A 112,612-nucleotide genomic window follows, 5' to 3' on the forward strand; every position below is an offset into this window, starting at 1 on the left:
GAACTTTCCGGCGCCTGGAAGCACGATCCATCCCGGCGGCGTAGCGACGCACCCACGCACAAACCCATCGGACGGCCGCCCAAGCCCCATTCCCTGACCTTCGAGCAGGCTTGGAAATACATCGTGAAGTGCGCACCGAAGGATGTGCTGCGCGATGACCGGGATCGTCTGTGGATCGAAGTAGCGGCGCATCTGCTGGTGCAGTTCCGCGCCGACCCGTCAGCGATGCACCCGGCAAAGCTGTCGCGCCTGACGATGATGCTAGCCGCGCTGGGCATGTCGCCTGCCGATGCGTCGCGCGTGGCGGCTGCGCCACCGGCGAAGGCGCGCAACCCGTTCGACGATTGAACCCGTGGCGTTCTATCCTCACGCGGCACCACTACGACGCCGAAGGAGGAAAACATGAAAAGGATATTTGTCGCTGCGTCGGTCTTGGTGCTGGCGGGGTGCGGAAATGGGTACGCGCCAAGCGCAACGCCCCTCGCCAGTAAGCAGCCTGGGCAGACGCCACCGGCGCAGGCCATTACGACTTCTTCTAGCGTTTCGTCGAACGGAGGTGCTGGCGTTCCACCGAGTAGCTTGGGGGTGAGCAAGGCCGATCGGGCTAGCATCCAAGTGGCGTATGCCATGTTCGACATGACATGCATGGGCAACATGGCGCGAGCTTCCCTGCTTTCCGACGGAACGAAACGCGTTGGCTCTGAAGCGTTGAGCTGGCAACGGTTAGAAAGCGACGCGGACCATACTTTTGACGAGTCGGCGAAGACCTACAGCGTCTGGGTGCAGAGGCTCAAAAACTACCCGAGCGTGGTGTCAAAATTGAAGGCCGTGCGGGCCGCGCAGTATTGGTGCTCGCAAGAGACCTTCATCAAGGTGGAAAATAAAGTCCTGACCGCAGATGTGGCAGAGGCAAGATTCAGGAATGAATCCGAAATCGCAAAGCGGGAACTGGGAGCGGAGCTGGACGCTATCCCTGTAGTCACACAGGACAAAGGCCTGCAGCTGCCTTCTGGTTTGTAGGATCGAACGAACGCAGAGAAAGCGCAGCCAGAGTCGACAGCACCCATGGGACACTCATGGGACACGGCGAGCCAGAATTGCCGACGATCGCCCACCGTCATCAACAAGTAAGCTATTGATTGCAACGATGTTCAACTGCAGCCAATAGCTACCCCCTGCGACTTAAAATCCCTCACCCTCACGGGTATCCCGGTTCGATCCCGGGTCCGGGCACCACACGGCTCTCCACGCCTGATCTTTTTCACGCCTGCTCTGCGCGCCAAAAAAAGTGCGGCGGACAAAGCCGCCGCACCTTCATGACAGACGCTGGGTAACCCGTGGCTATCAGGCCGCGGCATCCTTCAGCTTCTTGAGCGGACGGATCTTGACCTTGACCGATGCCGGCTTGGCCGCGAACCACTGCTCTTCCTTGGTGAACGGGTTGATGCCCTTGCGCTTCGGCTTGGCCGGCACGCTCACCGCGGTGATCTTCAGCAGGCCCGGCAGCTGGAACGAACCGGCGCCCTTCTTGTGCACGGAACCGGCAACCGCGCCTTCCAGCGCTGCGAGCACGGCACGGACGTCCTTGGCGACCACGCCGCTGGCTTCCACGATATGCGCCACCAGGCTGGACTTGTTCAGCGCTTCCTTGATCGGCTTCGGAGCGGCCGCTGCGGCTTTCGCCTTCGGTGCCGGCTTGCTCTTGGCTGCTGCTTTCTGTGCCTTTGCCATGGATTTCCCCTCGTCTAGGTGTGATGGATGGATGCATTGCCTCACGGCACGCTGAATGTAGGGGAATTTAAGGGTTCCGCCAACGGGTCTCGCATGAAAATCATCGATTCCTGCAGGAAAAATGCATGCAGTCGCCCGCGAAGGTCATTTTCCAGCCGTCATGGCGTACGCTACGCGCCATGAATCCGCCGACCGAGGCGGATCGGGGGAATCGGATGGCGGTGGTGGATCACCCCGGCTTTGGCTATTTCACTGCCGCACTGCTGGCGATGGCTGCCTTGGCTTATGGCGCTGCCGTACAGTTCCTGGTGATCGGTGCGCGCCAACGGCACGACCGCACCCACCTCGCGTTTGCCGTGCTGGCGACCTGCCTCGCCACGCTGGCGCTGGGCAACGCACTGATGAATGCGGCCGACTCGGTGGTGCCCGCCATTCGCGGCCTGCGCATGGTCACTGGCGCAGCGATCCTCGCGATGCCGGCGCTGATGGTCTTCGTCGGCTGCTACACCGGCAGGCCGGCGAAACGCGCCGTCCTGGGTGCCGTCTGTTTCGCCGCGCTAGGCATGTTCGCACTCAACCTGATCCAGCCGTACACGGCGTTCGACACGACGCTGCGCGAAGGCATACCGCTGGTGCTGCCTTGGGGAGAGTCGCTGTTCACCCTGGACGGCACGCGTTCATTCGGCGGCGATGCCTTTCGCTGGGCCAGCTACGCGATCTTCCTGTGGGCGCTGTACCGTGCATGGCGACAGTACCGGGAAGGCCAGCGCCTACGTGGCGCCTTGCTGGGTCTGTGCCTGCTGATCCAGTTTGTCGCGCTGTTGTGGGGCGCCATCGTGGTCAGCACGCTGGGCAAGCCCTACCCTTCGCTGGACGCGTTCGCCTTTCTTTCCTTCGTGCTGCTGATGGGCGTTTCCCTGGCTGGCCAGATGCACGCGCACACCCTGCAGCTCGAACGCACGGCCAGGGAGTTGCGTGCCGAAGCGGACATTCGCCGCGAGACCGAACTCGACCTGCGCCACGCTGCCTACCACGATGCGTTGACCGGGTTGCCCAACCGGTTGCGCGCGCTGTACACCCTGGCCGACCTGATCGCCGATGCCACGCAGTCGCATCAGCACGGCGCCGTGCTGATGATCGACCTCGACAACTTCAAGACCATCAACGACTCGCTGGGGCATCACGTGGGCGATCGCGTACTGGAAAGCATTGCCGACAGCCTGCTCTCCGTGGCGCCTGCCGCGTCCACCGTGGCCCGCCTCGGTGGCGACGAATTCGTGGTGCTGCTGGGACCCGCCAGCACCAGCGCCGACGATGCCGCGGCCCGGGCGATGGATGTCGCCGCAGGGATGCTGCAGCGACTCGCCGCGCCGCTGGCGATCGACAATCGCGTGCTCGGCGTGGGCGCCAGCATCGGCGTGGCGTTGTTCCCCGAGCATGGCCAGGGCGCAGCTGACGTGGTTCGCTGCGCGGACATCGCCCTGTATCGCGCCAAGTCCACCGGGCGCAATGCGGCGCGTCTGTTCCTGCCGCACATGCAACGCGATGCCGATGAACGACTGGAGCTGGAACGCGGCCTGCGCACGGCACTGGAACAGCAGGACTTCTCGCTGCACTTCCAGCCCCAGGTGGACATGCACGGTGCGCTGGTGGGCGCCGAGGCGCTGCTGCGCTGGAACCACGCCCGTCTGGGGCAGGTTTCGCCAGCCATCTTCATTCCGATCGCCGAGGAAACCGGCCTGATCCACGCCATCGGTACGTGGGCGATCGAATGCGCCTGCCGGCACATCCGCCAGTGGCGCGAGCAGGACATCGATTTCGGTGGGCGCATCTCCATCAACATCAGCCCATGGCAAATTGCCCACCCGCAGTTCGTGTCGAACATCGCCGAGCAGGTGGCCGCAGCGGGCATCGAGCCTTCCACGCTTACCCTGGAGCTGACCGAGAGCGCCCTGCTCGGTGACTTCGACGCGGCCCTGCGCACCTTGCAGCAGCTTTCCGCGATCGGCTTCCGCCTGGCGCTCGACGATTTCGGCACCGGCTATTCCTCGCTCGCCTATCTGCAGCAACTGCCCCTGGACGAGTTGAAGATCGACCGCTCCTTCATCGGCGCGCTGCAGGCAACCATTGCCGATCCGCTGGCCAGCTTCGTGATCGACGTGGGCCGTCGCCTCGGCATGACCACGATTGCCGAAGGCGTGGAAACGGCCGAACAGGAAGCCGTGTTGCGTGAACTGGGCTGTGACCTGATGCAGGGCTACTTCATCTGCAGACCGCTGGTGGCGGACGACTTCCGGCATTGGGTCGGTCAACGAGCCGCCGCACCTGCTGTGGATGTCGCCCCCGCCGGCGCCTGACTCCGGCTGCAACGCGAGCACGCATGGCCAGTGGCGTGGCCAACAAAAAACCCGCCAGCGGCGGGTTTCAGGGCTGCATGGCAGCCAATCGGGCAATGGAGGCCTAGGTCGGAATCGAACCGGCGTACGCGGATTTGCAGTCCGCTGCATGACCACTCTGCCACCAGGCCATTGCTTCGATAAACGCGACCGGAATGATCGCAGCTTGTCCCGAAAAAACAAAACCCCGGAAAGCCGAGGTTCTGCGTTGAAACTGGAGCGGGAAACGAGACTCGAACTCGCGACCCCGACCTTGGCAAGGTCGTGCTCTACCAACTGAGCTATTCCCGCATCGGAGCCGTGAATCATACCAGAATGAACGCGCTTGTGAATAGCCTTGATGGCAAATTCGGCAAGGGATTTCATCCGGTCCGAAAACGACGAGGCCCCGAACACGTCGGGGCCTCGTCTTCGAACTGGAGCGGGAAACGAGACTCGAACTCGCGACCCCGACCTTGGCAAGGTCGTGCTCTACCAACTGAGCTATTCCCGCATTGGAGCCGCGCATTCTAATACGTGATGGCGGATCGTCAAGCCCGGATTTGCAACAACCCGAACCACCTGCTCAGGACCCGGCCTTGTCGACCGGCGACGGCTCCTGCATGTCGCTGCTGAGCAGCGGCCACGCGGCGCGCAGATAAGTCAGGCCGGACCAGATCGTCAGCACGCCGGCAATCACCAGCAGCGCTTCGCCGATGTGATAGAGCCGCAACGCCTCGGCGGCCTTCTCGTGCTGCACGATCAGCACCACCAGCGCGACCATCTGCATCACCGTTTTCAACTTGCCGATGAAGGCGACCTTCACCGTGGCGCGCATGCCGATTCCGGCCATCCATTCGCGCAGCGCCGAAACGCTGATCTCGCGTCCCACGATCACCGCTGCCGTCACCGCCATCACGATGCCCGGCCAGCCGCCGCGGTGTGCTTCCACCAGCAGGAACAGGGTCACCGCCACCATCAGCTTGTCGGCCACCGGGTCCAGGAACGCGCCGAAGGCCGAGGTGAGTTTCATGCGCCTGGCCAGGTAGCCGTCCAGCCAGTCGGTGATCGCGGCCAGCACGAACACGATCGCCGCGGTGATGTTGTGCCCGGGGAACGGCAGGTAGAACACCGCCACCATCACCGGCAGCAAGGCAACACGGAACAGGGTCAGCCAGGTCGGCAGGTTGATGCGCATGATTCTTTCCAGTGGTTTGTGCCAGTTTCGCACGCCGATGCGCTACTGCCGAGTGAAAGGGTTTGCCGATGTTCAGCCATGCAGGCTGGCGTAGATCCGTTCGGCAAGGCCGCGGTCGATGCCCTTCACCTGCATCAGTTCCTCGACGCCGGCGCCCTCGACCCCCTGCATGCCGCCGAACGCCTTCAGCAGCGCCGAGCGGCGGCGGGCGCCCACGCCCGGCACGTCTTCGAGCACGCTGCGCTCGCGGGCCTTCTCGCGGCGCTTGCGGTGACCGCTGATGGCGAAGCGGTGAGCTTCGTCGCGCACGGCGGCAACCAGATGCAACGCGGGCGACGACGAGCCCGGGTGCAGCTCGCGTCCCGGGCTTCCCGCTTCGATCCGCGCCAGCACCAGGGTTTCCTCGCCGGCGCGCCGACCCGGCCCCTTGGCCACGCCGACCACCTCGATGCCGTTGACGCCGAGCTCCTTCAGCACGTCCAGCGCCTGCGCCACCTGCCCGCCTCCGCCGTCGATCAGCAGCACGTCGGGGCGCGCGCCCTCGCCGTCGGCCACCTTGCGGAAGCGCCGGGTCAATGCCTGATGCATCGCCGCGTAGTCGTCGCCGGGCGTGATGCCGGCGATGTTGAAACGGCGGTAGTGCGATTTTTCCGGACCTTCGGGGCCGAACACCACGCACGAGGCAACGGTGAGTTCGCCCATCGTGTGGCTGATGTCGAAGCATTCGATGCGGCGTGGCGGCGCCTCCAGCCCGAGCAGCTTCTGCAGGTCGTCGAAGCGCGTGCCCAGGGTCTGCCGGCTGGCCAGTCGCGCGGTCAGCGAGGCCTGCGCGTTGCGCTCGGCCATCTGCAGGAACTGCGCGCGGTCGCCCCGCACGCTGGACTTCAGCTCCACCGCGCGACCGGCATGCTGGCTCAGCAATTCGGCCAGGATCGCGCGATCCGCCAGCGCCTCGCCAAGGATCAGTTCCCGCGGCACCGGCCGGTCGAGGTAATACTGCGCGATGAACTGCGTCAGCACGTCGGCCGGCTCGGCATCCAGCGGCAACCGCGGGAAGAATTCGCGCGTGCCCAGGCTGATGCCGTTGCGGAAGAACAGCACGCTGACGCAGGCCATGCCCGCCTCGATGCGGCAGGCGATCACGTCCATGTCGGCACTGGCGCCCTGCACGTGGTGCTGCGCCTGCAGCTGGCGCAATGCAGCGACCTGGTCGCGCAGCTTCGCCGCGCGCTCGAACTGCAGCGCCTTGCTGGCCTGCTCCATCGCCTCAGCCAGCTCGTCGATCACCGCGTTGCTGCGCCCTTCCAGGAACATCTCGGCGTGGCGCACGTCGTTGCGGTAATCCTCCACGCTGATCAGGCCCACGCACGGCGCGCTGCAGCGGCCGATCTGGTACTGCAGGCAGGGGCGCGTGCGGTTGCGGAAATAGCTGTCCTCGCACTGGCGCACCTTGAACAGCTTCTGCATCAGGCTGAGGCTCTCGCGCACCGCGTAAGTGCTGGGATACGGCCCGAAGTAGCGTCCCGGCAGGTTTTTCGCACCGCGATGGAAGGCCAGCCGCGGATAGTCCTCGCCGCTGGACAGGTAGATGTATGGATAACTCTTGTCGTCGCGCAGCAGGATGTTGTAACGCGGCTTCAGCGACTTGATCAGCTGCGATTCCAGCAGCAGTGCCTCGCCTTCGGTGCGCGTCACGGTGATCTCGACGCGGGCGATCTGCGCCACCATCGCCGCGATGCGCGGTTCCATCCGTGGCTTCAGGAAGTAACTGCTGACGCGCTTCCTGAGGTTGCCGGCCTTGCCCACGTAAAGCAGCTCGCCCGCTGCATCGAAGTGGCGATAGACGCCGGGAGCGGAAGTGAGCGTACGGACGAAGGCCTTGCCGTCGAAGGGGGGCGGTTGCGCGGGCTGCATGGGACGATTCTAGAGGGCGGCCCGATCGATATGGTGGCTTAGTGCTGCGTGCGCAACCACTGCTCGGCGCGCTCCAGGTCGGCCTGGGTATCGATGCCGGGCGGGAACGGTTCGGGGGTCAGTCGCACCGCGATCGCGTGACCGTGTTCCAGCACCCGCAATTGTTCCAGCGACTCGGCCTGCTCCAGCGGCGTGCGCGACAGGCGCGTGTAGCGGTCCAGGAAACCGGCGCGATAGGCGTAGATGCCGATGTGCCGCAGGAACGGCAGGCCCGACGGCAAGCTGTGTCGGTCACCGGCGAACGCATCACGCGCCCACGGCATCGGCGCACGACTGAAGTACAGCGCGTGTCCGTTCGCCGCACGAACCAGCTTCACCACGTTCGGATCGAACAATTCCTCGGCGTCGATGATCGGCGTGGCCAGCGTGGCCATCGGCGCGTCGTCTCCAACCAGCGCCTGCGCCACCGCGCGAATGCCGGCGGCCGGGGCGAACGGCTCGTCTCCCTGCAGGTTCACCACGATGCTGTCCGCGCTCCAGCCGTAATGCAGCGCGCATTCGGCCAGCCGGTCACTGCCCGAGGCGTGGTCCGCGCGGGTCATGCAGATATCGATGCCGGCCTGCCCGGCCAGCGCATCGGCGATCCGCGCATCGTCCACCGCCACCACGACCTGGGCAGCGCCGGCCTGCAAGGCGCGTTGCGCCACCCGCACCACCATCGGAATGCCGTCGATCTCGCGCAGCGGCTTGCCCGGCAGGCGGGTCGAGCCGTAACGGGCGGGAATCGCCACGATGAAGGGAGGTACGACGTTCGACATGGATAAAACCTTCAGCAGCCCGGACCAATGCCACCAAGATACAGCCTGCGCGGCGGCTCAGTCCGCATCGCGCAGGTCGAAACCGCAACCGTTGGACAGCGTCACGAAGCCCGGGAACGAAGTGGCGACATGGCTGCAGTCACTGATCCGCACCGGTGCGTCGGCGACCAACCCGGCCACCGCGAAGCTCATCGCGATGCGGTGGTCGAGATGGCTGTCCACCGCGCCACCGGCCAGCCGGCCGCCGTGGATGATCGCGCCATCGGGCGTTTCCTCGATGCGCGCGCCGAGCGCACGCAGGCCGGCAGCCATGGTCGCGATGCGATCGGATTCCTTCACCCGCAGCTCGGCGGCGCCCCGGATCACCGTACGACCGGAAGCCACCGCCGCCGCGATGAACAAGGCGGGGAACTCGTCGATCATGTCCGGCACGATCGACTCCGGCAGCTCGACACCGTGCAGCGCGGCGTGGCGCACCACCAGGTCGCCGACGGGCTCGCCGCCGGCTTCGCGCTCGTGTTCGACGGTGATGTCCGCCCCCATCAGCCGCAACGCCTGCAGCAGGCCGGTGCGACGCGGGTTGAGCCCCACGCCGGGCAGGCGCAACGCCGAACCGGGCACGATGCTGGCAGCGACCAGGAAGAACGCGGCCGAGGAAAAGTCCGCCGGCACGTCGACCTCCCGGGCGCGCAGCACGTGTCCGCCTTCGAGTCTCGCGTGGCCCGGCGCAAACACGATCGGCCAGCCGAACGCCGCCAGCATGCGTTCGGTGTAGTCGCGGGTCGGGTGCGGTTCGATGATTTCCGTTTCGCCCTTGGCGTACAGGCCCGCGAGCAGCAGGGCCGACTTCACCTGGGCGCTGGCCACCGGCAGCTCGTAGCGGATACCGCGCAGCGGCTGCCCACCATGGACGTCCAATGGTGGCAGGCCATCATGGCTATCGATGCGTGCGCCCATCAGCGCCAGCGGATCGGTCACCCGGCGCATCGGTCGCTTCGACAGGGACGCATCGCCGACCAGCGTGCTGTCGAACGCCTGCCCCGCCAGCAGGCCGGCGAGCAGGCGCATTCCGGTGCCGGCGTTGCCGCAATCCAGCGGCAGCGTGGTGCCGCGCAGACCGTGCAGGCCCACGCCGTGCACCACGCGCTCGCCGGCCGACGGCGTCTCGATGCGCACGCCCAGTTGCGCCAGCACGGCGGCGGTGGCCCGGGTGTCCTCGCCTTCGAGGAAGCCATGAATATGCGAGGTGCCCTCGGCGATGGCCGCCAGCATCAGCGCACGATGGGACACCGACTTGTCGCCGGGCACGGTGACGCTGCCTTGCAACGCGCCGCCCGGCCGGCTGCTCCAGTCGAGCCGGCCGCTCAAGGCAGCGCCACCGGATACGAACCCAGCACGCGCACGGTGGCCGCCGAGGCGCCGATGTCCTGCACCGCGGCCTGCAGCGAGCCTTCGTCGATATGCCCTGAAACGTCGATGAAGAATGCGTACTGCCACTTGCCGGTATGCGCCGGCCGCGACTCGATCCGGTTCAGGCTGACGCCGTGTTTCGCGAACGGGCTGAGCACGTCGTACAGTGCACCGGGCTTGTCGTTGACCGTGATCAGCAACGAGGTGCGGTCATTGCCCGAGGGCGGGAACAGCGACCGGCCGATCACCAGGAAGCGCGTGGTGTTGTCGGCGCGATCCTCGATGCCCTTCGCCACGGTCTTGAGACCGTAGACCTTGCCCGCGGTCTCGCCCGCGATCGCCGCCGCATCGTCGGCATGGCGGGCCAGCCGCGCCGCCTCGGCATTGCTGCCCACCGCGATGCACTCCACCTCGGGCAGGTTGAGGCGCAGCCAGGTCTTGCACTGCTGCAGCGACTGGGCATGGGCGTAGACGCGCCTGACGTCCTCCGGCTTCCCGGTGAGCGAATGCAGGCACTGGTGCACGCGCAGCTCGACCTCGCCGCAAATCGTGGCTTCGGAGGTGAGGAACATGTCCAGCGTCACCTGGATCATGCCCTGCCCCGAATTCTCCACCGGCACCACGCCGAAATCGGCATGCCCGGCGGCGACCTCCTGGAACACTTCCTCGATGCTGCCCAGCGGCAGGCCGTAGGCCCCGTGACCGAAATGCTTGCGCACCGCCTGTTCGCTGAAGGTGCCTTCCGGCCCCAGGAAGCCGATCTTCAGGGGGTCTTCCTGGGCCAGGCAGGACGACATGATCTCGCGGAACAGGCGCACCATCTCGGTATCGGAGAGCGGGCCGTCGTTGCGGTCCACCACCATGCGCAGGACATGCGCCTCGCGCTCGGGTCGGTAATAGTCGATCGCGGAAAGACCTTCGCCCTTCACCTTGGCAACCGTGCGCGCATGGTTGGCGCGTTCGGAGATCAGCTGCTGGATCTGCCGGTCGATGCTGTCGATGCGCTCGCGCATCTCGCTCAGCGGGGTTTTTGAATCGGTCATGATGCGATCACTGTCTGGATGAATGGACGTCCGGATGATGGACGTCCAAATGGAGAAGCTGCATCCTGCCTGAAAAACGCCGTCTGCGCCTGCTCAACCGTGCCGGCGGGCAAAATCGCTCATGAATTCGACCAGCGCCTCGACGGCCGCCAGCGGCACCGCGTTGTACAGCGAGGCGCGCATGCCACCCAGCGCCTTGTGTCCCTTCAGCGCCAGCAGGCCGGTGGCGTCCGACTCCTGCAGGAACGCGGCATCCAGCGCCGTGTCGTGCAGGTCGAAGCGGACGTTCATGCGCGAACGGGCAGCGGGATCGACCGGGTTGCGGTAATAGCCGTCCGAACCGTCGATGGCGCCATACAGCAAGCCGGCCTTGGCCCGATTCAGGTCAGCCATCGCGGCGACGCCGCCCTGCTCCAGCAGCCACTGGAAGGTCAGTCCGGCCAGGTACCAGCCCCAGGTGTTCGGCGTGTTGAGCATGGAGTCGGCGGCAGCGTGTTCGGCGTAGCGGAAGATCCGCGCCATCGGCCGGCCCGCACGCTGCAGCAGGTCGCGACGGATGATCATCACCACCAGGCCGGACGGCCCGATGTTCTTCTGCGCGCCGGCGTAGATCAGCCCGAAACGGCTGACGTCGAGCGGTTCGGACAGGATGTTCGAGGACAGGTCGGCCACCAGCGGCACCGCCTCGCCGACATCGGGGACGTCATGGAATTCGACGCCGTGGATCGTCTCGTTCGGCGTGTAATGCACATAGGCGGCGCGCGGATCGAGCTGCCAGCTGTCACGCGGCGGCAGCCTGAGATAGTCGTCCGCGGCGCTGCTGGCCGCCACATTCACCCGCACGTACGCACCGGCTTCGCTGGCGGCCTTGGCGCTCCAGTGTCCGCTGACGATATAGTCGGCGCCGTCGTCCGGGCCGGCCAGGTTCATCGGGATCTGCGCGAAGTGCTGGGTCGCGCCGCCTTGCAGGAACAGCACGGCGTAATCGGCCGGGATCTGCATCAAGCTGCGCAGGTCGGCTTCCGCCTGCGCCGCCATCGCGATGAAGCGCTTGCCGCGGTGCGACTGCTCCATCACCGAGGCGCCACTGCCGTTCCAGTCCAGCAGTTCGCGCTGTGCGCGTTCGAGTACCGCCGGTGGCAAGGCCGCCGGACCGGCGCTGAAGTTCCAGACTCTGCTCACGTGCGCCTGCATCCCGTTGGAAGTGTGTCCGGCATTATGCCGCGGCGCAGCATGGCGCGGTCAACTGCCACGACGCAGGCAGGCTCAGAACCGGATCAGCAGGACCAGGGCGATGCCGAGGGCCAGCACGGCGGCGGTGACGATCAGCCACCAGACCTCGCTGGTCGGACCCGCCGATTCTTCCGGCAGCGGCTGCGGCCACGATTCGGCCATCACGATCTCCGGCTCCGGCTCCATGCCCGGGCCGTCGATCACGAAGCGATGCATGGCCACGCCGATCTGGTCGCCGGGCAGCAAGGCCAGTTTCTGCACGGCCGTGCCATTGACCCGCAGCGGATGGCGCTCGCAGGCACGCAGGTTTTCCAGCCACAGCTGGCCGCTTTCCCAGAAAATCCGCAGCACCACCACGTCGCCTTGCGGCAACTCCAGCGGGCAATGGCCTGGCGAGCCGAGTTCCAGCCCGCCTTCCAGCGACAGCACCCGGCCAGACAACGGGCCCGCGACGGCGCGCAAGGCCACCGTGCAACGCCCCTGCCCGGAAACCTGCGGCGAGGCGCGCCCCGCGGGGTCCTCGTCGGAACGCAGCAGCATGCGGCAGTCGCCGACACTGATCACGTCGCCCGCGCGCAACAGGGCCTGCTCGCGCACCGGACGGGCGTTGACATGGATGCGATCCGCCGACGGCAGCACCTGCAACACCCAGCCGCGGCGATCCTGATGAATCCGCAGATGTTCGGGCGCCGCCTGGCCGGAGGCCAGCACGAGGTCGTTGTGGGCAGCGCTGCCGATCCGCAACAGCGCCTGCGTCCAGTGAAAGTCTTCACGGGCCGCATTGGGAAATTCGATACGCATGGATGAACCGGTCAAAGGACCGCGAAACTCTATCATGTGACCCCGTGCCTTAAGATGCGCCTGCAGACGCCACCCCATCCCCGGAATCCCCATGCCCAAGATCGACATCCGCCGTCCCCACCAGCTTTCGATCGCCGAAGCCCGTTCCGTGGTCGAACAGGTCGCCGCGCGCATGCACGAAAAGTTCGGCATGGAAGGCCGCTGGCAGGACGATACCCTGCTGTTCTCGCGCCCCGGCGTCACCGGCTCCATCGCGGTAGCCGGCGATGCGATCCAGGTCAAGGCGGAGCTGGGCCTGATGTTGGCCCCACTCAAGGGCATGGTCGAGCAGGAAATCCGGCGCAAGCTGGACGAGCATTTCAGCTGATCCGCCCCGGCGTTCCGCCTGCTTGATGATTCTTTAACCAGCCGCTCTTTCGTGGCATAATCGTCGGCTTACGCGGCCATGACGGCTGCGCGTGAACCCCGGAACACATGGCCAAAGACGACGTCATCGAAATGGAAGGCACGGTCCAGGAGACCCTGCCCAACACCATGTTTCGCGTACAACTCGAGAATGGGCACGTCATCATCGCCCACATCTCCGGTCGCATGCGCAAGCACTACATCCGCATTCTCACGGGCGACAAGGTCAAGATCGAGATGACCCCGTACGACCTGAGCAAGGGACGCATCACCTACCGCATGAAGTAAAGCGGTCGTGCCACTGCCTTGATGCAGTGAACGCGTGATGAGGTGCCAGACATGACAAAGGCGGCGCAATGCGCCGCCTTTGCTTTGCCCGTCATTCGGGCTTTGGGCTACTCGACCACCGCCGGCACCTGCTCGGCCGCCTGGCAATCGACCTTCAGCTCGCCATCGGCGACGCTGAGCCGCACCACGCCGCCGTCGGCCAGCTTGCCGAACAGCAGCTCGTCGGCCAGCGCGCGCTTCACCTTTTCCTGGATCACACGCGCCATCGGGCGTGCACCCATCTGCGGATCGAAACCGTGCTCGGCCAGCCAGCGGCGGGCGTCGGCGTCCACGTCCAGGCTCACCCGCTTCTCGGTCAGCTGGCTTTCCAGTTCGATCAGGAACTTGTCCACCACGCGCAGGATGTGTTCGAAATCCAGCGCGCCGAACTGGATGATCGCGTCCAGCCGATTGCGGAACTCCGGCGTGAAGATGCGGCGGATCACTTCCATCGCGTCCGATTCGTGCTTCTGCTCGACGAAGCCCATGCTGCGCCGTGCCGCGATCGCCGCGCCGGCGTTGGTGGTCATCACCACCACCACGTTCTTGAAGTTCGCCTCGCGGCCGTTGGTGTCGGTCAGCACGCCGCGGTCCATCACCTGCAACAGGATGTTGAACACGTCCGGGTGCGCCTTCTCGATCTCGTCCAGCAGCAACACCGCGTGCGGATGCTTGGTCACCGCTTCGGTCAGCAGGCCACCCTGGTCGAAACCGACGTAGCCCGGAGGCGCGCCAACCAGGCGCGACACCGAATGGCCTTCCATGTATTCGGACATGTCGAAGCGGATCATCTCGATGCCCAGCTGCATCGCCAACTGCTTGGTCACCTCGGTCTTGCCCACGCCGGTGGGGCCGGCCAGCAGGAAGCAGCCGATCGGCTTGGACGGATCGGCCAGGCCCGAACGGGCCATCTTGATCGATGCGGACAGCGCCTCGATCGCCTGGTCCTGGCCGAACACGACCATCTTCAGATTGCGCTCGAGGTTGCGCAGCACGTCGCGGTCGGAGGCGGACACCTGCTTGGCCGGAATGCGCGCCATCTTGGCCACGATGTACTCGACCTCGCTGACGTCCACCGTGCCGGTGCGCTGTTCCTCGGGCAGCAGCCGCTGGCGTGCGCCGGCCTCGTCGATCACGTCGATCGCCTTGTCCGGCAGCAGCCGGTCGGGGATGTGCTTGACCGAAAGGTCCACCGCGGCCTTCAGCGCCTCGTTGGTATAAGCGACGTGGTGGTGTTCCTCGAAGCGCGAGCGCAGGCCCTTGAGGATCTCGATGCTGTCGGCCACGGTGGGCTCGACCACGTCGATCTTCTGGAAGCGGCGGGCCAGCGCGCGGTCCTTCTCGAACACGCCGCGGTATTCCTGGAACGTGGTCGAACCGATGCAGCGCAGTTCGCCCGAAGCCAGCATCGGCTTGATCAGGTTCGACGCGTCCATGGTGCCGCCCGACGCCGAACCGGCGCCGATGATGGTGTGGATCTCGTCGATGAACAGGATAGCGCCCGGCTGCTTCTTCAGCTGCGCGATCACGCCCTTCAGGCGCTTCTCGAAATCGCCGCGGTACTTGGTGCCGGCCACCAGCGCGCCCAGGTCCAGCGACCAGATGGTGGCGTCTTCCAGCACCTCGGGCACTTCGCCGTCGACGATGCGCTTGGCCAGGCCCTCGGCCAGCGCGGTCTTGCCCACGCCGGCCTCGCCCACGTACAGCGGGTTGTTCTTGCGCCGGCGGCACAGCACCTGGATGGTGCGCTCGATCTCGTCGGTGCGGCCGATCAGCGGGTCGATCTTGCCTTCCAGCGCCAGCTCGTTGAGGTTGCTGGCGAACTCCTGCAGCGGGTTGCCCTTCGGCTCGCCGCCCTCCTCGCCCTCGCGCTCGCCGCCGGCCACGCCGGCAGCCGGCTCGTCGCCGATCTTGGCGATGCCGTGCGAGATGTAGTTGACCACGTCGAGCCGGGTGATCTCCTGCTGGTGCATGAAATACACCGCGTGCGAATCCTTTTCGCCGAAGATCGCCACCAGCACGTTCGCGCCGGTGACCTCCTTCCGCCCGGAGGATTGCACGTGGTAAACCGCCCGTTGCAGCACGCGCTGGAAGCCCAGCGTCGGTTGCGTGTCGCGCTCGTCGCCCGCCGGCAGCACCGGAACCGTTTCACCGATGATGCGCTCCAGGTCGGCCGACAGGCGCGGCAGGTCCACGCCGCAGGCGCGCAGGGCGCCGAGCGCGGACTGGTTTTCGGTGAGGGCGAGCAATAGGTGCTCGACCGTCATGAACTCGTGGCGTTGTTCACGGGCCTGCTTGTAGCAATGGCCGATGGTGACTTCCAGATCCTTGCTGAACATTCGGATCGTCTCCGCTTTGCAGTGGGAGCGGCCTTCAACGCCGCAATGAGCACGAAATGGGGTCGCTCAGAGCTTTTCCATAGTGCACAACAACGGGTGCTGATGGGAGCGTGAATATTCGTTGACGTGGGTAACCTTGGTTTCCGCCACCTCGCGGGTGAAGACGCCGCAGACGCCACGCCCGCGGGTATGCACGTGCAGCATCACCTGCACCGCCTGTTCCTGGTCGAGGTTGAAAAAGCTGCGCAGCACCTCGACAACGAAATCCATCGGAGTGAAATCGTCGTTCAGCAGCAGCACCTGGAACAGCGGGGGCCGCGCCACCTCGGGTTTCGCGGTTTCCAGCGCCAGGCCGCGGCCGCTGTCGTGCTCATGTTCGGGTTCGTGGGCCATGTTGGTCAGGGTCGTTTCTCTGGTTCGAAGTATACGCCGCGGCGGATGCGTCCCTGCCGCAACGGTGCGTCAGCAGAGGTGATGGCACAATGGGCACTTTTCCACCCCGGTATTGCCTGTCCATGGCCGATTCCTCCCCCAACTCCGATATCTGGCGTCCGCACGTCACCGTGGCCTGCGTGGTGGCCAGGGGCGAACGCTATCTGATGGTGGAGGAAGAAGTGGCCGGGCGACTGGTCTACAACCAGCCGGCCGGCCACCTGGATGACCACGAAAGCCTCGCCCAGGCCGCCCTGCGCGAAACCCTGGAGGAAACCGGCTGGACGGTGGAACTGCAGCACCTGATCGGCGTGCACCAGTGGCGCAGCACCGAGCATGGCGACGCGGTGGTCCGCTTCAGCTTCGCCGCTCGCGCGATCAGCCATGATCCCGACCGCCCGCTGGACAGCGACATCCGCCGCGCGCTGTGGCTGACCCGCGAGGAGATCGCCGCGCTGGGCAAGCGCCTGCGCAGCCCGATGATCCTGCAAAGCATCGACCTGTGGCTGGGCGGCCAGCGGCTTCCGCTGGATATCCTGAGCCACCTGCCCGAAGGCGAGCCGTCGTGAAGGTGATGCTGGGCATTTCCGGCGGCGTCGACTCGTCGGTGGCCGCCTTGCTGCTGCAGCAGGCCGGCTACGAGGTCGAGGGCCTGTTCATGCAGAACTGGGAAGAGGACGAACGCTCCGGCCCGTGCACCACCGACGCCGACCGCAAGGACGCCGTGGCGGTGTGCGGGCGCCTGGGCATTCCGTTCCACGCGCGCAACTTCGCCGGCGAATACTGGGATGGCGTGTTCGAGCATTTCCTGGCCGAGTATCGCGCCGGGCGCACGCCGAACCCCGACGTGCTGTGCAATCGCGAGATCAAGTTCAAGACCTTTCTCGACGAAGCGCACGCGCTGGGCGCCGAGAAGATCGCCACCGGCCATTACGCCCGGGTCGACTGCGTGGACGGCCGTTACCGCCTGTTGCGTGCGGTGGACGCGGCCAAGGACCAGAGCTATTTCCTGCATGCGCTGGGCCAGCAGCAACTGGCTGCCACGCTGTTCCCGCTGGGCGAGCTGCAGAAGCCCCGCGTGCGCGAACTGGCCCGCGAGGCCCACCTGCCCACCCATGCCAAGAAGGATTCCACCGGCATCTGCTTCATCGGCGAGCGCGACTTCCGCGGCTTCCTGTCGCAATACATACCCGCCCGCCCCGGCGAGATGCGCAGCCCCGACGGCGAGCTGATCGGCGAACACGACGGGGTGATGTATTACACCCTGGGCCAGCGCAACGGGCTGGGCATCGGCGGCCGCCATGGCGCCGCCAGCGAGCCCTGGTACGTGGTCGGCAAGGACGTGGCAGCGAACGTGCTGTATGTCGCCCAGGGCGGCGAGAACCGCTGGCTGCATTCGCGACGATTGCGCTCGGAGGCACCCACCTGGGTCGATGGCCACCCGCCCGCAGACGAGTTCCGCTGCACCGCCCGCACCCGTTATCGGCAGGCCGACCAGGCCTGCACGGTCAGCGTGACCGCCACCGGACTGGACATCCACTTCGACGACGCCCAGCGCGCCGTCACCCCCGGACAGTCGGTCGTCCTCTACGATGGCGAGGTCTGCCTCGGCGGCGCAGTGATCGCCGCCACCGACGCAGCCTACGGCGGCCTGCTGCCGGCGTTCGCCTCCCCTTCCCCTGCAAGAGTGGCTCCAACCCGTGCTTGAAACTTTTTCCATGACCGAAGAGCGTGTGCTTGCCCTGGCCGGCCTGTTTCAGGCCTGCGCGCTGGCCCAGCAACTGGCCAATGACGGGCGTTGCGACGAAGGCGCGATGGAAGCCAGCGTGGCCAGCGTGTTCCGCATCGATGCGCCCTCCGTGGTCGCCGTGTACGGCGACGCCGCGAACGTGCGGCTCGGCCTGCGCACGCTGATCGCGCAACTCGACGAAACCGGCCGCGACATGGCGGTGACGCGCATGACCGTCACCGTGATGCGGCTGGAGCGCAGCCTGGCCGCACGTCCGGACCTGCTGGAGAAACTGCAGCAGGGCATCATCGCCGCGCAGCGGCAGGTCGAGCACTTCGGCCAGGATTCCAGCCAGGTCAACAGCCGGCTGGCCGAGCTGTACGCCTCCACCCTGTCGATCCTCAACCCGCGGGTGATGGTCAGCGGCAACCCGCAACAGCTGCAGCTGCCCAGCGTGGTGGAAAAGGTCCGCACCAACCTGCTCGCCGCGATGCGTTCGGCGGTGCTGTGGCGGCAACTGGGCGGACGCCAGTGGCAGCTGCTGCTGTACCGGCGCCAGTGCAGCATGCTGGCGCGCGGCCTGCTGACCGGGGCCACGCTGGATCGGCGCTGACCGCAGGTTTTCGCTCGGCGGAAAAGCAAACGGCGGGCAAAGCCCGCCGTTTTCCTTCCCTGGGTGAAACTCCCTTGCTATAACCCTATGCGCTGTCCCGTGCGCTTCGCCGTCCGCAGGGCCGCAGTATGCCGCGGCCGTGTGACAGTTTTAGAACCGCACCTCGCCGAACACGCCGATCTCGTTGGTCTTCACGTTCTGCACGTGCAGCGGTGCCGGCGTACCCACCGACTTGTCCGCCTTCTCGTGCTTCCACACGCCAGCGAGCTTGAAGCCCTTGGTCACCTGGAACTCGACGCCGGCGTTGTAGTAGACATCCTTGTTGGCGCTGTCCAGGGTCTTGCTGAGCTTGGCATTGTCGTAACGGGCGAACAGATTGACGCCATCGGCGATCGCCACGCTGCCCCACACCGAGTAGCCGTCGGCCTTGTCCGTCGCCGTGGTCAGCACGTTGTTCCAGTTCCTGGCGGTGAAATACTCGGCGCCGAGACGGAACGCGTCGCTGGCGTAGGCCACCATCAGGTCGCCGCGCTGGGCGGTGTTCTGCGCGTCGGTCAACTGGGTTTCCTGACCACGGTGGCCACTGTAGCCACCGACGGCCACGACCATGTTCTCGAACGGCACGAAGCCCACGCGACCCTCGACGTCCACGCCCTTGCTGCGGCCCGGGTTCTTGTAGCCGTTGCCGTTGACCACGGACACCGCGTAGTTGAGCGACTTCCCGGCACCGATCTCGCCGCCCAGATGCAGGCCCCAGTCCGCCGAGTTGCCGTACTTCAGGCGGTCGGTCGTGGTGGGTTCCACGTAGCGGAAGCCATAGTAATTCTCGACGAACGGAATCCACGGCATGTCGGTCGAACCGATGCGGAACACGGCGGCCTGGTCGAACTTGCCCTGCACGTACGCCTTCTTGACGAACAGGTTGGTTTCGCCATCGTTGCTGACGTAGTTGAAGTCGGTGGTCAGGCTCATCGACCAGATGTCGTTGAACTTGTGGTCGACGCCGAGGTAGAAGCGCTTCACGTCGATGCCGAGGCCGGACGCATTGGTCTTGCCGGTGTCGCTGTTCTTCTGATCGATGCTGGTGACATCGAAGTACATTCTTCCGGACAACGTGGTGTTGTTGACCGCCTTTTCCAGTGCCGCGAACTTCTTGTCGCTGGCGGCCGTCACGTTGGTCGCCTTCTCCACCGCCTGGCCGGTGCTGACATTGATTTCGGATTGCGCGTCGGTGCGCTGTTCCAGTTCGTCCACCTTGGCCTGCAACGCGCTCAACTGAGCCTTGAGGAGCTCGACTTCGCTGCTGCTGGCAGCCGTGGTCGTCCGCTGCGGCGCCGCGGCGGCCGTGAAGCTGCTGACGCCCAGGCCAGCGGCGATCGCTACCGCAATCAATTTGGAACGCATGTCATTACTCCGAAAGTTGATGGGAAAATCTCGATCGCCCCCTCGATCCGATGGCCGGCTAGCGATTCGTTAACAAGTTTGCCCAGCGATTTTTACCGTTGAATGCCGCTTTCATGACACCACCATGACAGCCGCGCCTTGCTCCGCCGCCTCATGCCGCGCAGCACGACTGATATGCTTCGCCGATGGAAATCCCCAACAACAGCGCCGCGCCACGCATGGCCGAACGGTTCCGCGGCTTTTTGCCGGTAGTGGTCGACGTGGAAACCGGCGGCTTCGACGCCGAACATGATGCACTGCTCGAAATCGCCGCCGTGCCCCTGTGCATGGACGCAGACGGCTTCCTGCAACGGCAGCCTACGGTATCCACGCACGTCGAGCCCTTCCCCGGCGCCAACCTCGACCCGCGTTCGCTGGAGATCACCGGCATCGATCCGAGCAATCCGCTGCGCGGCGCACTGGCCGAGCGGCAGGCACTGGACCTCATCTTCCATGCAGTGCGCGAAGCGGTGCGCGGGGCCGGCTGCCAGCGGGCGATCCTGGTCGGCCACAACGCCGCGTTCGACCTGGGCTTCCTCAACCAGGCGGTGAAACGCTGCGGACACAAGCGCAATCCGTTCCATCCGTTCAGCTGCTTCGACACGGTCAGCCTGGGCGGACTTGCCTATGGCCAGACTGTGCTGAGCAAGGCCGTGCTCGCCGCCGGTCATGCGTTCGACAGCCGCGAAGCCCATTCCGCCGTCTACGACACCGAACGCACCGCCGACCTGTTCTGCAGCGTGGTCAACCGCTGGCGCCAGCTGGAGCTGTTCGAACAGGCGCATGTCGGGCTGGGCGTGGGCTGAGGCGAGAACGGGGAACGGGGAACGGCAGAGCATCGCCGCTGTCGCTTTCGGTCTCTGATCACCGTTCCCCACCCATGTCATCTTCCTGAAACATTCATTTCATCCAATGGCAACACGAAGAGCCTGAAATGGCGGGGTCGCATCCGACCTCACTCGATAGGAGCTACCGTCTTGACCATCCGCAACTTACCTGTCCGATTCGCCGCCGTCGCCACCCTGGCCGTGGCCTCGACTTTCGGCGCGGCCGCCGCGCAGGCCACCGACATCACCGGCGCCGGCTCCAGCTTCGTCTACCCGGTCATGTCCAAGTGGTCGGCTGCGTATGCCGAGAAGACCGGCAACCGCCTGAACTACCAGTCGGTCGGCTCCGGCGCCGGCATCGCGCAGATCAAGGAAGGCACCATCGACTTCGGCGCTTCCGACGCCCCGATGAAGGCGGAAGACCTGCAGAAATACGGCCTGGGCCAGTTCCCGATCGTGGTCGGCGGCATCGTGCCGGTGGTCAACATTGCCGGTGTGCAGGCTGACCAGGTCAAGCTGGACGGCGCCACCCTGGCCGACATCTTCCTGGGCAAGATCACCAACTGGAACGACCCGAAGATCGCCGCGCTGAACGCCGGCCTGGCCCTGCCCGCCGGCAAGATCACCGTGGTGCATCGTTCGGACGGTTCGGGCACCTCCTTCAACTTCACCAACTACCTGTCCAAGGTCAGCAATGAATGGGCGACCAAGGTGAAGTTCGGCACGGCGGTTGAATGGCCGACCGGCGTGGGCGGCAAGGGCAATGAAGGCGTGTCGCAGTACGTGCGTCAGATCAAGGGCTCGATCGGCTACGTCGAATACGCCTACGCGGTGAAGAACAAGCTCGCCTGGGTCGACCTGCAGAATGCCAGCGGCAACTTCATGAAGCCGAGCGCCGAGGCCTTCGCTGCTGCCGCCGCCACGGCCGACTGGACCAGCGCCAAGGACTTCAACCTGGTCATGACCAATGCACCGGGCGAACAGGCGTGGCCGATCACTGCCACCACCTGGATGATCATGTACAAGTCGCCGAAGAACGCCGGCAACAGCAAGGTCGCCTTCGACTTCTTCAAGTACGCTCTGGAGCATGGCCAGCCGGCAGCCAGCGAACTCGACTACGTGCCGCTGCCGACCGCGCTGGTCAGCAAGATCGAGGCGTATTGGGCTTCCGAATTCAAGCATTGATGGTTTGATCGAAGTCGTTCTCCTCCGGATCGAGTCCGGGGGAGAACGGTGTGGTGAGGTTCACGAGTTCATTCACAGAGTCCCGCATGACCACTGCCTCCACCACCGACATCCTGGAACAGCGCAGCCGCCGCGACGCCCGTCACGAGCGGCTGTTTCGCTGGCTGCTGAAGGGCTGCGCGCTGATCGTGCTGGCGGCCCTGCTCGGTGCCGCGGGTGCCACGCTGTGGGGTGGCCGCGAGGCGTTTGCCACGTTTGGCTGGCACTTCCTGATCAGCTCGGAATGGGACCCGGGCAACGACGTCTACGGTGCGCTGGTGCCGGTCTACGGCACCCTCGCCACCTCGTTCATCGCGTTGGCTGTAGCCGTACCGATCAGCTTCGGCATCGCCGTCTATCTGTCCGAAGTCGCGCCGACCTGGTTGCGTACGCCGATTGCCTCGGCGATCGAGCTGCTGGCCGGCATTCCCTCGATCATCTACGGCATGTGGGGGCTTTTCATCTTCGCCCCGTTCTTCGCCGAACATATCAAGCCGTGGTTGACCAACAATCTCGGCAACAAGCCCGAAGACGGCCAGCTGTCGTGGGTGGCCGAACACGTGCCCTTCGTGGGCAAGCTGTTCGGCAGCGACTATCCGTTCGGCGCCAGCATCCTGGTGGCCGGCATCGTGCTGGCGATCATGATCATTCCGTTCATCTCCTCGGTGATGCGCGAGGTGTTCCAGACCGTGCCGACCCGGCTGAAGGAATCAGCCTATGCGCTGGGCTCCAGCACCTGGGAGGTGTCGTGGGACATCGTGCTGCCATACACCCGTTCGGCGGTGATCGGCGGCATCTTCCTCGGCCTCGGCCGCGCGCTGGGCGAAACCATGGCGGTGACCTTCGTGCTCGGCAACGCGATGCACCTGTCGGCGTCGCTGCTTGATCCGGGCACCTCGATCGCCTCGACCATCGCCAACCAGTTCAGTGAAGCAGCGGGCCTGCAGAAGTCCTCGCTGATGGCACTGGCCTTCCTGCTGTTCGTGGTCACCTTCATCGTGCTGCTGATCGCGCGACTGATGTTGCGACGCCTGGCCAGCAAGGAGGGGCGCTGATGAACACCTTGTACCTGCGCCGCCGCATCGCCAACGCGCTGGCGATGGCGCTGAGCCTGCTCGCCACCCTGGTCGGCCTGGCCTTCCTGGCATGGATCCTGTGGGAAACCCTGCGCCAGGGCATCAGCGCGCTGGATCTGAAACTGTTCACGAAGATCACCGCCTATGGCGAGGACGGCGGCCTGCTGAACTCGATGGTCGGCAGCCTGGTGATCAACTTCATCGGCATCGGCATCGCCACGCCGATCGGCGTGCTGGCCGGCACCTGGCTGGCCGAGTACGCGAACCGCACCAAGCTGGGCGAGTCGATCCGCTTCCTCAACGACATCCTGCTGTCCGCGCCGTCGATCGTGATGGGCCTGTTCGTCTACACCATCATCGTGCTGCCCAGCACCGCCCTCACCCATGGCTCGACCACGTTCTCCGGTTTTGCCGGCGGCGTGGCGCTGGCGCTGATCGCACTGCCGGTGATCGTGCGCACCACCGACGAGATGCTGCGGCTGGTGCCATCCACCTTGCGCGAGGCGGCGCTGTCGCTGGGCGTGCCGCAGTGGAAGCTGACCCTGCAGATCCTGATCCGCGCCGCCCGCTCGGGCATCATCACCGGCGTGCTGCTGGCGCTGGCGCGGATCAGCGGCGAGACCGCGCCGCTGCTGTTCACCGCGTTCGGCAACAACTACATGGCCGTCAATCCGCTGGAGAAGATGTCCAGCCTGCCGCAAATCATCTACCAGTATGCCAACGACCCGGGCGACGCGATGCATGCCCTGGCCTGGGCCGGCGCGTTCGTGATCACCATGTTCGTGCTGCTGCTGAGCCTGGCCTCGCGCCTGATCCTTTCACGCACCAAGGTGTCCCATGACTGATTCCGCCCTCGCCACGAACCCGGCGCCGGTGGCGCCCGCAGCGACGGCGGCGCCCAAGATCACCGTGCGCGACCTGCACTTCTACTACAACGGCTTCCATGCGCTGAAAGGCATCAACATGGACATTCCGGAGAAGAAGGTCACCGCGATCATCGGCCCGTCCGGCTGCGGCAAATCCACCCTGCTGCGCATCTTCAACCGCATCTATGCGATCTATCCGAAGCTGGAGGCCAAGGGCGAGATCCTGCTGGACGGCGACAACATCCTCGACCCGCGCTATTCGATGAACCGCCTGCGCAGCAAGGTCGGCATGGTGTTCCAGAAGCCGGTGCCGTTCCCGATGACGATCTTCGAGAACGTGGCCTACGGCATCCGCCACCACGAGAAACTGTCGCGCAAGGACATGGAAGGCCGGGTCGAACAGGCCCTGCGCAACGCCGCGCTGTGGGACGAGGTGAAGGACAAGCTCAAGCAGAACGCGCTCGGCCTCTCCGGTGGCCAGCAGCAGCGTTTGTGCATCGCCCGCGCGATCGCGCTGAAGCCCGAGGTGCTATTGCTGGACGAACCCACCTCGGCGCTGGACCCGATCGCCACCGGCCGCATCGAACAACTGGTGGAGGAACTGAAAAGCCAGTTCACCATCGTCATCGTCACCCACAACATGCAGCAGGCCGCGCGCGTTTCCGACCAGACCGCGTTCATGTACCTGGGCGAGCTGATCGAGTTCGATCGCACCGAAAAGATCTTCACCAAGCCGGGCAAGAAGCAGACCGAGGATTACATCACCGGGCGGTTTGGCTGAGAGCCGGGATCCATCGCGGCGTCATTCCCGCGCACGCGGGAATCCACCTTGACCCGGCTCTTTCGCACGAAAGCGACATGGATTCCCGCCTGCGCGGGAATGACGGCTCAAAAGGCTGATTGAACACTTCGAGGCAACCATGAACACCGGCACCGACCACATCATCAAGAGTTACGACAGCGAATTGACCCGGCTCACCGGCGAGATCGTGCGCATGGGCGAGCTGTCGGTGACCCAGCTGGAAGCGGCCATCGACGTGCTGGAACGCCGCGACGAGCGCGCTGCCCAGCGGGTGGTCGGCAATGACGAGGCGATCGACCAGCTGGAGCACGAGATCGGTCACGACGTGGTGCGCCTGCTGGCGCTGCGTGCACCGATGGCCGGCGACTTGCGCAACGTGTATGCCGCGTTGCGGATTGCGTCGGACATCGAGCGCATCGGCGATTACGCGGCCAACGTGGCGAAACGCTCGATTCCGCTGTCGATGGTGGCGCCGGTCGCCCCGGTCCACGGCCTGAACCACCTGGCCAGGCTGGCCGCCGAGGAAGTACGCGAGGTGCTGGCCGCCTACCGCGACCGCGACGTCGAACGTGCCTACCAGGTGTGGAAGAACGACGTGGTGCTGGACGAGGCCTATACCGGCTACTTCCGCCAGTTGCTGACCTACATGATGGAAGACCCGCGCAACATCACGCCGTGCACCCATCTGCTGTTCATGGCCAAGAACATCGAGCGCATCGGCGACCACGCCACCAACATCGCCGAGAACATCTGGTTCCAGGTCACCGGCGAACCGCTGGACAAGCAGCGCAGCAAGCGCGACCTCACCTCGAGCCCGGAGATCACCAAGCTCGGCGAGTAGGCGTTTGCCTGCTCCTGCTAGCTCGCGGTGAGCTTGAGGCCGACGATGCCGACCAGGATCAGCGCGACGCACAGCAGCCGCGGCAGCGTGGCTGGATCGCCGAACAGCACGATGCCCAGCGCCACCGCGCCGACCGCACCGATGCCGGTCCAGATCGCATACGCGGTGCCGATCGGCAGCGTTTTCACCGCCATCGCCAGCAACACGATGCTGACCGCCATCGCCGCCAGCGTGCCCACCGTGGGCCACAGCCGGGTAAAACCTTCGGTGTACTTGAGGCCGATGGCCCAGACCACTTCGAACAGGCCGGCCAGCAGCAGATAGATCCACGCCATGTGGTGTTCCTCTGTGTATGGCAGGGCCGTCCCCGCGATGGAAAAGTGCGCAGGGTCGTCCCTGCGCACGCCGCCGCTACGGCAGCCCGCGCGTCTCGCGTCGACGCTTGATGCCGCGCACGATGCCGTAGCTGCCGATCAGCAACCAGGCCACCTGCATGATGAACGCCGACAGGTTGAAGCTACCGAAGCCCAACGACAGCATCACGCCGATCGCACCCAGCACGTTCATCAGCTGGTAGACCAGCCCGCTGCCCTGCAGCTTGCGCTCCTGCAGCAGGAAAAACGCCAGCAGCACCAGCGCCACGCCGAGGTAACCGGCCCAGTCGTACCAGAAGAAACTCATCGCTTCGCGCTCCGCTGGCGCAACGCCTCGAACAGCACCACGCCGGTGGCGACGGAGACGTTGAGGCTTTCCATCGCGCCCGGCATCGGGATCTTCGCCACGAAATCGCACAGCTCGCGGGTCAGCCGGCGAATACCCTCGCCTTCACTGCCCAGCACCAGCGCCACCGGCCCCTTGAAGTCGACGCCGTAGATGGTGGTGTCGGTGTCGCCGGCCAGGCCGGTGATCCACACGCCGGCGTCCTTCAGTTCACGCAACGTGCGTGCCAGGTTGGTCACCGCGATCAGCGGCACCCGGTCGGCACCGCCAGCCGAGGCGCGGCGCACCACCGGTGTCAGCCCGACCGCGCGATCCTTCGGCACGATCACCGCGGTGACCTTGGCGGCCGCCGCACTGCGCAGGCAGGCACCGAGGTTGTGCGGATCGGTGACACCGTCCAGCACCAGCACCAGGGCATCGCTGCCGTCGCGCTCCAGCAGGCCGGCCAGGTCGTTCTCGTGCGCCGCGGGCGCGGCTTCATAACGTGCCGCCACGCCCTGGTGGCGCGCTTCGCCGGCATGCTTGTCCAGCTCGTCTCGCGGCCGATGCAGCACTGGGATGTTCAACTTCTTCGCACGTTCGGCCAGCTCAAGCACGCGTGCGTTGCGCTGGCCATTCTCCACCAGCACCTCGCGCACCCGCTCGGCGTCGTTGCTCAACGCGCCTTCGACCGGGTTGATCCCGACGATCCAGCTCTCACTCATGACTTGCCTTTCGGTTTGGGTCGACGCCGGGACTGCTTCTTCGCCGCGGGCGCGGCAGCCGGGGCCTGGCCACGTTTCGAGGAAGCCTCCTTGCGCGGACCACGGGAGGACGGTGCGTCGGCCTTGCGGGCCGGACGCTGCGCGCCGCGTGCCGTTGACGACGAACGCGGCGGCGGATTATCGCTCACCGCCGCCTTGCGTGGAGCCGGTGTTGGCGCAGGCGCGGCAACTTCAACTTCCTTGCGCCCGAACGCGCGACCGATCGCCTTCGCGGCGCGGCCGAACATGCCCGGCGCCTTGGCGGTTGCCGCCGCCTTCTTCGGCAGTGAATAGCGCTCGCCGCTGGCTGCATAGTCGTACGCCTTGCCACTGCCGGTCGGCGGCGTGGCCGGGGTACGCGGTGACACCAGTCGGAAGTCGATCTTGCGGTCCTCCAAGCTGGCGCGCAGTACCTGGATGCGCACGTGGTCACCGAGGCGGAACTGCGCGCCAGTGCGCTCGCCCTTGAGCAATTTGCGGGTGGCGTCGAAGTGGTAGTAGTCGTTGGCGAGCTGGCTGATGTGGACCAGGCCCGACACCTTCGACTCGTCCAGTTCCACGAACAGGCCGAACGAGGTGACGCCGGTGACCACGCCGTCGAACTCGCTGCCGATGTGCTTTTCCATCCACGCGCACTTGAAGCGCTCGTCCACGTCGCGTTCGGCTTCCTCGGCACGGCGCTCGCGCTGCGAACAGTGGATCGCCATCGCCGCCATGTCGCTGGGGCTGTAGGTGTAGTCGGCAGGCTTGCGACCGGTCAGCGCGTAACGGATCGCGCGATGCACCAACAGGTCCGGATAGCGGCGGATCGGCGAGGTGAAGTGCGCGTAGGCGGTGAGCGCCAGGCCGAAGTGGCCGCGGTTGTCGGGCTGGTACGCGGCCATGCTCTGCGAGCGCAGCAGCACGTTCTGGATCAGTTCGCGCTCGGGGCGGTCGTGCACCATGCGCAGGATTTCGGCGAAATCCGCCGGGGTCACCTCGTCGACCGGCGGCATGCGCAGCTTGAACTCGCGCAGGAACTGCTGCAGGTCTTCGTACTTCTCCGCCGGCGGCGGCTCGTGGGCGCGGAACAGCGCGGGGACTTTCTTCTTCTCCAGGAACAGCGCCGCCTGCACGTTGGCGGCGATCATGCATTCCTCGATCAGCTTGTGCGCGTCGTTGCGCTCGGTGGCGCCCATCGACTCGACGCTGCCGCTCTGGTCGAGGCGGAACTTCACTTCCGGTGTCTCGAAGTCGATCGCGCCGCGCCGCTTGCGTTGGCCGGCCATCGCCTTGTACAGCGCGTGCAGGTTTTCCAGCTGCGGCAGCACGTCGGCCACTTCGTGGCGGGCGTCCTTGTCGCGCAGGCCGACCGCCTGCCACACCTTGTCGTAGGTGAGCCGGGCGTGCGACAGCATCACCGCGTCGTAGAACTTCGACTTGGTGACGTTGCCTTCGGCATCGACCAGCATGTCGCAGACCATGCACAGCCGCTCGACGTTCGGGTTCAGCGAGCAGATGCCGTTGGACAGCGTCTCCGGCAGCATCGGCACCACGAAGCCGGGGAAATAGGTCGAGGTGCTGCGCTCGTAGGCCTCGCGATCCAGTGCATTGCCGACCTGCACGTAGTGCGACACGTCGGCGATCGCCACGATCAGCCGCCAGCCACCGCCACGCTTGGGCTCGGCATACACGGCGTCGTCGAAGTCGCGTGCGTCGGCGCCGTCGATGGTCACCAGCGGCAGCTTGCGGATGTCGGTGCGCCCCTCGCGCTCGGCGGCGGTCACCACCGCTTCCACCTGGGCCGCGTCGCGCAGCACTTCGGCCGGCCATTCGTGCGGCAGGTCGTGGCTGGCGATCGCCATCTCCACCACCAGCGATGGCTGCAGGCGTTCGCCCAGCACGGCGCGGATCTCGCCCACCGGACCACGCTGGGCGGTGGGCGGCGCGGTGATCTCGACCACCACGATCTGGCCCGACTTCGCGCCCTGCTCCGTGCCCGGCTTGATCATCACGTCGTGATTGAGGCGGCGGTCGTCGGGCGTCACCAGGGTCACGCCGTCGTCGATCACCACCCGGCCGACCAGTCGCGGCGAACGCCGCTCCAGCACTTCGGCGATCGCGCCCTGCTTGCGGCCGCGGCGGTCGATGCCGACCACGCTGGCCAGCACGCGGTCGCCATGCATCACCGCGCGCATCTGCTGCGGCGACAGGTACAGGTCTTCGCCGCCCTCGTCCGGGCGCAGGAAGCCATAGCCTTCGGCATTGGCCAGCACGCGGCCGGCGATCAGGTCGAGCTTCTGGGTCGGCGCGTAGCCGCCACGGCGGCCAAGCAGCATCTGGCCATCGCGCACCATCGCCCCGAGGCGCTTGCGCAAGGCTTCGAGATCGGTTTCTTCATGGATGCCGAGCGCTTCGGCAATGCGCGCTTCGGTCAGCAGCTCGCCGCGCTCTTCAAGCAGGGCGAGGATCGCCTCGCGGCTGGGGATCGGGCGCGCATAACGCTGCGCCTCGCGATCGGCATGGGGATCACGCACGGCGCCTGCGGCGGCCCGGGTGCGCTTGTCCGGCGTGGATGCAGCGCGCGGTGTCCGCTTGGCGGATTTCTTCGCGGGATGCGAGTCCTGGGGATGGCCGGACTTGGGGGGAGTTTTTCTGGTCACTCAGTATCCTTGTGATGTTTGCGCCGCGGAGAATGCCACGTCGCGAGAGATGGTTGTGAAAAAGTGTTGACAAGCCGTCGGCAGATGCCTAAATTACGCGGCTCACGCAGCTCGCTGAGCAACGTGACACCTGCCCAGGTGGCGGAATTGGTAGACGCACTAGCTTCAGGTGCTAGCGGGGGCAACTCCGTGGAGGTTCGAGTCCTCTCCTGGGCACCAATTGTAAACGAAGGCCCGCAGCGATGCGGGCCTTCGTCTTTTCCGGGTTTGATTAAAGTCAGGAAGGCCGCCTAACAAGGCGGCCTTCGTCTTTTTCAAGTTTGACTAAAGTCAGGAAGGCCGCCCGACAAGGCGGCCTTCGTCTTTCCGGATTTGATTGAAAGTCGGGACGGGCGCTCTTCAGCCCACTGCCGGCCCCTTCAACTCGACCATGTTCCCCTGCGGGTCATACAGATAGATCGACGGACCCTCGCCCTGCGCGCCGTAACGCGAGCCCAGTTCGCCGATGCGCACGCCGTGCGATTTCAGGTGGGCCAGGATCGCCGCCTCGTCGTAATCCTCCACGCGCAGGCACAGGTGATCCATGTTGTGGCCTTGCGCACCCGGCGCGGCGCCACCGTGGCGACCCAGCTTGCCGTCGACGGCGACCAGGTCGATCAGCGAACGGCCGGCGCGCAGTTGCACCAGGCCGATCTCGTCCTGCCGACGCTCCTCGCGGCAGCCGAGCACGTCGCAGTAGAAACGCTGCATGGCGTCGCTGTCGATGACGCGCAACACCACGTGGTCGATGTCGGCGATCCGAATCATGCGCACTCCCGGTCGATGAGGCAGCCGAGCATAACCCAGGGCGGTCCGGCGACTCCCTGAACCGGGCGCCGGCCGGCCGCGACAGCCCCCGTTCCCCCTGTATAATCGCCGCGGTAAACGCATGGTGGGAGAAGCGGCCCGTCCCTCGCAGGACGCGGCCGCTGCCGAAGACGCAACGCCCGTAATCGCTCAGGCCCCCATACCACCATGCGTGAACACTCTGGAGAGAGCGGCTGAAGCCGCCGCCGAAGGGGCACGAAACGCCGCCGCGTTTCCAAACTCTCAGGCAAAAGGACAGAGGGGCGCCCCGCGTGCGGCACGACACGCCAGTCTTCGGATGCCCAGCCATGAGCCACAACCCCACTTCCCTGCGTGACCTCGAAAACCACGGTGCCTTCATCGACCGCCACATCGGCCCGGATGATGCCGAGATCGCGCAGATGCTGCGCGTGGTCGGCCACGATTCGCTGGAGTCGATGACCGACGCCATCGTGCCCGCCTCGATCAAGTCCGCCGCACCGCTGGCCTTGCCCACGGCGATCACCGAAGAAGACGCGCTGGCCAAGATCCGCGCGATCGCCGATCACAACCAGGTGTTCCGCAGCTTCATCGGCCAGGGCTATTACGGCACGCTGACGCCCAACGTCATCCTGCGCAACATCCTGGAAAACCCGGCCTGGTACACCGCGTACACGCCATACCAGGCGGAGATCTCGCAGGGTCGCATGGAGGCGCTGATCAACTTCCAGACGATGTGCGCCGACCTCACCGGGATGGAGATCGCCAACGCCTCGCTGCTGGACGAAGCCACCGCCGCGGCCGAGGCGATGACCCTGGCCAAGCGCTCGAGCAAGAACAAGGGCAACGCCATCGTGGTGTTCGGCGATGCCCACCCGCAGACCATCGAGGTGATGCGCACCCGCGCCGAGCCGCTGGGCCTGACGATCACCCTGGCCGATTCCGCCGAGGCCTGGGATGCCGCGATCGCCGCGGACGACTACTTCGCGGCGCTGATCCAGTACCCGGCCAGCAGCGGCTGGCTGCTGGACTGGAGCGAGGAGGTGGCGAAGATCCACGCCAAGGGCGCGCTGGCCATCTTCGCCACCGACCTGCTGGCGCTGACCCTGTTGAAGTCGCCGGGCGAAATGGGCGCCGACATCGTGATCGGCAACACCCAGCGCTTCGGCGTGCCGTTCGGATTCGGCGGCCCGCACGCCGCGTTCATGGCCTGCCGCGATGCGTACAAGCGCTCGATGCCGGGTCGCCTGATCGGCGTCTCCATCGATGCCGAGGGCAACAAGGCCTATCGCCTCACCTTGCAGACGCGCGAACAGCACATCCGCCGCGAGAAGGCCACCAGCAACATCTGCACCGCCCAGGTGCTGCTCGCCGTGATGGCCTCGATGTACGCCGTCTACCACGGCCCCAAGGGTCTCGCCCGCATCGCTTCCCGCGTGGCGCGCCTCACCGCGATCCTCAAGGCCGGCCTGCAGCAGCTCGGCTTCACCGCCAGCCACCATGAGAGCGCGTTCGACACGATCAGCCTGAAGACCGGCGATCGCACCGACGCCATCGCCGCTCGCGCGGTGGCGCTGGGCGCCAACCTGCGCAAGGCCTGGGACGAGTACCTGTGCATCTCGCTGGACGAAACCACCACCCGCGCCGACATCGAACTGCTGTGGCGCATCTTCGGCGGCGATGACGCACAGTTGCCCAGCATCGACGCGCTGGACGCCAGTGCGCCGTCGCTGATCCCGCAGGCACTGCAGCGCACCTCGCCGTTCCTCACCCACCCGGTGTTCAACACGCATCACAGCGAGCACGAACTGCTGCGCTACCTGCGCGCGCTGGCCGATAAGGACCTGGCAATGGATCGCACGATGATCCCGCTGGGCTCGTGCACGATGAAGCTCAACGCCACCGCCGAGATGATCCCGGTCACCTGGCCGGAATTCGCCAACATCCATCCGTTCGCGCCCGCCGCGCAGACGCAGGGCTACCAGGAACTGATCGCCGGGCTGGAAGCGCAGCTGGTGGAGATCACCGGCTACGACGCGGTGAGCCTGCAGCCGAACTCCGGCGCCCAGGGCGAATACGCGGGCCTGCTGGCGATTCGCGCGTATCACCAGTCGCGCGGCGAAGGCCATCGCGACATCTGCCTGATCCCCGAGTCCGCCCACGGCACCAACCCGGCGTCCGCCCACCTGTGCGGCATGAAGGTGGTGGTCACCAAGTGCGACGCGAACGGCAACGTGGACCTGGAAGACATCCGCGCGCAGGCCGCGAAGCACTCGGCCAACCTCGCCGCGATCATGCTGACCTACCCGTCCACCCACGGCGTGTTCGAGGAAGACGTGGTCGCCATCTGCGACATCGTCCACCAGCACGGCGGGCAGGTGTACACCGACGGCGCCAACATGAACGCGCTGGTCGGCGTGGCCAAGCCCGGCAAGTGGGGCTCGGACGTCAGCCACCTCAACCTGCACAAGACCTTCTGCATCCCGCACGGCGGCGGCGGCCCGGGCGTGGGCCCGTGCGCGGTGCGTTCGCACCTGGCGCCGTTCCTGCCGGGCGCGCTGGGCAACGACGGCGCGCGCACCCAGGGCACCGGCAACGGCGCGATGGTCAGCGCCGCCACCTTCGGCAGCGCGTCGATCCTGCCGATCAGCTGGATGTACATCACCCTGATGGGCCAGCAGGGCCTGCGCAAGGCGACTCAGGTGGCCCTGCTCAATGCCAACTACGTGGCGAAGCGGCTGGCGCCGCACTACCCCACCCTGTACACCGGCCGCAACGGCCTGGTCGCGCATGAGTGCATCCTCGACCTGCGCCCGCTGAAGGACGCCACCGGCATCGGCGCCGAGGACGTGGCCAAGCGGCTGATCGACTTCGGCTTCCACGCGCCCACGCTGAGCTTCCCGGTCTCCGGCACGCTGATGGTGGAACCGACCGAAAGCGAATCGCGGGTCGAGCTGGACCGCTTCATCGACGCGATGATCCAGATCCGTGACGAGATCCGCGCCGTCGAGGAAGGCAAGCTGGACCGCGAGGACAACCCGCTCACCAACGCGCCGCACACCGCCACCATGGTCAGCGCCAGCGAGTGGACCCACGCCTACCCGCGCGAACTGGCCGCCTTCCCGCTGGCCAGCCTGAAGCTGCAGAAATACTGGCCGCCGGTGGCCCGCGTCGACAACGTCTACGGCGACAAGAACATCATGTGTTCGTGCATCCCGGTGGATGCGTACCGGGAAGACGTCGAAGCGTAACCATCGGTCGATCGTCCGATGCGAAGGCCCCGCCACGGCGGGGCCTTTTTTATGGTGGAAAACCCGCGGCTAGAACCCGCGCAGGTCGTCCACCGGCAACGCCAGCTTCGCACCGGTGATGCGTTCCAGGGTGCGGCCCAGCACCTCGACGTTGTTGTCGAAGCTGCCATGCCCCGCGTCGATGGCGACTTCGGGGTGCAGGCAGGTGGGCACCTTGTCGACATCGATGACTTCGGTGCGCTTGCCCAGGCCGGTCTGCTTCGCCACCTGGCGCCAGTTGCCCAACGCCTCGGCCGTGCTGGACGAACCGTCCCAGCCCTTGTACCCGGCGTCCATCACGTTCGCCAGGCCGAGGATCGGCGTGCGCACATCCAGCTCCAGGGCGTTGGACACCAGGTACAGCAGCGACTTGCGATAGATCGCCGCGGTGTTGTCGTCACGCTCGTTGCGGTCGGACAGGATGCCCAGGTAAAGCCGCTGCATCAGGGCATCGTGTGGCGCGTAGTGGCGGTTGGCGAACTGCACCGTGCATGCCGGCGCGTACAGGTGGATAGATGCGGTCTGCGCCTCCAGCCCGCGCGCGGCCAGCAGGTCGACCAGGTAGCCATGGAAGATCGAGCCGGCGGAGTGGCCGACCAGGTGGATCTCCAGCTGGTCGCCCCAGGTCTTGGCCAGGTTCTGCAGCGCCGTCACCAGCAGGTCGCCGCCCCGCGTGGGCAGGCTGGCGGCTTCGGCGTTTTCCTTCATCTCGCTCCAGATCGGCCGCGCCAGCGGACGGCCGACGGTGCGCTCGACGAGGATGTCGGTGGCGTCGCTGATCTTCTCGCGAATGCCGCCGGCCCGCGGCGGCTCGCGCCGGAACTTGTCGGCGAAGATGTCGCCGATCGATTCGAGCATGCCGGTCTTCCAGATCACGAACAGCGGATAGCAGCCGTTGCCGATGAAGTAGCGCCCCATCGCCCGCGCGCGTTCGATCGCCGCGGCCTCGCTGTTGAGTCCGCCGTGGGCATAGATCACCAGCCGCCTGGTCGTCGCCTTCTGCTGGCGGAACCACTGGTCCGGCAGCGTGCACGCCTGGAACAGCAGCGAGCGGCTCATCTCGTCCTGGGTCAGGTAACGCGTCACCCGGCCGTCGTTGCCCAGCACCACGCTGTGCTCGTAGGCGGTGGCCTCATCCCACCACAGGCTGCGGTTGGTGCCGACACGGCTGCTGCCACCCTTGCTGCCCGCCGCGAGCTGGCCCAGCACCACGCCCGACACGCCCATCGCGGCCACCCACGCGTCCATGCCGTTGGCCAGCCAGTCGGCGTAGGTCAGCACGGCGAAACCGCCGCAGCCCCAGCTCTTGCCCCAGGAGTTCTGCACCACGAAGCCGTCGGTGTTGAAACCGACCAGGGCAAAGGCGTGGCCGTCGTCGTGCGAGGGTTTGCCGTCGAACGCGATCACCGGCAGGCTGTCGTGCCCGGCCAGCTTCCGGCGCACGGTCGGCACGTCCTGCCAGCCCTGGTGCGTGTTGGCCGACACGTAGATCGCGCCCACTTCATGGATCGCCGCCTGCAGGTCGCTGATCGTCTTCAGCTCGATGCGGTAATACACGCCCAGCGTGTTGGCGGTGGCGCGGGTGGCGTAACCGAACTTCGGCGGCTGCGTGTCCTCCTGCCGATACGGCCAGTCGACCTCCATACAGACGCCGTGGTGATACCAGCCCTTCAGCGCGCCACGGCAGCTCGAACCGTCGTAGTTCTCGCCCGCGTATTCGTCGTAGCGGCGGGCGAAGTTGTAGAACATGCGCGGGCTGACCGAAGCCAGTCGACCCGGCATCCCGCTCTTGCGCCAGCGCAGGTAGTTGACCACGCAGGCCAGGCCGAAACCGGTGCACGCGCCTTCCTGCCCCTGGTCGAGGATCAGGCCGGCCCCGGTATAGGCCGGCAGGAACTCGCTGACCTGCGCATCGGTGGGGTAACGATCCGGCAGGCTGGCCGGCGGCGGCTGGTAGGCGCGATCGCGCAGGTCGACCGGGTCCTTGCTGGCGTCGAGTTTCGCCGCGCCCGTCGCCGCCGCTGCGACGGCCTTGCGAGCCGCGCCGGACTTGCGAGTCGCACCGGCGCCGCGAACGGCCACCGGCCAGACCGACGCGGCCAGCTGGAACACGTTGCGGAAACTTGCCAGTCCGTAGCTGCCGCCGTTGACCAGCTTGCGTGCCGCCGCGTAGTTGTTCGCCGCCAGCGCCGTGCGCATCCTGTCCGCCGCGTGCGACAGGAACAGCGCCAGCAGCACGGCCGCCACCTCGGGCGCGTTGGCCAGGTCCGGAAAGCCTTCGATGTCGACGCCGATCAGGGCCGCATAGGTGTGGTAGTTCGCCCGCCCCGTCAGCTGCACGAAACCGCGGCCCCGATAGCGCGCGCCGTCGCCGGGCTGGTCGTTGCCCAGCGACTTACGCCCGTCGTAGGCACTGAACGCGGGCAGCCCCGGCGTGGTGTTGAAGTGCGAGGGAAACTCGGCGATCGGCACGAAGCCTTCGCTCTCGGCGCGGATGGTGCCCAGCGCGGCGCAGATCATCATGCGGTCGCGCAGCCCCGCCGCGCCCAGCGCCGCCGCCACGTAAGGCAGGTAGCGCACGATGTTGGACTTCTTGGTGGCCGGGAACAGCCGCTGCACCGCGTCCACCGTCAGCGGCACCGCCATCGGTTGTGGTTGCATCATGCCGAGCAGGCCTTGGCAGCACGGCCCAATCACCGCATCGGCGACCATCCCGATGCCGGCCTGCCATCGCCGCGCCGCCGCGTCGACCTGCTCGTCGAAAACGTCGCCCGTCGCCAATCCCGGAAAGTCGCGCGCGTCGTCGCCGAGCACCCCGGCCAGGCGCTTGCGCAGCGTGGCGACATCGTTCCCGGAATTCCCCTTGACCAGCAGCAGTGTTGCCATGACGTATCTCCCCTCGTCCGTGGTGAAGGCTACGAAACACGGCGGCAGCATACGCTCGGTTCGGGGGCCGCACATGGCCCGCGGCGCAGGGAAAAACCGGCCACGGCAACGGGCACGAAGCGTGCCAGCGAACGCGATCTGCCGGCGTCGATCGCCGGCCCGACAGGCCTGGCGCCGGTCAGCTTGCCGCCACGATGCAGTCCCGGCCCTGCTGCTTGGCCCGGTACAGCCGCTTGTCGACGCTGTCGAGGAAGCCGCGCAGCTCGTCGGCATGCGCGGGAATGCAGGTGGCCGCGCCGACGCTGATGGTCAGCACCGGGCCGACCGCGGACTGCGCATGGGGAATCTGCTCGGCCAGGATCAGGTCGCGGCAGCGGGCGGCCAGCTTGTGCGACGCCGCCTCGTCGGTTTCCGGCAGCAGCAGCACGAATTCCTCGCCGCCGAAACGCGCCAGCAGGTCGCGTGCGCGGGTTGCGGCGGAAGCCAGCAGCCAGGCCACGCGCTTCAGGCAGGCGTCGCCTTCGAGGTGGCCGTAGCAGTCGTTGTACTGCTTGAAGTAGTCGATATCGATCATCAGCAACGACAGCGGCTGGCGGTTGCGCCGCGCGTTGCTCCATTCCAGTTCCATCAACGCATCGAAGCGACGCCGGTTGGCCACGCCGGTGAGACCGTCGCGGAAGGACAGCTCCTCCAGCTCCTTCTGCAGGCTCGCCAGTTTCTGTTCGGTCTGCTTGCGTTCGCTGATGTCGAACATGAAGCCGATCAGCGAATCGACCGAACCGTCCGCCCGGCGCACCACGTGCACCACGTCGCGAATCCATACGTAGTGGCCGTCGCGGGTCAGCGCCCGGTAGTCGGCTTCATGATCGACACCGGCCTGTGATTGCGCCACGCAGAAATTCAGCACCCACTCGCGATCCTGTGGATGCATTCGGCTGGCCCAGTCGCCCACCGTCTGCCAGCTCGCCGGGGTCCAGCCCAGCAGCGCCTCGATCTGCGGTCCGATATAGGCGAACTGCTTGCTGTCCCAGTCGATCTTCCAGGGAATGGCCTTGGTGGACTCCAGCAGTGTGCGGTAGACGGTGCTGTCGGGTTCCAGCTTTTCGAAATCGGCCATCGCTCTCGGACTCAAGCATGAAGACGGGTCACCGCAGCTGCGGCGATCGCGCCAGCCGGCGCGCAGACGCAAGGTACATCGTCCGCCGGGCGTATCGCCAATCGCACCAGACGGCGCCCGCTGGTGCAAGCGGGCGCCGTCCCGGGCGAGCGGATCAGCCGCCGTTCTTCGCCAGCCACGCGTCGATCGCGGGCAGCCGTTCCTTGCGCACCATCTGCCGGTACTGGATGTTCGCGATCACCGTCTCCGCCGCGCGGCGCGAGCCCTTGGCGATGTGCGCGTCGGCGTAGGCGTTGATCTTGTCGATCATCGCCGGATCATTGGAGCTGGCGCCGATGCCGGGGTAGTAGCGGCTGCTGGAGGTGGAGTCGACCAGCTTGTCGATCTGCGCCCGGTGCGCCATCGCGAATTCCCAGGCCATGTCGGGGTGCTCGTAGCCCACCGCACGGATCATGCCGGCGCTGTTGGTGGCGCCCGGTTCGTCGGTCAGCGCCAGCTCCAGCGCGCGTTTGGCCAGCGCCTTGTCCTTGCTGATCGAAAGCAGCGCGTACAGGCGATCCTTGATCAGCGGCGTGGTCTCGGCCTTGGCCTTCGCATGCAGCTTGTCCCAGCCCGCCGCGTCGGCGTTGCGTGCCACCACCGCATAGATGGTCTTGCGCAGGGCCGCCGGCACGGCCTTCGGATCGGTGTCCTGCGCGGCGTAGCGACGCTGCACTTCGCTGATCACGTCGGCATCGCCGAGGTCGGCCAGCACGCCGATCAGCTGGGTGCGCAGGATCGTGGTGGGGTCGCCCTCGTCGGCCTTCGCCTCCCAGCCCACGCGGGCAAACACCGGCTTCAGCTGCTTGATCGCGAACGCATCAAGACGCGCCTGACGCGCGTCGTCGCCACGGTAATAGCCGTGCAGGCCGGAGAAGCTGCCGGCGATGTCGCCCCAGATCTGCGGGTCGGCATCGGCCGGGGTGACCTGGGCCAGATCGAGGTAGCTGGACGCCGGCTGCAGGCCGGCCATGCCCAGCGCCCAGCTGTCGCCCATCAGGCCCATCTGGTCGATCGGCGCCAGCTTGGCGAACTGGCCCTTGATCGCGGCGAATTCCGCCGGCGTGTACAGCGTGCGGTAGTAGCCGCTCTGCCCCGCGTTCACCAGCACCGGACCGCAGCCGGCCACGTCCAGCGTGGCCTTGCCGTCCACCACGGTGCGGGCGACCTCGCTGCCGCCGATGCTCTGCGCGATCACCGGCACGTGCCACTTCAGCGGCGTCTTGTTCGGGCGATCCTTGGTGAACTCGCCCTGGCTCAGGGTCAGCGTGGTCTTGCCGTTGCTGCACGCGGACGAGGCCACGCGGATCAGCGGAATGCCCGGCTGCAGGGTGAAGTCGTGCGCAATCTGGGTGACCGGCTTGCCGGCCGCGCCCTGCACCGCCTTCCACAGATCGTCCGACACCGTGTTGCCGTAGGCGTGGGCCTTGATGTAGTTGCGCACGCCGGCGCGCCAGGCATCGGGGCCGACATAGGCTTCCAGCATGTTGATCACCGCCTCGCCCTTGGCGTAGGTGATCGCGTCGAACGCCTGGCTGGCCTGCTCCACCGTCTCCACGTGTTGCACCACCGGGTGCGTGGTGGCCACGGCATCGCGCGACATCGCGCCCTCGCGGGTGCCGACGGCGTCCAGGTCAGTGTGCCATTCCGGGTGCAGCTTCTCGGTGGTGCGCGCGGCCATCCACGAGGCAAAGCCTTCGTTGAGCCACAGGTCGTCCCACCAGCGCATCGTCACCAGGTCGCCAAACCACTGGTGCGCCATTTCGTGGGCGGCGGTGTTGAACACGTTCTGCTTGTCCGACTGGGTCGAAAAATTCGGGTCCAGCAGCAAGGCGTATTCGAAGGTGTAGATCGCGCCCCAGTTCTCCATCGCCGAGAAGAACTGGCTGCTGCCGGGCGAGGCGATGTTGTCCAGCTTGGGCAGCGGATACTTCACGCCGAAATAATCGTTGTACTCGCGCAACACGTCGCTGGCCGATTTCAGCGTGAAACCGGCCTGCGACTTCTTGCCCTTCTGCGTGATCACGCCGATCTCGGTGCCGTCGGCCATGGTGGTGGCGCGCTCGAACTCGCCCAGACCGAAGAACAGCAGGTAGGTCGACATCTTCGGCGACGGCTGGAAGGTCACCTGGCTCATGCCGTTGCCCAGGTCCCTGGTCGAGGCGACCGGCATGTTGCTCACCGCCATCTCGTCGCTGGGCACGGTCACGGCGAGGTTGAAGGTGGCCTTGTACGCCGGCTCGTCCCAGGACGGGATGAAGCGGCGGGCGTCGGAATTCTCGAACTGGGTGTACAGCGCGCGCTTCTTGCCCGCGGTGGTGTCGTAGTCGATCGCGAACAGGCCATTGGCCTGGGTGCCGATCTTGCCGGTGTAGCTCATCGCCAGCTGGTAGGTGCCGGCAGGCAGCGGCTGGGCAAAGGTGAACGTCGCCGTCTGCGCCTTCGCATCCACCGTCACCTTGGGCGCGGCGATGGCGATCTTCAGCTTCGTCGGGGTCAGGCGCACCGACGAGAACGTCATGTCGATCGCGTTGAGCGTGATGCTGTGGGTCGGCTGCAGCACGTCGACGGTCACCGTCACCTGGCCGTCGAAGCTCAGCTTGTCCGCATGCGGCGTCACCGCCACGTCGTAGTGGCTGGGCCGCACCGTGCGCGGCAGCTGGGTGGTGGCCAGGTCGGTCGCGGACGTCGCCGCCGGCGTGGCCGCCATGGCAGTCATCGAAACGCCAGCGAGCGCCAGGGCGATCGCGGAAACCAGCAAGGTGCTGCGCATGAGTATCTTCCGTGTCAGGGTGGGCGAAGTGCGGAATGCCGCAGCTTGCCGGCGGAAGCCGTGGCGCTGCAGGCGCAATTCCCGTGATGGTGGCGCGCCGTCCGATCGGCGGAAACCGCCGGAAGTCATGGAGTGTGCCGGCGGCCGGTCAACGCGCCGCCCCCGGCGGCGTTCCTGTTCCGGCATGCCGCCGCTCGCCCGGCACGACATGGCAGTACCCCACCGCCGGCCTCCCACACTGAAGGACACCGTCATGAACCACGCTTCGATGATCCGCCTCGGCCTGCTCAGCCTGATCGCCTGCACTGCATTCGCCAGCGCCAGCGCGATGGCCGCCGACACCACCGTCCCCGGTCACCCCCGCGTCAACGAAGTCAATCAGCGCATCGACCACCAGCAGGCGCGCACCGCGAAAGGCGTCGCCAACGGCACCATCACCCCGCAGCAGGCAGCCAACGACCAACGCCGCGCCGCCAACATCGCCCAGCGCGAAAGCGCCGCCGAAGCGAAGCACAACGGTCACCTGACCAGGGGCGAAACCCGCCGCCTCAACCGCGCGGAAAACCGCAACAGCCGCGCGATTCACCGCCAGCGCCACTGATCGCCCACGGGCAAAAGGCCCCGGCAACGGGGCCTTCAGTCATGGCGGCGCGACTATCGCCAGCCGGCAGCGCGCGCCGCGCGTTCCTGCTGCGCATTGAAGACATCGCCGCGCAAACGCGCATCGACTGCGTCCTGCACCGCACCCGGCATGCTGCTCGCTGCCTGGCGCAGGTCGCCGCTTTCGGACGGCGCCATCACGCTGAGCACCGGCAGTGTCCAACCCGTCTGTTCGTGACAAGCCAGGCCAGCGCGTGCCGGTGCCGCGTGCAACACGAAGGTGCGGCAGATGTGTCCGTCCGCGCTGCGGAAGCTGAGGCCGATGGCAACTGGCGCCTGCGCGTCCGGCTCGCTGGCCAGCGACTCGTCCAGCGCATGGTTCAAGGCACCTGCGGCGAAGGTCTGGCCACCGTGCATGCGCACGAGATCGTCATGGGATCGCCAACTCCACAAGGCTACGGCGAGCAACGCCACCGATGCGGCCAGCGCGGCCCCGGGCAGGAACCAGCGGCGGCCGGTGGCGCCGCGACGCGTCGATCCGGCGCGCGGGGCGATCGGTGTCACCGTGGCCGGTCGCGGCTGCAACATCGCGGAAAGATGCGCGGGCACCGCTTCATCGAGCACCGCATCGAAGGTGGTGCGCAACCGGTCGTTCACCTCGCGCATCCGCTGCACGCGCACGGCAAGCGCGGCGTCATGGGCCAGCGCGGCGTCGACTTGCGCGGCGGCCTCGGCATCGATTTCGCCGTCCACGTAGGCCTGCAGGATATCGTCGTCGATCGGAGTCATGCGTCTTTCCCAAGATGGGCCTGCAACGTTGAGCGGGCGCGAGCCAGACGGCTGGTGACGGTGCCCACCGGCACTTCCAGCAGCTCGGCAGCCTCGCCGTACGACATGCCCTCGACCAGCACCAGGGCTACCACTTCGCGATGGTCCGGCGGCAACGCCGCCAACGCCATCGCCAGTTCCAGCCGTTGCGCGGGCTGGGCGTTGCCGCTATCCACGGCCATCTCACCAGCCTCCTCCGGCGCGAACAGATGCTGCGACCGTCCACGCGCGCGCAGCTCGTCCCGCCAGGCGTTGCGCGCAATCGCGAACACCCACTTGTCCAGCGGGGCATCCGGCCGCCACTGTGCAGAGCGGGCCAGGGCGCGTTCCAGCACGATCTGCACCAGGTCGTCGGCATCGGCCACCTGGCCCGCCAGTGCACGCGCCAGGCGACGCAGGCGCGGCAACAGCGGGATCAGTCCTTCGCGTACGGCGTCGCTCGAATTCACGCATCACCTTCCACTACGTCCGCCGGGGAGGATTCCTTCCCTCGTGCGCAGCGGCGCGGTTCGAGGGCGTAAAGCGGGGCCATGCTAGCATCCGGCCCGGTTGTTCCCGAGGCCGTTGGCCATGCCCTTGCGCCGTCCGTCCGCCCTGCTCTTTTCGTTGTTGACCATCGCGTCTTTTCTGGTCGGCGCGACATCGGTGCAGGCACAGCTGCTGGGCCCCGTGCAGCGTCTGCCCGACCTGCAGGCACCCGGCGCGGGCCTGCCGCCCGTGCTTTCCACACCACCTTTGCGCAGCATGGACGACCTGCTGCGCGGGTCGCTGTCGCTCACCCGAAAACTGCAGATCGACGTGCTGCGCCGAAGCGAGTCGCAGCGCGTCGATGTCGATCCCCAGGGCGCGCCGATCCTGCGCGGCGAATTCCTGGCGACGGGCTTGTCGGGTGCGCCACTGGACGCGGTGCGGGCGCTGGGGTTCAGCGTGGATCGCGCGACGCCGGCCGACGCGACGCTGGGGCTGGATTTCGTGGTCCTGCACGACACGCGTGCACGCAGCACCGCCCGGGCCATGCGCGCCCTGCGGCAGGCTGCCCCGGATGCCGCGTTCACCTACCAGCACCTCTACCTGCCCGCGGGTGCCGATGACGTTGCCGCCGCGGCGACCCCGGCGGCACCATCGTCCAGCGCACCGCCGCAGCGCGTGGGGCTGATCGATGGCGGCGTCGATCCGTCCGATCCTGCGCTGGTGCGCGCACGCATCGAGCGGCACGGCTGCAGCGCGGCGAATCCGTCGCGGCATGGCACCGCGGTCGCCGCGCGCCTCGTCGCCGGCGCCCCCGACACGCTGTACGCCGCCGACCTGTGGTGCGGCGACGCGGTCGGCGGTGCCACGTCGAACCTGGTGGACGCGCTCGCCTGGATGGCGCGCGAGCACGTGGCGGTCATCAACATCAGCCTGGTCGGCCCGGACAACCCGGTGCTGGCGCGGGCGGTGCGCGCGATGATCGCGCGTGGCCACGTGCTGGTGAGCGCGGTCGGCAACGACGGACCCGCGGCGCCGCCGCTGTTCCCGGCGGCGTACCCGGACGTGATCGGCGTCAGCAGCGTCGACGCGCGCGACCGCGTGCTGCCCGAATCCGGCAGTGGCGACCAGGTGGATTTCTGCGCATCCGGCGTGCTGGGCAGTGGCCGCAACGCGCTGCGCGGCACCTCGTTCGCGGCACCGATCGTGGCGCGCAAGGCGGCACAATGGCTGGACGCGCCCCGTGCCGGCGCCGCCGCCGACGTGCAACGGCACCTGGCCGGCGAAGCGCGCGATCTCGGCCCTGCGGGACGCGATCCACGCTATGGCAACGGGCTGCTATCGCCCTGAACCTGAATCAACGCCGACCGCCGCCGGCCGGCAGGGAAGGATCGACGAGGCACGAACGTAGTGGATGGTGGAAGCCGCGGATTCGCCGCCGGCAGGAGATCCACCATGCGCAGCACGCCTCTCCATCGCAACGCTCTCACCACCGCCTTGTTCGCCGGTGCGTTCGCCCTTGCCGCGATCATCCCGGCGCATGCCCAGGTTCTGGGCGGCGGATCGCTCACCGGCGGCATCACGGGCGGGCTCGGCAGCCCGGTCAGTTCCACCATGGGCCGCATCGGCGGCCAGATGAGCGGCTCGGCACAAGGCATGGGCAACCTCCAGGCGCCCGACATCAATCAGGCCGCCGCGGCACGACGGGCCGAACGCCTGCGTCGCCACGCCGCCGCCACCGCGACATCGGCGAAGGACGCGGCAACGGGCGCTGGCCAGTCGTTGAACGGCCAGGCCGGCACGGACACGGTCGCCGGCCTCACCGGAGCCGCGGGTGCGAACGCCGGCAACGGCGACGCGGCACTGAATGGCACGGGCAACCTGGCTGCATCGGGAGCCGGCACCGCCGATGCCTCGGGCATGCGTCATGCCGTGAGGGGCACGGCAGCCGACACCGTCGGCCAATCGCGTTCAGCCGTCTCGACGGCCAAAAGCAGCGCCCGCGGGGCATTGAATCAGGTACAGAACGCCGCCGGCAATGCATCCGCCAACGCCGAAGGCACGGCTGATGGTTCGGCCAGCGCCGGCCTCAGCACAGCCCCGCAAGCCACTGCCACCGCCGCCCAATCGGCCCGCACCGCCGGCTCGCTCGGCACCGACGCGAGCGGCAGCGCATCGCAGGCCACCTCGACCGGCGCAAACGCCACGCCCCAGCCGTCGGGCCATGCCGCCACACCGTCGCCGGCTCCGCTGTCGCCGACCTACAACGCCGTGAGCAGCGCGGAGGACAAATCGATCGACCTGTCCGGCTCGGGCAACGCCAGCGGCAGCGGCAACGCAGGCGCCAGCTCGACCTCCGGCAATCACGGCTCCGCCCATGCCAACGGCGCAGCCGGCGGCCACGCCAGCGCACACGGTTCGGCCCGTGACGGCGTCAGCACGTCCGCGCAAGCCGACGGACACGCCGGCGCCAGCGCGAACGCGCAGCAGCACTAAGTCAGCCGCGCTGGAAAGCAGGAGCCTCCGTCCGGGGGCTCCTGCGTCGGTGCACACAAAGAAAAGCCCCGAATCCGGGGCTTCTCGTGGCACCCCTCGATGGGGCTACTCCTCCGGCGCCGGTTGCATTTTCTCCAACACATCCTCGAACTCGGCAATCGTCGACTCCAGCGCGCCATGCAGCTTGTTTTGCTGATCCATCAGTTCCGCAATCCGGTCCGCCTGCTTCAGCTTCGACAACTCGCCGTCGTACAACAGCCACGACGCGGTCAGCGCCTCCACATTGTTCTTGGAGTAATGCCGCATCTCCTTCAACTGCGCCAGCGTGTCGCCGATGTGGTCGAGCGGCGTCTTGGGATGTTCGTCGGACATGAGGCGTCTCCTGGTGCGGTTGATCGCTGCAACCACCGTAGTGCGGCAGGTGCGAAGCCCAGGTCAACATGATGAAAAGCCCCGCCGGAGCGGGGCCTTCCTGTCGTGGCAGAGCGTGTTCCTACAACGTTGCGTCAGAGCTTGCGCCAGTGATCCGGGATGCGCTTGTCCGACAGATGGCGAACACGCGCGACATGCAATGGACGGTCGGCATGGTGACCCTGCGCCCAGGTGATGGCGGCCGCCTGAGTAGTGGTCGTGTGCAGCGGATTGGCAGAGTGCGCTTCTTCAACGCAGTAGTGCGCCACCCCGTGCTCCACGATGAACAGACTTTGATTCATGACTTTGGCTCCCGGTGAAAACTGGCACGCGGCCAGTGCGCTTGACCGCACCTTGTCCGATGGTCGGACAGGTTCGTGATCAGGCCTGTACGGGCCCAGTCGGTGCCGGATCGCTCGCCGGTGCAGGATTGCGCGGCCCGCGGGCAAAACGGGCTGCCAGCGCCTTGCGCGCCTCGTCCAGCCCCTGCCCCTTGCCAGCCACCTTCAGCACCGCGTAACCCTCCAGCGCATTGGTCATCAGGTCGCTGCCCACCGCCATCTCGGTATCGACGCCGCGCTGATGCAGCTTGCCCAGCCGCACCAGGCGCGGGCGCAACGCATCCAGCGTGGCGATGTCGCGCTGGTAGCCTTCCAGATCGAAATTACGGGGCAGCACGCCGGGATTGTCGGCGAACACGTGGCCGGCCTGCCGGCAGAACGCCTCGGACTTGTCTCCCATCTTGGTCAGCCCGTGCCGCTGGTCCGGCGTCAGCGCGATCAGCGAGGCCAGGCCCGTTTCCAGCGCGGTCAGGGCATTGTCGATGGCCGTCAGTGCATCGGCGTTGAAGTCGATATCGATCAGGTTCTGGGACATGTTCACTCCTTTGAATGAGTTGCGGATAAGCCAGCTTCGTTGGCCGGCGCGGCAGCGTAACGTGCCACCCGCCAACTACTCACACATCACCCGTAGGCAAAAAAGGCGCCGTTGCGTAGGCGCACGACTCGCCCGCCTGCGCGGACAACCCCTCGCCCACACCAGCGAACGGCGCGAGCGCCGGGAAAAGCACGGCTTCACCGGAAAAGAGCCAGGAGCCGACCTCATAGAGTCACGCGCGACCGAAAAAGAACCGCGCGCCGACGAAAGAGCGCCACGCGCGGCTCTGTCGAGTGCTGCATTCCACCGAAAAAGAGCCTCGCTCCGATGAAAAAGACCCAAGCGCCGATGGAAAAGAGTCGGGCATGGCTCTGCGGAGTGCCAGGTGCGGGGCTGTCAGTCCCGCGTTCGGGACGGAAAGAGTGGCGTTTGGGTGTGGCAGGACCCGCAATTGGCTCTTTCGCCTCCACGCCTGCGGTCCGGGCGACCCGACCCACGTAGCTGCAGTCAACAGCAGGCGTTGACCGGCAGGTCAGGCGGCGCGGCGATTGATCTCGGCCAGCACACCCACGATCGCGTCCGCATCGCCATCGCCGAACGTTCCTTCCAGCCCTTCATGGTGCAGGCTGGTGAACGGCGGCTCGTAGAGCTGGCCGGGGTCCATCACACCGGTGCGCGTGAGGCGGTCGATCACCATCTCCACGAAGCGGATCTGCCGGCTGCTGTAACGACTCTCGTCCAGAAACTGGCCGAAAGCTTCCTTGGCGGCGTTTCGATCCAGCCCGACCAGCGAACGGATGAACAAGGTAAGCGGCTTGTCGTTGCCGTAGCATTGTTCAAAGCGCGTGCGGCTTTCCACCGGATCGGATTCGTAGACGAAGCGCTCCAGCTCGCGCAGGTCCGTCGGCGTCAACGGCTTGTTGTGCTTGAGCTTGGCAATGGCAACGTGACTTTCGTTGGCGCGGATATACGCCTCGACCTTCTTCTTGTACTGGGCGAGGTTGATGCCGGTGCTGAAATCCTTGAGGACGACTTCCTTCGCCTCGCCGATCTCGTCGGTCAGCACGCTGTAGACGGGTTTGATCGACTGGCGCTCGATGAACTGGATCAAGCCGCGCAGCTTGCGGCGCACCTGCTCGATCATCGGCAGCGTGATGTCCTTCCAGAATTCCTCGCCCTGCACTTCCTGGATCAAGGCCAGCTCCGCGCGCACGGCGGGAATGGTGTCTTTGGTTTCCAGCTCGCTGGCCAGCTCGATGATGCGGTCGCGATAGCTCACGAAATCCGAGGTGGAGCGCACCAGCGCCAGCTGCAGGTTCACGCAGATCAGGTCGAACAGTTTGGCGGTGATGTGCTCGGGCTCGCGTTCACTGGGCAGGCCGGCCACGTGCGCGCGCAGGTCGCCCAGGGCGGAATCGTCCAGCGCCACCCACTGTTCGCGATCGCCGAAGCGCACCACATGCTCGCGTTCGGTGCGCACGATGAAGTTGTCCAGGTTCATCGCGGCTACTTCGCCGTGCAGTGCGTCGGTCAGCTCGTCGCGCAGGAACACCAATTTGTCGTAGCTCGCCGGATGCTCGGCCAGCGGCTGGGCGTCGGGCTGTGCATCGCGCGGCAGCAGCGACAGCAGATCCAGTCGCGCCTTGAACAAGCGCTTGCCCAGCGGCTCGGCCATGCCGCCCAGTGCGCCGCGCGGGTTCTCATTGAAATATTCGAAGTTGGCGCAGAAGTCGAAGATGTAGAACTCGCCCTTGTCCACGCCCGGCGCGAACAGGTCCGGGCACAGCCGCGTGCCCCGGCCGATCATCTGCAGGAACTTCACCTTCGAACGCACGGCCTTGAAAAACACCAGGTTCAGCACCTGCGGCACGTCGATGCCGGTGTCGAGCATGTCTACCGAAATGGCGATCTGCGGCAGCTTGTCCAGCTTGCTGCTGAAGTCGTCGATCAGGCTCTGCGCGTAGTTCACCGTGTGGGTGATCACGCGGGCGAACTCGCCGTGGTAATGCGGGTAATGGTGGTTGAAGCGCTTGGCGATGAACTCGGCGTGTTTCTGGTTCACCGCGAAGATGATCGTCTTGCCCAGCTTGTCGCCACCCTCGACCTTGAGTCCGTTCTCCATCAGATGCCGCAGCATCAGGTCGACAGTGCTTTCGTTGAAAAGCTGCTTGTTGACCTCCGACGCATGCACCTCGGCCGGCGCCGTGGACTCCTCGCCTTCACCGGCACGGTCGCCCCAGTCCAGCGATTCCCAGTGCTGCTTTTCCTCGTCGCTCAGCTCGCTGTAGCGGATGCCTTCGCGCACGAACTTGATCGGCACCGAATGCGATTTCGGCGGCACCAGGAAACCATCGGCGACCGCCTCATCCAGTCCGTAAGCGTCGGTCGGTACGCCAGTTTCCAGGCCAAACAGATGGTAGGTATCGCGATCCACTTCATCGCGCGGGGTGGCGGTGAGGCCGACGAGATAACTGTCGAAGTAACGGAAGATCGCGCCATACTTCTGGTAAACGCTGCGGTGCGCCTCGTCGATGATGATCAGGTCGAAATGGCCGACGCCGTAGCGGCGCTGGTCACCATCCATCTGGTCGATCAGGCCCATCATGGTCGGGTAGGTCGACAGGTAGACCCTCCCCTGCCCGTGCTTGTCGGTCACCAGGTTCACCGGGCTGGCATCGGGCAGATGCTCCTTGAACGCGCCGGTGGCCTGATTCACCAGCGCCACGCGATCAGCCAGAAACAGCACGCGCTTGACCCAGTTCGCGCGCATCAACAATTCCACCAGCGCAATCGACATGCGCGTCTTGCCGGTGCCGGTGGCCATGGTCAGCAGGCCGGCGCGGCGACCTTCAGCCAGCGCCTCGGCCATGGCGCGGATGGCGCGGTGCTGGTAACTGCGCTCGACGATGCGGGTATTGATCGGCAGCGTCCGCGGGTCGGTCTGCATGCTGCGCCGCTGGATCGCCAGTTCCAGTTCGTCGCGCGAGTAGAAGCCCTGCACCTCGCGCGGCGGCGCGCGGCGGTCGTCCCACAGCCAGGTATGGTTACCGTTGGTGTAGAAGATCAGCGGGCGCCGGCCCTTTTCGGCTTCCAGGCAATCGGCATACAGCTTCGCCTGCTGCTGGCCGACGTCAGGATCTTTCAGGCTGCGCTTGGCCTCGACCACCGCCAGCGGCTGACCATCCCTGCCCCACAGCACGTAGTCGACAAAGCCTTCGCCCCTGGCGTTGGGCATGCCGGTCACCGGCACCTCGACCGAAGCGTTCTTGCCCAGTTCCCAGCCGGCCTCGCGCAACATCACGTCGATGAAGAAGCGGCGGGTATCCTCTTCGTCGTAGTCGTGTGTGTCCAACATGGCGAGGTTGGCTGCTTTGGCTTGAGCCAATTCAGCTCGCACCGCAGCGAGCTCCGCATTCACCTCGGCCAGGAGCGCCTCCCGCTCGCTCAGCGTGGCAGCCTGTTCCGCGATGGCTGCTTCGCGTGCTTCCAGGGTGGCGTGCTGCGCCTCGATCTGTTGCTGGAACTTCGCTTCCTGCTTCTTCAGCTCGTCGCGGGTCAGCTCAATCGCTTCGTCCGCACGCACGAGCTTCGGCACGCGCTTCTCGTCGAACGTGGCCTCGATGGATTTGGGGTCGCTGGCGCGCGTATACGTGCGCGCCAACCAGAACAGCACGTGGAACAGTTCGCGCACCAGCCGCAGCGCATCCAGGTGGCCAATCGGCTGGCTCGCATGCACCGCCTGGTTGCCGAAGCGCTGGATCAACCGCATCTTCTGCAGCACGGGCGGCGGCGGCAGTTGCTCGAAGTCGCGGTCGGTCAGCAGCGCGTTGAGATTGCGGTCATACGGCATCCGCAGATCGCGGTCGTGCTCGTACAGCCAGTGCACCGCCTGCTCCAGCGCGTGCCGCGTGCGCATCACACAAGCGCGCGGATCGGAATAGACCAGTTGCTCCGCGCCTTTCGCCGGCTCGACGAGCGGTTTGAATTCGGGGAGGAGGAACTGGAAGTTGGTCATGGCTCAGAGCGTTCCTGCGAAGGCTCGTTGTTGCGAGGAGGCAAATAGTGCATCAAGTGTTGTGGCATGACGCCGAAGATGGCCACGTTGACGTTCGGTCGCATCAGAGAAAGCTGCAAACTTTTGTTGCAAGGCAATAGGAGGAATGAGCAACTCAAATCCTTTCAGGATGCCAAGATTCAGATTCTCTTGGTTGCCCCCTCTAGATTCACCGCGTAAGCGTTCATAACTCCATTTTAGGTATTGAAAAAGATAAGTCGGGTTGACCGAAGCTCCTGTTTGTATGCCAGCGCAGGCTTGGTTCATCGCTGCAGGAATACACAGCAGAGCACATTTTCCACGAGTTGTCCCTTGACCATACAGGGCGACAATGACCGTATTAACGGGAAAGACCTTCAGACGCGCCACCTTCTGACCCAGCATCGAGACGTGCTCACCCGTTTCGTCAATTCGCCCCCAGTCCACCTCCGTAGACTTGACCCAAGGGATTTCACCGCCGAAATGCTCTTCAATCTGCCTTGAGGGTGTAGACCCGCTCCCCACTTCGCACTCACTAGCGATTGTGGAGACTCGCCAGTTCTTTGGGTTTCCAACAGGATCGCCGAACATTTCCAGGAACACCGACTGCAGCAGCTGATCGAGCTTGGCGATGGCTTCGCGGCGCTTGGCGCGCAGTGCGTCGGCCTTGTCCAGGATCGCCGCGATGCGGCGTTGTTCGGGTAGCGGTGGTACCGGAATCTTCAACGCCAGACACCGACCAATATCCATGTTGGATATGTTCGTTGTCTGGCGACCGCAGTTGCGTGCATTGCTCTGGGTGTCTGGTGAACTGAACCAGTGATAGAGATAACGTGGATCAACCTTGCTTTGATCGCCCCTCAATGCCGCAATGAAGCCGCCAGCTGCCGCAGCGTATTTCAGCGGCGGCACCCAACAACACTTTCCTACCAGGTTCCAACTATTGGCCGTAGAAACCAACAAGTCGCCCTCGCGCAACATCTTGTCGTCATTTTTAACGAGACCGCGTGGGATCGAAAGAAGGCTGGATTCGTCCAATGTCTTCTGAATGTTTGCGGTTCGCATACAGACGATCGAACCTTCAGAGAAGTTCTCCATGAGGTCGGCGGGCTTGTAGGTCACTCCCCGGATGAAATCTGCTACATCGCCGAGTGCAACGGTCGGGGCACTCACTTCAACATCCCCTCCAACTCCTCCATCCCCCGCACGATCTCCGCCTCCAGCACCTTCAGCTCGCCCAGAATCTTCCGCGGCGACTCATGCTGCACTTCCTCATACACCACCTGCTTGTACCGATTGATCGACAAGTCGTAGTCGTTGCCGGCGATCTCCGCCTTCGGCACCAGGAAGCTCTGCTCGGTACGCGCCCGCTTCTTCTCGGCACCTCGATGCTGCCAGCGCCGCAGCACGTCCGGCAGGTTGTTGCTGTCGTGCTTGTCGGCATCCAGCGGGTTGCGCTTGTCGTCCAGCGAATAGCTGTCCGCCTGCATGTCGTAGAACCACACGTTATCCGTGCCGCCGGAGTTGGTCTTGGTGAACAGCAGGATGGCGGTGGACACGCCGGCATACGGTCGGAACACGCCCGAGGGCATGGAGACGATGCCGTCCAGCTTGTGCTCCTCCACCAGCATGCGGCGTAGCGCCTTGTGCGCCTTGGATGAGCCGAACAGCACGCCGTCCGGCACGATCACGGCGGCGCGGCCACCGGCTTTCAACAGGCGCAGGAACAGCGCCAGGAACAGCAGCTCGGTCTTTTTGGTCTTGACGATGGCCTGCAGATCCTTGGCTGTGCTCTCGTAATCCAGCGAGCCGGCGAACGGCGGATTGGCCAGGATCAGGCTGAACTGGCCTTCGACGTTGGCGTGGCCTTCGCTCAAGCTGTCGCGATTCTCGATGGCCGGGTCTTCCACGCCGTGCAGCAGCATGTTCATCGAGCCGACACGCAGCATGGTGCTGTCGAAGTCGAAGCCGTGGAAGGTGTCGTGGTTGAAGCGCTTCGCGCTTTTCTTGTCCGCGTAGATCTCATCGCTGTGATGTGCGTTGAGGTACTCGCTGGCCGCCACCAGGAAGCCCGCCGTGCCGCAGGCCGGGTCGCAGATGATGTCGGACGGCTTGGGCGCCATCATGTCCACCATCAGCTTGATGATATGGCGCGGCGTGCGGAACTGGCCGTTCTGCCCGGCGCTGGCGATCTTGCCCAGCATGTATTCGTAGAGGTCGCCCTTGGTGTCGCGATCGTCCATCGGGATGGCGTCGAGCATATCCACCACCTTGGCCAGCAGCGCCGGCGTGGGGATGGTGAAGCGCGCGTCCTTCATGTGGGCCGCGTAGGTGGATTCGCCGCCGTGCCCGCCTAGCTTCTTGATGAAGGGAAACACCTCCTCGGACACGATGTGATACAGCAGGCCCGGGTCGCCCAGATCCTTGAACTGCGACCAGCGCAGCTTCTGCTGACGGCTGTTGAAGATCGGGTTCTCGACCGGCTGCTTGATGCGATGGGCCTTCTTCTCCTTGACCGTCTGCATCTCATCCAGCCGCTTGATGAAAAGCAGGTAGGTCATCTGCTCGATGACCTCCATCGGGTTGGAAATGCCGCCGCTCCAGAATGCGTTCCAGATCTGGTCGACCTGGGATTTGATGGTGCCTGTGATCACGTTCTTCTACTGCCTGATTTGATTATTTGAATTGCACCGTGAGGCAATGACAGAGAGAGCTATTCCTCGCCCGCCAGGAACCAGACCGGCTTGAGGGGCAACCTGCGTCGCGCGCTGTCCTCGAGCTTGCCGTAGTGGCTGGTCCAAAGTTCGACAAGTTTGGTGGTGTCCAGCAATGAAAGCCGACGGTGCGACTGTCTGGCCTCCAGCTCGGCATCTTTGGTGAAGCCCGAGAGAGCCACGAATAGGCCTACGTCATCGTCACCCAGCACAGCCATGAAGCTGCGTAGCCCCGTGACGTCGATCTTCGGCGAGTTGGCGTTGCGCTTGACCTGCACCTTGATGCGTGGCGGCTTGGTGCCCAACGGGTCGTTGTAGGCGATGACATCCACGCCGCCATCCTTACCGGGTGGTGCGATCCAGGCCACGTAGTAGCCCATGGCGGTCAGCAATTCGCCTACTAGTTCCTGGAAATCGTAGGGCGGCATTTCCGCCAGATAGTCCTCGATCTCTTTCCAGGCCATTTCCTCGGCTTGTTCCAAGGTGATGACCGCCGACTTTTCGGCCGCAGCGTCGGTAGCTTCGTCTTCGGTGGTTGCCGGCTGCGCCTTCCGCCACTTCCAGTAGAGCTTTTCCGCAGCCCGATAGAAGCTCTCTTCGTCAGTAATGGCGAGAAACGCCGCCTTACCCTCGTCAGTCGCGGTCCATACACCCTTGTGCTTGGTCAGCCAGCCTGCCTTGACGCAAGTCACGGTGCCAAATCGCACGATGCGCTCGAAGCGGCGGCCACCAGAGTCGTAGTCGCCTGCCTCGTAATCGGTGAGCTGGATGCGCTTCTCGAGCGCACTCAGCGCGTCGACGGCCCGGATACCGTCCGGATGTTCGAGTAGCACTTGGAAGAGATTCCGAATGAGATGGCCTGCCCTAGCCTTACCTATATGCGCCACGCTTTTCTCCCCAACTTTCCGCAATGATCCCGCGACTTTACGTCGTGTGGGGGCGCGGCTCAAACGCCGTGAAGTATTGGGCGCACTCTGTGGGCTTTCGCTTGCGCGTTAGAGGTCTTTCAACGTGATGCCAGGACGTGACGTTCACTTGCCCCAGCCAATTCATGCATCCACTCCACCGTCGCATCGAGCACCTTGGCTGCCGGTACGTGGCGCGCGGAAAAAATTTCCGCCAGCGCCTGGTAGTAGCCGAGCGTGCCCTCGCGGCCGCCGGTGAAGCGGTCGAACACGCGGGTGCCGACTTCGGGATGTTCGAGGTCCTGCACGATGGCGCGGGCGTTGTGCAGCTTGTCGCAGGCGCTGACCAGCAGGGTCTGATCCGACGCGGCTTTCAGGTGCGCGAGGTAGGCGAGCTTGCGGCGGGTCCAGTCACGACGCTTGGCTTCGGGATCGGTGTGGCTGGCCTTGCCTTCGGCGGTGCCGTCGGTGCAATCCTTGACGATGTCGGCCACGGCGTCGCCGAACTGGGCGCGGATCACCACCTCGTGCGCGGCGCCGCAATCCTCCAGCGTGTCGTGCAACAGGCCGGCGATGGCCTGGTCCTCGCTGCCGCCGAACTCGATCACCAGGCTGGCCACGCCGAGCAGGTGGTAGAGGTATGGGATATTCGAGCCCTTGCGCACCTGCGCGGCGTGCGCGATGCGGGCGTAGTCGACGGCGCGGCTGAAGCGGTCGGTGAGTACGGTCATAGTGTTTCCCCTGGTGGGTTTACTGCTCCCATGATGACTGCGAACTGTCGCAGTCGCGAAACCGCTTCCTGAACGGCCCCAAAAAAAGCCCCGCAACGCGGGGCTCCTTCCTTGCAACGATGACGAACCTCGATCAGGCGAACGGATCATCCAGGCTGATCGTGTCGTCGCGATCCGCACCGGTGGCGACCAGGGCCAGCTTGCAGCCCGACAGTTCCTCGACCGCACGCAGGTACGCACGCGCCGCGGGCGGCAGCTTGTTCCATTCGCGGATGCCGGCGGTGGATTCCTGCCAGCCGGGGAATTCCAGGTAGACCGGCTTGCACTCGTCCCAGCCGTCGGCGTCGAGCGGGGCCAGTTCGCGGCGCTTGCCCCGGTATTCGTAGGCGATGCAGACCTTGATGGTTTCCAGGCCGTCGAGCACGTCGAGCTTGGTGATGGCCAGGCCATTGATGCCGTTGATCTGGGTGGCGCGCTTCAGCGCGACCAGGTCGATCCAGCCGCAGCGGCGCGGACGGCCGGTGCTGGCGCCGAATTCGTTGCCGACCTTGCGCAGGCGCTCGCCCATTTCGTCGTGCAGCTCGGTGGGGAACGGGCCGCTGCCGACGCGGGTGGCGTAGGCCTTGCAGATGCCCAGCACGTAGTCGATGTCGCGGGCACCCACGCCGGTGCCGGCCAGCGCACCGCCGATGGTGGTGTTGGACGAGGTGACGTAGGGATAGGTGCCGTGGTCGATGTCGAGCAGCGCGCCCTGGGCGCCTTCGTACAGGATGTTGCCGCCTTCGGCGCGCACGTCGTGCAGGATGGTGGCGACGTCGTCGACCAGCGGGCGGATGTATTCGCCCCAGGCCAGCGCGTCGTCGAGAACCTTCTGGTAGTCGACCGGCTCGACCTTCAGCCACTGGGTGAGGATGAAGTTGTGGTAGTCGACCGCGGTCTTGATCAGCGCCGGCAGCTCGTGCGGGTACATCAGGTCGGCCACGCGCACGCTGCGGCGGGCGACCTTGTCCTCGTAGGCCGGACCGATGCCGCGGCCGGTGGTGCCGATGGCCTTGCCGCCGGCGGCGATCTCGCGCGCCTTATCCACCGCGATGTGGTACGGCATGATCAGCGGCGTGGCCGGGCTGATCTTGAGGCGCGAGCGCACTTCGACGCCGTTGGCCTCGAGCTCGGCGATCTCGCTGATCAGCGCCTCGGGGGACAGCACCACGCCGTTGCCGATCAGGCACAGCGCGTCGTCGCGCAGGATGCCCGAGGGGATCAGGTGCAGCACGGTCTTCTTGCCCTTGATCACCAGCGTGTGGCCGGCGTTGTGGCCGCCCTGGAAGCGCGCCACCGCACTGACCCGCTCGGTCAGCAGGTCGACGATCTTGCCCTTGCCTTCGTCGCCCCACTGGGCTCCGAGGATGACTACTGACTTGCCCATTGCATTACTCCGGGAGGTTTCGATCAGGTTTTGCGCCGCCGGGATGGGGCTGCGCGTATCAATGAAAAATCTGCAGCAGCACCAGTCCGGCCACCATCACGCCAGCGCCGATCAGACGCAAGCTGCGCGGCGGCAGTTTCAGCGCCTCGCGCATCATTGCCTGCCAGCCGCGCGGCGCCGCGAACAGCATGAGTCCCTCGATCACCAGCACCAGGCACAACGCGGCACCCAGCTGGCGCATCGGCCGCGACTCAGCGCTTGGAGCTGGACTGTTCGAAGTAACGCAGGAACTCGTCGTCGGGCTTCAGGATCATCACGCCCTTGCCGTCCTCGAACGAACTGCGGTACGCCGACAGGCTGCGATAGAAGCTGAAGAACTCCGGATCCTGGTTGTAGGCCTGCGCATAGATGGTGGCCGCCTGGGCGTCACCTTCGCCGCGGATCTTGGCCGCGTCGCGCTGGGCGTCGGCGCGCAGCACCTGGCCCTGGCGGTCGGCGTCGGCCTGGATCGTCTCGGCCGATTCCTGGCCGGTGAAGCGCAGTTCGTTGGCCAGCTGCAGGCGCTCGGCACGCATGCGCTTGTACACCGATTCGCTGACCTCGTTGGGCAGGTCGATGCGCTTGATGCGCACGTCGACCACGGCGATGCCGAGGTTCTTGCGCGCCGACGCGTCGGTCTGTGCGCGCACGCGTTCGGTGATGTCCTTGCGGCCGCCGGAGATCAGGTCGGGCAAGGTGCGGGCGTTGAACTCGAAGCGCAGCGCGTCCTTCACGATCGGGGTCAGCCGCTGCGCGGCCTGCAGCTGGTCGCCGCCGGTGGCGCGGTAGTAGGCGGCGTTGTCGGCGACGCGCCACTTCACGTAGAAGTCGACGTTGACACTCTTCTTCTCGGAGGTGAAGTAACGCTCCGGCGGCGCGTCCAGCGACAGGATGCGCTTGTCGAAGTTCATCACCTGCTGGATCACCGGCAGCTTGAAATGCAGGCCGGGCTGGTAGTCGGTGCGCACGATGCGACCGAACTGCAGCAACAGGGCGCTGTGCCCTTCGCTGACCACGAACATGCTGTTGATGCCCAGCAGGGCGACCAGCACGGCGAGGACGATGGAGCCGATCTTCATCATGGCTGCGCTCCCTTGCTGGCCGCATCGCTGCTGGCGGGCGCGACCACCGTGCCCACCACCGCCGATTCGGGCGAGGTGGTCGTGGCGCTGCCCTGCAGCGTCGGCAGGTTGATGATGTTGCGACCGCCGGAGCCGTCGATCACCTTCGGGTTCTTCGCCATCACCTGTTCCATCGTTTCCAGCCACAGCCGCTTGCGGGTCACTTCCGGCGCGGCCTTGTATTCCTTCAGCAGCAGGTCGAAGCGTGCCGCGTCACCCTGGGCGCGGGCGATGCGCTCGGCCTTGTAGCCGGCCGCTTCGGCCGCGATGCGGGCGGCGTCGCCGCGGGCCACCGGGACCACCTTGCTGGCGTAGGCCAGGGCGCCGTTCTCGATGCTCTGCTTGTCTTCGCGGGCGTTGTTGACGTCGTCGAAGGCGTCCTTCACCTCGTTCGGCGGCGCCACGTTCTGGAAGCTGACCTCGGTGACGCGCAGGCCGGAGTCGTAGCCGTCCAGCGTTTTCTGCAGCGCCTGCTGCGCCTGGGTGACCAGGCTGGCGCCGGCGGCGGACAGGATCTGGTCCATGTCGCTGCCGCCGATCACCGAACGCACGGCGGCCTCGGCCGCGGCGCTGATGGTGCCGTCGGGGTCGTTCAGCGAGAACAGGTATTTGCGCGAGTCGTCCACCTGGTACTGCACGGTGAAGTCGATCGTGATGATGTTCTCGTCGCGGGTCAGCATGGCCACCTTGTCGGTGACCGAGCGGATGCGGGTGGCCTCGACCTTGTTCACCGACTCGATCGGCTGCGGCAGCTTCAGGTGGAAGCCCGGCGCCAGGGTGCGCGAATACTGGCCGAACCGCAGCACCACGCCCTGCTGGCGCGCGCCGATGATGGTGTAGCTGCTGAACAGCAGGCCGACCACCAGCAGCACCACGATGCCGGTGAGGATGCTGCCCGGCCCCTGCCCCATCTTGCCGACGCGGTTCCTGGCCTTGTTCAGCAGGTCATCCACCGGCGACTTGCCGCCCTGGCGGTTTCTGTTCCACGGATCTTTTTGCCCGTTGTTGCCGGGTTCATTCCATGCCACGAGTCAGTCTCCTTTGGGGACGTCCGGGGGCCGGCAACCACGGTCGAAACACGTGTTGCACCGGGTTGCATTGAGATTCAGCCGAGGCTGTCGAAAGTCCTGTGCGAGCCGCCTTTCGCGGCCGCGCAAACATCGGGGATTCTATCAGAGCGCGCCCGCCGCCGCGCGCCGGGAACGGGGTCATTCCGCCACGGCCAGCAGTTCCTGCAGCAGTTTTGCCTCGGCCGGATCGCCGCCGCCAAGCGGGGCGATGACACTGCGCGGGGCGTCGATGTGCAACTGCCAGCCATGTTCGTCGATCGACTCGCCGCTGATGGCGCCCGCCGCCTTGAGCCGCGCATGCAGGCGCCCGGCTGACAGCGGCAGGTGCAGCGGCGAGCGTACCCGCTCGCCGCCCAGCAGCTCGCCCAGCGCCTGGCGCAGCAGGTCGAGGCCGACACCGGTGGCGGCGGACAGCCAGACCCGCACCGGCTTGCCGGTGGCGTCGCGTTCGATCCGCGGCTCGGCGCCGGCCAGGTCGATCTTGTTCATCACCCGCAGTTGCGGCACGTCACCGGCGTCGATTTCCTCCAGCACGTTGTCGACCACCCGATGCAGCCGCTCACGCTCCTCGTCGGCGGCGTCGCTGACGTGCAGCAGCAGGTCGGCATCGCGGGCCTCGGCCAGGGTGGCGCGGAAGGCGGCGACCAGGTCATGCGGCAGTTCGCGGATGAAGCCCACCGTGTCCGCGATCACCGCGGGACCGCAGCTGAGATCCTCCAGCTTGCGCACGGTGGGATCCAGGGTGGCGAACAGCAGGTCGGCGGCGAACACGTCACCAGTGGTCAGCGCGTTGAACAGGGTCGACTTGCCGGCGTTGGTGTAGCCGACCAGGGCCACCCGCGGCACCGTGTTGCGCAGACGCGCACGGCGCTGCTGGCCGCGCTGGACCTGGACCTTTTCCAGGCGTTTGGTGAGCTGCTTGACCCGCTCGCCGAGCAGGCGGCGGTCGGTTTCCAGCTGGGTTTCGCCGGGACCGCGGTTGCCGATGGCGCCGCCGCGCTGGGCGTCCAGGTGGGTCCAGCCGCGTACCAGCCGGGTGGCCAGGTGCTTGAGTTGGGCCAGTTCCACTTCCAGCTTGCCCTCGTGCGAACGGGCGCGCTGGGCAAAGATGTCGAGGATCAGCCCGGCGCGATCGACCACGCGCACGCCCAGGTGCTTTTCGAGGTTGCGTTCCTGCACCGGGGTCAGCAGGTGATCGACCAGCACCAGGTCGGCGTCCAGCGCACGCGCCGCCTCGGCGACCTCGTTGGCCTTGCCGCTGCCGATGTAGTAACGGGGGTTGGGATCTTCGACGCGGGCGCTGATCACGGCGAGCACCTCGGCGCCGGCGGACTTCACCAGTTCGGCGAACTCCTCCGCACGGCGTGCCGTGTCGCCCTCGCCACGCGAATGCGGCAGGACGAGGACGGCACGATCGCCTTTCTTTTGACGGTCAAACACGAGTGGGCGTGATCCTTCGGGAGCAAACCTTCTTCATGCGGGCTGACCGCCGCTGTATCAAGCGTCGGCGTCGGCGCCGCCCGAGGCATCTGCCGGATGGTCGTGGCCATCGTGGCCGTCATGACCATTGCCGATGCGCACGTTGCGACTGGGCACCACGGTGGAGATGGCGTGCTTGTAGACCATCTGGCTGACCTGGTTGCGCAGCAGCACCACGAACTGATCGAACGACTCGACGGTCCCCTGCAGCTTGATGCCATTGACCAGGTAGATGGCCACCGGCACCCGTTCGCGCCGCAAAGCATTCAAAAATGGATCCTGCAACGATTGCCCCTTGGACATTTCTTGTTCTCCCCTTGCACCAAACAGACCGGAGAAAAAACGCCAGTGGCGCCCCGGCCCAACATGACTCGATGTTAACTGCTTTCAAATGCTTGATGAAAGAAGATTTTTGCGCCCCGCAAGTGCGTGGCGTCACATTGGCGGCACGGGCTCTGCCGGGGGAGAGACAAACAGCTGCACTGCGCCGGCAACGCGCGTCGCCAGGCCGGCCTGATCGGGCTCGAACAGGCGTGCGCCGTGATCGCTGCGCAGCCAGGTGATCTGGCGCTTGGCCAGCTGGCGGGTGGCGAAGATGGCCCGATCGCGGAACTCCGCGGCATCGCTGCGGCCATCCAGGTGTTCCCACGCCTGCCGATAGCCGACGGCGCGGATCGCCGGCAGGTCGGCATCGAGATCGCGCCGTGCACGCAACGCGCGCACCTCGTCGAGGAAGCCTTCGGCCAGCATGGCGTCGAACCGCTGCGCGATGCGCTGGTGCAGCAGCTGGCGGTCGGCCGGCAGCAGCGCGATCTTCAGCACCCGCCACGGGAACACCGCGCCCGCCCCGCCCCGCTGCAACTCGGACAATGGACGGCCGGTCAGCTCGAACACTTCCAGCGCACGCTGCAGGCGCTGGGTGTCGTTGCTGTCGATGCGGCTTGCCGCGACCGGATCGACCTGGGCCAACCGCGCATGCAGCGCCGGCCAGCCGGACCGCGCTGCCTCGGCGCCCAGCCGCGCCCGCGTGGCCGGATCGGCCTCGGGCAGGTCGGACAGGCCGAGCTGCAAGGCGCGGAAATACAACCCGGTGCCGCCGACCAGCAGGGGCACCCGGCCCCGCGCGCTGATCCGCTCCATCACCGGCACCGCATCGGCACAAAAATCCGCGGCCGAGTACGGCTGCGCAGGATCACGGATGTCGACCAGCGCGTGGGGATAACGTGCCAGCGTCGCCGGATCGGGCTTGGCCGTGCCGATATCCATGCCGCGGTAGACCAGGGCCGAATCGACACTGACCAGGTCCAGCGGGAAACGCTCGCTCAATTCGCACGCCAGCGCGGTCTTGCCCGAGGCGGTGGGGCCCATCAGGAAGATGGCGAGGGGACGGTGATCGAAGGGCATGGCGCTAGTTTAGAGGCTGCCGCAACGCAAAAGGCCCGCGTCGACGACGCGGGCCCGGTACTTGCGCGAACCAGCGCGTTACTTCGCCGGCACGCCCATTTCCTTCAGCAGGTTGTCGGCGTGGTCGAGGTGATGCATCACCCACAGCATGTAGCGCCCGTCGACCTGGATCGAGCGGTTGAGCTCGGGATTGAACAGCCAGTCACCGCTCACCGATTCCCAGTTGCCGTCGAACGCGAGGCCGACCAGCTGGCCATTCGCGTCCATCGCCGGCGAACCTGAGTTGCCGCCGGTGATGTCCAGGTCGGCCAGGAAGTTGACCGGCAGCGTGCCCAGCTTCGGCGACGCATAGCTGTCGAACGCCCTGGCCTTGATCGCATCGAGTTCGGCCTTCGGCGCATCGAACGGTTCGGCACCGGTGTACTTCTCGACGATGCCCTGGGCGGTGGTGAACGGCGCGTAGCTGACGCCATCACGCGGCGCCACGCCCTGCACGTTGCCGAAGGTGACGCGCAGCGAGCTGTTCGCATCCGGGTAGACCGGCAGCTTCTGCGAATCCTTCCAGGCGATCATCGCCTGCATGTAGCGCGGGCGCAGCTTGCTCATCTCGCCGTCGCGGGCGTCGCCTTCGTCTTCCAGCTGCTTCAGCTGCGGCTGCACCGCGCGGGCGAGCTTGAGCATGCTGTCGCTGCTGGCGTCGATCGCCTTGCTGTCGGCAGCGAACCACTTCATGCGCTCGTCGACGTTGCCGAGCTTGCTGCCGGCATACAGCGCGGCAACTTTCTGCTTGAGCTGGACTTCGGTCTTTGCACCATCCAGCCACGCATCGAGCGCGGGCAGACGCTGCGCCTGCGGCAAGGCCACGTAACGCGCGAGGCCGTAGACCATGAACTGCTGGTCGACGCCCGGATCGAAGCGGCGATCCATCTGCTTCAGGCCGCCTTCGATGCGCACCCAGTCGCGTTGCTGGTAACCGGCATCGCGTTCGAGGTCGGCCTTCGGCCGCTCCTTCGCCAGATGGGTCAGGCGCACCGCCGTGCTGAACATCGACGCGCGGGTCACCAGGCCGATGGCCAGGTCGCGATCGCGGGTGGCCTGGTTGGCGGCGATCTGCTGGCGCAGCTTGCCGATGTCCGCCGCCAGCGCGGCGTTTTCCGCGCCGCCCTGCTGCTTCAACCAGGCTTCCAGTGCCACTTCCTGGGTACGCTTGACCTCGACCGCGTCGGCACGACGCAGGCCTTCGAGCTGGCCGCCGAAGTTCTTCAGGTAGTTGTTGAGGCCGGCAACCATGCTGGCGTATTTCACCGCCACCTTCGGGTCAGCCTTGCCGGCGGTGTTGATGATGTTCAGCGTGTCCTCGTAGACCTTGATCTGGGTCGGGTACATCCAGTCGATCGAACTCTGCACCTCGTCGGCGAGGCGGTAGCGGTTGGTGCGGCCGGGGTAGCCGACCACCATCACGTAGTCGCCTGCTTCCACGCCCTGCGGGTTCACCTTGAGCACATGCTTGGGCTGATACGGCACGTTGTCCTTCGAGAAGGCGGCCGACTTGCCGTCCTTCGAGACGTAGGCGCGCAGGTAGCCGAAGTCGCCGGTGTGGCGCGGCCACATCCAGTTGTCGACGTCGCCGCCGAACTTGCCGATGGAATCCGGCGGCGCGTAGACCAGGCGCACATCCTTGATCTCCAGTTGCTTGATCAACTGGTAGCTGTAGCCGCCATGGAAGGTGTAGACGTCGCAGCGATAGCCCTCGCTCTCGCAGGCCTTGACCTGTTCCTTGATCGCCAGCTCGATCGCCTTGTAGCGCTCGGCGCCGCTCATGTCGTCCGTGAGTTTGGCGGTGATCGCCTTGGTGACGTCGCGGATTTCCTCGGTGACGAAGATGCGCGAGGTCGGGCCGGCGGAGAGTTCTTCAGCCTTCGTCTTCGCCAGGAAACCCTTCTCGATCAGATTGTTCTCCGGCGTGGAGTTCAGCTGCAGCGCGCCGTAGACACAGTGGTGATTGCTCACCACCAGACCTTCAGGCGACACGAACGAGGCGGTGCAGCCGCCCAGACTCACGATCGCGCCCATCGGGTAGGCGGTCAGGTCGGTCAGGCTGGCCGGATCCAGCTTCAGCCCATGCTGTTTCAGGGTGGCGGCGATTTTCGGCAACTGGGCGGGCTGCCACATGCCTTCGACGGCATGGGCGGTACCGGCGAGACCGGCGGTCAGCGCGGCAGCAAGCAGGACACGACGCATGGAGCACTCCTTGGGAAAATCGGAAAAGTGGGCCGAATCGCATTTTCTTGCGATCTGGCCGACCTTTATGCCGCAAACCCACCGTTCACCGGTAGTGACTTTCGGCAGGGTGGGACCGCCTGCCACAGCCGGTCCCTTGGTGCCGCCATCTTCGGCGCCGGCTTCGATCAATCTATAATTGCCGCTTCCCTGCCCGCCGCGCGGGCCAACCGATGGATTCCCCATGTCGCAGACGATGAAAGCCCTGGTCAAGCGCAAGCCCGAACAGGGCATCTGGATGGAAGAGGTGCCGATGCCCGTGGTCGGCCCGAACGAAGTGCTGATCAAGATCGAGAAAACCGCGATCTGCGGCACCGACCTGCACATCTACAAGTGGGACGAGTGGAGCCAGCGCACGATCAAGCCCGGCCTCACCATCGGCCACGAGTTTGTGGGGCGCATCGTGGAGATCGGCCCGGGCGTGACCGGCTACAAGATCGGTGACCGCGTTTCGGCCGAAGGCCACATCGTCTGCGGCCACTGCCGCAACTGCCGCGCCGGCCGCCAGCACCTGTGCCCGAACACCATCGGCATCGGCGTGAACCGCAACGGCGCGTTCGCTGAGTACATGACCATGCCGGCCTCGAACCTGTGGCCGATCCCGGACCAGATCCCGTCCGAGCTGGCCGCGTTCTTCGACCCCTATGGCAACGCCGCACACTGCGCGCTGGAATTCGACATGATCGGCGAGGACGTGCTGATCACCGGCGCCGGCCCGATCGGCATCATCGCCGCCGGCATCGCCAAGCACATCGGCGCGCGCAACGTGGTGGTCACCGACGTCAACGACTACCGCCTGAAGCTGGCCGCCGACATGGGCGCCACCCGCGTGGTCAACGTCACCAACCAGTCGCTCAAGGACGTGATGAAGGACCTGCACATGGAGGGCTTCGACGTGGGCCTGGAAATGAGCGGCAACCCGCGCGCGTTCAACGACATGCTCGAATGCATGTACCACGGCGGCAAGGTCGCCATGCTCGGCATCATGCCGCGCGGCGCCGGCATCGACTGGGACAAGGTGATCTTCAAGGGCCTCACCCTGCAAGGCATCTATGGCCGGCGCATGTACGAGACCTGGTACAAGATGACCCAGATGGTGCTGACCGGCTTCCCGCTGCAGAAGGTGCTGACCCACCAGATCCACATCGACGATTTCCAGAAGGGCTTCGACCTGATGGACGCCGGCACCTGCGGCAAGGTCGTCTGTTCCTGGCATTGAGCCATGAGGCGGCAGCCGCTCGTCAGCTCCCGGATTGACCGCTCGCGACCGGCCGCAAGGTCGCGGGCGGTGTCCCCGCGTTAAGCGCGGTCGCGGTAGATTCGTCATCAGCCCACCTGCACCCCATGCAGGGCGGGTTGAATCAACCATTCAGCGTTTCCAGGGAGTCGGTATGTCCGGGTCGAGCTTGTCGCGGCTGCGCGCCTCCTTGCGTGCAGCCGGGGATTCCGCACGAACGCGTGCACGGCAGCTGGGGCGCTCGCCCCGCGCCCGCCGTATCGCAGCCATCCTCGCGTCCGTGCTGCTGGTCTACGCCCTGCTCGGCTTCCTTGCCGCTCCGCCGCTGCTGCGCAACTACCTGCAGAACCACTCCGCGGAGATGCTGGGACGGCCGCTGAGTCTCGGCCAGGTGCGTTTCAATCCGTTCACGCTGAACCTGCGGGTCGGCAAGCTGCACCTGCCCGAGGCGGACGGCCAGACGCCCTTCGTCGACATCGACCAACTCACGCTCAACGCCTCGTGGAGCTCGCTGTTCCGGCTGGCTCCGGTGCTGGACGAACTGCGGCTCGATCAGCCGCGGATCGCCATCACGCGAGGCAAGGACCAGCGGTTCAACTTCAGCGACCTGGTCGAGCGCTTCACCGCGAAGCCGGCGTCGCCGGACAGCAAGCCGACGCGTTTCTCGATCTCCAACATCAGCGTCCACGGCGGCGACATCCGCTTCGACGACCGCCTGCTGGGCGCGCAGCACCACATCGAGAAGCTCGAACTGGGCATCCCGTTCCTGGCCAACCTGCCCAGCTCCACCGACATCTTCGTGCAGCCGCTGCTGGCCATGACGGTGGACGGCAGCGCGTTGCGCATCGACGGCCAGACCAAGCCGTTCGCCAGCAACCGCGAGTCGACCATCGGCTTCCAGCTCGACCGGCTCGACCTGCCGCGCTACCTGGGCTACGTACCGGCGGCGATGCCGGTGGCGATTCCCAAGGGCCTGCTCAGCGGCAGGCTGTCCCTGCACTTCGTGCAGACGCAGCCGATGCCGCAGCTGCAGCTCACCGGCAACCTGCAACTGGATGATTTCACGCTCGACAGCAGCCGCGGTGAGCCCATCGCCAGGCTGGAACACGGCAACATCGAACTGACCGACGTGCAACCGCTGGCCTCGCGCTACCACCTCGGCGCGATGCAACTGGAACGCGCCGCGTTGTTCTACACCCAGCGTGCCGGCGGCCACAGCAACTTCGATACGCTGATGCCATCTGCGGCCAGAAACGATGACAACAAGACCGATGACAAGGCGCCGCCGACCGACCTGCGCATCAGCGCACTCACGCTGCAGGACAGCGCGCTCACCTACGCCGACGCCAGCCAGGCCAAGCTGCAGCTGATCCGGCTGCACGGCAGCCTGCTCGGCCTGGGCACGCTCGCCGGGCCGGCTGCCAAACTCGACTTGGCCAGCCAGCTCGCCGGCGGCAGCCTCAGCGCGCGTGGCGATGTCGACCTCGCCGCCAGCCACTATGCCGGCACACTCGAACTGAAAAAGGTGTCGCTCGTGCCGCTGCAGGCGCTGGTCGCATCCGCCACGGCGGCGCGCATCGCGAAAGGCAAGCTCGACGCCAGCGGCCAGCTGCGACTGGACTGGGGCAAGGCATTCAACCTGCACATCGAACCGGCCCAACTCGGCATCAGCGACTTCGCGCTGGAGCCGCGGGCCAGGGGGCTGGCTGCACTGGTGGCGTGGCGCAAACTGGATGCCGGCATCACCCGGCTCGACCTGGCCACCCGCAACGCACAACTGGGCAAGGTCACGGCGAACGGTCTGCAGGTCGACGCCGTGCGCGAGCGCGACGACCGGATCAACCTGATCAGCCTGTTCGCCGGCAAACATCCCGTACCTGCCGGCGGTGACGAAGGTCCGGCCTGGCGCTGGAGCATCGCCCATCTTGGCGTCGAACAGGGTTCGCTGCGCCTCACCGATCGCAGCATCGATGGCGCCAGGCCGGCATCGCTGCTCATCGAGGCACTCAACGGCAATGTCGAAGCGCTCAGCAACAAGCTCGACCAGCCGCGTCGAGTCAAGCTCGAAGGCCGTATCGGCAAGGGCAGCTTCGCCACCGCAGGCACGCTGCAACCGCTGCCCGCGGTAGCCGACCTGCAGCTGACCACCAGGCGACTGGACATCGCCAGCTTCGTGCCCTACGCCAGCGTGCCGCTGAATGTGGATGTCACCAGCGCCCGACTCAGCAGCGACGGCAAGCTGCATTACGACGGCCGCCGGTCCGAGCCACGCTTCGACTACGCGGGCGACGCCGCGTTCGAGCGCGTGCGCATGCAGGACAAAGTCACCGGCGACGACTTCATGCGCTGGCGTTCGCTGCGCGGCTCGCGCATCGACTTGCGCTACGGCAGCGGTACGCCGCGCGTGCATCTGGGCGCTCTGGTGCTGGATGCGTTCTACGCGCGCGTCATCGTCAACAGCAACGGACGCCTGAACCTGTCCGACGTGATCGCCAACGGCGAACAGGCGCCGGTATCGGTGACCCGCGCCGCGAACACCACGCCGGCGGCGCCGCAGCCGGCGGCCAGCGCACCCACGGCGCCCGCCGCCGACATCCGCATCGGCGAGGTCACCCTGGCCAATGGCCAGCTCAACTACACCGACAACTTCATCAGGCCGAACTACACCGCCAACCTCACCAGCCTCAGCGGCAGGATCGGCGCGTTCGGCACCACCGCCGGCGAACCGCCCGCCGAACTCGTGGCGCAGGCGAAACTGGACGATGCCTCGCCGGTGGACATCAGCGGCAGCATCAACCCGCTGCTGCCGGTGGCCTTCCTCGACATCAAGGGCAAGGCGACCGACGTCGAGCTGACCCGGCTCAGCGCCTATTCCGGCAAGTACACCGGCTACCCCATCAGCAAGGGCCGGCTGACTGCCGACGTGCACTACCTGCTGGACCAGGGCAAGCTCAATGCAGACAACCACCTTTTCATCACCCAGCTGACCTTCGGCGAGCGCTCGAACAGCCCCGGCGTGTCGCACCTGCCGGTGAAGCTGGCGGTGGCCCTGCTGAAGGATACCCAGGGCAATATCGACGTGAACGTGCCGGTGTCCGGCTCGCTGGACGATCCGCAGTTCAGCCTCGGCGGCATGATCATGCGCGCGTTCGGCAACCTTATCGCCAAGGCGGCCACCGCGCCGTTTCGCCTGCTTGCCTCGGCGTTCGGCGGCAGCCACGAGGATCTCGGCTACGTCGAGTTTGCACCGGGTTCCGCGGTGCTGGATGGACCCGCCAAGGATCGCCTCGGACAAATCGTGCAGATGCTCAACCGCAAGCCCGCGCTCACCCTGGACATCAGCGGCCGCGTGGATCCGTCGCTGGACGAAGCCGGCTTGCGCAAGGTGACCGTGGATGACCAGATCCGCCGCGAGAAGCTGGCCAAGGAGTCGGGCGACAAGATCGCCACGGACGCCTCGGCAGCGGCGCTGGCCGAGGTGACGGTGACGCCGGATGAACACGAGCGCTATCTCCGGCGCGCCTACCGACACGCCGACTTCGAGAAACCCAAGAACGTCCTCGGCCTCAGCAAGTCGCTGGAGCCGGAGGAGATGCGCAGCCTGCTGGAAACCCACGTGAACACGGACGCCGCCGCGATGCGCGCGCTGGCCGAGCGCCGCGCCGCCGCCGTGCAGGAGTGGCTGCATGGCAAGCTGGACGACAAGCGGGTCGCGATCAAGCCGCCCAAGCTCGATGCAAAGGGCATCGACGACAAGGGCAAGACCACTCGCGCGGATTTCGGCCTGCATTGATCGCCGCGCAGTACATACGCATGCGCAGCGATCGCCTGGCGCCCTACAATGGCGCTTTGTCCAACGGCCGGAATTCCCCATGAGCTACTCAGCCAAGGCACGCTACGCCAGCGAACTCGACTCCATCCGCGAGCAGGGCCTGTTCAAGGCCGAACGCATCATCACCTCGCCGCAATCCGCCGAGATCGAGCTGGAAGGCGGCCGCAAGGTGCTGAACTTCTGCGCCAACAACTACCTGGGCCTGGCCGATCACCCCGAGGTGATCCAGGCCGCCAAGGACGCGCTGGATACGCACGGCTTCGGCATGGCCAGCGTGCGCTTCATCTGCGGCACCCAGGATCTGCACAAGCAGCTGGAAGCGAAGATCGCGGCGTTCTTCGGCACCGAGGACACCATCCTCTACGCCGCCTGCTTCGACGCCAACGGCGGCCTGTTCGAACCGCTGCTGGGCGAGGAAGACGCGGTGATCTCGGATGCGCTCAACCACGCCTCGATCATCGACGGCATCCGCCTGTGCAAGGCCAAGCGCTTCCGCTATGCCAACAGCGACATGGCCGACCTGGAGAAGCAGCTGCAGGCCGCCGACGCGGCCGGCGCGCGCACCAAGCTGATCACCACCGACGGTTCGTTCTCGATGGACGGCTTCATCGCCAGGCTCGACGAGATCACCGCGCTGGCCGCGAAATACGATGCGATGGTGCACATCGACGAATGCCATTGCACCGGCTTCCTCGGCGACACCGGCCGCGGCGCGGCCGAGGTCAACGGCGTGATGGACAGGATCGACATCTTCACCGGCACCCTGGGCAAGGCGCTGGGTGGCGCCCTGGGCGGCTTCACCACCGGCCGCAAGGAAGTGATCGAGCTGCTGCGCCAGCGCTCGCGTCCCTACCTGTTTTCCAACTCGCTGCCGCCGCACGTGGTCGCCGCCGCGATCAAGGTATTCGACATGCTGGCCAGCGCCGGCGACCTGCGCGAGCAGCTCAAGGAGAACACCCGCTACTTCCGCGAGCAGATGACCGCGGCGGGCTTCGACATCAAGCCCGGCGTGCACCCGATCGTGCCGGTGATGATCTACGACGCACCGAAGGCCCAGGCGATGGCCACGGCCTTGCTGGAGGAAGGCATCTACGTCACCGGTTTTTTCTACCCTGTTGTGCCGCAGGGCCAGGCGCGCATCCGCACGCAGATGAGCGCGGCGCATACCCGCGAGCACCTCGACCGGGCGATTGCCGCGTTCACCAGGGTGGGACGAAAGCTCGGCGTGATCGCCGGCTGATCGGTTCCGGGCGCAGGCCGGGGGCGTCCGCCGCGGGCGGTGCCCTATGACTTCGTGACGAGGGCTCGCACTTCGTCCTGGTCGAGTCGCCGCCACTGGCCTTTCGCCAACTCGCCCAGGACAAGTGGGCCAATCGCCACCCGGATCAGTCTCAGGACGTCGAAACCCAGGGCAGCCAGCAACCGGCGGATATGCCGGTTGCGTCCTTCGTCCAGCACCACTTCCAGCCACGCATTCTTGTCGCCCACGCGCAGAAGCGTGGCCTTGCGCGCCTTCAGCCGATCACCCGCATCCTCGACGCCGGCCAGCATCGCCTGCAGCGCCGCGGCGTCAGGTTGACCGGCCACCTGCACGTGGTAGGTCTTCTCCAGATGCGTCGCCGGGTCGGTGATGCCCGCGGCCCAGGTCGTGTCGTTGCTCAGCAGCAGCAAGCCTTCGCTGGCCTTGTCCAGACGACCGACCGACCCCAGCCACGGCAGGCCGGCTGCAGCCAGGGCGGTATAGACCGTCGCCCTGCCATGTTCGTCGGCCGCACTGACCACGATGCCGCGCGGCTTGTTGAACGCCACGTAGACGCTTTCACTTCGCTGCACCGGCTGGCCATCGACCGCCAGACGATGGCGGTCGATCAGGGTGGGCTGATAGGGATCGCGAACCACGCGGCCATCCACGCTGACCCGACCGGCGCGAATCCACTGCTCGGCCTGGCTGCGCGAACAGGCACCCAGTTTGGACAGCACACGAGCCAGACCATGCCGCGGTGACTGCGCGGATGCCCCCGAAGGTGCACGAGAAGAGGAAGGGGAATGGCGCATCGCGCTAGCGTACAGGCCAGCACCTTCGCGCCACAACAAAGGGCCGCTCTACCGCATCACCGTGAGAAAAGCCTGCGTGCGGTGAAACGGATGTCGGCTATTCCAATCCTGTTCCCTTGGTGCCGATGGCGATCGGCATGTTCACGAGCCAGCAAGAAACTCGCCAACCTACGCGGCGTCCGAAACCTCGAACGATTCCAGCGCGTACCTTGTTGCCAGGTATAGCCCCACCACCCCGACCTCAGTGCTGCCGGTAGCTCGTACCGCGGCGACCAACTCGCGGTCACTACAGCTGAAGCACCCGCACCAGTGGGCACGACTCAGTCGATCACGAAGATTTATCCGCTCGCTCACGATCGCCCTCACGCTGTGGCGCCCGTCCAGTTGCTCTGCATCTTCTGGTAGTTGGCCAGGGGCACGGTCGCACCGGCGCCGTGCATTTCCACTCGCGTGGTGAGGCCCGAATCCAGGTGTTCTGCGCGAGCCGCGTCCCTCGCCCGCTTGATGGCCGGGCCGAGGTGAAGGCCATCCTCGAGCACGATGCCCATGTAGGAAACGCTCCATAACCCGTTCTCGCTTTGCTTGACGGTGTAGACGATCATGCCGGGCGCTCCTGCAAGGGAAGTCGCCCCGCTCATCGGTCCGCGCTGACAGAGGGCAGTCTGGGCCGACTCACGGGGCCCGGACAGCTTGAATGCACCGTCTTGCGTGTTGCATCGGTAAATGACGTGGAAAGGTGTAGGCAATGACCTACTGAACTCCGACACTCAGGATCATTGATTCTCCAAAGATCATTGCCGCCATGTGCCTCAGCCGCACACGGGGCATGCCGAGCTCGCCCTCTTTGCATTGCCCTGCCGGCACGCAGGCGACTGCTATGGCTACCTGCAGGTCGTATTCGGACGATCAGGCACAAAAAAACCCGCCAAGTAGCGGGTTTCGTTGTGTTTTTCGGACTCTATGGGACGTCCTGAAACAGTGTAATGGTGCCCAAGAGGGGACTCGAACCCCTACGACTTGCGTCGCTACCACCTCAAGGTAGTGCGTCTACCAGTTCCGCCACCTGGGCAGGTGTGTTGCTTAGTGCTTGACCGGCGGCTCGGTGGCTGCCGGCACCTCGCCCTGACCCTGGGTCGGAGCGGGGGTTGCCGCCGGCGGAGCTGCCGGTACGGCGTTGCTGGTTGAAGCAGGTACGGCTGCCGGAACTTCCGAGCCCGCGGCAGGCTTGGCCGGGGCCGCGTTGGTGGCTGCCGGCTGCTCGGACAGCGACGACATCACGCCAAGATCCTGCGCCTTGGCCTTGGGTGCGCCGTTGTCATTCAGATACACGCCCATGGCCAGGCTGAGCAGGAAGAACAGACCTGCAAGCACGCCCGTGGCACGGGTCAGGAACGTGGACGAACCGCGCGCGCCGAAAACCGTGGCCGAGGCACCGCCGCCGAAACCGGAACCGGCGTCGGCGCCCGCTCCGTTCTGCAGCAGGATCAGCACGATCATCGCCGCTGCGATCAGAATGTAGAACACGCTGAAAATGACGAACATAAGGTTTCTATTGAGCCTGTGACGCCTGATGCGCCGCGGCGCAGATTCCAAGGAAGTCGGATGCAGTCAGGGAGGCCCCACCGATCAGACCCCCATCCACGTCCGCCTGCGCGAACAATTCAGCGGCGTTGGCCGCCTTGACGCTGCCGCCGTAAAGCAGTCGGGTCAGACGGGCAATCATAACATCTTCTTTTTCCAGTTGGCTACGGATGAAGGCGTGCACCTGCTGCGCCTGCTCCGGGCTCGCGGTCCGTCCGGTGCCGATCGCCCAGACCGGTTCATAGGCGATGACCGCGGTGTCGAAACTGGCCACGCCATTGATCGCGAGCACCGCATGCAGCTGGCGTGCGATCACCGCCTCGGTCTCGCCCGCTTCGCGCTGCTCCAGCGTTTCACCCACGCAGAGGATCGGGGTCAGGCCGCCGGCACGGGCCGCGGCAAATTTCTGCGCCACCAGCTCGTCGCTTTCATGGTGGTACTGGCGACGTTCCGAATGGCCGACCAGTACCCATCGCGCGCCGATGTCGGCCAGCATCGCGGCCGACACTTCGCCGGTATACGCGCCCTGCCCCTCGTGTGCGCTGACGTCCTGCGCACCCACCCGCAAGCCGGAGTCGGCCTGCTGCGTGGCCAGCTCGGCCACGTACGGGAACGGCGGAAACACGGCGACATCGATATCGCTCGGCATGTCGGCGGCGATGTCCGCCACGAGAGCCTTGGCCATCGAGCGACTGCCATGCATCTTCCAGTTGCCGGCGACGAATTTCTTGCGCATGGTCTGCTTCTGCTGCGATCAAACCGCAAGCTTACCGATGGGTCGGAGGAACGGCAAACGCACCTGCCACTGGCGTCGCCCGACCCGCGCAGTCAAGAATGACGATCCATCCGCAGGAACCACGCACGATGACCCGTCGCCCGCTCAGCCTGATCACCGGCGCTTCTTCCGGCATTGGTGCCGAGTTCGCCCGCCAGCTCGCGGCCCTTGGTCACGACCTGGTGCTCACCGCCCGCCGGACCGAACGGATGGAAGCGCTCGCCGTCGAACTGCGCGCAGCCCACGCCGTCGACATCACCGTGCTGCCCTTCGACCTTGCCGATCCATCGGCGCCGCAGCGGTTGTGCGAAGCGCTGGAGCAACGCGGCCTGCAGGTGGACTGGCTGATCAACAATGCCGGCTACGGCGTGCCGGGCACCTTCGTTGCCAACGACTGGAAGACCCATGCCGACTTTCTTCAGGTGTTGATGACCGCGCCCACCGAACTGGTCTGGCGGGTGCTGCCCGGCATGCGCGAGCGCGGCCACGGCCGCATCATCAACGTCGCCTCCCTGGCCGGCCATGTTCCGGGTCCGGCGGGACACACCTTGTACGCGGCCAGCAAGGCCTATCTCATCAAGTTCTCGCAATCGCTTTGCCTGGAGAACCAGGCAGCCGGCGTGCACGTCAGCGCCTTGTGCCCCGGCTTCACCTGGTCCGAATTCCACGACGTTACCGGCACCCGCGACAAGATGAACAAGCTGCCCGGCTTCATGTGGCTCACCGCGGCGGAAGTGGTGCGCCAGGGCATCGTCGCCGTTGAGCGCGGTGATGCCGTGTACATCCCCGGTCGGGTCAACCGGACCATCAAGCGGGTCGTCCAGCTGATGCCGGACCGACTGGCCATGTGGCTCTCGGCACGGGAGTCGAAGCGTTACCGGAATACCCAGGTGTAGACCGATACGCAGGCACGCTCCGCGCCGTCCCTTATTGTTGAACCCACGCTCGCCACCGGCTTCTCACCATGTCACTGTTTCCCACCCAGATGCGACCGTTGCCCTACCGCAAGCCCGTCGAAGGCCGCGATTACTGGGTGGTCGACGACGTGCTGCCGAATGCCGACGAGGTGCGCGCGCGCTGCCTGGCCAAGACCGATTGGGAAATGGGCTATCCGTACACCGGCGAGGTATGGCCGGGAATGCGGGCGATTCCCGCCTTGCTGGACGACGAACTGGCCGCGCTGGACAAGCGGGTATGCGAGCTGACCGGAGCGAAGAAACTCTGGGTCGAGCAAACCGAGGCCGGCCTGCGGCTCAACCACAACTGCGTGCAAGTCGTCGGCTCGGTCGAGGGCTCGGTCAAGCCGCACACCGACTCGACGAATCTGTGCCGCTACGCGGCGGTGCTCTATCTGAATCCCGACGTGCCGGCACACTGCGGCACGAGCTTCTTTCGCCAGCGCATGCCCGGTGGCCAGCTGGGCGGGAACATCGTGATGCCGCCGCATCGGAATCTGGCCGAGGCCCTGGGCAATCGCTTCGTCCAGCCGAATGCCTTTGTCGAGGACGTGCGGGTGGATCATCGCTGCAACCGGCTGCTGGTCTACAAGGCCAACCTGATCCACAGCGCGAGTGCGTACTGGGGGCAGGAGCTGGCGGCCAAGCGGATGACGGCGGTGTTCTTCTGGATGGCGTGAGGAGCAGCACCCCCATCCGGCCTGCGGCCACCTTCCCCCGCGGGCGGGGGAAGGAAGCTGAGGGCACGCGTTCGCGCGCGGGAGGAAACAAGCTGATCAGATCAGCTTGATCTCGCGCAGCCGCTGCAGCAGGTATTCGTGCGAGGTGATGGAGGTGTCGTAGCGGCGCGGGTTGTCCGGCGTGATGCAGGAGTCCAGCGGGTCCAGCACCACGTCCGGGTTCGGGTGCAGGAAGAACGGCACCGAATAACGCGGCTTGCGCGCGTTCTCGTTCTGCGGGTTGACCACCCGGTGCGAGGTCGACGGATACACGTGGTTGCTCAGGCGCTGCAGCATGTCGCCGATGTTCACCACGATCGCGTCGCCCTCGGTGGTGATCGGCAGCCACTCGCCGTGGCTCAGCACTTCCAGGCCCTCGGCGCTGGCGCCAACCAGCAGGGTGATGAAGTTGATGTCCTCGTGCGCACCGGCGCGCACGTTGGGAATGTTGTCCTGGGTGATCGGTGGATAGTGGATCGGCCGCAGGATCGAGTTGCCGACGTCGGTCTTGTCCTCGAAGAAGTTTTCCGCCTCGCCGATGTGCAGGGCCAGCGCACGCAACACGCGCGTGCCCAGCTGGTCCAGCGCCTCGTACAGGCCATAGCCGTACTGCTTGAAGTCCGGCACTTCGCTGGGCCACACGTTGGGCGGCATCACGTCGGCGAATTTCGAGTCGCGCGGAATCTCGCGGCCGACATGCCAGAACTCCTTGAGGTCGGCGTACTGGCTGTCCTTGGCCGTCTCCACCTTGAACGGCGTGTAGCCGCGCGCGCCGCCGCTGCCGGCGAGGTGGTACTTCATCTTGGTTTCGGTGGGCAACGCGAAGAAGCGCTGGAACACGTCGTACGAGCCGTCGATCAGTTCGCGCGGAATGCCGTGGCCGCTGATGCAGCAGAAACCGAATTCGCGATAGGCCGCGCCGAGCTCGGCGACGAAGGCATCGCGCTCCGTGTCGTAACGGCGGATGTCGAGGGTTGGAACATTCTTCATGGCTGTAGTCACCAGGTTGGGCGTGCGGTCGGATGATCCGCCACCGCAGGGGCGGGGCACGTCGGGCCAATCCATGGCGACCCGGTGCTGCTACAGGTTCACGAGCGTTCGGCTGCGGATTTTACCGTTGCCGCGAGCTTCTCTGCCAGCTGTTGCACTTCCGCTGCGTCGGCGCCTTCCACGGTGACCCGCACCAGCGGCTCGGTGCCCGAGGCGCGCAGCACTACGCGACCGCGACCCTGCAGCACCCGCTCCACTTCGGCCAGAGCCTGCTTGACCTCGTCGCTGGCTAGCGAACGACGGGCGCCCACGGCGCGCACGTTCAGCATCACCTGGGGCATTTTCTGCAGCCCCTGCCGCGCCGTGGCGAGATCCTCGCCCGAACGCGCCAATGCCTCCAGCACGGCCAGCGCGGCGACGATGCCGTCGCCGGTGGTGGCCCGATCCAGGCACAGGATGTGGCCGGAGGTCTCGCCGCCGAGCACGCCTTCGTGCTGGCGCAACTGCTGCATCACGTAGCGATCGCCGACGTTGGCCCGAATCAGCGGCACGTCGAGTTTGGCCAGCGCCAGCTGCAGGCCGTAGTTGCTCATCAGGGTGCCGACCACCGGGCCGTTCAGCGCGCCGTGCGCGTGCCAGCTGCGCGCCAGCACGTAGAGGATGTCGTCGCCGTCGGCGAGTGCGCCGTGGCGGTCGACCAGCTGCACCCGGTCGCCGTCGCCATCGAAGGCGATGCCGAGATCGGCACCGTGGGCCAGCACCGCCTGCTGCAAGGCCTGCGGATGGGTCGAGCCGACATCGCGATTGATGTTGAAGCCGTCCGGCTTGTCGCCGATGGCGATCACCTCGGCGCCCAGTTCGGCGAACACCTTGGGCGCCACCTGGTAGGTCGCGCCATGGGCGCAGTCGAGCACCAGCTTCAGCCCGTGCAGGCTGAAGTCCTCTGCCACCGTGGTCTTGCAATACTCGGCGTAGCGGGACACCGCGTCGTCGATGCGGCGGGCCTTGCCGAGCCGTTCGGAGGCCACCGTGACGAACGCCGCATCGACTTCCTGCTCGATCGCCAGCTCGACTTCGTCGGACAGCTTCTCGCCATTGGCCGAAAAGAACTTGATGCCGTTGTCGTGGTGCGGGTTGTGCGAGGCGCTGATCACGATGCCGGCCTGGGCACGCATCGAGCGGGTCAGGTAGGCCACCGCCGGCGTCGGCATCGGACCGAGCAGGCCTACGTCGGCACCAGCCGCCACCAGCCCGGCTTCCAGCGCCGATTCGAACATGTAGCCCGAGATGCGGGTGTCCTTGCCGATCAGCACCTTGGGACGATCCTTCCGCTCACGCGCCAGCACGCTGCCGACGGCGCGGCCCAGCTGCAGCATGAAGTCGGCGCTGATCGGCCATTGTCCGACCAGGCCACGAATGCCATCGGTGCCGAAGTATTTGCGTTGATTCATCGTTGTGGGGATCTCGGGTGTCTTGCGGGAACGCAGCCGGCTCGCCGGCGCGTCATTCAATCGTCGTCGGGCCAGCGCGGCGCCGCCGGCGGCGCACTGCGCCGGGGCACGGCGTCCACCGCATGCACGCCCCGCCATACCGCCAGCGCGTCCACGGTCGCCGCCACGTCATGTACGCGAACCATGCGTGCTCCGCGCTGAACGGCGATCAGCGCGGCCGCCACGGAGCCCGCCTGTCGCTCGCCCGGCACGCTGCGACCGGTCAGCGTGCCGATCATCGACTTGCGCGACAAGCCGGCGTAGACGCCACTGCCCAGGCTGGCGAACTGTTCCAGCGCCGACAGCAGGGCCAGGTTGTGCTCCAGCGTCTTGCCGAAGCCGAAACCGGGATCGACCAGCACCTTGCGACGATCGATGCCGGCCAGCTCGCAGGCGAACAGCCGGTCGGTGAGGAAGCGATGCACCTCGCCGACCACGTCGTCGTAATGCGGCTCGTCCTGCATGCTGCGCGGCTCGCCCTGCATGTGCATCAGGCACACGGGCACGCCCAGTTCGGCAACCGCGTCCATCGCGCCATCGCGGCGCAGCGCGTAGACGTCGTTGATCATGCCGGCGCCGGCGGCGACCGCGGCGCGCATCACCTCGGGCCGCGAGGTGTCGACGGCGATCGGCAACGAGGTGCGCGCCACCAGCTGTTCGACGACCGGCACCACGCGTTGCAGTTCCTCTTCCAGCGCAACCTCGGCCGCGCCCGGCCGGGTCGACTGGCCGCCGACGTCCAGCATGTCGGCGCCCTCCTCCGCCATGCGCACGCCATGCGCCACGGCAGCATCCACGCTGTCATGCAGGCCGCCGTCGGAGAACGAATCGGGGGTGACGTTGAGGATGCCGACCACCCGGGCGCGATCCAGCCGCAGCGGACGTCCGGCACAGTCCAGCACCGTGGCAAACAAGTCGTTCGACATGCTCATGGCCTCGTCAGATGCAATCAGCGGTGTGCCACTCAGGCACCGACCTTGCCGCCCAGCTCACCCATGAAACGGCGGTAATGGCGCAGTTCGGCGATGGAGTCGCGGATGTCGGACAGCGCCGTATGCGCCGACTCCTTGCCCACGCCCTTGGCGATCTCCGGCGCCCAGCGCCGCGCCAGTTCCTTCAGCGTGGACACGTCCAGGTTGCGGTAATGGAAGTAGCGCTCCAGCCGCGGCATCTGCCGGTGCATGAAACGGCGATCCTGGCAGATCGAGTTGCCGCACATCGGCGACTTGCCCGGCGGCACCCAGGCGCGCAGGAATTCCACGGTGGCCTGCTCGGCCATCGCATGGTCGGTTTCCGAGATCAGCACCTGCCGCCACAGGCCGGACTTGTGGTGCTGGTTGGTGTTCCAGCTGTCCATCGACTCCAGCTGATCGATCTCGTGGCGGATCGCAAACACCGGCCCGTCGGCCAGCACGTTCAGTTCCTTGTCGGTAACCACCGTGGCGATCTCCAGAATCGAGTCGTTGTCGGTGTCGAGGCCGGTCATCTCCAGATCGATCCAGATCAGGTTTTCTTCGTGGGCTTGGCTCATGGGTTCTCCTTGTGCGGGGGAGTTTATCAGCCTTGCCGACCTCGCCATGCCGGCAAGGCACGGCGCCATGCGATCATCGCCGGATGCAGACCTTCTTCTGGCATGACTACGAAACCTCCGGCGCCGACCCGCGCCGGGACCGGCCGCTGCAGTTCGCCGGCATCCGCACCAGCATGGCGCTGGAGATCATCGGCGAACCGGTGATGTTCTACGGCAAGCCGTCGCGGGAGATGCCGCCGCACCCCGACGCCTGCATGATCACCGGCATCACGCCGCAGCAGGCCGAACTCGACGGCGTCAACGAGGCCGACTTCGCCGCCCGCGTGCATGAAGAGCTGGCCCGGCCGGGCACCTGTGGCGTGGGCTACAACTCGCTGCGCTTCGACGACGAGTTCACCCGCCAGATGCTGTACCGCAACTTCCACGAGCCCTACGGCCGCGAGTGGGAGAACGGCAATTCGCGCTGGGACCTGATCGACCTGGTGCGCATGTGCCAGGCGCTGCGCCCCGAGGGCATCGTGTGGCCAACGCGCGAGGACGGTTCGCCCAGCTTCAAACTGGAGCACCTGGCGCGCGCCAACGGGCTGAACCAGCAACGTGCCCATGACGCGCTGTCCGACGTCTACGCGCTGATCGACCTGGCCCGGCTGATCCGGGTGCGCCAGCCGCGGCTGTGGGACTGGCACTACGCGCTGCGGCGCAAGCAGAAGGTGTTCGAACTGCTCGACGTGGTGAACATGACGCCGCTGGTGCACGTGTCCTCGCGTTATCCGGCGAGCCGTCACTGCCTCACCGTGATCGCGCCGCTGGCCGCCCATCCCAGCCGCGCCGGCGAGGTGATCGTGTACGACCTGGCGACCGATCCAGCCGCATGGCTGGCGCTGGACGAGGACGAGATCGCCGACCGCATCTTCACCCCGCGCGCCGACCTGCCCGAAGGAGTCGAGCGGATTCCGCTGCGCACCGTGCGCGCGAACCACGCGCCGGCGCTGGCACCATTGTCCGTGCTGAAGGGCGTGGACCTGACGCGGCTGCAACTGGATCTTCCTCGCTGCCAGGCCCATCGCGACATGCTGCACGCCGCCACCGGCCTGCCCGAAAAGCTGCGCCGGGTGTTCCAGCGCGCCGCCGAACTGCCGCCGCCCGAAGATCCCGAGCTGGCCCTGTACGGCGGCGGCTTCCTGCCCGATGCGGACAAGCGCCTGCTCGCCCAGGTGCGCGCCACGCCGCCAGAGGAACTGGGCAGCCGTCCGTTTCCTTTTCGCGACGCGCGTTACCCGGAACTGCTGTTTCGCTACCGCGCACGCAACTGGCCCGAGACGCTGGATGCCGACGAACGCCTCCGCTGGGAGCGCTTCCGCCAGGCACGACTGACCCGGCACACGCCGCTGACCGGGTTGACCCTGGACGACTACTTCGCCCGCATCGCCGAGCTGCGCGGCGATCCGCAGGCGCAGGACAGGCAGGGTCTGCTCGACCGGTTGCAGGCCTGGGGCGAACAGCTTGCCGACAGCCTCGGCGATACCTGAGACGCACACCGCCACCGCAGCACGATGGCGGGCATTGCCCGCCCTGTTCCCCTCTCGACGAACCCCCATGTCCAGAAGCTATTTCACCCCCGCCACATTCCGCTTCCTGCGCTCGCTTGGAAACAACAACAACCGCGAATGGTTCCACGCGCACAAGGACGACTACGAGCGCCATGTGCGCGAGCCGTTCCTGCAACTGATCACCGACCTGCAGGCGCCGCTGGCGAAGATCAGCAGCCACTACCGCGCCGATCCGCGCAAGAGCGGCGGCTCGCTGTACCGCATCTATCGCGACACCCGCTACTCGAACAACAAGCTGCCGTACAAATCGTGGCAGGGCTCGCGCTTCACCCATGAGCGACGCCACGAGATCCAGGCACCGGGCTTCTACCTGCACATCGAGCCGGGCGACTGTTTCGCCGGCGGTGGCCTGTGGCATCCGGAGCCGGATGCGTTGAAGCACATCCGCGAATTCCTGGTCGACAACCCGGCCGCATGGAAACGTGCCACGCAGAGCAAGGCATTCCGCGAACACCTGCAATTGGGCGGCGAGTCATTGATTCGCCCGCCGCGCGGCTACGACCCCACGCACGAGCTGATCGACGATCTCAAGCGCAAGGACTTCGTCGCCACCATGCCGCTTGGCGAAGAGCTGGCCTGCTCCGACGAACTGCTGCCGTGGACGGTGGCCGCGTTCAAGCGCGTCGCGCCGCTGGTCGACTACCTGTGTGCGGCGCAGGAGCTGGAGTTCTAGCCGTCAGCCACGTCACGTCCCCGCAGGCGCAGCGCGACGGCGACTCCGATAAGCGCGGCAAACGCCACGTAGTGCGCCGGCGCCAGCACGCCGAACTGCTTCACCAGCCAGCCGATCAGCGGCGGGGTGATGCCGCCGAACAGCGCATAGGCGATGTTGTACGAGAACGACAGGCCGGAAAAACGCACCGCCGGCGGGAACGCCGCCACCATCAGCGCGGGAACGACACCCACCACGCCGACCGCCAGTCCGGTCAACGCGTAGAGCGCGAGGAAATGCCCGGCGCCGACCTGCAGGTCGAGGTAGAGCGCATAGCTGCACAGCAGCAGGCCGATCGCGCCGAGCAGCAGCGTCCGCGCGTAACCGATCCGGTCGGCCAGCCAGCCGTATCCGAGACAGCCCAGCGCCAGCGCGAACGAGGCCAGGTTGTTGCCCAGGAACGCCCGCGCGGGAGCGACATGAAAAGCCGACTGCACGATCGACGGCGTCATCAGGATGATCACCAGGATCGCCGCGGTAAGCATCCACGTCACCAGCATCGACAGCAACACACTCGGCAGATGTCGTTCGAACACGAGCCGCAATGGCAAGCCGCTGGCCAGTTCCCTGCGCGCATGCATCGCCTGGAACACCGGCGTCTCGCTGAGCCAACGGCGCAACCATACCGCGCAGAAGCCGAATACGCCGCCGACCAGGAACGGCAGGCGCCAGCCCCAGTCCAGCACCGCCGCGGGCGTCAGCCGGCTGTTGATCGCCGCCGCCACCAGCGAGCCGATCAGGATGCCGACGGTCAGGCCCGAGGTGAGGCTGGCGCAGGCGAAGCCCACCCGTCGCGCAGGCACGTGCTCGGCCACGAACACCCAGGCGCCCGGCACCTCGCCGCCCACCGCGATGCCTTGCACCACGCGCAGCAGCAGCAACAGCAGTGGCGCCAGCATGCCGATCTGCGCATGGGTCGGCAGCAGGCCGATGCCCAGCGTGGGCACCGCCATCAGGAACACGCTGAGCGTGAACATGCGCTTGCGCCCCAGCTTGTCGCCGTAATGCGCCATCACGATGCCGCCCAGCGGCCGCGCCAGATAACCCGCGGCAAAGATGCCGAACACCTGCAACTGGGCCAGCCACGGCGCCGTGTCGTGGGGAAAGAACAACTGGCTCAGCGGGATCGCGAAGAACACGAACACCACGAAGTCGTAGAACTCCAGCGCACCGCCCAGGGCGGCCAGCAGCAAGGTCTTCACGTCGCGCCTGTCGAGGCGGTCGCGATCGGGCAAGGCAGCAACGGCAGGCATCTCGACCACGCAGGCATCCCAAGCGTAAAGCGCGCAACCTTAGCGCACACCGGCGCTGCGGCGGTTGTGCACTTGCGTCAAGACGCGCACGTATGGCGCTGCTAGAGTCCATACCGTGCCGCACGGTCTGGGGGGATCTGGCGACACGTCCTGACGATGTCCTGGACATCACCTGTAGTCGGCCTGCCTGCAACACAGGGGGTTTGGCGTACCTGTGGCTGCACCCGGTTGGCTCCGCCCGCGGCATTCCGCCGCCTTGATGGGGAGAGATCAACGTGCGACGTACAACCTTGATGTTGGCACTGGCCCTGAGCTGCGCCACGGCGCAGGCAGCCACCACCGGCGTGGCCCTGGTCCACGGCACCGGCAACCAGACCGATGCGTACAACGACTACTGGCAATCCGACATGGTCGAAGGCGTGCGCAACGGCCTGACCGACCGCAGCAACCTGCTGGTGGTCAACTGCGACTTCAACCAGTACATGTGGGACGACCGCGCCGCCGGCTGCCTGGCCACCCAGCTCACCAGCTTCATCCAGAACCGCCACATCGATCGGCTGGTGGTGATCACCCACTCCAACGGCGGCAACGTGATGCGCTGGATCCTGTCCAACCCGACCTGGGACGCGCGTTACCCCGCGATCATCAGCCGCATCGTCAAGGTCGACGCGATCGCGCCCTCCAGTGCCGGCACGCCGCTGGCCAATGCGGTGATGGCCGGCAACGTGTTCGAGTCGGCGCTGGGCTGGCTGCTCGGCTACAAGACCGACGCCGTGCGCCAGCAGCAGACCGGCTGGATGGCCACCTACAACCAGCAATACCTGCTGGGCACGTCCGGCCGACCGGGTCTGCCGGTGCCGTTCCGCGACGTGGTGGGCACGGACGTGGTGTCGGGCCTGTTCAGCAGCCAGGCCTACTGCGGCGGCTACACCCAGAGCGTGGGGCTGGAGATCACCCAGAACTGGTTGAGCAGCTGCTCGGACGGCTTCATCGAATGTTCCAGCGCGTCGGCGGCCGGCACCGTGTGGTTCCGCGACACCCAGCGCACCGGCGGCTCCGTGCTGAACCACAACCAGAGCCGGCGCGCCTGTTTCGGCCTGCCGTCCATTCTCGCCAACGACATCAGGGGATGATCACCATGAAGAAAGGGATACTCGCAAGCGCATTGCTGGTGATCTTCGCCGCCGCGCCGGCCATGGCCGGCACCCACGTGCTGTTGCCGGCGCAAGCTGATGACATGGTTCCGCCCAGCCTGCAGGCACGCAGCGCCGGCACCCGCTTGACCGCCACATCCGCCGCCGCGACGCGCATGCATGTCGAGCGCCGGCCGGTCAGCGTGAGCTGGCCGCTGGCGCAGGACGCCACGCTGCAGGCGGTGCCGCAAGCGTTTTCGCGCAGCAGCCGCGAATACTGGCGCGACGTATCGGCCACGGAACTCCAGCAGGGCCTGAAGCTGCCGCTGACCGCACCGGGCGCGATCATCCGCCTGAGTCCGGGCGACCAGGCGGTCGGCAAGCTGGACCCGGCCAGTGTGCGGCTGCAACTGGGCCGGCAATCGCTGAGCGCAGCGGCGGCCAGCAGCCAAGTCGCCGACACCGCCCAGCTGCACGCCGCCGGCATGGACGTTCCGGCCGCCTCGATGGTGATGCGGCTGAAGCCCGAGCTGGGCAGCGGCGTGGCCACCTTGCAGGTCGCCTCCGCCCGCGGCCGCTACGTGGTGCATGTGTTCGAGCCGCAGAGCCCGTTCGCCGTCACCGCCCAGGGCAACCGCGACGACCTGCTGCTGGGCGAGGCGGTCAAGGTGCGGGTGGTCCTGCGTGACGCCGATCGCGCCTTGCCGCTGAGCTCGGTGGGCGGCCTGCTGCGCGCACCCGATGGCAGCACCACGCCGCTCAGCTTCCGTCGCCAGGCCGATGGCAGCTTCACCGTCGATGTCCGTCCGCACAGCATCCCGACCACACCGGGCCTGTGGGAGGTGCACAGCTTCACGCAAGGCACCGACAGCGCCGGGCACGAGATCCGTCGCGACACCACCACGGTGTTCGCCGCCGCCCAGCCCGATGCCCGGCTCAGCGGCGTGGCCAGCACCGCGGTCGCCACCGATCGCGGCCTCGACATCAGCTTGGGCGTCGATGCCGTCTCGGCCAGCCGCTACGCCGTTTCGGCGGTGCTGTACGGGCGCGGTGCCGACGGCCGGATGGTGCCGGCGGCGTTCGCCCAGTCGGCCAACTGGCTGCCGGCCGGCAAGGGCCAGCTGACCCTGCACTACGACCCGCACAGCCTGCAGGGCATCGGCGCACCGTACGAACTGCACGACCTGCGCCTGCAAGATCAGCCGGCGGTCGGATTGCTCGAACGCCGTGCCGTGGCGATGCGCTTCGACACGCCCTGACTGACCCGTTCCGTCGCCAGGGACGGCGACGGAAACGGCATGATGGACGGTGCGCGAACATGCTTGAGCTGGTGCGCCCGCGAGCTGCCACGGCAGCCACATGGGCGCGCCGGCCATCTCCTTCCTCTTGCAGCAGGAGTAAACGTGATGAACATGAGCAAGCGTCTGGCTGCCGAGTTCTTCGGCACGTTCTGGCTGGTTCTGGGTGGATGCGGCAGCGCCGTGCTGGCCGCCGGCTTTCCGCAACTGGGTATCGGTTTTGCCGGGGTGGCATTCGCGTTCGGCCTCACCCTGCTGACCATGTGCTACGCGATTGGCCACATTTCCGGCTGCCACATCAATCCGGCGGTCACCTGCGGTCTTGCCGCCGGCGGTCGCTTCCCGCTGAAAGACGTGATTCCGTACATCGTCGCGCAGGTGCTCGGCGGCCTGCTCGCCGGGCTGGTGCTGTACACGATCGCCTCGGGCAAGCCCGGCTTCGACGCCGCCGCAAGTGGTTTCGCCTCCAACGGCTACGGCGCGCATTCGCCGGGCGGCTATTCGATGGGCGCCGCGGCGCTGTGCGAGATGGTGATGACCGGCTTCTTCATCTTCATCATCATGGGCGCCACGCACAAGAGTGCGCCGGTGGGTTTCGCCGGCATCGCGATCGGCCTGGCGCTGACCCTGATCCACCTGATCAGCATCCCGGTCACCAACACCTCGGTGAACCCGGCGCGTTCGACCGGCGTGGCGGTTTTCCAGGGTGGCTGGGCGCTGGATCAGCTGTGGTTCTTCTGGGTCATGCCGATCATCGGCGGCATCGTCGGCGGCGTGATCTATCGCTACCTGTGGAGCGACCGGCTGGAGCAGCCGGCGATCAAGGGCGACGCCGCCTGAGCGGCACGGCGCGCGGCCAGCAAGGTCGCGCGCCCTGCTTCACGCCCGGGCAAACGGAAAGGCCAGCACGTCGGCAATCGCGTCCGTGTCGGCCAGGCACATCAGCAGGCGTTCCACGCCCAGCGCCACGCCGGCGCAGTCAGGCATCGCATCCAGTACGCCCAGCAGGTTTTCATCCAGCGGAATCTCGCGCAGGCCGCGTTCGCGACGCACGGTGTTGTCGCGCTCGAAACGCGCGCGCTGTTCGGCCGCATCGTTCAGTTCGTGATAGCCGTTGGCCAGTTCGTAGCGGCCCAGGTAGAGCTCGAAGCGCTCGGCCAGCGGCGGCTCGCCCAGGCGGATCTTCGCCAGCGCGCACTGGCTCGCCGGGTAGTCGTGGATCACCGTGATGCGATCGCGGGGAAACATCGGCTGCAGCTTGTGGGTGATCAACAGGTCGAGCCAGTCGTCATGCCCCAGCCCCTCCGGGCCGATGCCGAATTCCGCCAGCGGCGCGCGCAGTTCGTCGATCGACGCGTGGACGGGATCGATGCCCAGGCCGTCGAGGAACAGCTGCCGGTAACTGGTCACCACCACCTCGGCACGCCGACCGCGCATCGCCAGCGCCGCTTCCACCAACTCGATCGTCTCGCTCATCAGCCGCCGGTGATCCCAACCGACCCGATACCACTCCAGCATGGTGAACTCGGGATTGTGCCGACCGCCCGCCTCGCCATTGCGGAACACCCGGCCCAGCTCGTAGCAATCGCCGATGCCCGCGGCCAGCAAGCGCTTCAGTGGATACTCCGGCGACGTGCGCAGCCAGCGCTCACGTGCGCCCGCATCGACATGACCGCTGAAAATGCTGCCGAAGCTCTCGATGTTGGGGTCGGTATTGCCCGCCGCGGACAGCATCGGGGTTTCCACCTCCAGCACGTTGCGCTCGGCGAAGAACGCGCGCAACAAGGTGTACAGCCGTGCGCGCAGTTCCAGCGTGGCGCGTGGGGACATCGTCATCAGGTGCGCTCGTGCTCATCGAGCAGGGCAAGCAACTGCGCCTCGTCCCACACCGGCACGCCCAGCTCCTTCGCCTTGTCGAGCTTGGAGCCCGCTTCCTCGCCGGCGACGACCACGCTGGTCTTCTTCGACACCGAACCGGACACCTTGGCACCCAGCGCTTCGAGCCGGTCCTTCGCCTGATCGCGACTGAGCGACGCCAGGCTGCCGGTGAGCACGAAGGTCTGCCCGGCCAGCGGCGCATGGGACACTTCGGCCGCGGCGGGCATCGCCTCCAGCAGATGCTGCATCGACGCCTCGGCGCCCTGCAGTTCGGCATGGGCCGCCGGATCGGCCAGGAAGGCTTCCAGCCCGCTCGCCGCCACCTGGGGCACGCCGGCGGTGATCCAGTGCGCCGCCCCGCCCGCCTGCAGTTTCTGCAAGGTGGGAAAGTGTTCGGCGAGCAGCTTGCTACTCTTGGGGCCGAGCTTGCTGATCTTCGCCATGTCCAGCAACACGCCAAGATTCAACCGCTCGCGCAGCAGCGGCGATGGCGCGGCTTCGTCGCTGAAGCTGATGCCGGCGGCCAGCAACTGGTCGACCACCTGCTGGTTGCCGTCCTGCGCGAAGAAGCCGGCGATCGACCGGGCCACTTCTTCGCCGATGTCCGGCAGCACGCGCAGCAGCGGTGCCGGCGTGCTGCGCACGAAATCGAGCCGACCCAGCCACGCGGCCAGGGTTTTCGCCGTGCTTTCGCCAATGTGCATGATGCCCAGCGCGTAGAGGAAGCGGGCCAGCGTGGTGTGCTTGCTGGCCTCGATGCCGACGACCAGGTTCTCCGCCCACTTCGTCGCCACCTTGCCGGCCTTCACCGTTTCCGGGGTGGTGCCATCGCGCTCGTCGATGCGCCGTTTCATGTCGACGAAATCGTCCACGCCCATGCCGTACAGGTCGGCCGGCGTGTGCACCAGGTCGAGCTCCACCAGCGCCTCGGCAAAGCGCTCGCCCAGGCCTTCGATGTCCATCGCGCGACGCGAGGCGAAATGGATCAGCGCCTCCTTGCGTTGCGCGGCGCAGATCAGTCCGCCGGAACAGCGCCAGGCCGCCGCGCCCTCCTCGCGGATCAGCGCAGAATCGCAGATCGGGCAGCGCGTGGGCATGGTCCACGGCTGCGTGCCTTGCGGCCGCAGGTCCTCCACCACGCGCACCACTTCGGGAATCACGTCGCCGGCGCGGCGCACGATCACGGTGTCGCCCACGCGGGCATCCAGGCGTGCCACCTGGTCGGCGTTGTGCAGGGTGGCATAGGTCACGGTGACGCCGCCCACCTGTACCGGCTCCATCCGCGCGCGCGGGGTGGCGGCGCCGGTGCGGCCGATCTGGATCTCGATGTCGAGCAGGCGGGTGGTCTGTTCCTGCGCCGGAAACTTGTGCGCGATGGCCCAGCGCGGTGCGCGCGAGACGAAGCCCATCTCGCGCTGGCCGGCGTAGTCGTCCAGCTTGTAGACCACGCCGTCGATGTCGTACGGCAGGCTGTCGCGCTTCGCGCCGATGCGGCGGAAATAGGCGATCAGGCCATCGAAGCCGCGCGCCACATCCACTTCCGGCGAGACCGGAAAGCCCCACTCGCGCAGTTGCTGCAAGGTGGCCGAATGGGTCGGCGGCAATTCGCCGCCCTCGACCACACCGATCGCGTAGGCGAAGAAGCTGAGGCGCCGCTTCGCGGTGATCGCCGGATCGAGCTGGCGCAGCGAACCGGCCGCGCCGTTGCGCGGGTTGGCCAGCGGCTTTTCGTCGTGCTTGCGGGCGTATTCGTTGAACGCCTCGAAATCCTTGCGCAGCATGATCACTTCGCCGCGCACTTCCAGCACGGCAGGCCAGCCGGAACCGCGCAGCTTCAGCGGGATCGCCCGCACGGTGCGCAGGTTCGCGGTGACATCCTCGCCGGTCTCGCCGTCGCCGCGGGTGGCGCCCTGCACGAACACGCCGTCCTCGTAGCGCAGGCTGATCGCCAGGCCGTCGAGCTTCGGCTCCACCGAGAACACCGGAGTCCTGCGTTCGAGCGTGTGCTCGATCCGTCGTTCGAAGTCGGCGATTTCGCGGAAACGCTCGCGCTCGCTCTCGCCTTCCTGTTCGAACGCATTGCCCAGCGAAAGCATCGGCAAGGCATGCCGTACTTCGGCAAAGCCGCCGCTAGCCCGCGCGCCCACCTTGCGGGTCGGCGAATCGGCGGTGGCCAGTTCGGGCCATTCCGCCTCCAGCGCTTCCAGTTCGCGCATCCGGCGGTCGTACTCGGCGTCGGTGATGTCCGCGTCGTCGAGCACGTGGTAGCGGTAGTTGGCCTGCTCGATCTGCGCCCGAAGCGCGACGCTGCGGGCAACGATGTCGGCGGGAACCGGGCGTTCGGTCATGCGGGTCTCCTTCGGATCACCCCGCAGTTTAACGACACCGGCACGCGATGCGGCCTCAGCGGTGGAAGTGTCCGGCGGCCTCGGGCTGGTAGGTGATCTCCAGCACTTTCAGGCGACGCTTGCGGCCGTCCGGGGTGGGCCAGTCGATCTGCTGGTCGCGCGCCAGTCCAAGCAGGGCGCTGCCCACGGGAGCCAGGATCGACACGGTGCCGGCCGTGCCGGCCGACGCGGGGTAGACCAGGGTCAGGGTCAGCTGCTCGCCGTTGCTTTCGTCCTCGAAGGTGACGGTCGAATTCATCGTCACGACGTGGTCTGGCATCGCCGACGGCTCGACCACTTCGGCACGATCCAGCTCCGCGCGCAGCGCGTCCAGCTTGTCGGCTTCCGCCGTCGGCAGACGCTCCAGCAGCGCTTCGATGCGCTCCATGTCGATGCGGGAAACAGTGATCGGTGGCTTGCTCATGGCTTTTCCTGATGCTCGCGGCTCCTGCCGCGCAAAAGCACACGCCGGAACGAAGCCGCTCCGGCGCGTGTGGTTGATAAGGCCGTGATACCTGTATGGGCATGACCGGCAGATGAAACAAGGTTCACTGTGATGACAGTGGCAGCAGAAATCAAGCCACCGGGGCCGCTATCATGGCCGGCCATGCCTGTTCGAAGCCCCGTGGTCCCTGACGTTGCACCGCTTTCCGCGCCCGATCCCCTGGCCGGCGCCGTCGAAGCCGACGAGCCGACCTCGCGTGAACGCTACCGCGGCCTGCTGTGGCTGGTTGCCGCAGCCTTCTTCATGCAGGCGCTCGATTCCACCGTGGTCAACACCGCGGTGCCGGCGATGGCCGAGGCACTCAAGGTCACGCCGCTGGGCATGCGCACGGCGCTGACCAGCTATGTGCTGACCCTGGCCATCCTGATTCCCGCCAGCCCGTGGCTGTGCGACCGCTTCGGCACCCGCCGCGTGTTTGGTGCGGCGATCGTCGTGTTCGGCCTGGGCTCGTTGCTGTGCGGTATCGCGCAAACGCTGCCGCAACTGGTGGCGGCCCGTGTGCTGCAAGGCGTGGGCGGCGCCTCGCTGATGCCGGTGGGGCGTTATGTACTGGTGCGCAGCATCGACCGGGGCGAGTTCGTGCGGGCGATGAGCACGGTGGCCACCTTCGGCCTGCTCGGCTCGGTGCTCGGTCCGCTGCTGGGCGGCGCGCTGGTGGAGTTCACCTCGTGGCGGCTGATCTTCCTGATCAACGTGCCGGTGGCGATCGCCGGCGTGTGGATGAATAGGCGCGACATGCCGGAGTACCGGCTCGATCACGCCAACCGCTTCGACCTGGTCGGCTTCCTGCTGTTCGGCGCGGCCTCGGCGTTGCTGCTGACCGCTTCCGAGTTGGCCGGCTCGACCCCGGTGCCGTGGTCGCGCATGGGCCTGTGCACGCTGGCCGCCCTGCTGCTGGGCGCGATCTATCTGTGGCACAGCCGGCGCACCGAGCATCCGGTGGCCGACCTGGCACTGCTGCGCGTGCGCAGCGTGTCGGTGGCGATCGCCGGCGGGCTGTTCACCCGGCTGGGCATTTCGGGCATGTTCCTGCTGCTGGTGTTGTTCCTGCAGGTCGGCTGCGGCTGGTCGCCACTGGCGGCCGGCCTGATGATGGTGCCGCAGGCACTGGGTTCGATCATGGCGAAGTGGGCGGTCAATCGGGCGCTGGTGCACTACGGCTATCGTCGCCTGCTGATCGGCAACACGCTGATCGTGGCGGCCCTGCTGGCGACGTTCGCGCTGCTCGGCCCCGCCACGCCGGTGTGGCTGATCGCCGTGCTGACCTTCGCCTACGGCGCATTCGCCGGCCTGCAGTACACCACGATGAACACACTGATCTATGTCGACCTGGACATCCGGCATGCGTCGATGGCCTCCTCGATGGCCTCCACCGTGCAGTACCTGGCGATGAGTTTCGGCATTGCGCTGGCCACGCTGCTGATGGAATTCATGCTCACCGGACACGCGCACGAAAACTACGTGATGGCGTTCCGCTGGACCGTGCTGCTGCTGGCGCTGGTCACCGCGGGAGCAAGCCGGGTGTTCAGCCGGCTGCGCCCGGAGCGGCGGCCCGACCTCGCCGCGCCTTCGGACTGACCGCGACGGGTTGCGCCGGCCTCGGCCAGCGGCTGCTACCCTTCCTGTCAACCGATATCACGTTCTTGCCCAAGGATCTTCCATGCGATGGTTTGCCGCCCTGGCGCTCCTGTACGCCAGCACGCCGCTGATGGCGGCCGAAACCGGCGCCGGGGTGAACTTCCACCTGGTGGCGCACCCGATCGGCTGGGTGGCGCTGGCGCTGTTCGTGCTGGCCTACGTGGCGGTGATCCTCGAAGAGCGCATCCACATCGCCAAGTCCAAGCCGGTGATGCTGGCCGCTGCGCTGATCTGGGGCATGATCGCCTGGCAGAACGGTGGCACCGGCACGGACGCCAACCTCACTCGCGAAGCGTTCGAGGCGATGTTCCTCGAGTACGCGGAGATCTTCTTCTTCCTGGTCGTGGCGATGACCTACGTGACCGCGATGGGCGAGCGCGACGTGTTCGAGGCCTTGCGCTCGCAGCTGATCCGCTACGGCTTCAGCTATCGCAGCCTGTTCTGGATCACCGGCCTGCTCGCCTTCCTGATCTCGCCGGTGCTGGACAACCTGACCACCGCGCTGGTGATGTCGGCGGTGATCCTGGCCGTGGGTGCCGGCAACACGCGTTTCATCACGCTGGCGATGATCAACCTGGTGGTGGCGGCGAATGCCGGCGGCGCCTGGAGCGCGTTCGGCGACATCACCACGCTGATGGTGTGGCAGGCCAACAAGGCACAGTTTTTCGACTTCTTCCGGCTGTTCTTCCCGGCCGTGGTGAACTGGCTGGTGCCGGCGCTGATCATGTTTGTCGCGCTGCCGAAAGGCCGGCCGGCGAGCACCGAAAGTCACAGCCGGATCAAGCATGGCGGCATCAGCATCTGCCTCACGTTCGCGTTGACCATCGCGATCACCGTGGTCGGCCGCCAGTGGCTGGGCATGCCCGCCGCCTACGGCATGCTCACCGGCCTGGCCCTGCTGAACCTGCTGGCCAGCCGCATCGACTATCGCCAGCGCCACTACGCGCTGGCGCACGGCGCCGAAGAACAGGGCTATTCGATCTTCCGCATCATCGCCAACGCCGAGTGGGACACGCTGCTGTTCTTCTACGGCGTGTTCGCCTGCGTCGGGGGGCTGGCTGCGCTGGGCTACCTGGAACTGGCCTCGACCCGGCTCTATGGCAACCTCGGACCGACCACGGCGAACGCCGCGATGGGCGTGCTCTCGTCGGTGGTCGACAACATCCCGATCATGTTCGCAGTGATCAAGATGAACCCGCCGATGGACGCCTCGCAATGGTTGCTGATCACGCTGACCGCCGGCGTGGGCGGCAGCCTGCTGTCGGTCGGCTCGGCAGCGGGCGTGGCGCTGATGGGCGCAGCGCGGGGCCAGTACACCTTCATGAGCCACCTGCGCTGGAGCTGGGCGATCGCGCTGGGCTACGCCGCCAGCATCGCCCTGCACCTGTGGCTGACCCGGTTCGTGTTCGGCTGATCGAAGAGCGCGTCGCGCAAAAACATCGCCAGCGGTGGCCCTGTACCATTGAGCGCTTGCCCGACGGAACGACGATCCATGCACCACGCCGCCGACATCCTGCTGACCCTGTTCGTCATCTTCGTCGCCGCGCAGATCGGCGCGGAAATCGCCCAGCGGATAAAGCTGCCCGGCGTGGTCGGCGAGATCGCCGCCGGCTGCGTGATCGGACCGTCGCTGCTGGGCTGGCTGAGCCCGGAGCAGATCCTGCCCGGCACGCCGCTGGACGTGCTGGCCGAGATCGGCGTGGTGCTGCTGCTGTTTTCGGTAGGCCTGGAAACGCGGCTGGATGATCTGAAAAAGGTCGGCAAGAGCGCCCTGCTGGTCGGCGTGCTCGGCGTGATCATTCCCTTCGTGGCCGGCGCGCTGTGGGCGCATGGCGAAGGTTTCGAATGGATCAAGTCGATGTTCGTGGCGGCCGCCTTCGTCGCCACCTCGGCCGGCATCACGGCGCGGGTGCTGCAGCAACTGGGCGTGCTCCAGCGCATCGAGAGCAGGGTGATCCTGGGGGCGGCGGTGATCGACGACATCCTGGCCATGCTGCTGCTCGGCGTGGTTTCCTCGCTGCAGGGCGGCGGTTCGCTGGACCTGCATTCGCTGCTGCTGACCCTGGCCGGCGCGATCGGATTCGTGGCGATCATCGGCTGGGGTGGCTCGCAGGTGATGCGGCGTCGCTCGGGCTGGCTGGAGGCGCCGATCAGTCCGCACTCGGCATTGAGCGTGGTGCTGGCGATCTGCCTGGGCCTGGCATGGCTGTCCACGCGCTTCGGACTGGCCGCGATCATCGGCGCGTTCCTGGCCGGCATGATCGCCTCGGAAACCCGCCAGCGGAAGGAGCTGGAGCACCAGACCCTGCCGCTGCTGTCCTTCCTCACGCCGTTCTTCTTCGTGGTCACCGGCGCCAAGGTCAACCTGGCCGAATTGGCCAGCGTGGATGCGCTGCTGATGCTGCTGGTCGCCACCGCGATCGCGATCGTGTCGAAGTTGCTGGGCGGTTTCCTGGGCTCGCTGTCGCTGGGCCGGCGCAGCGCCACCATCATCGGCTTCGGCATGGTGCCGCGCGGCGAGGTAGGTGTGGTGATCGCCAGCCTGGGCCTGGCCGCGGGCGTGTTCAGCGACCGCATCTACGCCGTCATCGTGGCGATGTCCCTGCTCACCGCGATGGTCACGCCGCCGCTGCTGGCCTGGCTGCTCCGCCGCGGCGAAGCCGGCGAAGCAGCCGGGTGACCCTCGGCCCGCCAGGACAATCCACCCACGGCAAGCGGAGTCGGCCTATGCTGGGCGCTGCCGGAAGCAAACGGGGGTAGCACCGCGTGGATACGAACAAAACCGTCCTCATCGTCGACGACGACAACATGGTGCTGGAATCCATCGACCTGTTGCTGTCGGCTGCCGATGGCCTGCAGAGCATCCGCGCGCTGGGCTCTGCCGGCGCGATGAGCCACCTTCGACAGGCGCACGTCGACGTGGTCGTCGCCGACGTGATTCTCGCCGGCAGCGTCTCCGGCATCGACATCTGCCACGAGGCGATCAGGCACAACGACGAGGTGGCCATCGTGGTGATCACCGCCGACACCGAAGTCCACGTGCACGACATTCCCGATCGCGGCGTGTTCCTGCGCAAGCCGTTCGGCGCGGCCGAGCTGCTGGCGGCGATCGGCCTGGCGCTGGGCAAAGTCCGGCGGCGCTGAACCAGGTCGTGCCCGTCGGCGGGCAGCGGACTGCTCAGAACAGCTGCAGGCGTTCGCGCACCTCGCTGGCCGTCCGGCCATAGCGGGCGCGGAAGGCGCGCTGGAACTGCCGCTCGCTGGAGAAGCCGTGGCTGAAGGCGAGATCGGAGATGTTCCGTTCCGGCTGCTCGCGAAGATCCCGGTGCACCGCCTCCACCCGCCGGTCGCGGATGTAATGCTGCACGCCGCCGCTGTCGGCGAACATCCGGTACAGCTGCGCCCGTGACACGTGGAACCGGCGCTGCAGCACGGCCGCGCTCAGTTCGTGGTCGCCCAGCTGGGCCTCGATGTGTTCGCGGATGCGCACGTGCAGCGTCTCCGCCCATTGCGGGCGGTCGCGCTGGCGCGATTCGGCGCGCAGGCAGCCGCGCACCACCGCCAGGGTCGCGCTGGCGGCCTTGCCGGCGTGGCTGGTCTCGATCCCGGGCAGCGTCCCCAGCAGATGCAGCAGGTGCTGGGTCAGCATCCGGCACGGCAGGTGGTCCTTGCGCAGCACCCGGCCGTGCAGTGGCGAGTGCGCCTGGTCGATCGCCTTGTGCCTGAGCAGCAGGTTGAGGTGCGCGCAACCGGCTTCCCACAGTTCGGCTGGCTGCGCCAGGTCGTTCAGGTAGATGTCGCCCATGCGCAACTCGACCGTGCCGCGCTTGCCGAAGCTGCCCCGCGCCGAACCGCTCAGCAGCAGGCGCAGCAGCACGCACTGGCTCAGCGGACTGCGGGCGATCAGCGCGGCATCGCGCCGGTACCTTGCCGGGCTCGCGCTCGACTGCGCCACCCGCAGCGAGCCCAGCTCGAACACGACGACCGAGGCGTCCATCGGTTCGTCGTCATCGGGCTGCACCTCGGCCAGCGGGGCGATCCAGCGCGCGTACGCCCGCGAGCGCAGGCGCGGCTCGATCAGTGCGGTGCTGAAGGTCCTGCATGGCAGCGTGGCTTGCCGGCCCTTCGCTGGAACGGGCGTATCCATCGAACTCCTCCTGAGGTCGAGTCCTCCCCTGCGGGAAGTCTTGAAGCCACGCACAGACCATGCCAGCGCGCTTCGCATGGGCGCCGTCGTCGTGCGGCGATGCCTGCCGACGGCGACGGCGTCCATCACGCGAGACGGTCTTCCTGCGAAGTCCTCCTCACCGTCGCCATGGATGCCATCGGCGCCGGAACGTGTCCAGTGGGTCGACAGGTAAAGCCGCCAGCTGGAGACGAAACGTCGCGAGCGCGCGAATGAAACGTCGCGTGCATCGATATCGCCCTGCCTAGAATGCAGATGTGGGAATCCGCTGTGACGATGCGCGATGGCGTTGCGCACCTCGGGGAATCCCGGTCGTTCAAGTCTGCGTCCCCGGCCGGATGCGGTGCGCTGTGCACCGACTCTGTCCATCCGGCCGGCGACGCATCCTGGGCGATGCGTCGGCACGAACCCTGACGGCAAAGCAGGCCTCCGCCCTCTTCTGCGACGCGCCGGATCGATCCTGGCGCGCGACAGCGGCATCCATGGCGTCTTCATGTGGACGTCCAGACGAAATCGGCAAACATCCGAAGGAGCGGATCGCCACCTGAATACCGTGCCATCTCCCGCGCAGGGCGGATGAATGGTTCCGCGCGAGACAGTCCGATGAGCTGACCCAGGCGCCAGGGCGACTGTCGCAACTGAGCAGTTTCTGACCTTGCCGGCGACATGAAATGACAGTGCGAGATGAAATGACGCGTGCCCGTGGCATGCGGGCCAGACCGGCCGGGAGCGGCAGGCGGCCGTACGGCGCGCCGGGACGCGGCGCTTTTTCACGTCGCGACGACACTTCCGCCGCCGCGACCGCCGTCGAGTTCAAGCGTGTTTCTCAGACCATGGAAAGTCCGATGAACTGCACCCTGGCAAATGAATCGCCGCAGGCGCGCTGGCTGGATCAGCTCGATACCGCCACGCGGCCGGTGGAAATCGCCGCCATGATTGTCGAGCTGGCCGAAGCCTATGCCGAATGCGCCAGCGCCCGCGTGCTGTGGGAACTGGGCAGCGGCTTCGATCACGCCCGCGGCGGACCCGCGGGCTGGCTGCGTGGCGTGGCCGCATCGGGCATTCCGCAACGCGTGCCGGCCATCGGCGCGCTGGCCTTTCGACTGTGCGAGCGACCACGGCCGATCCTGCTCCTGCTCAACCTGCACGGTGGCGCCGACGCCACCGCCCTGATCACCGAACTGGAGCCCCTGCTGCAACTGGCGGGGCGTCGACTGGGCATCCTGCTGGGCTGGATCGAGCAGCACAGTGCGCCGCCTCCGCTGGAGTATTCCGAGCGGCTGCACCGCGCCCTGTTCATCATCGCCGACCTGGCCGGTTGCGGCCGCGACATCTGCGCCATCCTGCGCGAGATCCACGCGGTGCTGGGCTCCCTGCTCCGCGCCGAACATTTCTGCGTGGTGGCTCACCAGCCGCAGCGCGAACTGCTCCGCTTCATCTATACCTCCGACCCGCGCAGCCTGCCGCCGCTGGCGGCATCCGGCCATGAGGTGTCGCTGGCGTCGATCGGCGGCTCGCCGCTGTGGTATCTGCTCCACGATGGCAAGGCGTTGCTGGGCACGCCGGCACAACTGGGCAAGCAGGTCTCCGGGCCGCTGGTGGTGGAACTCGACGACGCCCAGTGGATGGGCGTGCCGATGCTGCACCAGGGCGAGATCCACGGTGCCGTGATGGTGCGCAGCCGGCAGCCGGACAGCAGCTACTCCAACGAAGACCTGGTGCTGCTGGAGTTCGTGGCCACCCATATCCGCTGCGTGATCGAGCGGCATCGCGAGGCCGAGCAGAACCTCGACGAACAACGGCAAACGCGGGCGCTGGCCGAGGCCAACCGGGCACTGCAGGACCGCGTGGCGCAACGCAGCCGTGCCCTGCACAAGGAAGTCGGCGAGCGTGCGCGGGTGCAGCAGCAGCTTGTCCACGAGCAGACCCACGACGCCCTCACCGGCCTGGCCAATCCGCGCTGCCTGCATGAGCACATCGAACGATTGCTCCACGCGATGCAGCGCGATCCGACCAGCCCCGCCGTGCTGCTGCAGTTGAACCTGGATCGCTTCGCCGGCATCAACGAGGGTCTCGGCCATTTCACCGGCGACGAGGTGCTGCAACAGGTCGCCACGCGCCTCACCGAATGCCTGGGCAACCGGCCCGGCCTGGTCGCCCGCCTGGCCGGTGACGAATTTGCCGTGCTGATCCCGCAGATGGCCGGCACACGCCAGGCCATGCGCATCGCCCAGCGGATGATCGACTGCATCGGACAGCCGATCACCGTGGCCGGCCGCGAGCTGCACCTGTCCGCCCGCCTCGGCGTGCTGCTGTGCGACGCCGGCTACCGCACGCTCGAACACGTACTGCGCGATGCGGACATCGCCCTCCATCGCGCCGCGTCCATCGACGTTCCGCGCATCGCGATGTTCGAGCCGGCGATGGCCGGCGAGGTCGTCGAGCGGCTGGCACTGGAAACCGACCTGCGCGAGGCGCTGCGCGAACACCGCTTCGAACCCTGGTTCCAGCCGATCCGCCGGCTGCACGACAACGGCATCGCCGGCTACGAAGCACTGATCCGCTGGCGCCGGCCCGGCCGCGGCCTGGTCGAGCCGGGCGACTTTCTCAAGGTCGCGCACAGCTGCCGGTTGCTGGAGGCGATCGACTGGCAGATGTTCGAGCGCAGCTTCCGCACGTTCGCCCAGCACGGCCCCGCCGATGCCTTCCTCACCTTCAACGTGTCGGCTGCGCATCTCGGCTCGGACGATTTCGACCGGCGCCTGCTCGGCCTGCTGGCCAGCGTGAAGCTGCCCGCCTCGCGGGTGATCGCGGAAGTCACCGAGGACGTCCTGCTGGAAGACCCAGACCACGTGCAGGCGATGCTGCTGCGGCTGCGCGCCGCGGGCGTGGGCGCGGCGCTGGATGATTTCGGCACCGGCTATTCCTCGCTGCAATACCTGCAGCGCCTGCCGTTGCGCATGTTGAAGGTCGACCGCGCCTTCGTGGACGGGCTGGGCAAGCCGGCCAACCGCGGCAGCGCCTGCATCATCGCCGCCGTCATTGCGCTGGCCCGTTCGATGGACATCCAGGTCATCGCCGAGGGCATCGAAACCATCGAGCAGTGCAACGCCCTGGCCGAGATGGGATGCCCGCTGGGTCAGGGCTACCTGCTGGGCAGGCCGGCAGCCGCAATGGACGTGGCGACGCCAGCGGTGAAGACGGCCATCGCCGGCTGATCGTCTGGCGCGTGACGGTGGACGATTGCACCCGGACAACGGAGCGCCTAGGCTCGGCGCTTGCGATCACACCGGGGAAGTCGATCATGCGTCCATTGCGCGTACTCACGCTGTCTGCCGTCGTTGCCGCCACCCTGCTCGCCGGCTGCTCGTCCGGCACCTCGTCGTCAACGGACCAGGCCGCGTCACCGGCCGCCGCTTCCAGCGTGCATGCCGCCCGTCCCGACGGACAGGCTGCGCTGGCCTCGGCCGTCGACACTTTCCTCACCGGCTATTTCGAGCACTACCCGGTGTTTGCCGCCGGCGCGGGCAAGCACGAGTTCGACGGCAAGCTGCCCGACTTCAGTGCGGAAGGATTGCAGGCCAACGCCGCCTGGCTGCACGCGCAACGCGACAAGTTCGCCGCGTTCCCCGACGACCAGCTCGATGCCCAGGGCCGCTTCCAACGCGACTACGTGCTGGCGGTGCTCGACGGCCAGCTGTTCTGGCTCGAAGATTCCGGCGCGCCGTACAAGAACCCGACCTTCTACACCGGCGACCTGTCGCCCAGCATGTACCTGACCCGGCCGTATGCGCCGCTGGCCCAGCGCATGGCCGCCTTCGTCACCTACCAGGAGGCGCTGCCCAGGGCACTGGCCCAGATCAAGGCCAACCTCAAGCTGCCGCTGCCGGCGTCGTACATCGACGTGGGCGTCAATTCCTTCGCCGGCTTCGCCAGCTTCTTCAAGACCGACGTGCCCGGCATCTTCGCCGAGGTGAAGGACGACGCGCTGCAGGCACGCTTCAAGGCCAGCAACGCCGCCGCGATCAAGGCCTCGCAGGACCTGGCCGACTGGCTGAAGTCGCAGAAGCCGCACGCCACCCAGGATTTCGCCCTGGGCGCGGAAAAATTCTCGAAGATGCTCCATGCCACCGAGCGGGTCGACCTGCCGCTGGAGCAGCTCAAGGCGATCGGTGAATCCGATCTCGCGCGCAACCTCGCCGCGCTGAAGAGCGCCTGCGCCCAGTTCGCGCCGGGCAAGTCGCTCACCGATTGCGTGGCGAAGGAAAGCGCCGACAAACCCACCGGCGGCGCCGTCGAAGGCGCCCGCGCCCAGCTTGCCAGCCTGCGCCAGTTCATCGTCGACAAGGACCTGGCGACGATTCCCGGCACCGAGCAGGCCAGGGCCGAGGAGGCACCGCCGTTCAACCGCTGGAACTTCGCCTATATCGAAATCCCCGGCCCGTACGAGAACAACCTGCCTTCGGTCTATTACATCGCCCCGCCGGACCCGACCTGGAGCAAGGCCGACCAGGCCGCCTATGTGCCGGGCAAGGCCTCGCTGCTGTTCGTCTCCGCCCACGAAGTCTGGCCCGGCCACTTCCTGCAGTTCCTGCATGCCAACCGCGCGCACTGGAAGTTCGGCCAGCTGTTCGTGGGTTATGCCTTCGCCGAAGGCTGGGCGCATTACGCCGAGGAGATGATGTTCGATGCCGGCGTCGGTGGCGGCACGCCGGAAACCCACATCGGCCAGCTCACCAATGCCCTGCTCCGCGACGTGCGCTTCCTCTCCGCCATCGGCCTGCACACCGGCGGCATGAGCATCGCCCAGTCCGAGCAGATGTTCCGCGAGCAGGCCTTCCAGGACCCGGGCAACGCCCGCCAGCAGGCCGCCCGCGGCACCTACGATCCGGCCTACCTCAACTACACCCTGGGCAAGCTGATGATCATGCAGCTGCGCCAGGACTGGATCGCCGCCCATCCCGGCCCGAACGCGCTGAAGGCGTTCCATGACCAGTTCCTGAGCTACGGCGGCCCGCCGATTCCGCTGGTGCGGCAGCAGATGCTGGGTGGGCCGGTGGAGGCGAAGCTGTGGACGAAGGGCGACGTGCCAAGCGCACCCGCAGCGGCGGCCGCGCAGTAATCCGCACTGCGCCCCGCCGTCGGTCCACACGAGGGCGCGCAGACTGACGGCAGTTCACGGCACCGTTCCCGCACAGCCTGTGCCGGAACGGGCTTTGTGGCAGGCTTGGGCGAAGCGCCGCGATGGATGAACGTCGGCGTCGACGTGCCGCTCCCTCAGCGCCGGGACATCGCGAGATGAAAATGTACGCCGGAATGTCCCGCATCTATGTGCCGCTGCTGCTGGCGCAACTGGGCGTGATCGCGTGGGCGCCGGCGCACCTGCTTTCCTGGAGCTACGCCGCCGTGCTGGCGATGCTGGTGCTGACGGTGGCGCAAGGCTGGCGGCGGCTTCGCCTGAGCGTTCCGCACAATCGTCCGCTGTGGAGCCTGCTGTTGCTGGCGCTGGTCGCGCAGCTCGGCGCGTTCGGCCTGCTGTTCACCGATTCGCTGTCCAATCCGCTGGGCACCCTGGTCGCCTTCGACCCGACCTTCTACTTCTGCCTGAGCAGCCTGCTGCTGACCATCGCCGCGGCCTACAACCCGGTCGCCACGCTGTACCGCTGGGCGGGCGTCGTCGATGCGGTGCTGGCGTGCGCCATCGCGGCACTGTTCTACTTCACCCTGCACCAGGTGCTGAACGCACCATCGCCGACACCGCCGCCGGCCACGTTCGTGATGTGGATGTTCGATGCGATGGGCCTGTTCGTGGCGGTGTTCGCCACGCTGCGCCTGGTTTCCACCAAGCGCTCCGACGAGCGGCGCTTCTTTTTCGTGCTGAGCGTTTTCGCCTGGCTCGAACTGGTCGTGCCCGGCATCCACAACCGTTTCATCCTCCACAGCGAGTCCTACCTGCCCGAGCTGCTGCTCGGCCTGCCCTTCGTGGTGCTGGGTTTTCTGCTGGGTCGGCGGCGGAAGGTCTGGTTGCGCAGCTATCGACCCAGCCGCCGGATTCGCCACCTTGCCGAAAGCATCAGCCCGTTCGTGATGAGCCTGGCCTTGTGCTGCCTGGCGTTCGCCCAGCTGGGCAAGAACCCCGTGCTCGCCACGAGCACGTTGATCCTTGCCATCGCGTCCTACGCGGCGCGCAACGCCATCGTGCTCGGACAACACCTGGCCTTCGAGGACGACCTGCGCAAACTCAAGCGCGGCCTGCAGCAGGCCGTCGTGCGCGACGACCTCACCGCCCTGCCCAACCGCCGCGGTTTCTATCGGCTGATGAGGCGTGAATGGGAAGACGCCCTTAAAACGGGTCGCGCGCTCAGCGTGGCGATGATCGACATCGACAGCTTCAAGGCGTTCAACGACACCTACGGCCATCTCGCCGGCGATGACTGCCTGGTCGCCGTGGCGCACGCATTGCATCGCGAGGCGAGCCTGCAACCGGACGTGATGGTCGCCCGTTACGGCGGCGAGGAATTCGTGGCCCTGATGGTCGGCTACGCGCCCGCCGCGTCGGAGGACATCCTCGAACGGTTGCGCCGGCGGGTGGAGGCGATGCAGATCCGCCACGCGCGCAGCGCCCAGGACGTGGTGACCATCAGCGCCGGACTCGCCTCGACCGCGACAGCCCGCTACACCAACAGCGAAAAATTCCTGAATGCCGCGGACGAGGCCTTGTATGTGGCCAAGGGAAGCGGGAAGAACCGCGTTCAATGGGTGGAGTGATCCGGCACCGGATGAGCACCTAACCTGGCGATTCGCGACGAGCAGGGGTAGGGATAGCGCCAGTGCAGCAATGGCTCAGGCCAGCAACCCCAGCGCCCGGAGCGCCGCTTCAGCCACTTCATGATCCTGCGCAGCCGTGCCGCCGGAAATGCCGATGCCGCCGGCAAGCCGACCGTCGAGGATGATCGGCACGCCGCCGCCCACCGCCATCAGCCGCGGATGCCCTCCCAATGGCGCCACCGTCGGCTCGCCCATGTACTGATTCCACTGATGGGTGGACATGCCGAACGATGCGGCGGTCCAGGCCTTGTCCATGGCCACCTCGGCGGTCAGGAAGGGAGCGCTGTCCGCACGTTCGAAGGCGCGCAGGTGGCCGCCCGCATCGGTGATGGCGATGGTGGCGGCGAAGCCGCGCTCGGCGCATGCCGAGCGGGCGTGGCCGAGCAGTGCCTGCGCGGCTTCCAGGCTGAGTGTGGTGTTGGATGCATTCATGGCAGTTCCCGGGAGTGATGGATTAGCGAGCGGTAACGACGACTTTGCCGATCATGTTGCCGGCCTCGACCAGCGCGTGGGCCTGGCGCAGGCCGGCGGCATCGAGGCCGTCGATGCGTCGGGTGAGCGTGTGCACGACATCGCCACGATCGACCAGTTCGGCCATGCGACGCAGCAAGGCGTGCTGGCGGGCGATGCTGCGCGTGGTGAAAATCGGGCGCGTGTACATCAGCTCCCAATGGATCGAAATTGACTTGTTCTTGAACGGCCCGATGTCGAGCATCTTCGGATCGTCGATCAGCGCGAACTTGCCCTCCGGGCGCATCACCGCGGCAATCTGCGGCACGTAGCCGGCGCTCTCGTTGAGCCCCACCACGAAATCGACTTCCTCGATGCCCAACGCCGACAACTGCGGCGCCCACGGCTCGCGATGATTGATGACGTGGTGGGCGCCGTGCGCCAGCACCCACTCGCGCGTCTCCGCCCGCGAGGCCGTGCCGATGATGGTGACGCCGGTCAACCGGCGTGCGAGCTGGGTCAGAATGGAACCCACGCCGCCGGCCGCACCCGTCACCAGCAGCACGGTGTTCTCGGTGGGATCGACTTCGTGGATGCGCAGGCGGTCGAACAGCAGTTCCCACGCGGTGATGGCGGTCAGCGGCAGCGAAGCCGCTTCGGCGAAATCCAGCGACCGGGGTATCGGACCCACGATGCGCTCGTCGACCGCATGCAGCTCGCTGCTGCTGCCCGGCCGCGTGATGTCACCTGCATACCAGACGCGATCGCCGGGCTTGAAATGCGTGGCCAGCGGTCCCGTCGCCCGGACGATCCCGGCGGCATCCCAACCCGGGATGCGCGCGGCTCCGTCCGGAACCTCGCCATGGGCCCGGATCTTGGTGTCCACCGGATTCACCGAGACGGCTTTCACTTCGACAAGCAGATCGTGGTCGCGCAACTCCGGCGTGGCGACCTCGATGTCCTGCAAGGCCTCGGGGTGATCGATCGGAAGATTCTGGTAGAAGCCGACAGCTTTCATGGCGTGCGCCCGGTGTGGTGAGGGGCACAGTCTGGCGAGTCTCGCTTTGTCGAAAAATGGGTTAATGTCGGTAACACTTTCCGACTTTCAAAGAAAATGATCCGACTCGACGACATCCAGATCTTCGTACAGGCGGTCGAAGCGCAGAGCTTTTCCGAGGCGGCTCGCCAGCTCAATATCGCCCCCGGCCTGGCCAGCGCCGCGGTGCAGCGGCTTGAGAATGCACTGGATACCCGGCTGTTCGTGCGCTCTACCCGAAGCATGCAACTGTCGACCGAGGGCGAGCGGTACCTGCCGCATGCGCGCGCCATGCTTGAGGCGCAATCGCAAGGCCAGCGCGCGCTGGCCAGCGGCCAGGACACGCTGTCCGGCAGCCTTCGTCTGTCGGTGCCTTCGGACTTCGGAAGGAATCTTCTGCTGGGCTGGCTCGACGAATTCCAGCACCTGCATCCCGCGCTGTCGCTGCACGTGCGGATGAGCGATCGCGCCGCCGCCCTGACCCGCGAACCGCTGGATGCGGTCGTGCGCTACGGCGCATTGTCGGACTCGTCGCTGGTCGCCATACCGCTCGTCGACAACAACCGACGCGCGCTATGCGCGGCACCTGCCTACCTGGAGCGTGCGGGCACGCCCGCCAGCGTGGACGATCTCAGACAGCACAACTGCCTGCGCTTCGTGTGGAGCGAACAACTCCACGAACGCTGGCTGTTCACCCTGCCCGGCGGCAACAAGACCGTCAGCGTGTCCGGCAATCGCATCAGCGACGACGCGGACACCGTCAGGCGCTGGGCGGTGGCCGGCGAAGGGATTGTCTACAAATCGCGCCTCGACCTCATACCGGACCTCCGCGCCGGCCGCCTGGTCGAGATCTTTCCGCCGGATCATTGCGAACCCTCCCCGCTCAACCTCATCTGTGCGGACCGCTCGCGGCTGACGCCGACGATCACGCAGCTGAAAACCTTCCTGCAGGCGCGTTGCGCGGGCCTGCTCGAAGACTACTGGCGTCATGTCGCAGCCAGTACCGCCACTCGAAACCCCAAGGCCAGGGCGGCCCGGTCAACGGCCAGTCGTCGCACATCGCGGAAATGACCATGCTCCAGCAGGTGCCGTCCCCGGCACCTGTTCCCAGGTTCCGTCCTGCGCGTACATGAGGGGCTCGGACAAAGCCTCGCCCCGCACGCTCAGTAGTCGCGTCCCTTCTTCTCGCGCTGCAGCCTTTGCGCATTGCGGTTCAACACGCCGTAGTGGCGATCGTGCTCGCGGCGTTCCTTCGTCGAACGCGCCGCCTGGGCGGCCTCGCGCTGCAGCTTGCGGTAGTTCGCCAGCCGGCGGCCGTCCAGCGTGCCGGCGGCGATAGCATGCTCCACCGCGCATCCGCGGTCGCCCTGGTGGCGGCAGTCGTGGAAACGGCACTGCGCAGCGAGCCGTTCGATGTCATCGAACGCGGCATTCATGCCCGTTTCGACAGCACCGACACGCAGCTCGCGCATTCCCGGCGTGTCGATGACCCACGCGCCCGACGGCAACGCAAACATCTCGCGCGCCGTGGTGGTGTGACGGCCGCGGGCGTCATCCTCGCGAATCCCTCCGGTAGCCTGGGCCGCGCTGCCCATGAGGGTATTGGCCAGCGTCGACTTGCCGACGCCGGACGAACCGACAAAGGCCACCGTCTGTCCGCCGCCCAGCCACGCCGCCAGCGGTTCGGCACAAGCGGCTGAGGTCGCGTCGATCGGCACACTGGCGACGGCGGGCGCGATCGTGCGCACCGCGTCGAGGTAGCTTCCGACGTCATAGCACAGATCCGCCTTGGTCAACACGATGACCGGTTCGACGCCCGCCTCGAAAGCGACCGCCAGGTAGCGCTCCAGCCGCGACAGGTTGAAGTCGTGGTTGCACGAGGTGACGATGAAGAGCGTGTCGAGGTTGGCGGCGATCGCCTGCAGCCGATGCTCCGAACCTGCCGCGATGCGGGCGATCAGGGATTGCCGCTCGAGTAACCGCAACACTCGCGGCGCCTCCATTTCAAGCAGCAGCCAGTCGCCCACCGTGATCGCGGGTTCGACCGCCGCCGACAGGATGACGCTGGCCGCGCCACGTGCAGACAGCACCGACAACGCGTTGCGATGCACTCCCACGACCCGGGCCGGATAACCGGCCTCGAAATCCTGCAGTGTCAGATCGTGCGAATAGCTCAACCGCCAGCCGAGCTGGAACAGCGTAAAAGTCTGGGAATACATGCGTGGAACCCCGGATAAAGACAGAACGCAGCAACCACCCATGCAGGTGGTTGAACGGAACGCCGGGTTCGACGCGCATCAGGAAGAAAGGTGGACCGGCCGACGAACGGTGATCCGGGGCACGTATATCAGCGCAGCGCCAACCCGGCGGAAATCGTGGAATGAACAATCATGGTCAGCGACCTCCAGGCTCGGTTGGTGGAAGGGATTTGGAGATTATCGGGTGGTCGGGTGGAGTGCAAGACGGCCGGAACGGGAGGTGCGAGCGCGGACACTGCATTCGTCCGCGCTTCGTTGCGGAGCGATTGCATGGTTCCCGACAGGACTGTTGGTGACGCGAAGCGGAAAAATCCACTTCAGTCGGTCTGACCAAGGATGCCAGGAAGTCAGCACGAGACGATTCATGGCGTCGGGACAGGGTTGATGGTGTGGCGCCCGCCATGCGTGACGTGGTGGACGGGCCGGTACTTGTGGATGTCCGATCCTTTCGGATGTGCAAAGTCTGCGGTCCGGCGCGGTCCCGTCACGGGTTTCTTACCCTTCGTTCTCAACCCACTCGCATCGCGGATGGCCCTGCGGCAGAAGCGGCCATCTCCCCGGGCACACCCGGGGAGATGGCCAGCATGGCGACGACCGGTCAGAAGCTGGCCGTCACGCGCGCGTACCAGAACGCGCCGTTGAAGCCGAACGGCGAGGTGAGCGCGTACTTGACGCCAAGGAACTGCAGCGTGGCGTTCTGCTCCTTGCCGGGGTAGGTGTTAAAGACGTTGTTGCCGCCGATGGCCACCGTGAAGGTGTCGTTGAACTTGTAGCTGGCCTCCAGATCGAGCAGCGTCTTGCCGCTGTAGTGATTCACGTCGTCCGGCGGGTTGTTGCTGCCGAACAGGCCGACCGTCGTGCTCCAGCTGCCGTAACGGTTGACCCGCGCGATGGCATCGAACCGGTGCAGGTTGTAGTCGAAGCTGAGCACCGACCGGCTCCTGGGCACCTGGTGTTCGAGGTCGTACACGAAATCGTCGTTGAGCGTGTCCGGCTGCACCTTGACCACGTTCTGCTTGTTCTGGTTGTAGCGGAAGTCGATGTTGAGCCGGCCATTGCCCAGCTGATGCCGCGTATCGACCACGAAGTCGATGCCGCGGATGTCGGACCCGAACGCGTTGCCGAAATAGCTGGCGTCGCTGCCGAGCAGCAGCTGCGCGTTCGGATAGCCGCCGGCGGCGAGCTGGTCGACGGTGGCCTGGGTCACGCTGTTGCTGACCAGGCCGATGCGGTCGTCGATCCTGATCCGGTAGTAGTCCAGGGTCGTCGTGACGTTGTCGAGCGGCGTCCACACGGCGCCGACGGACAGGCTCCTGGAGGTTTCGGTCTTCAGCGGCTTGGAACCGAGCGCGCGCGCCACCGGGTTGTCGACCGGATAGGTGCCGCTGGGAATCAGGCCGCCCTGCGCGTTCGCCGTGGTGGTGACATTCAGCGTGTTCGCCTGGCCCGGGGTCGGTGTACGGAAGCCGGCGTTGTACGTACCGCGCAGCGCGAACGCGTCGGTGAACGCGTAACGGCTGGAAAGCTTGTACACCATCTTGGAGCCGTAGTTGTCCGCACGCTCGTAGCGCACGGCCGCCGCGCCCGACCACTGGTCGGTGAAGTTCGTTTCGGCGTCGACGTAGGCGGAATCGCTGTTCTGCGTGAAGCGCCCGGCCGCGTTGGCCGGGAAGCCCTGGAAGGCATCCGAGCCCACGCCGAACACCGACGCGGTCGGCCCCACCTCGATCGAACCGGCGTCGCCCTGGTGGATGATGTAGGTTTCCTGGCGCCAGTTCGCGCCGAAGGCAAGCATCAGCGGCGAGTCGTCGAACGAACGGACGAAATCCGCACCGGCGCCCTGCTCGCGCTGGGTCAGCTTGCCGGGGTGGAAGTTCGTGGGCGACAGGCTGCCCAGGCTCGGGTTGATCGAACCTTTCAGCTGGTAGTCGACCTCGTTGCTGCCGGTGCGGTAATGCACGTCCCACTGCAGGTTGCCCTGCCCGCCGCCACGCACGCCGCCGACCAGCTGGTGATCGCTGATGTCCGCACCGAACAGTGGGCTGTAGCCGCCCGGGAACTGCGTGTAGATCGGGTTCAGCAGCACCCAGCCGCTCGGGCTCGCCGCGTTGGCCGTCAGGTAGTTCGCCGGGTCGCCACCACCGGCCACGATGCTGTCCACCAGCGACTGAGGCGCGTTCGCCGGGGTCAGGGTGCCATCGGCGTAGCTGACCAGGGTGGAGCGGCCGCTGATGCCGTCCTGGGCCGGCAAGACCGGGTTGCGGTAGAAGAAGCTGGACAGGACCTTCTTGCCCATGAAGCTGCCCGTGGCGTAGAGCTGCGCGTCGCCGGCCAGCGGCAGGCCGGCGTTGACGAACAACTTGTTGGTCTTGGTCTGCGGGTCGCCCCAGCGCTGGCCGAAGCCGTCGTACGGCACCTGGTCCGCACCGACCACGGCCGCGACCGCCGCCGCATCCGCTTGCGGCATCCCGCGCGAGGTGGGGTCGGTGGTTTCGCGCTCGGCACTCACGTGCACGAAGCCATCGGCGCCGAGCGGGAATCCCGCATCGGCGTCGTAGCGCCGCAGGTTGCCATCGCCCTTGCCGTACTGGCCCGTCTGCGCGCTGACCGTCACGCCCGAGGAAGACTTCTTGAGGATGACGTTGACCACGCCGGCGATCGCATCCGATCCATACAGCACCGAAGCGCCATCGCGCAGCACCTCGACGCGCTCGATCGCGTTGGACGGAAACACCGAGAAATCGACCGCCTGCGCGCCTTGGTTGAAGGTACCCAGCGGGTCGATCTGCAGGTTGACCAGCGCCGAACGATGGAAGCGCACGCCGTCGACCAGCACCAGGGTCTGGTCGGGCGACAGGTTGCGCAGCGACACTGGCCGCACGAACGAGGTGCCGTCGGCGATGGGAAAGCGCTGGGTAGTCAGCGACGGCACGACATTGGTCAGCGCGTCGGTAAGATCCGCCGATGACTGGTTCGCGATCTGGCTGCCACTGAACGCGTCGATCGGCGAAATCGAAGAGGTCGGCGACAGGCCGGCCCGGTGCGTGCCGGTCACCACCACTTCCTGCAGGGTGGTGGTCGACTTGTCCTTCGCCGCATGGTTGCTTCCCTGTACCGCGGTCGCCTGGCCGGCCTGGGCCTGTCCACTGTCCGACGCGCCTGCGTCCTGCGCCTGCACCGAGCACGCGACCAGCGCCGCGGCGGCAAGCGCCGCGCGAATGGCGCGCAAAAGAACCACGTTGATCCCTGCATGGATATGCATGTTGTCTCCCTCCGGATGGTCCCTGCACTCCCCCTCGACGCAAACTACTCCGGCCCCTGGCGCCGAAAAAGGCCGCCATTGGCAGTACGTGCGCGGGATCACTTTCGTGGCGACAACCTTGCCGCCGGGTGCACTCGTCACCGCACCGCGGTGAAGCATGAGGCCAGATCGCCAGTCGCCGCGAAGGCCCGGATCGACTGCGTGGCGGGCGGTGATTCGGCCGCGTCCACGAGTGCGTACACGCCGGTGCAGGATGAACTTCTCAAAAGAAGGCCACGCTGGCGGGGCTCAACAGGGAACAAGGGGAACGGGGGAGAGTCAGGGCGACTTAATTTCATCTGTCCCGTTTCTCGGGATCAAACTCGATCTCATCCGCATGGGTCATCCGCATGGGTCACGCCCGCGACGTCGTTCGCCCATTTGTTCGTGATTTCCCAGACGGTCATGCAGGATGCTCCCTGAACATGCCGCCGATAACGCTTTCAGGTTCGAAATGGATCAGCGGTGCGCGTCACTGTGCGCCGCCACGAAGCTGCGCAGCACATCGTTGATCCGCGTCTGGTAGCCCGTGCCGCCGCTCTTGAAGTAGTCCAGCACTTCCCGGTCGATGCGCAAGGTCACCTGCGCCTTGGGCTCGCTGCGCACGGGGCGATGCGTTGCCCAAAATTCCGGCGACAGGGCGGGAATGTCGCTGTAATCGATATCGACATCGGGCTTGTCCGCCACGGCCTGCAGACGCTTGCGCTGCGCGGCGGTCGGTTGTGTCGGGCGCTTGGGATCAAGTTTGTGCTTCATGATAGAAGGCTCGTTCCTGGGCATTGGCCTTGCGGGCCGAGATGATGCGGATGACTTCGCCGTGGATGCCGCGCTCGGTATGGGCCACCACCAACAACACCGGACTCACCCAACCGATACTCAGCCAACGCTCCTCGCCGTAGTCGTCACGATCATCGACCACGTCGATTCGTCCAGGATCGAGAAAAACGTACGCAGCGTCCTCGAACGCGATGCCGTGCTTGCGCAGATTGAGTGCCGCCTTGGCGTCGTCCCACTCGAAGTCCATGTCCGTTGGCTTCTGGATGTGTAGTTACGGAATGTAGTTACACTATGTGCAAGTGTCAAATTCCGGAAACGGCGACGAGCTGGGTATCACGTCCCTGCCCCGGTGGATCAACGGAGAACAAGGGAACGGGGAGAGTCAGGGCGACTTAATTTCCTCGTCCCTCTGTCGCCCCTCGTCCCGCTACGCGGACAAAACCCTTGCTGGCGCCGGTACACCGGCGCCAGTGCATGAGAAAGCCCGGCGTCACCGGGAAAGAGCCGGGAGCCGATCCCGCAGAGCTAGGCACGACCGGAAAAGAGCCGCACACCGAGGAAAAAGAGCCAAGCGCGGCTCTGTCGAGAGTCGCGTTCTGCTGGGAAGAGTCGAGCTTCGGGGGAAAAGAATCGAGTTCCGACAGGGAGGTGCCCAACGAGGCGCTGTGGAGTATCGAGCTTGGTTCTTCTGGTCCGGCGCTCGGCACGGAAAATGTGATGTTTGGCAATGCAATCAGTCGCGAGTGACGCTTTGAAACCAAACTTTCCCTGACACTTTCTCCCTCGCTGACACCTTTTCCCTCTCTGACACCCTTTCCCTAAGTTTGCTTTCTGCGTTCATCCGCTGATGACCTCGCCAAACATTGCTTGGCAATAATCGAGGAAGCGGCCACACCTGCGGACTGCGATGCGAGCCAGCCGAGGGCTCATTGGATCCACGTGCCCCGCTTCAAAACGTTCAACATCGGGACGATCACTCTCGTCTGCAGCCAGGTATTGGTCGCAAAAGACGCCCAGACTCTTGGTAAGCATGGTCACCATCATTACAGTCCTTGCCAAATCCTCACCCAGTGGTCGAGGCAGGAACGCCACATCAGCAAGACTGAACGACTGAAGAAGCTGAGAAAGGCGGCCGCAAGAAGTACGAATTATCGCGACGTCATCGTACACATTTATCGAAGCTTCGCCCGGGAGGACCGCGCCAAAGCGCTCCGCATTCTCTGCCACAATTTCAAGAATGATCGCGATCTCCGAAAACGGCTGGTAGAGATAAGCAGCCACCAGTCGGCCGCGGTTGTGGCGTTCACTCTGCAATCGGCGCCCATCCCTCAGAGCGATACCAAGCGCTGTTACTACGGCAATTAACGTCATTACCCCACCGAACCACGTGGCTATATCTCCCCACGCAATCGCGTTAGCACAGAAGGAAATTTGCATGCACGAGCCCCTAATCCTTTTCTCCAAGCCGATGGTGCTGGCAATCGACGAAGACCGCAACGAAAAAGGCGTCAGGGACAATTCCTGGCAATGCTCGGTGGCGGGCAGCTACCGGCAGTAGTGGAAGGAGCTGAGATTGGATCGGATCCGTGCTTGGGTGGAGAAGGAACGGGCCGTTTTTTGCGTCAGCTCGACCACCTGGCAGCCTACAGTGGCGCCAGCATTTGTCCCTGACACCTTTTCCATAGCTTGAGAAGGACTGCTCCAATCGTTCTCCGCCTGAACCAACCCGAGCCCGCACATGAGCGCCCCCATAGTTGTTTATCTCGACAGCCAAGATTTCTCCCGCTTCTCTCCTTCCCACCCGGATCACTGGGCATACCTCGGTATCAAGCGGGAGCTACTCGAGTTGAGGCAAGAAGGAGCGGCGCGCTTTGTATTCAGCGACATTCATGTATTCGAGAACCTGCCCGTTAGCTACAAGAACAGAGCACCCGGCTTGGAAAGAATTCGGACGATTGCAGAACTTTGCGGCGAGGATCACCTCCCCTCATCAACCGCACTCGTGGAACACGAGTTGCGCCAGCTCGCTGGTGACGACGCCCTTCTTTGGCCCGAGTGGTATCCGTACTTTGATATGAAGGAACCGAACCGGGCAGAGATCGAAGCCGACCTCATTGCAAAGATGGCTACAAACCGCAATCAGCGGAGAGCCATTGCCAGGGCCTTTAAAGGCGCTCCCGATGTTCGGCTCAACCAAATTTGGGCGGACGGGTTCCTATCCGAGTATCCGTTCCTAAAAGGGGGTAAGAAGGTGCTGACGGAGTACCTTGCGCGTCAGCTTGGTTGGCATGCGGTAGAAACCTTGCTGAGAACTGGCCTCCGAGACATCGTCGGCTTTTCCGAATGGTTGGCGGAGAACTGGAAGCATGGACGGGCGTTTGTCGGAAGCCTCCGCGACCAGAACCTATATACTCAGACCACTCTGATCGACCTCCACAGCAAAATGCGAGCGCTCTTCGAGCGCGCGAGCCTGTCGCAAGGGGCCGCTACCCAGCTCATCAAAGCCACCTACGACAGGCAGCGGGAACAACTCCTCGAAGATTTCGCTGCTAAGAACAGCTTGAAAATTCTTGGCAAGGAAGTCCACGCACCCCTTACGCAAGAGCAAACCCCTTCGCTCTCCGTCGCCATGCACTTCCTTATGGAAGTTGCCTTCCTCTCCGCTCTACCCAAAGATCCGCGCAACCCTAAGAAGCATGCGGGCAGTGACTTTGCCGATGCCATGCATGTGCTGTTCCTGCCGAGGGTGGACATCTTGAATCGCCCCGGGTTTCGTGGAGGCTGTTTGGTTTAAGTCAGGCCTCCACTGCGGTGGCCTGACTGGCGAGTTGCC

97 protein-coding genes, 5 tRNA genes and 2 riboswitches are annotated in these 112,612 nt (G+C 66.2%); of the genes, 40 read left to right on the forward strand and 62 right to left on the reverse strand.

Going from position 1 to position 112,612, the window contains the following annotated elements; translation table 11 throughout:
- Window positions 1–123: 123 nt before the first annotated feature.
- Together AC3A56_RS10085 and AC3A56_RS10090 are read left to right on the forward strand one after the other, a co-directional pair.
- Window positions 124–348 (forward strand): hypothetical protein, encoded by a 225-nt coding sequence (locus tag AC3A56_RS10085; protein ID WP_487770220.1) that lies wholly within the window; start codon window positions 124–126, stop codon window positions 346–348.
- A 237-nt stretch (window positions 349–585) separates the two neighbouring features.
- A complete protein-coding gene (locus AC3A56_RS10090; RefSeq protein ID WP_487770221.1) occupies window positions 586–1,020 on the forward strand; it encodes a hypothetical protein in 435 nt (144 codons plus the stop codon).
- A 324-nt stretch (window positions 1,021–1,344) separates the two neighbouring features.
- Here the strand turns inward: AC3A56_RS10090 and AC3A56_RS10095 are convergent, their stop codons facing one another.
- Entirely contained in the window at window positions 1,345–1,731 is a 387-nt protein-coding gene (locus tag AC3A56_RS10095; protein WP_487770222.1) for an HU family DNA-binding protein, read from the reverse strand.
- Window positions 1,732–1,856: 125 nt separating this feature from the next.
- Here AC3A56_RS10095 and AC3A56_RS10100 point away from each other — a divergent pair, with 125 nt between their 5' ends.
- Window positions 1,857–4,088, forward strand: a complete 2,232-nt coding sequence (locus tag AC3A56_RS10100; RefSeq protein WP_487770223.1) for a putative bifunctional diguanylate cyclase/phosphodiesterase — start codon at window positions 1,857–1,859, stop codon at window positions 4,086–4,088.
- A gap of 96 nt (window positions 4,089–4,184) precedes the next feature.
- Here the strand turns inward: AC3A56_RS10100 and AC3A56_RS10105 are convergent.
- From AC3A56_RS10105 to AC3A56_RS10150, 10 genes are all read right to left on the reverse strand, one after another.
- A tRNA-Cys gene (locus AC3A56_RS10105) sits at window positions 4,185–4,258 on the reverse strand.
- 84 nt (window positions 4,259–4,342) lie between these two features.
- Window positions 4,343–4,418, reverse strand: a tRNA-Gly gene (locus AC3A56_RS10110).
- Window positions 4,419–4,544: 126 nt separating this feature from the next.
- A tRNA-Gly gene (locus tag AC3A56_RS10115) sits at window positions 4,545–4,620 on the reverse strand.
- A 72-nt stretch (window positions 4,621–4,692) separates the two neighbouring features.
- Window positions 4,693–5,304: a CDP-diacylglycerol--glycerol-3-phosphate 3-phosphatidyltransferase gene (gene pgsA / locus AC3A56_RS10120; RefSeq protein ID WP_007808940.1), complete on the reverse strand. Its 612-nt coding sequence runs from the start codon at window positions 5,302–5,304 to the stop codon at window positions 4,693–4,695.
- Between the two features lie 72 nt (window positions 5,305–5,376).
- Window positions 5,377–7,218, reverse strand: coding sequence for an excinuclease ABC subunit UvrC (uvrC, locus tag AC3A56_RS10125; RefSeq protein ID WP_487770224.1), 1,842 nt, complete (start codon window positions 7,216–7,218; stop codon window positions 5,377–5,379).
- 38 nt (window positions 7,219–7,256) lie between these two features.
- On the reverse strand, window positions 7,257–8,036 hold the full coding sequence (kdsB, locus tag AC3A56_RS10130; RefSeq protein ID WP_487770225.1) for a 3-deoxy-manno-octulosonate cytidylyltransferase: 780 nt from the start codon (window positions 8,034–8,036) through the stop codon (window positions 7,257–7,259).
- 57 nt (window positions 8,037–8,093) lie between these two features.
- Window positions 8,094–9,404, reverse strand: coding sequence for a 3-phosphoshikimate 1-carboxyvinyltransferase (gene aroA, locus AC3A56_RS10135; RefSeq protein ID WP_487770226.1), 1,311 nt, complete (start codon window positions 9,402–9,404; stop codon window positions 8,094–8,096).
- Entirely contained in the window at window positions 9,401–10,489 is a 1,089-nt protein-coding gene (gene pheA / locus AC3A56_RS10140) for a prephenate dehydratase (RefSeq protein WP_487770227.1), read from the reverse strand. The genes aroA and pheA overlap by 4 nt, the downstream gene beginning before the upstream one ends.
- Before the next feature lie 93 nt (window positions 10,490–10,582).
- Entirely contained in the window at window positions 10,583–11,671 is a 1,089-nt protein-coding gene (gene serC, locus AC3A56_RS10145; RefSeq protein WP_487770228.1) for a 3-phosphoserine/phosphohydroxythreonine transaminase, read from the reverse strand.
- 84 nt (window positions 11,672–11,755) lie between these two features.
- Window positions 11,756–12,523 carry an FHA domain-containing protein gene (locus AC3A56_RS10150; RefSeq protein ID WP_056764879.1) on the reverse strand — a complete coding sequence of 256 codons (768 nt, stop codon included), beginning with the start codon at window positions 12,521–12,523 and terminating at the stop codon, window positions 11,756–11,758.
- A gap of 91 nt (window positions 12,524–12,614) precedes the next feature.
- Between AC3A56_RS10150 and AC3A56_RS10155 the strand changes: the two genes are divergently transcribed.
- Together AC3A56_RS10155 and infA are read left to right on the forward strand one after the other, a co-directional pair.
- A complete protein-coding gene (locus AC3A56_RS10155; protein ID WP_056717548.1) occupies window positions 12,615–12,890 on the forward strand; it encodes a polyhydroxyalkanoic acid system family protein in 276 nt (91 codons plus the stop codon).
- Between the two features lie 107 nt (window positions 12,891–12,997).
- A complete protein-coding gene (gene infA / locus AC3A56_RS10160; protein ID WP_007508585.1) occupies window positions 12,998–13,216 on the forward strand; it encodes a translation initiation factor IF-1 in 219 nt (72 codons plus the stop codon).
- Window positions 13,217–13,323: 107 nt separating this feature from the next.
- Here the strand turns inward: infA and clpA are convergent, their stop codons facing one another.
- Window positions 13,324–15,594, reverse strand: coding sequence for an ATP-dependent Clp protease ATP-binding subunit ClpA (gene clpA / locus AC3A56_RS10165; protein ID WP_056717549.1), 2,271 nt, complete (start codon window positions 15,592–15,594; stop codon window positions 13,324–13,326).
- Between the two features lie 66 nt (window positions 15,595–15,660).
- Window positions 15,661–15,987 carry an ATP-dependent Clp protease adapter ClpS gene (gene clpS, locus AC3A56_RS10170; RefSeq protein WP_007808959.1) on the reverse strand — a complete coding sequence of 109 codons (327 nt, stop codon included), beginning with the start codon at window positions 15,985–15,987 and terminating at the stop codon, window positions 15,661–15,663.
- A 122-nt stretch (window positions 15,988–16,109) separates the two neighbouring features.
- Here clpS and AC3A56_RS10175 point away from each other — a divergent pair, with 122 nt between their 5' ends.
- The 3 genes from AC3A56_RS10175 to hflD are packed head-to-tail and all read left to right on the forward strand — an operon-like array spanning window position 16,110 to window position 18,368.
- The gene (locus AC3A56_RS10175; protein ID WP_487770229.1) at window positions 16,110–16,595 is read left to right on the forward strand and encodes an NUDIX hydrolase; all 486 of its coding nucleotides are present in this window, start codon (window positions 16,110–16,112) and stop codon (window positions 16,593–16,595) included.
- Entirely contained in the window at window positions 16,592–17,734 is a 1,143-nt protein-coding gene (gene mnmA, locus AC3A56_RS10180) for a tRNA 2-thiouridine(34) synthase MnmA (protein ID WP_487770230.1), read from the forward strand. Before AC3A56_RS10175 ends, mnmA begins: the two co-directional genes overlap by 4 nt.
- 10 nt (window positions 17,735–17,744) lie before the next feature.
- Complete coding sequence (gene hflD, locus AC3A56_RS10185) at window positions 17,745–18,368, forward strand: high frequency lysogenization protein HflD (protein ID WP_056717552.1); 624 nt, start codon at window positions 17,745–17,747, stop codon at window positions 18,366–18,368.
- Between the two features lie 150 nt (window positions 18,369–18,518).
- On the opposite strand, the gene AC3A56_RS10190 is transcribed toward hflD, so the two are convergent.
- Window positions 18,519–19,772, reverse strand: coding sequence for a porin (locus AC3A56_RS10190; protein ID WP_056717553.1), 1,254 nt, complete (start codon window positions 19,770–19,772; stop codon window positions 18,519–18,521).
- A 185-nt stretch (window positions 19,773–19,957) separates the two neighbouring features.
- Between AC3A56_RS10190 and rnt the strand changes: the two genes are divergently transcribed.
- The 6 genes from rnt (at window position 19,958) to phoU (ending at window position 25,447) form a co-directional block, all read left to right on the forward strand.
- On the forward strand, window positions 19,958–20,617 hold the full coding sequence (gene rnt / locus AC3A56_RS10195) for a ribonuclease T (RefSeq protein WP_487770231.1): 660 nt from the start codon (window positions 19,958–19,960) through the stop codon (window positions 20,615–20,617).
- 171 nt (window positions 20,618–20,788) lie between these two features.
- Window positions 20,789–21,823, forward strand: a complete 1,035-nt coding sequence (gene pstS, locus AC3A56_RS10200; protein ID WP_487770232.1) for a phosphate ABC transporter substrate-binding protein PstS — start codon at window positions 20,789–20,791, stop codon at window positions 21,821–21,823.
- 86 nt (window positions 21,824–21,909) lie between these two features.
- Window positions 21,910–22,917: a phosphate ABC transporter permease subunit PstC gene (pstC, locus tag AC3A56_RS10205; RefSeq protein ID WP_487770233.1), complete on the forward strand. Its 1,008-nt coding sequence runs from the start codon at window positions 21,910–21,912 to the stop codon at window positions 22,915–22,917.
- Entirely contained in the window at window positions 22,917–23,783 is an 867-nt protein-coding gene (gene pstA / locus AC3A56_RS10210) for a phosphate ABC transporter permease PstA (RefSeq protein WP_056717557.1), read from the forward strand. Before pstC ends, pstA begins: the two co-directional genes overlap by 1 nt.
- The gene (gene pstB, locus AC3A56_RS10215; RefSeq protein WP_487770234.1) at window positions 23,776–24,585 is read left to right on the forward strand and encodes a phosphate ABC transporter ATP-binding protein PstB; all 810 of its coding nucleotides are present in this window, start codon (window positions 23,776–23,778) and stop codon (window positions 24,583–24,585) included. Before pstA ends, pstB begins: the two co-directional genes overlap by 8 nt.
- A 139-nt stretch (window positions 24,586–24,724) precedes the next feature.
- Window positions 24,725–25,447: a phosphate signaling complex protein PhoU gene (gene phoU / locus AC3A56_RS10220; protein WP_487770235.1), complete on the forward strand. Its 723-nt coding sequence runs from the start codon at window positions 24,725–24,727 to the stop codon at window positions 25,445–25,447.
- A gap of 17 nt (window positions 25,448–25,464) precedes the next feature.
- On the opposite strand, the gene sugE is transcribed toward phoU, so the two are convergent.
- The 4 genes from sugE to rnr form a co-directional block, all read right to left on the reverse strand.
- Window positions 25,465–25,782: a quaternary ammonium compound efflux SMR transporter SugE gene (gene sugE, locus AC3A56_RS10225; RefSeq protein WP_056717560.1), complete on the reverse strand. Its 318-nt coding sequence runs from the start codon at window positions 25,780–25,782 to the stop codon at window positions 25,465–25,467.
- A gap of 76 nt (window positions 25,783–25,858) precedes the next feature.
- The gene (locus AC3A56_RS10230; protein WP_204108748.1) at window positions 25,859–26,128 is read right to left on the reverse strand and encodes a CBU_0592 family membrane protein; all 270 of its coding nucleotides are present in this window, start codon (window positions 26,126–26,128) and stop codon (window positions 25,859–25,861) included.
- A complete protein-coding gene (gene rlmB, locus AC3A56_RS10235; protein WP_487770236.1) occupies window positions 26,125–26,871 on the reverse strand; it encodes a 23S rRNA (guanosine(2251)-2'-O)-methyltransferase RlmB in 747 nt (248 codons plus the stop codon). The genes AC3A56_RS10230 and rlmB overlap by 4 nt, the downstream gene beginning before the upstream one ends.
- Entirely contained in the window at window positions 26,868–29,426 is a 2,559-nt protein-coding gene (rnr, locus tag AC3A56_RS10240; protein WP_487770293.1) for a ribonuclease R, read from the reverse strand. Before rnr ends, rlmB begins: the two co-directional genes overlap by 4 nt.
- Window positions 29,427–29,684: 258 nt before the next feature.
- Here rnr and AC3A56_RS10245 point away from each other — a divergent pair.
- A tRNA-Leu gene (locus AC3A56_RS10245) sits at window positions 29,685–29,771 on the forward strand.
- 180 nt (window positions 29,772–29,951) lie between these two features.
- On the opposite strand, the gene AC3A56_RS10250 is transcribed toward AC3A56_RS10245, so the two are convergent.
- Window positions 29,952–30,359, reverse strand: coding sequence for a VOC family protein (locus tag AC3A56_RS10250; RefSeq protein WP_487770237.1), 408 nt, complete (start codon window positions 30,357–30,359; stop codon window positions 29,952–29,954).
- A gap of 115 nt (window positions 30,360–30,474) precedes the next feature.
- A riboswitch (glycine riboswitch) is annotated at window positions 30,475–30,574 on the forward strand.
- 1 nt (window position 30,575) lies between these two features.
- Window positions 30,576–30,661, forward strand: a riboswitch (glycine riboswitch).
- A gap of 138 nt (window positions 30,662–30,799) precedes the next feature.
- Here AC3A56_RS10250 and gcvP point away from each other — a divergent pair.
- Complete coding sequence (gene gcvP / locus AC3A56_RS10255) at window positions 30,800–33,628, forward strand: aminomethyl-transferring glycine dehydrogenase (RefSeq protein ID WP_487770294.1); 2,829 nt, start codon at window positions 30,800–30,802, stop codon at window positions 33,626–33,628.
- A gap of 69 nt (window positions 33,629–33,697) precedes the next feature.
- On the opposite strand, the gene AC3A56_RS10260 is transcribed toward gcvP, so the two are convergent.
- The 3 genes from AC3A56_RS10260 to AC3A56_RS10270 all read right to left on the reverse strand — a co-directional run bounded on the left by AC3A56_RS10260 (window position 33,698) and on the right by AC3A56_RS10270 (window position 40,482).
- A complete protein-coding gene (locus AC3A56_RS10260) occupies window positions 33,698–36,553 on the reverse strand; it encodes a C1 family peptidase (RefSeq protein WP_487770238.1) in 2,856 nt (951 codons plus the stop codon).
- A gap of 178 nt (window positions 36,554–36,731) precedes the next feature.
- Window positions 36,732–37,670 (reverse strand): GGDEF domain-containing protein, encoded by a 939-nt coding sequence (locus AC3A56_RS10265; RefSeq protein WP_487770239.1) that lies wholly within the window; start codon window positions 37,668–37,670, stop codon window positions 36,732–36,734.
- A 154-nt stretch (window positions 37,671–37,824) separates the two neighbouring features.
- A complete protein-coding gene (locus AC3A56_RS10270; protein ID WP_487770240.1) occupies window positions 37,825–40,482 on the reverse strand; it encodes a M1 family metallopeptidase in 2,658 nt (885 codons plus the stop codon).
- 253 nt (window positions 40,483–40,735) lie between these two features.
- Here AC3A56_RS10270 and AC3A56_RS10275 point away from each other — a divergent pair, with 253 nt between their 5' ends.
- The gene (locus tag AC3A56_RS10275; RefSeq protein WP_487770241.1) at window positions 40,736–41,083 is read left to right on the forward strand and encodes a hypothetical protein; all 348 of its coding nucleotides are present in this window, start codon (window positions 40,736–40,738) and stop codon (window positions 41,081–41,083) included.
- Between the two features lie 53 nt (window positions 41,084–41,136).
- Here AC3A56_RS10275 and AC3A56_RS10280 read toward each other — a convergent pair whose 3' ends face one another.
- Together AC3A56_RS10280 and AC3A56_RS10285 are read right to left on the reverse strand one after the other, a co-directional pair.
- Window positions 41,137–41,871 (reverse strand): anti-sigma factor family protein, encoded by a 735-nt coding sequence (locus tag AC3A56_RS10280; protein ID WP_487770242.1) that lies wholly within the window; start codon window positions 41,869–41,871, stop codon window positions 41,137–41,139.
- Window positions 41,868–42,359 (reverse strand): RNA polymerase sigma factor, encoded by a 492-nt coding sequence (locus AC3A56_RS10285; RefSeq protein ID WP_487770243.1) that lies wholly within the window; start codon window positions 42,357–42,359, stop codon window positions 41,868–41,870. Before AC3A56_RS10285 ends, AC3A56_RS10280 begins: the two co-directional genes overlap by 4 nt.
- A 121-nt stretch (window positions 42,360–42,480) precedes the next feature.
- On the opposite strand from AC3A56_RS10285, the gene AC3A56_RS10290 reads away from it, so the two are divergent.
- The gene (locus tag AC3A56_RS10290; protein ID WP_487770244.1) at window positions 42,481–43,728 is read left to right on the forward strand and encodes a S8 family serine peptidase; all 1,248 of its coding nucleotides are present in this window, start codon (window positions 42,481–42,483) and stop codon (window positions 43,726–43,728) included.
- Between the two features lie 105 nt (window positions 43,729–43,833).
- Window positions 43,834–44,874: a hypothetical protein gene (locus tag AC3A56_RS10295; protein WP_487770245.1), complete on the forward strand. Its 1,041-nt coding sequence runs from the start codon at window positions 43,834–43,836 to the stop codon at window positions 44,872–44,874.
- A gap of 105 nt (window positions 44,875–44,979) precedes the next feature.
- On the opposite strand, the gene AC3A56_RS10300 is transcribed toward AC3A56_RS10295, so the two are convergent.
- From AC3A56_RS10300 to AC3A56_RS10375, 16 genes are all read right to left on the reverse strand, one after another.
- The gene (locus AC3A56_RS10300) at window positions 44,980–45,246 is read right to left on the reverse strand and encodes a hypothetical protein (RefSeq protein ID WP_487770246.1); all 267 of its coding nucleotides are present in this window, start codon (window positions 45,244–45,246) and stop codon (window positions 44,980–44,982) included.
- A gap of 134 nt (window positions 45,247–45,380) precedes the next feature.
- Window positions 45,381–45,587 (reverse strand): hypothetical protein, encoded by a 207-nt coding sequence (locus AC3A56_RS10305; protein ID WP_056717574.1) that lies wholly within the window; start codon window positions 45,585–45,587, stop codon window positions 45,381–45,383.
- Between the two features lie 79 nt (window positions 45,588–45,666).
- The gene (locus tag AC3A56_RS10310; RefSeq protein ID WP_487770247.1) at window positions 45,667–46,161 is read right to left on the reverse strand and encodes a hypothetical protein; all 495 of its coding nucleotides are present in this window, start codon (window positions 46,159–46,161) and stop codon (window positions 45,667–45,669) included.
- 532 nt (window positions 46,162–46,693) lie between these two features.
- Entirely contained in the window at window positions 46,694–50,176 is a 3,483-nt protein-coding gene (locus AC3A56_RS10315; RefSeq protein ID WP_487770248.1) for a DEAD/DEAH box helicase family protein, read from the reverse strand.
- Window positions 50,177–50,179: 3 nt separating this feature from the next.
- Window positions 50,180–51,367, reverse strand: a complete 1,188-nt coding sequence (locus tag AC3A56_RS10320; RefSeq protein ID WP_487770249.1) for a restriction endonuclease subunit S — start codon at window positions 51,365–51,367, stop codon at window positions 50,180–50,182.
- Window positions 51,364–52,848 (reverse strand): type I restriction-modification system subunit M, encoded by a 1,485-nt coding sequence (locus AC3A56_RS10325; protein ID WP_487770250.1) that lies wholly within the window; start codon window positions 52,846–52,848, stop codon window positions 51,364–51,366. The genes AC3A56_RS10320 and AC3A56_RS10325 overlap by 4 nt, the downstream gene beginning before the upstream one ends.
- Window positions 52,849–52,907: 59 nt before the next feature.
- Window positions 52,908–53,795: a restriction endonuclease gene (locus AC3A56_RS10330; RefSeq protein WP_487770251.1), complete on the reverse strand. Its 888-nt coding sequence runs from the start codon at window positions 53,793–53,795 to the stop codon at window positions 52,908–52,910.
- A 119-nt stretch (window positions 53,796–53,914) separates the two neighbouring features.
- Entirely contained in the window at window positions 53,915–54,544 is a 630-nt protein-coding gene (locus AC3A56_RS10335) for an HD domain-containing protein (protein ID WP_487770252.1), read from the reverse strand.
- A 133-nt stretch (window positions 54,545–54,677) separates the two neighbouring features.
- A complete protein-coding gene (locus AC3A56_RS10340) occupies window positions 54,678–55,970 on the reverse strand; it encodes an adenylosuccinate synthase (RefSeq protein WP_056717581.1) in 1,293 nt (430 codons plus the stop codon).
- Between the two features lie 58 nt (window positions 55,971–56,028).
- Complete coding sequence (locus tag AC3A56_RS10345; RefSeq protein WP_487770253.1) at window positions 56,029–56,211, reverse strand: DUF2065 domain-containing protein; 183 nt, start codon at window positions 56,209–56,211, stop codon at window positions 56,029–56,031.
- Between the two features lie 10 nt (window positions 56,212–56,221).
- Window positions 56,222–57,088: a protease modulator HflC gene (gene hflC, locus AC3A56_RS10350; protein WP_056717583.1), complete on the reverse strand. Its 867-nt coding sequence runs from the start codon at window positions 57,086–57,088 to the stop codon at window positions 56,222–56,224.
- The gene (gene hflK, locus AC3A56_RS10355; protein WP_487770254.1) at window positions 57,088–58,158 is read right to left on the reverse strand and encodes an FtsH protease activity modulator HflK; all 1,071 of its coding nucleotides are present in this window, start codon (window positions 58,156–58,158) and stop codon (window positions 57,088–57,090) included. The genes hflC and hflK overlap by 1 nt, the downstream gene beginning before the upstream one ends.
- 180 nt (window positions 58,159–58,338) lie before the next feature.
- Window positions 58,339–59,640 (reverse strand): ribosome rescue GTPase HflX, encoded by a 1,302-nt coding sequence (gene hflX / locus AC3A56_RS10360; RefSeq protein WP_487770255.1) that lies wholly within the window; start codon window positions 59,638–59,640, stop codon window positions 58,339–58,341.
- A 57-nt stretch (window positions 59,641–59,697) separates the two neighbouring features.
- The gene (hfq, locus tag AC3A56_RS10365; RefSeq protein WP_007809007.1) at window positions 59,698–59,982 is read right to left on the reverse strand and encodes an RNA chaperone Hfq; all 285 of its coding nucleotides are present in this window, start codon (window positions 59,980–59,982) and stop codon (window positions 59,698–59,700) included.
- 132 nt (window positions 59,983–60,114) lie between these two features.
- Window positions 60,115–61,083, reverse strand: coding sequence for a tRNA (adenosine(37)-N6)-dimethylallyltransferase MiaA (gene miaA, locus AC3A56_RS10370; protein WP_487770256.1), 969 nt, complete (start codon window positions 61,081–61,083; stop codon window positions 60,115–60,117).
- Window positions 61,084–61,161: 78 nt separating this feature from the next.
- A complete protein-coding gene (locus tag AC3A56_RS10375; RefSeq protein WP_487770257.1) occupies window positions 61,162–63,324 on the reverse strand; it encodes a S46 family peptidase in 2,163 nt (720 codons plus the stop codon).
- A gap of 235 nt (window positions 63,325–63,559) precedes the next feature.
- Between AC3A56_RS10375 and tdh the strand changes: the two genes are divergently transcribed.
- The 3 genes from tdh (at window position 63,560) to kbl (ending at window position 69,672) form a co-directional block, all read left to right on the forward strand.
- Window positions 63,560–64,582 (forward strand): L-threonine 3-dehydrogenase, encoded by a 1,023-nt coding sequence (gene tdh, locus AC3A56_RS10380; RefSeq protein WP_056717611.1) that lies wholly within the window; start codon window positions 63,560–63,562, stop codon window positions 64,580–64,582.
- 172 nt (window positions 64,583–64,754) lie between these two features.
- Window positions 64,755–68,393, forward strand: a complete 3,639-nt coding sequence (locus AC3A56_RS10385; protein ID WP_487770258.1) for a DUF748 domain-containing protein — start codon at window positions 64,755–64,757, stop codon at window positions 68,391–68,393.
- A gap of 79 nt (window positions 68,394–68,472) precedes the next feature.
- Window positions 68,473–69,672 carry a glycine C-acetyltransferase gene (gene kbl / locus AC3A56_RS10390; RefSeq protein WP_056717589.1) on the forward strand — a complete coding sequence of 400 codons (1,200 nt, stop codon included), beginning with the start codon at window positions 68,473–68,475 and terminating at the stop codon, window positions 69,670–69,672.
- A 44-nt stretch (window positions 69,673–69,716) separates the two neighbouring features.
- On the opposite strand, the gene AC3A56_RS10395 is transcribed toward kbl, so the two are convergent.
- The 6 genes from AC3A56_RS10395 to tpiA all read right to left on the reverse strand — a co-directional run bounded on the left by AC3A56_RS10395 (window position 69,717) and on the right by tpiA (window position 72,804).
- Window positions 69,717–70,487, reverse strand: coding sequence for a pseudouridine synthase (locus tag AC3A56_RS10395; RefSeq protein WP_487770259.1), 771 nt, complete (start codon window positions 70,485–70,487; stop codon window positions 69,717–69,719).
- 168 nt (window positions 70,488–70,655) lie between these two features.
- Window positions 70,656–70,853 carry a DUF3606 domain-containing protein gene (locus AC3A56_RS10400; protein ID WP_487770260.1) on the reverse strand — a complete coding sequence of 66 codons (198 nt, stop codon included), beginning with the start codon at window positions 70,851–70,853 and terminating at the stop codon, window positions 70,656–70,658.
- Window positions 70,850–71,089, reverse strand: coding sequence for a hypothetical protein (locus tag AC3A56_RS10405; protein WP_056718623.1), 240 nt, complete (start codon window positions 71,087–71,089; stop codon window positions 70,850–70,852). The genes AC3A56_RS10400 and AC3A56_RS10405 overlap by 4 nt, the downstream gene beginning before the upstream one ends.
- A gap of 382 nt (window positions 71,090–71,471) precedes the next feature.
- Window positions 71,472–71,556 (reverse strand) — tRNA-Leu (locus tag AC3A56_RS10410).
- A gap of 11 nt (window positions 71,557–71,567) precedes the next feature.
- Window positions 71,568–72,029 (reverse strand): preprotein translocase subunit SecG, encoded by a 462-nt coding sequence (secG, locus tag AC3A56_RS10415; protein WP_056765143.1) that lies wholly within the window; start codon window positions 72,027–72,029, stop codon window positions 71,568–71,570.
- Window positions 72,030–72,036: 7 nt separating this feature from the next.
- A complete protein-coding gene (gene tpiA / locus AC3A56_RS10420) occupies window positions 72,037–72,804 on the reverse strand; it encodes a triose-phosphate isomerase (protein WP_487770261.1) in 768 nt (255 codons plus the stop codon).
- Window positions 72,805–72,932: 128 nt separating this feature from the next.
- On the opposite strand from tpiA, the gene AC3A56_RS10425 reads away from it, so the two are divergent.
- Window positions 72,933–73,739 (forward strand): SDR family NAD(P)-dependent oxidoreductase, encoded by an 807-nt coding sequence (locus AC3A56_RS10425; RefSeq protein ID WP_487770262.1) that lies wholly within the window; start codon window positions 72,933–72,935, stop codon window positions 73,737–73,739.
- A 68-nt stretch (window positions 73,740–73,807) separates the two neighbouring features.
- On the forward strand, window positions 73,808–74,479 hold the full coding sequence (locus AC3A56_RS10430; RefSeq protein WP_056765149.1) for a DUF6445 family protein: 672 nt from the start codon (window positions 73,808–73,810) through the stop codon (window positions 74,477–74,479).
- 96 nt (window positions 74,480–74,575) lie between these two features.
- Here the strand turns inward: AC3A56_RS10430 and AC3A56_RS10435 are convergent, their stop codons facing one another.
- The 4 genes from AC3A56_RS10435 to orn all read right to left on the reverse strand — a co-directional run bounded on the left by AC3A56_RS10435 (window position 74,576) and on the right by orn (window position 78,529).
- Window positions 74,576–75,508, reverse strand: a complete 933-nt coding sequence (locus AC3A56_RS10435) for an isopenicillin N synthase family dioxygenase (RefSeq protein WP_056719103.1) — start codon at window positions 75,506–75,508, stop codon at window positions 74,576–74,578.
- A 98-nt stretch (window positions 75,509–75,606) separates the two neighbouring features.
- The gene (gene glmM, locus AC3A56_RS10440) at window positions 75,607–76,959 is read right to left on the reverse strand and encodes a phosphoglucosamine mutase (RefSeq protein ID WP_056765152.1); all 1,353 of its coding nucleotides are present in this window, start codon (window positions 76,957–76,959) and stop codon (window positions 75,607–75,609) included.
- A gap of 56 nt (window positions 76,960–77,015) precedes the next feature.
- Window positions 77,016–77,930 (reverse strand): dihydropteroate synthase, encoded by a 915-nt coding sequence (gene folP / locus AC3A56_RS10445; protein ID WP_487770263.1) that lies wholly within the window; start codon window positions 77,928–77,930, stop codon window positions 77,016–77,018.
- Window positions 77,931–77,962: 32 nt separating this feature from the next.
- The gene (gene orn / locus AC3A56_RS10450; RefSeq protein WP_056719097.1) at window positions 77,963–78,529 is read right to left on the reverse strand and encodes an oligoribonuclease; all 567 of its coding nucleotides are present in this window, start codon (window positions 78,527–78,529) and stop codon (window positions 77,963–77,965) included.
- An 83-nt stretch (window positions 78,530–78,612) separates the two neighbouring features.
- Here orn and sbcB point away from each other — a divergent pair, with 83 nt between their 5' ends.
- Both sbcB and AC3A56_RS10460 read left to right on the forward strand, forming a co-directional pair.
- The gene (gene sbcB, locus AC3A56_RS10455) at window positions 78,613–80,058 is read left to right on the forward strand and encodes an exodeoxyribonuclease I (RefSeq protein ID WP_487770264.1); all 1,446 of its coding nucleotides are present in this window, start codon (window positions 78,613–78,615) and stop codon (window positions 80,056–80,058) included.
- A 67-nt stretch (window positions 80,059–80,125) separates the two neighbouring features.
- Entirely contained in the window at window positions 80,126–80,812 is a 687-nt protein-coding gene (locus AC3A56_RS10460) for a DUF2461 domain-containing protein (protein WP_487770265.1), read from the forward strand.
- Here the strand turns inward: AC3A56_RS10460 and AC3A56_RS10465 are convergent.
- Entirely contained in the window at window positions 80,809–82,104 is a 1,296-nt protein-coding gene (locus tag AC3A56_RS10465; protein WP_487770295.1) for an MFS transporter, read from the reverse strand. The two genes, AC3A56_RS10460 and AC3A56_RS10465, sit on opposite strands and share 4 nt — an antisense overlap.
- 293 nt (window positions 82,105–82,397) lie before the next feature.
- Here AC3A56_RS10465 and AC3A56_RS10470 point away from each other — a divergent pair, with 293 nt between their 5' ends.
- The 3 genes from AC3A56_RS10470 (at window position 82,398) to aqpZ (ending at window position 85,375) form a co-directional block, all read left to right on the forward strand.
- The gene (locus AC3A56_RS10470; protein WP_082542697.1) at window positions 82,398–83,237 is read left to right on the forward strand and encodes a hypothetical protein; all 840 of its coding nucleotides are present in this window, start codon (window positions 82,398–82,400) and stop codon (window positions 83,235–83,237) included.
- A 5-nt stretch (window positions 83,238–83,242) separates the two neighbouring features.
- Window positions 83,243–84,496, forward strand: coding sequence for a DUF4785 domain-containing protein (locus AC3A56_RS10475; protein ID WP_487770266.1), 1,254 nt, complete (start codon window positions 83,243–83,245; stop codon window positions 84,494–84,496).
- Between the two features lie 147 nt (window positions 84,497–84,643).
- A complete protein-coding gene (aqpZ, locus tag AC3A56_RS10480; protein WP_487770267.1) occupies window positions 84,644–85,375 on the forward strand; it encodes an aquaporin Z in 732 nt (243 codons plus the stop codon).
- A 39-nt stretch (window positions 85,376–85,414) separates the two neighbouring features.
- Here aqpZ and epmA read toward each other — a convergent pair whose 3' ends face one another.
- From epmA to rnk, 3 genes are read right to left on the reverse strand one after another with little or no spacing between them, the layout of a single operon-like run.
- Window positions 85,415–86,371: an EF-P lysine aminoacylase EpmA gene (epmA, locus tag AC3A56_RS10485; RefSeq protein WP_487770268.1), complete on the reverse strand. Its 957-nt coding sequence runs from the start codon at window positions 86,369–86,371 to the stop codon at window positions 85,415–85,417.
- On the reverse strand, window positions 86,371–88,761 hold the full coding sequence (gene ligA, locus AC3A56_RS10490) for an NAD-dependent DNA ligase LigA (RefSeq protein ID WP_487770269.1): 2,391 nt from the start codon (window positions 88,759–88,761) through the stop codon (window positions 86,371–86,373). The genes epmA and ligA overlap by 1 nt, the downstream gene beginning before the upstream one ends.
- 55 nt (window positions 88,762–88,816) lie before the next feature.
- Window positions 88,817–89,224 carry a nucleoside diphosphate kinase regulator gene (gene rnk, locus AC3A56_RS10495; protein WP_007808798.1) on the reverse strand — a complete coding sequence of 136 codons (408 nt, stop codon included), beginning with the start codon at window positions 89,222–89,224 and terminating at the stop codon, window positions 88,817–88,819.
- 201 nt (window positions 89,225–89,425) lie between these two features.
- Between rnk and AC3A56_RS10500 the strand changes: the two genes are divergently transcribed.
- From AC3A56_RS10500 to AC3A56_RS10515, 4 genes are all read left to right on the forward strand, one after another.
- Window positions 89,426–90,883: an MFS transporter gene (locus AC3A56_RS10500; RefSeq protein WP_487770270.1), complete on the forward strand. Its 1,458-nt coding sequence runs from the start codon at window positions 89,426–89,428 to the stop codon at window positions 90,881–90,883.
- 82 nt (window positions 90,884–90,965) lie between these two features.
- Complete coding sequence (gene nhaD, locus AC3A56_RS10505; RefSeq protein WP_487770271.1) at window positions 90,966–92,357, forward strand: sodium:proton antiporter NhaD; 1,392 nt, start codon at window positions 90,966–90,968, stop codon at window positions 92,355–92,357.
- A 78-nt stretch (window positions 92,358–92,435) separates the two neighbouring features.
- Complete coding sequence (locus AC3A56_RS10510) at window positions 92,436–93,623, forward strand: cation:proton antiporter (protein WP_487770272.1); 1,188 nt, start codon at window positions 92,436–92,438, stop codon at window positions 93,621–93,623.
- An 86-nt stretch (window positions 93,624–93,709) separates the two neighbouring features.
- Window positions 93,710–94,087, forward strand: coding sequence for a response regulator (locus AC3A56_RS10515; RefSeq protein ID WP_056719070.1), 378 nt, complete (start codon window positions 93,710–93,712; stop codon window positions 94,085–94,087).
- A 34-nt stretch (window positions 94,088–94,121) separates the two neighbouring features.
- Here AC3A56_RS10515 and AC3A56_RS10520 read toward each other — a convergent pair whose 3' ends face one another.
- The gene (locus tag AC3A56_RS10520) at window positions 94,122–95,090 is read right to left on the reverse strand and encodes a helix-turn-helix domain-containing protein (protein ID WP_487770273.1); all 969 of its coding nucleotides are present in this window, start codon (window positions 95,088–95,090) and stop codon (window positions 94,122–94,124) included.
- 884 nt (window positions 95,091–95,974) lie between these two features.
- Between AC3A56_RS10520 and AC3A56_RS10525 the strand changes: the two genes are divergently transcribed.
- The 3 genes from AC3A56_RS10525 (at window position 95,975) to AC3A56_RS10535 (ending at window position 101,897) form a co-directional block, all read left to right on the forward strand.
- Window positions 95,975–98,347 carry a putative bifunctional diguanylate cyclase/phosphodiesterase gene (locus AC3A56_RS10525; RefSeq protein WP_487770274.1) on the forward strand — a complete coding sequence of 791 codons (2,373 nt, stop codon included), beginning with the start codon at window positions 95,975–95,977 and terminating at the stop codon, window positions 98,345–98,347.
- Between the two features lie 86 nt (window positions 98,348–98,433).
- On the forward strand, window positions 98,434–100,251 hold the full coding sequence (locus tag AC3A56_RS10530) for a DUF885 domain-containing protein (protein WP_056765193.1): 1,818 nt from the start codon (window positions 98,434–98,436) through the stop codon (window positions 100,249–100,251).
- Window positions 100,252–100,445: 194 nt separating this feature from the next.
- Window positions 100,446–101,897 (forward strand): GGDEF domain-containing protein, encoded by a 1,452-nt coding sequence (locus AC3A56_RS10535; RefSeq protein WP_487770275.1) that lies wholly within the window; start codon window positions 100,446–100,448, stop codon window positions 101,895–101,897.
- Between the two features lie 75 nt (window positions 101,898–101,972).
- Here AC3A56_RS10535 and AC3A56_RS10540 read toward each other — a convergent pair whose 3' ends face one another.
- Both AC3A56_RS10540 and AC3A56_RS10545 read right to left on the reverse strand, forming a co-directional pair.
- Window positions 101,973–102,389: a GlcG/HbpS family heme-binding protein gene (locus AC3A56_RS10540; RefSeq protein ID WP_487770276.1), complete on the reverse strand. Its 417-nt coding sequence runs from the start codon at window positions 102,387–102,389 to the stop codon at window positions 101,973–101,975.
- 22 nt (window positions 102,390–102,411) lie between these two features.
- Window positions 102,412–103,425, reverse strand: a complete 1,014-nt coding sequence (locus AC3A56_RS10545) for a zinc-binding alcohol dehydrogenase family protein (protein ID WP_487770277.1) — start codon at window positions 103,423–103,425, stop codon at window positions 102,412–102,414.
- 96 nt (window positions 103,426–103,521) lie between these two features.
- Here AC3A56_RS10545 and AC3A56_RS10550 point away from each other — a divergent pair, with 96 nt between their 5' ends.
- Window positions 103,522–104,514 carry a LysR family transcriptional regulator gene (locus AC3A56_RS10550; protein WP_487770278.1) on the forward strand — a complete coding sequence of 331 codons (993 nt, stop codon included), beginning with the start codon at window positions 103,522–103,524 and terminating at the stop codon, window positions 104,512–104,514.
- 92 nt (window positions 104,515–104,606) lie between these two features.
- Here the strand turns inward: AC3A56_RS10550 and rsgA are convergent, their stop codons facing one another.
- From rsgA to AC3A56_RS10570, 4 genes are all read right to left on the reverse strand, one after another.
- On the reverse strand, window positions 104,607–105,662 hold the full coding sequence (rsgA, locus tag AC3A56_RS10555) for a ribosome small subunit-dependent GTPase A (protein ID WP_487770279.1): 1,056 nt from the start codon (window positions 105,660–105,662) through the stop codon (window positions 104,607–104,609).
- Between the two features lie 637 nt (window positions 105,663–106,299).
- A complete protein-coding gene (locus AC3A56_RS10560) occupies window positions 106,300–108,963 on the reverse strand; it encodes a TonB-dependent receptor plug domain-containing protein (RefSeq protein ID WP_487770280.1) in 2,664 nt (887 codons plus the stop codon).
- Between the two features lie 498 nt (window positions 108,964–109,461).
- Complete coding sequence (locus AC3A56_RS10565) at window positions 109,462–109,758, reverse strand: BrnA antitoxin family protein (protein ID WP_487770281.1); 297 nt, start codon at window positions 109,756–109,758, stop codon at window positions 109,462–109,464.
- Entirely contained in the window at window positions 109,742–110,026 is a 285-nt protein-coding gene (locus AC3A56_RS10570; protein WP_487770282.1) for a BrnT family toxin, read from the reverse strand. Before AC3A56_RS10570 ends, AC3A56_RS10565 begins: the two co-directional genes overlap by 17 nt.
- A gap of 227 nt (window positions 110,027–110,253) precedes the next feature.
- On the opposite strand from AC3A56_RS10570, the gene AC3A56_RS10575 reads away from it, so the two are divergent.
- On the forward strand, window positions 110,254–110,526 hold the full coding sequence (locus AC3A56_RS10575; RefSeq protein ID WP_487770283.1) for a hypothetical protein: 273 nt from the start codon (window positions 110,254–110,256) through the stop codon (window positions 110,524–110,526).
- A 90-nt stretch (window positions 110,527–110,616) separates the two neighbouring features.
- Here AC3A56_RS10575 and AC3A56_RS10580 read toward each other — a convergent pair whose 3' ends face one another.
- Window positions 110,617–111,216 (reverse strand): hypothetical protein, encoded by a 600-nt coding sequence (locus AC3A56_RS10580; RefSeq protein ID WP_487770284.1) that lies wholly within the window; start codon window positions 111,214–111,216, stop codon window positions 110,617–110,619.
- On the opposite strand from AC3A56_RS10580, the gene AC3A56_RS10585 reads away from it, so the two are divergent.
- Both AC3A56_RS10585 and AC3A56_RS10590 read left to right on the forward strand, forming a co-directional pair.
- Window positions 111,215–111,337 (forward strand): hypothetical protein, encoded by a 123-nt coding sequence (locus AC3A56_RS10585; RefSeq protein WP_487770285.1) that lies wholly within the window; start codon window positions 111,215–111,217, stop codon window positions 111,335–111,337. The two genes, AC3A56_RS10580 and AC3A56_RS10585, sit on opposite strands and share 2 nt — an antisense overlap.
- A 180-nt stretch (window positions 111,338–111,517) precedes the next feature.
- The gene (locus tag AC3A56_RS10590) at window positions 111,518–112,573 is read left to right on the forward strand and encodes a hypothetical protein (protein WP_487770286.1); all 1,056 of its coding nucleotides are present in this window, start codon (window positions 111,518–111,520) and stop codon (window positions 112,571–112,573) included.
- The last annotated feature ends 39 nt before the right edge of the window (window positions 112,574–112,612 follow it).

Source organism: Rhodanobacter sp. Soil_C_14 (assembly GCF_057657335.1).

Coding starts and splice junctions, on each gene's coding strand:
- ligA (WP_487770269.1), bottom strand. CDS start 88,761: ATGACCGAACGCCCGGTTCCCGCCGACATCGTTGCCCGCAGCGTCGCG.
- tpiA (WP_487770261.1), bottom strand. CDS start 72,804: ATGCGCAAGAAATTCGTCGCCGGCAACTGGAAGATGCATGGCAGTCGC.
- AC3A56_RS10230 (WP_204108748.1), bottom strand. CDS start 26,128: ATGAGTTTCTTCTGGTACGACTGGGCCGGTTACCTCGGCGTGGCGCTG.
- folP (WP_487770263.1), bottom strand. CDS start 77,930: ATGAGCATGTCGAACGACTTGTTTGCCACGGTGCTGGACTGTGCCGGA.
- AC3A56_RS10425 (WP_487770262.1), top strand. CDS start 72,933: ATGACCCGTCGCCCGCTCAGCCTGATCACCGGCGCTTCTTCCGGCATT.
- AC3A56_RS10300 (WP_487770246.1), bottom strand. CDS start 45,246: ATGTCCGACGAACATCCCAAGACGCCGCTCGACCACATCGGCGACACG.
- AC3A56_RS10545 (WP_487770277.1), bottom strand. CDS start 103,425: ATGAAAGCTGTCGGCTTCTACCAGAATCTTCCGATCGATCACCCCGAG.
- AC3A56_RS10395 (WP_487770259.1), bottom strand. CDS start 70,487: ATGCGCCATTCCCCTTCCTCTTCTCGTGCACCTTCGGGGGCATCCGCG.
- AC3A56_RS10565 (WP_487770281.1), bottom strand. CDS start 109,758: ATGAAGCACAAACTTGATCCCAAGCGCCCGACACAACCGACCGCCGCG.
- AC3A56_RS10575 (WP_487770283.1), top strand. CDS start 110,254: ATGAGAAAGCCCGGCGTCACCGGGAAAGAGCCGGGAGCCGATCCCGCA.
- AC3A56_RS10470 (WP_082542697.1), top strand. CDS start 82,398: ATGTTGGCACTGGCCCTGAGCTGCGCCACGGCGCAGGCAGCCACCACC.
- AC3A56_RS10525 (WP_487770274.1), top strand. CDS start 95,975: ATGAACTGCACCCTGGCAAATGAATCGCCGCAGGCGCGCTGGCTGGAT.
- AC3A56_RS10275 (WP_487770241.1), top strand. CDS start 40,736: ATGAACCACGCTTCGATGATCCGCCTCGGCCTGCTCAGCCTGATCGCC.
- hflD (WP_056717552.1), top strand. CDS start 17,745: ATGACCGAAGAGCGTGTGCTTGCCCTGGCCGGCCTGTTTCAGGCCTGC.
- AC3A56_RS10535 (WP_487770275.1), top strand. CDS start 100,446: ATGTCCCGCATCTATGTGCCGCTGCTGCTGGCGCAACTGGGCGTGATC.
- AC3A56_RS10335 (WP_487770252.1), bottom strand. CDS start 54,544: ATGACCGTACTCACCGACCGCTTCAGCCGCGCCGTCGACTACGCCCGC.
- glmM (WP_056765152.1), bottom strand. CDS start 76,959: ATGAATCAACGCAAATACTTCGGCACCGATGGCATTCGTGGCCTGGTC.
- AC3A56_RS10560 (WP_487770280.1), bottom strand. CDS start 108,963: ATGCATATCCATGCAGGGATCAACGTGGTTCTTTTGCGCGCCATTCGC.
- AC3A56_RS10375 (WP_487770257.1), bottom strand. CDS start 63,324: ATGCGTCGTGTCCTGCTTGCTGCCGCGCTGACCGCCGGTCTCGCCGGT.
- AC3A56_RS10585 (WP_487770285.1), top strand. CDS start 111,215: ATGCACGAGCCCCTAATCCTTTTCTCCAAGCCGATGGTGCTGGCAATC.
- miaA (WP_487770256.1), bottom strand. CDS start 61,083: ATGCCCTTCGATCACCGTCCCCTCGCCATCTTCCTGATGGGCCCCACC.
- AC3A56_RS10270 (WP_487770240.1), bottom strand. CDS start 40,482: ATGCGCAGCACCTTGCTGGTTTCCGCGATCGCCCTGGCGCTCGCTGGC.
- AC3A56_RS10310 (WP_487770247.1), bottom strand. CDS start 46,161: ATGTCCCAGAACCTGATCGATATCGACTTCAACGCCGATGCACTGACG.
- pgsA (WP_007808940.1), bottom strand. CDS start 5,304: ATGCGCATCAACCTGCCGACCTGGCTGACCCTGTTCCGTGTTGCCTTG.
- pstC (WP_487770233.1), top strand. CDS start 21,910: ATGACCACTGCCTCCACCACCGACATCCTGGAACAGCGCAGCCGCCGC.
- kbl (WP_056717589.1), top strand. CDS start 68,473: ATGAGCTACTCAGCCAAGGCACGCTACGCCAGCGAACTCGACTCCATC.
- pstB (WP_487770234.1), top strand. CDS start 23,776: ATGACTGATTCCGCCCTCGCCACGAACCCGGCGCCGGTGGCGCCCGCA.
- AC3A56_RS10340 (WP_056717581.1), bottom strand. CDS start 55,970: ATGGGCAAGTCAGTAGTCATCCTCGGAGCCCAGTGGGGCGACGAAGGC.
- rnk (WP_007808798.1), bottom strand. CDS start 89,224: ATGAGCAAGCCACCGATCACTGTTTCCCGCATCGACATGGAGCGCATC.
- AC3A56_RS10315 (WP_487770248.1), bottom strand. CDS start 50,176: ATGACCAACTTCCAGTTCCTCCTCCCCGAATTCAAACCGCTCGTCGAG.
- AC3A56_RS10250 (WP_487770237.1), bottom strand. CDS start 30,359: ATGATTCGGATCGCCGACATCGACCACGTGGTGTTGCGCGTCATCGAC.
- AC3A56_RS10530 (WP_056765193.1), top strand. CDS start 98,434: ATGCGTCCATTGCGCGTACTCACGCTGTCTGCCGTCGTTGCCGCCACC.
- AC3A56_RS10430 (WP_056765149.1), top strand. CDS start 73,808: ATGTCACTGTTTCCCACCCAGATGCGACCGTTGCCCTACCGCAAGCCC.
- AC3A56_RS10540 (WP_487770276.1), bottom strand. CDS start 102,389: ATGAATGCATCCAACACCACACTCAGCCTGGAAGCCGCGCAGGCACTG.
- AC3A56_RS10345 (WP_487770253.1), bottom strand. CDS start 56,211: ATGCGCCAGCTGGGTGCCGCGTTGTGCCTGGTGCTGGTGATCGAGGGA.
- rnt (WP_487770231.1), top strand. CDS start 19,958: ATGGAAATCCCCAACAACAGCGCCGCGCCACGCATGGCCGAACGGTTC.
- tdh (WP_056717611.1), top strand. CDS start 63,560: ATGAAAGCCCTGGTCAAGCGCAAGCCCGAACAGGGCATCTGGATGGAA.
- clpA (WP_056717549.1), bottom strand. CDS start 15,594: ATGTTCAGCAAGGATCTGGAAGTCACCATCGGCCATTGCTACAAGCAG.
- AC3A56_RS10155 (WP_056717548.1), top strand. CDS start 12,615: ATGCCCAAGATCGACATCCGCCGTCCCCACCAGCTTTCGATCGCCGAA.
- rlmB (WP_487770236.1), bottom strand. CDS start 26,871: ATGAGTGAGAGCTGGATCGTCGGGATCAACCCGGTCGAAGGCGCGTTG.
- secG (WP_056765143.1), bottom strand. CDS start 72,029: ATGTTCGTCATTTTCAGCGTGTTCTACATTCTGATCGCAGCGGCGATG.
- uvrC (WP_487770224.1), bottom strand. CDS start 7,218: ATGCAGCCCGCGCAACCGCCCCCCTTCGACGGCAAGGCCTTCGTCCGT.
- AC3A56_RS10305 (WP_056717574.1), bottom strand. CDS start 45,587: ATGAATCAAAGTCTGTTCATCGTGGAGCACGGGGTGGCGCACTACTGC.
- sugE (WP_056717560.1), bottom strand. CDS start 25,782: ATGGCGTGGATCTATCTGCTGCTGGCCGGCCTGTTCGAAGTGGTCTGG.
- pstA (WP_056717557.1), top strand. CDS start 22,917: ATGAACACCTTGTACCTGCGCCGCCGCATCGCCAACGCGCTGGCGATG.
- AC3A56_RS10570 (WP_487770282.1), bottom strand. CDS start 110,026: ATGGACTTCGAGTGGGACGACGCCAAGGCGGCACTCAATCTGCGCAAG.
- AC3A56_RS10385 (WP_487770258.1), top strand. CDS start 64,755: ATGTCCGGGTCGAGCTTGTCGCGGCTGCGCGCCTCCTTGCGTGCAGCC.
- AC3A56_RS10100 (WP_487770223.1), top strand. CDS start 1,857: ATGCAGTCGCCCGCGAAGGTCATTTTCCAGCCGTCATGGCGTACGCTA.
- gcvP (WP_487770294.1), top strand. CDS start 30,800: ATGCTGCGCGTGGTCGGCCACGATTCGCTGGAGTCGATGACCGACGCC.
- AC3A56_RS10550 (WP_487770278.1), top strand. CDS start 103,522: ATGATCCGACTCGACGACATCCAGATCTTCGTACAGGCGGTCGAAGCG.
- AC3A56_RS10260 (WP_487770238.1), bottom strand. CDS start 36,553: ATGGCAACACTGCTGCTGGTCAAGGGGAATTCCGGGAACGATGTCGCC.
- orn (WP_056719097.1), bottom strand. CDS start 78,529: ATGAGCCAAGCCCACGAAGAAAACCTGATCTGGATCGATCTGGAGATG.
- epmA (WP_487770268.1), bottom strand. CDS start 86,371: ATGACGATGTCCCCACGCGCCACGCTGGAACTGCGCGCACGGCTGTAC.
- AC3A56_RS10465 (WP_487770295.1), bottom strand. CDS start 82,104: ATGCCTGCCGTTGCTGCCTTGCCCGATCGCGACCGCCTCGACAGGCGC.
- AC3A56_RS10590 (WP_487770286.1), top strand. CDS start 111,518: ATGAGCGCCCCCATAGTTGTTTATCTCGACAGCCAAGATTTCTCCCGC.
- AC3A56_RS10150 (WP_056764879.1), bottom strand. CDS start 12,523: ATGCGTATCGAATTTCCCAATGCGGCCCGTGAAGACTTTCACTGGACG.
- AC3A56_RS10265 (WP_487770239.1), bottom strand. CDS start 37,670: ATGGCCGATTTCGAAAAGCTGGAACCCGACAGCACCGTCTACCGCACA.
- kdsB (WP_487770225.1), bottom strand. CDS start 8,036: ATGTCGAACGTCGTACCTCCCTTCATCGTGGCGATTCCCGCCCGTTAC.
- clpS (WP_007808959.1), bottom strand. CDS start 15,987: ATGGCCCACGAACCCGAACATGAGCACGACAGCGGCCGCGGCCTGGCG.
- AC3A56_RS10520 (WP_487770273.1), bottom strand. CDS start 95,090: ATGGATACGCCCGTTCCAGCGAAGGGCCGGCAAGCCACGCTGCCATGC.
- pheA (WP_487770227.1), bottom strand. CDS start 10,489: ATGACCGATTCAAAAACCCCGCTGAGCGAGATGCGCGAGCGCATCGAC.
- AC3A56_RS10175 (WP_487770229.1), top strand. CDS start 16,110: ATGGCCGATTCCTCCCCCAACTCCGATATCTGGCGTCCGCACGTCACC.
- AC3A56_RS10295 (WP_487770245.1), top strand. CDS start 43,834: ATGCGCAGCACGCCTCTCCATCGCAACGCTCTCACCACCGCCTTGTTC.
- hflC (WP_056717583.1), bottom strand. CDS start 57,088: ATGAAGATCGGCTCCATCGTCCTCGCCGTGCTGGTCGCCCTGCTGGGC.
- AC3A56_RS10405 (WP_056718623.1), bottom strand. CDS start 71,089: ATGATCGTCTACACCGTCAAGCAAAGCGAGAACGGGTTATGGAGCGTT.
- hfq (WP_007809007.1), bottom strand. CDS start 59,982: ATGTCCAAGGGGCAATCGTTGCAGGATCCATTTTTGAATGCTTTGCGG.
- AC3A56_RS10280 (WP_487770242.1), bottom strand. CDS start 41,871: ATGACTCCGATCGACGACGATATCCTGCAGGCCTACGTGGACGGCGAA.
- AC3A56_RS10290 (WP_487770244.1), top strand. CDS start 42,481: ATGCCCTTGCGCCGTCCGTCCGCCCTGCTCTTTTCGTTGTTGACCATC.
- rsgA (WP_487770279.1), bottom strand. CDS start 105,662: ATGTATTCCCAGACTTTTACGCTGTTCCAGCTCGGCTGGCGGTTGAGC.
- sbcB (WP_487770264.1), top strand. CDS start 78,613: ATGCAGACCTTCTTCTGGCATGACTACGAAACCTCCGGCGCCGACCCG.
- AC3A56_RS10095 (WP_487770222.1), bottom strand. CDS start 1,731: ATGGCAAAGGCACAGAAAGCAGCAGCCAAGAGCAAGCCGGCACCGAAG.
- AC3A56_RS10510 (WP_487770272.1), top strand. CDS start 92,436: ATGCACCACGCCGCCGACATCCTGCTGACCCTGTTCGTCATCTTCGTC.
- infA (WP_007508585.1), top strand. CDS start 12,998: ATGGCCAAAGACGACGTCATCGAAATGGAAGGCACGGTCCAGGAGACC.
- nhaD (WP_487770271.1), top strand. CDS start 90,966: ATGCGATGGTTTGCCGCCCTGGCGCTCCTGTACGCCAGCACGCCGCTG.
- phoU (WP_487770235.1), top strand. CDS start 24,725: ATGAACACCGGCACCGACCACATCATCAAGAGTTACGACAGCGAATTG.
- AC3A56_RS10460 (WP_487770265.1), top strand. CDS start 80,126: ATGTCCAGAAGCTATTTCACCCCCGCCACATTCCGCTTCCTGCGCTCG.
- AC3A56_RS10475 (WP_487770266.1), top strand. CDS start 83,243: ATGAAGAAAGGGATACTCGCAAGCGCATTGCTGGTGATCTTCGCCGCC.
- aqpZ (WP_487770267.1), top strand. CDS start 84,644: ATGAACATGAGCAAGCGTCTGGCTGCCGAGTTCTTCGGCACGTTCTGG.
- AC3A56_RS10435 (WP_056719103.1), bottom strand. CDS start 75,508: ATGAAGAATGTTCCAACCCTCGACATCCGCCGTTACGACACGGAGCGC.
- AC3A56_RS10580 (WP_487770284.1), bottom strand. CDS start 111,216: ATGCAAATTTCCTTCTGTGCTAACGCGATTGCGTGGGGAGATATAGCC.
- AC3A56_RS10190 (WP_056717553.1), bottom strand. CDS start 19,772: ATGCGTTCCAAATTGATTGCGGTAGCGATCGCCGCTGGCCTGGGCGTC.